This window comes from Enterobacter cloacae complex sp. 6730903 (assembly GCF_048283985.1).
Taxonomy (GTDB): Bacteria; Pseudomonadota; Gammaproteobacteria; order Enterobacterales; family Enterobacteriaceae; genus Enterobacter; species Enterobacter hormaechei_C.
Genome location: NZ_JBLVXX010000015.1, coordinates 1 through 100,489, shown reverse-complemented (window position 1 = coordinate 100,489; position 100,489 = coordinate 1). Strand labels below are relative to the sequence as shown.

General features: G+C 54.9%; 90 protein-coding genes, 3 tRNA genes and 1 pseudogene. 36 read left to right on the top strand and 58 right to left on the bottom strand.

Annotation, left to right across the window (positions count from 1 at the left end; genetic code table 11):
* Positions 1-131: 131 nt before the first annotated feature.
* The 8 genes from ACNQ0W_RS10680 to syd form a co-directional block, all read right to left on the bottom strand.
* On the bottom strand, positions 132-1,277 hold the full coding sequence (locus ACNQ0W_RS10680) for a glycerate kinase (RefSeq protein WP_062933160.1): 1,146 nt from the start codon (positions 1,275-1,277) through the stop codon (positions 132-134).
* 77 nt (positions 1,278-1,354) lie between these two features.
* On the bottom strand, positions 1,355-2,692 hold the full coding sequence (gene gudD, locus ACNQ0W_RS10675; protein WP_032619132.1) for a glucarate dehydratase: 1,338 nt from the start codon (positions 2,690-2,692) through the stop codon (positions 1,355-1,357).
* 15 nt (positions 2,693-2,707) lie between these two features.
* Positions 2,708-4,048, bottom strand: a complete 1,341-nt coding sequence (locus ACNQ0W_RS10670) for an enolase C-terminal domain-like protein (RefSeq protein ID WP_026094263.1) — start codon at positions 4,046-4,048, stop codon at positions 2,708-2,710.
* Positions 4,048-5,403, bottom strand: coding sequence for a galactarate/glucarate/glycerate transporter GudP (gene gudP, locus ACNQ0W_RS10665; RefSeq protein ID WP_003862734.1), 1,356 nt, complete (start codon positions 5,401-5,403; stop codon positions 4,048-4,050). Before gudP ends, ACNQ0W_RS10670 begins: the two co-directional genes overlap by 1 nt.
* A 308-nt stretch (positions 5,404-5,711) precedes the next feature.
* The gene (locus ACNQ0W_RS10660) at positions 5,712-6,161 is read right to left on the bottom strand and encodes a flavodoxin (protein WP_032619131.1); all 450 of its coding nucleotides are present in this window, start codon (positions 6,159-6,161) and stop codon (positions 5,712-5,714) included.
* Positions 6,162-6,176: 15 nt separating this feature from the next.
* Positions 6,177-6,962, bottom strand: a complete 786-nt coding sequence (truC, locus tag ACNQ0W_RS10655; protein WP_062933161.1) for a tRNA pseudouridine(65) synthase TruC — start codon at positions 6,960-6,962, stop codon at positions 6,177-6,179.
* On the bottom strand, positions 6,959-7,288 hold the full coding sequence (locus ACNQ0W_RS10650) for a YqcC family protein (RefSeq protein WP_017382834.1): 330 nt from the start codon (positions 7,286-7,288) through the stop codon (positions 6,959-6,961). Before ACNQ0W_RS10650 ends, truC begins: the two co-directional genes overlap by 4 nt.
* A gap of 632 nt (positions 7,289-7,920) precedes the next feature.
* Positions 7,921-8,466, bottom strand: a complete 546-nt coding sequence (gene syd / locus ACNQ0W_RS10645) for a SecY-interacting protein (RefSeq protein ID WP_062933162.1) — start codon at positions 8,464-8,466, stop codon at positions 7,921-7,923.
* A 69-nt stretch (positions 8,467-8,535) separates the two neighbouring features.
* Between syd and queF the strand changes: the two genes are divergently transcribed.
* The 5 genes from queF to xni all read left to right on the top strand — a co-directional run bounded on the left by queF (position 8,536) and on the right by xni (position 14,951).
* Positions 8,536-9,378 (top strand): NADPH-dependent 7-cyano-7-deazaguanine reductase QueF, encoded by an 843-nt coding sequence (queF, locus tag ACNQ0W_RS10640; RefSeq protein WP_045347789.1) that lies wholly within the window; start codon positions 8,536-8,538, stop codon positions 9,376-9,378.
* A gap of 116 nt (positions 9,379-9,494) precedes the next feature.
* Positions 9,495-10,859 (top strand): nucleotide 5'-monophosphate nucleosidase PpnN, encoded by a 1,365-nt coding sequence (ppnN, locus tag ACNQ0W_RS10635; RefSeq protein ID WP_003862748.1) that lies wholly within the window; start codon positions 9,495-9,497, stop codon positions 10,857-10,859.
* A gap of 504 nt (positions 10,860-11,363) precedes the next feature.
* Positions 11,364-12,653 carry an HAAAP family serine/threonine permease gene (locus ACNQ0W_RS10630; RefSeq protein ID WP_045907382.1) on the top strand — a complete coding sequence of 430 codons (1,290 nt, stop codon included), beginning with the start codon at positions 11,364-11,366 and terminating at the stop codon, positions 12,651-12,653.
* Between the two features lie 62 nt (positions 12,654-12,715).
* Positions 12,716-14,083, top strand: coding sequence for an L-serine ammonia-lyase (locus ACNQ0W_RS10625; protein ID WP_047050212.1), 1,368 nt, complete (start codon positions 12,716-12,718; stop codon positions 14,081-14,083).
* A gap of 112 nt (positions 14,084-14,195) precedes the next feature.
* A complete protein-coding gene (gene xni / locus ACNQ0W_RS10620; protein WP_047734881.1) occupies positions 14,196-14,951 on the top strand; it encodes a flap endonuclease Xni in 756 nt (251 codons plus the stop codon).
* Between the two features lie 87 nt (positions 14,952-15,038).
* Here xni and rlmM read toward each other — a convergent pair whose 3' ends face one another.
* From rlmM to ACNQ0W_RS10600, 4 genes are all read right to left on the bottom strand, one after another.
* Positions 15,039-16,139, bottom strand: a complete 1,101-nt coding sequence (rlmM, locus tag ACNQ0W_RS10615; protein WP_062933164.1) for a 23S rRNA (cytidine(2498)-2'-O)-methyltransferase RlmM — start codon at positions 16,137-16,139, stop codon at positions 15,039-15,041.
* Positions 16,132-16,527, bottom strand: coding sequence for a DUF423 domain-containing protein (locus tag ACNQ0W_RS10610; RefSeq protein ID WP_003862756.1), 396 nt, complete (start codon positions 16,525-16,527; stop codon positions 16,132-16,134). Before ACNQ0W_RS10610 ends, rlmM begins: the two co-directional genes overlap by 8 nt.
* Positions 16,528-16,566: 39 nt before the next feature.
* Positions 16,567-17,484: a glycine cleavage system transcriptional regulator GcvA gene (gcvA, locus tag ACNQ0W_RS10605; RefSeq protein WP_003862758.1), complete on the bottom strand. Its 918-nt coding sequence runs from the start codon at positions 17,482-17,484 to the stop codon at positions 16,567-16,569.
* Positions 17,485-17,834: 350 nt separating this feature from the next.
* Entirely contained in the window at positions 17,835-18,062 is a 228-nt protein-coding gene (locus ACNQ0W_RS10600; RefSeq protein WP_015571738.1) for a YgdI/YgdR family lipoprotein, read from the bottom strand.
* Between the two features lie 191 nt (positions 18,063-18,253).
* Here ACNQ0W_RS10600 and csdA point away from each other — a divergent pair, with 191 nt between their 5' ends.
* Together csdA and csdE are read left to right on the top strand one after the other, a co-directional pair.
* Positions 18,254-19,459: a cysteine desulfurase CsdA gene (csdA, locus tag ACNQ0W_RS10595; protein ID WP_062933165.1), complete on the top strand. Its 1,206-nt coding sequence runs from the start codon at positions 18,254-18,256 to the stop codon at positions 19,457-19,459.
* Positions 19,459-19,905, top strand: a complete 447-nt coding sequence (gene csdE / locus ACNQ0W_RS10590) for a cysteine desulfurase sulfur acceptor subunit CsdE (RefSeq protein WP_015571740.1) — start codon at positions 19,459-19,461, stop codon at positions 19,903-19,905. Before csdA ends, csdE begins: the two co-directional genes overlap by 1 nt.
* On the opposite strand, the gene tcdA is transcribed toward csdE, so the two are convergent.
* Positions 19,896-20,702, bottom strand: a complete 807-nt coding sequence (gene tcdA / locus ACNQ0W_RS10585) for a tRNA cyclic N6-threonylcarbamoyladenosine(37) synthase TcdA (RefSeq protein ID WP_015571741.1) — start codon at positions 20,700-20,702, stop codon at positions 19,896-19,898. The two genes, csdE and tcdA, sit on opposite strands and share 10 nt — an antisense overlap.
* 75 nt (positions 20,703-20,777) lie before the next feature.
* A complete protein-coding gene (gene mltA, locus ACNQ0W_RS10580; protein ID WP_015571742.1) occupies positions 20,778-21,875 on the bottom strand; it encodes a murein transglycosylase A in 1,098 nt (365 codons plus the stop codon).
* 208 nt (positions 21,876-22,083) lie between these two features.
* Here mltA and ACNQ0W_RS10575 point away from each other — a divergent pair.
* From ACNQ0W_RS10575 to ACNQ0W_RS10565, 3 genes are all read left to right on the top strand, one after another.
* Positions 22,084-22,160, top strand: a tRNA-Met gene (locus ACNQ0W_RS10575).
* Between the two features lie 44 nt (positions 22,161-22,204).
* A tRNA-Met gene (locus ACNQ0W_RS10570) sits at positions 22,205-22,281 on the top strand.
* Between the two features lie 44 nt (positions 22,282-22,325).
* Positions 22,326-22,402: transfer RNA gene (locus ACNQ0W_RS10565), tRNA-Met, on the top strand.
* An 89-nt stretch (positions 22,403-22,491) separates the two neighbouring features.
* On the opposite strand, the gene amiC is transcribed toward ACNQ0W_RS10565, so the two are convergent.
* Positions 22,492-23,745, bottom strand: a complete 1,254-nt coding sequence (gene amiC, locus ACNQ0W_RS10560; protein ID WP_017382840.1) for an N-acetylmuramoyl-L-alanine amidase AmiC — start codon at positions 23,743-23,745, stop codon at positions 22,492-22,494.
* A 227-nt stretch (positions 23,746-23,972) separates the two neighbouring features.
* Between amiC and argA the strand changes: the two genes are divergently transcribed.
* The gene (argA, locus tag ACNQ0W_RS10555; RefSeq protein ID WP_015571744.1) at positions 23,973-25,304 is read left to right on the top strand and encodes an amino-acid N-acetyltransferase; all 1,332 of its coding nucleotides are present in this window, start codon (positions 23,973-23,975) and stop codon (positions 25,302-25,304) included.
* A 33-nt stretch (positions 25,305-25,337) separates the two neighbouring features.
* Here the strand turns inward: argA and recD are convergent, their stop codons facing one another.
* The 12 genes from recD to rppH form a co-directional block, all read right to left on the bottom strand.
* A complete protein-coding gene (recD, locus tag ACNQ0W_RS10550; RefSeq protein ID WP_116329988.1) occupies positions 25,338-27,158 on the bottom strand; it encodes an exodeoxyribonuclease V subunit alpha in 1,821 nt (606 codons plus the stop codon).
* Positions 27,155-30,697 carry an exodeoxyribonuclease V subunit beta gene (recB, locus tag ACNQ0W_RS10545; protein WP_062933167.1) on the bottom strand — a complete coding sequence of 1,181 codons (3,543 nt, stop codon included), beginning with the start codon at positions 30,695-30,697 and terminating at the stop codon, positions 27,155-27,157. The genes recD and recB overlap by 4 nt, the downstream gene beginning before the upstream one ends.
* Positions 30,694-33,576, bottom strand: a complete 2,883-nt coding sequence (gene ptrA, locus ACNQ0W_RS10540; protein ID WP_062933168.1) for a pitrilysin — start codon at positions 33,574-33,576, stop codon at positions 30,694-30,696. The genes recB and ptrA overlap by 4 nt, the downstream gene beginning before the upstream one ends.
* Before the next feature lie 139 nt (positions 33,577-33,715).
* Complete coding sequence (gene recC / locus ACNQ0W_RS10535; protein WP_417933194.1) at positions 33,716-37,090, bottom strand: exodeoxyribonuclease V subunit gamma; 3,375 nt, start codon at positions 37,088-37,090, stop codon at positions 33,716-33,718.
* Between the two features lie 12 nt (positions 37,091-37,102).
* Positions 37,103-37,426, bottom strand: coding sequence for a prepilin-type N-terminal cleavage/methylation domain-containing protein (locus tag ACNQ0W_RS10530; RefSeq protein ID WP_003862776.1), 324 nt, complete (start codon positions 37,424-37,426; stop codon positions 37,103-37,105).
* Positions 37,411-37,809, bottom strand: coding sequence for a DUF2509 family protein (locus tag ACNQ0W_RS10525; protein WP_003862778.1), 399 nt, complete (start codon positions 37,807-37,809; stop codon positions 37,411-37,413). Before ACNQ0W_RS10525 ends, ACNQ0W_RS10530 begins: the two co-directional genes overlap by 16 nt.
* A complete protein-coding gene (locus tag ACNQ0W_RS10520; RefSeq protein WP_062933170.1) occupies positions 37,806-38,366 on the bottom strand; it encodes a prepilin peptidase-dependent protein in 561 nt (186 codons plus the stop codon). The genes ACNQ0W_RS10525 and ACNQ0W_RS10520 overlap by 4 nt, the downstream gene beginning before the upstream one ends.
* On the bottom strand, positions 38,357-38,821 hold the full coding sequence (locus ACNQ0W_RS10515) for a prepilin peptidase-dependent protein (RefSeq protein WP_062933171.1): 465 nt from the start codon (positions 38,819-38,821) through the stop codon (positions 38,357-38,359). Before ACNQ0W_RS10515 ends, ACNQ0W_RS10520 begins: the two co-directional genes overlap by 10 nt.
* A 184-nt stretch (positions 38,822-39,005) precedes the next feature.
* Positions 39,006-39,800, bottom strand: coding sequence for a thymidylate synthase (gene thyA / locus ACNQ0W_RS10510; protein ID WP_180261558.1), 795 nt, complete (start codon positions 39,798-39,800; stop codon positions 39,006-39,008).
* Between the two features lie 6 nt (positions 39,801-39,806).
* Entirely contained in the window at positions 39,807-40,682 is an 876-nt protein-coding gene (gene lgt / locus ACNQ0W_RS10505) for a prolipoprotein diacylglyceryl transferase (RefSeq protein WP_003862787.1), read from the bottom strand.
* A 229-nt stretch (positions 40,683-40,911) separates the two neighbouring features.
* Complete coding sequence (gene ptsP, locus ACNQ0W_RS10500; protein WP_015571752.1) at positions 40,912-43,158, bottom strand: phosphoenolpyruvate--protein phosphotransferase; 2,247 nt, start codon at positions 43,156-43,158, stop codon at positions 40,912-40,914.
* 12 nt (positions 43,159-43,170) lie between these two features.
* Positions 43,171-43,701, bottom strand: a complete 531-nt coding sequence (rppH, locus tag ACNQ0W_RS10495) for an RNA pyrophosphohydrolase (protein WP_003862791.1) — start codon at positions 43,699-43,701, stop codon at positions 43,171-43,173.
* 683 nt (positions 43,702-44,384) lie between these two features.
* On the opposite strand from rppH, the gene mutH reads away from it, so the two are divergent.
* The 3 genes from mutH (at position 44,385) to ACNQ0W_RS10480 (ending at position 46,597) form a co-directional block, all read left to right on the top strand.
* Positions 44,385-45,077, top strand: a complete 693-nt coding sequence (gene mutH / locus ACNQ0W_RS10490) for a DNA mismatch repair endonuclease MutH (protein WP_062933172.1) — start codon at positions 44,385-44,387, stop codon at positions 45,075-45,077.
* 128 nt (positions 45,078-45,205) lie between these two features.
* On the top strand, positions 45,206-45,424 hold the full coding sequence (locus ACNQ0W_RS10485) for a YgdI/YgdR family lipoprotein (protein ID WP_003862794.1): 219 nt from the start codon (positions 45,206-45,208) through the stop codon (positions 45,422-45,424).
* A gap of 132 nt (positions 45,425-45,556) precedes the next feature.
* The gene (locus tag ACNQ0W_RS10480) at positions 45,557-46,597 is read left to right on the top strand and encodes an NADP(H)-dependent aldo-keto reductase (protein ID WP_015571754.1); all 1,041 of its coding nucleotides are present in this window, start codon (positions 45,557-45,559) and stop codon (positions 46,595-46,597) included.
* 93 nt (positions 46,598-46,690) lie between these two features.
* On the opposite strand, the gene lplT is transcribed toward ACNQ0W_RS10480, so the two are convergent.
* Positions 46,691-47,884, bottom strand: a complete 1,194-nt coding sequence (gene lplT, locus ACNQ0W_RS10475) for a lysophospholipid transporter LplT (RefSeq protein WP_062933173.1) — start codon at positions 47,882-47,884, stop codon at positions 46,691-46,693.
* Positions 47,877-50,036 carry a bifunctional acyl-ACP--phospholipid O-acyltransferase/long-chain-fatty-acid--ACP ligase gene (aas, locus tag ACNQ0W_RS10470; protein ID WP_116329987.1) on the bottom strand — a complete coding sequence of 720 codons (2,160 nt, stop codon included), beginning with the start codon at positions 50,034-50,036 and terminating at the stop codon, positions 47,877-47,879. Before aas ends, lplT begins: the two co-directional genes overlap by 8 nt.
* 617 nt (positions 50,037-50,653) lie before the next feature.
* Between aas and galR the strand changes: the two genes are divergently transcribed.
* Complete coding sequence (gene galR / locus ACNQ0W_RS10465) at positions 50,654-51,676, top strand: HTH-type transcriptional regulator GalR (protein WP_003862806.1); 1,023 nt, start codon at positions 50,654-50,656, stop codon at positions 51,674-51,676.
* On the opposite strand, the gene ACNQ0W_RS10460 is transcribed toward galR, so the two are convergent.
* From ACNQ0W_RS10460 to ACNQ0W_RS10445, 4 genes are all read right to left on the bottom strand, one after another.
* Positions 51,631-52,107 carry a GNAT family N-acetyltransferase gene (locus tag ACNQ0W_RS10460; RefSeq protein ID WP_017382852.1) on the bottom strand — a complete coding sequence of 159 codons (477 nt, stop codon included), beginning with the start codon at positions 52,105-52,107 and terminating at the stop codon, positions 51,631-51,633. The two genes, galR and ACNQ0W_RS10460, sit on opposite strands and share 46 nt — an antisense overlap.
* Entirely contained in the window at positions 52,104-52,877 is a 774-nt protein-coding gene (locus ACNQ0W_RS10455; RefSeq protein WP_062933176.1) for a GntR family transcriptional regulator, read from the bottom strand. Before ACNQ0W_RS10455 ends, ACNQ0W_RS10460 begins: the two co-directional genes overlap by 4 nt.
* A 78-nt stretch (positions 52,878-52,955) precedes the next feature.
* A complete protein-coding gene (locus ACNQ0W_RS10450) occupies positions 52,956-54,383 on the bottom strand; it encodes a glycoside hydrolase family 1 protein (RefSeq protein WP_062933177.1) in 1,428 nt (475 codons plus the stop codon).
* Positions 54,384-54,390: 7 nt separating this feature from the next.
* On the bottom strand, positions 54,391-55,716 hold the full coding sequence (locus tag ACNQ0W_RS10445) for a PTS sugar transporter subunit IIC (RefSeq protein WP_062933178.1): 1,326 nt from the start codon (positions 55,714-55,716) through the stop codon (positions 54,391-54,393).
* Between the two features lie 299 nt (positions 55,717-56,015).
* On the opposite strand from ACNQ0W_RS10445, the gene ACNQ0W_RS10440 reads away from it, so the two are divergent.
* Positions 56,016-57,053: a LacI family DNA-binding transcriptional regulator gene (locus ACNQ0W_RS10440; protein ID WP_003862814.1), complete on the top strand. Its 1,038-nt coding sequence runs from the start codon at positions 56,016-56,018 to the stop codon at positions 57,051-57,053.
* Here the strand turns inward: ACNQ0W_RS10440 and lysA are convergent.
* Positions 57,023-58,285, bottom strand: coding sequence for a diaminopimelate decarboxylase (lysA, locus tag ACNQ0W_RS10435; RefSeq protein ID WP_023295366.1), 1,263 nt, complete (start codon positions 58,283-58,285; stop codon positions 57,023-57,025). The genes ACNQ0W_RS10440 and lysA overlap by 31 nt on opposite strands.
* Positions 58,286-58,405: 120 nt before the next feature.
* Between lysA and ACNQ0W_RS10430 the strand changes: the two genes are divergently transcribed.
* A complete protein-coding gene (locus ACNQ0W_RS10430) occupies positions 58,406-59,332 on the top strand; it encodes a LysR family transcriptional regulator (protein ID WP_017692726.1) in 927 nt (308 codons plus the stop codon).
* Here ACNQ0W_RS10430 and ACNQ0W_RS10425 read toward each other — a convergent pair.
* Positions 59,327-60,019 carry an aspartate/glutamate racemase gene (locus tag ACNQ0W_RS10425; protein WP_062933179.1) on the bottom strand — a complete coding sequence of 231 codons (693 nt, stop codon included), beginning with the start codon at positions 60,017-60,019 and terminating at the stop codon, positions 59,327-59,329. The genes ACNQ0W_RS10430 and ACNQ0W_RS10425 overlap by 6 nt on opposite strands.
* Positions 60,020-60,154: 135 nt before the next feature.
* Between ACNQ0W_RS10425 and ACNQ0W_RS10420 the strand changes: the two genes are divergently transcribed.
* Positions 60,155-60,478, top strand: a complete 324-nt coding sequence (locus tag ACNQ0W_RS10420; RefSeq protein WP_039269867.1) for a cupin domain-containing protein — start codon at positions 60,155-60,157, stop codon at positions 60,476-60,478.
* A gap of 33 nt (positions 60,479-60,511) precedes the next feature.
* On the opposite strand, the gene wzz(fepE) is transcribed toward ACNQ0W_RS10420, so the two are convergent.
* Positions 60,512-61,648 (bottom strand): LPS O-antigen length regulator Wzz(fepE), encoded by a 1,137-nt coding sequence (wzz(fepE), locus tag ACNQ0W_RS10415; protein WP_023314779.1) that lies wholly within the window; start codon positions 61,646-61,648, stop codon positions 60,512-60,514.
* Between the two features lie 544 nt (positions 61,649-62,192).
* On the opposite strand from wzz(fepE), the gene ACNQ0W_RS10410 reads away from it, so the two are divergent.
* The 4 genes from ACNQ0W_RS10410 to ACNQ0W_RS10395 are packed head-to-tail and all read left to right on the top strand — an operon-like array spanning position 62,193 to position 66,418.
* Positions 62,193-63,083 carry a carbohydrate ABC transporter permease gene (locus tag ACNQ0W_RS10410; protein ID WP_003862825.1) on the top strand — a complete coding sequence of 297 codons (891 nt, stop codon included), beginning with the start codon at positions 62,193-62,195 and terminating at the stop codon, positions 63,081-63,083.
* Positions 63,076-63,978, top strand: a complete 903-nt coding sequence (locus ACNQ0W_RS10405; RefSeq protein WP_047051821.1) for a carbohydrate ABC transporter permease — start codon at positions 63,076-63,078, stop codon at positions 63,976-63,978. The genes ACNQ0W_RS10410 and ACNQ0W_RS10405 overlap by 8 nt, the downstream gene beginning before the upstream one ends.
* Positions 63,979-63,990: 12 nt before the next feature.
* Positions 63,991-65,118 carry an ABC transporter ATP-binding protein gene (locus ACNQ0W_RS10400; RefSeq protein ID WP_017382861.1) on the top strand — a complete coding sequence of 376 codons (1,128 nt, stop codon included), beginning with the start codon at positions 63,991-63,993 and terminating at the stop codon, positions 65,116-65,118.
* 13 nt (positions 65,119-65,131) lie between these two features.
* A complete protein-coding gene (locus ACNQ0W_RS10395) occupies positions 65,132-66,418 on the top strand; it encodes an ABC transporter substrate-binding protein (RefSeq protein WP_017382862.1) in 1,287 nt (428 codons plus the stop codon).
* A gap of 84 nt (positions 66,419-66,502) precedes the next feature.
* Here ACNQ0W_RS10395 and ACNQ0W_RS10390 read toward each other — a convergent pair whose 3' ends face one another.
* From ACNQ0W_RS10390 to kduI, 3 genes are all read right to left on the bottom strand, one after another.
* Complete coding sequence (locus ACNQ0W_RS10390; RefSeq protein ID WP_062933181.1) at positions 66,503-67,918, bottom strand: sugar porter family MFS transporter; 1,416 nt, start codon at positions 67,916-67,918, stop codon at positions 66,503-66,505.
* 312 nt (positions 67,919-68,230) lie between these two features.
* The gene (gene kduD / locus ACNQ0W_RS10385; RefSeq protein WP_003862835.1) at positions 68,231-68,992 is read right to left on the bottom strand and encodes a 2-dehydro-3-deoxy-D-gluconate 5-dehydrogenase KduD; all 762 of its coding nucleotides are present in this window, start codon (positions 68,990-68,992) and stop codon (positions 68,231-68,233) included.
* 63 nt (positions 68,993-69,055) lie between these two features.
* A complete protein-coding gene (kduI, locus tag ACNQ0W_RS10380; RefSeq protein ID WP_045348046.1) occupies positions 69,056-69,892 on the bottom strand; it encodes a 5-dehydro-4-deoxy-D-glucuronate isomerase in 837 nt (278 codons plus the stop codon).
* Positions 69,893-70,192: 300 nt separating this feature from the next.
* Between kduI and ACNQ0W_RS10375 the strand changes: the two genes are divergently transcribed.
* Complete coding sequence (locus ACNQ0W_RS10375) at positions 70,193-71,368, top strand: oligogalacturonate lyase family protein (RefSeq protein ID WP_062933182.1); 1,176 nt, start codon at positions 70,193-70,195, stop codon at positions 71,366-71,368.
* A 214-nt stretch (positions 71,369-71,582) separates the two neighbouring features.
* Here ACNQ0W_RS10375 and ACNQ0W_RS10370 read toward each other — a convergent pair whose 3' ends face one another.
* The 3 genes from ACNQ0W_RS10370 to ACNQ0W_RS10360 all read right to left on the bottom strand — a co-directional run bounded on the left by ACNQ0W_RS10370 (position 71,583) and on the right by ACNQ0W_RS10360 (position 74,721).
* Positions 71,583-72,266 (bottom strand): oligogalacturonate-specific porin KdgM family protein, encoded by a 684-nt coding sequence (locus ACNQ0W_RS10370; protein WP_003862842.1) that lies wholly within the window; start codon positions 72,264-72,266, stop codon positions 71,583-71,585.
* Between the two features lie 317 nt (positions 72,267-72,583).
* Positions 72,584-73,762 (bottom strand): acetyl-CoA C-acetyltransferase, encoded by a 1,179-nt coding sequence (locus ACNQ0W_RS10365; RefSeq protein ID WP_062933183.1) that lies wholly within the window; start codon positions 73,760-73,762, stop codon positions 72,584-72,586.
* A 92-nt stretch (positions 73,763-73,854) separates the two neighbouring features.
* A complete protein-coding gene (locus ACNQ0W_RS10360) occupies positions 73,855-74,721 on the bottom strand; it encodes a LysR family transcriptional regulator (protein ID WP_062933184.1) in 867 nt (288 codons plus the stop codon).
* Positions 74,722-74,822: 101 nt separating this feature from the next.
* On the opposite strand from ACNQ0W_RS10360, the gene ACNQ0W_RS10355 reads away from it, so the two are divergent.
* Both ACNQ0W_RS10355 and ACNQ0W_RS10350 read left to right on the top strand, forming a co-directional pair.
* Positions 74,823-75,287: a multidrug/biocide efflux PACE transporter gene (locus tag ACNQ0W_RS10355; protein ID WP_022651793.1), complete on the top strand. Its 465-nt coding sequence runs from the start codon at positions 74,823-74,825 to the stop codon at positions 75,285-75,287.
* A 117-nt stretch (positions 75,288-75,404) separates the two neighbouring features.
* Positions 75,405-76,634, top strand: a complete 1,230-nt coding sequence (locus tag ACNQ0W_RS10350) for an amino acid permease (protein WP_003862847.1) — start codon at positions 75,405-75,407, stop codon at positions 76,632-76,634.
* 33 nt (positions 76,635-76,667) lie between these two features.
* Here the strand turns inward: ACNQ0W_RS10350 and ACNQ0W_RS10345 are convergent, their stop codons facing one another.
* Entirely contained in the window at positions 76,668-76,940 is a 273-nt protein-coding gene (locus ACNQ0W_RS10345; RefSeq protein ID WP_006811846.1) for a GNAT family N-acetyltransferase, read from the bottom strand.
* Between the two features lie 10 nt (positions 76,941-76,950).
* Positions 76,951-77,181 (bottom strand): 4Fe-4S mono-cluster protein YjdI, encoded by a 231-nt coding sequence (gene yjdI / locus ACNQ0W_RS10340; protein ID WP_047051828.1) that lies wholly within the window; start codon positions 77,179-77,181, stop codon positions 76,951-76,953.
* 453 nt (positions 77,182-77,634) lie between these two features.
* Here yjdI and ACNQ0W_RS10335 point away from each other — a divergent pair, with 453 nt between their 5' ends.
* From ACNQ0W_RS10335 to ACNQ0W_RS10305, 7 genes are all read left to right on the top strand, one after another.
* Positions 77,635-77,823, top strand: coding sequence for a general stress protein (locus ACNQ0W_RS10335; RefSeq protein ID WP_022651794.1), 189 nt, complete (start codon positions 77,635-77,637; stop codon positions 77,821-77,823).
* A gap of 90 nt (positions 77,824-77,913) precedes the next feature.
* Entirely contained in the window at positions 77,914-78,411 is a 498-nt protein-coding gene (locus ACNQ0W_RS10330; RefSeq protein WP_045141955.1) for a ferritin-like domain-containing protein, read from the top strand.
* A 62-nt stretch (positions 78,412-78,473) separates the two neighbouring features.
* The gene (locus tag ACNQ0W_RS10325; protein ID WP_003862853.1) at positions 78,474-78,980 is read left to right on the top strand and encodes a ferritin-like domain-containing protein; all 507 of its coding nucleotides are present in this window, start codon (positions 78,474-78,476) and stop codon (positions 78,978-78,980) included.
* A gap of 17 nt (positions 78,981-78,997) precedes the next feature.
* On the top strand, positions 78,998-79,870 hold the full coding sequence (locus ACNQ0W_RS10320) for a manganese catalase family protein (RefSeq protein ID WP_047051829.1): 873 nt from the start codon (positions 78,998-79,000) through the stop codon (positions 79,868-79,870).
* A gap of 70 nt (positions 79,871-79,940) precedes the next feature.
* Entirely contained in the window at positions 79,941-81,344 is a 1,404-nt protein-coding gene (locus ACNQ0W_RS10315) for a cytochrome ubiquinol oxidase subunit I (RefSeq protein WP_062933186.1), read from the top strand.
* Positions 81,344-82,354: a cytochrome d ubiquinol oxidase subunit II gene (gene cydB / locus ACNQ0W_RS10310; protein ID WP_015571779.1), complete on the top strand. Its 1,011-nt coding sequence runs from the start codon at positions 81,344-81,346 to the stop codon at positions 82,352-82,354. Before ACNQ0W_RS10315 ends, cydB begins: the two co-directional genes overlap by 1 nt.
* Before the next feature lie 8 nt (positions 82,355-82,362).
* Positions 82,363-83,988 (top strand): alpha-amylase family protein, encoded by a 1,626-nt coding sequence (locus tag ACNQ0W_RS10305; RefSeq protein WP_062933187.1) that lies wholly within the window; start codon positions 82,363-82,365, stop codon positions 83,986-83,988.
* On the opposite strand, the gene ACNQ0W_RS10300 is transcribed toward ACNQ0W_RS10305, so the two are convergent.
* Genes ACNQ0W_RS10300 through ACNQ0W_RS10285 form a run of 4 tightly spaced genes read right to left on the bottom strand, consistent with a single transcriptional unit; the run spans position 83,989 to position 86,481 of the window.
* The gene (locus ACNQ0W_RS10300; protein ID WP_023298529.1) at positions 83,989-84,975 is read right to left on the bottom strand and encodes an SDR family oxidoreductase; all 987 of its coding nucleotides are present in this window, start codon (positions 84,973-84,975) and stop codon (positions 83,989-83,991) included. It lies immediately after the preceding gene.
* 16 nt (positions 84,976-84,991) lie between these two features.
* Positions 84,992-85,510 (bottom strand): 2-oxo-tetronate isomerase, encoded by a 519-nt coding sequence (locus ACNQ0W_RS10295; RefSeq protein ID WP_003862863.1) that lies wholly within the window; start codon positions 85,508-85,510, stop codon positions 84,992-84,994.
* A gap of 11 nt (positions 85,511-85,521) precedes the next feature.
* A complete protein-coding gene (locus ACNQ0W_RS10290) occupies positions 85,522-85,968 on the bottom strand; it encodes a DUF421 domain-containing protein (RefSeq protein ID WP_006811854.1) in 447 nt (148 codons plus the stop codon).
* A gap of 9 nt (positions 85,969-85,977) precedes the next feature.
* A complete protein-coding gene (locus ACNQ0W_RS10285) occupies positions 85,978-86,481 on the bottom strand; it encodes a hypothetical protein (protein WP_032654881.1) in 504 nt (167 codons plus the stop codon).
* A gap of 139 nt (positions 86,482-86,620) precedes the next feature.
* On the opposite strand from ACNQ0W_RS10285, the gene ACNQ0W_RS10280 reads away from it, so the two are divergent.
* Together ACNQ0W_RS10280 and ACNQ0W_RS10275 are read left to right on the top strand one after the other, a co-directional pair.
* A complete protein-coding gene (locus ACNQ0W_RS10280) occupies positions 86,621-87,010 on the top strand; it encodes a YdeI family stress tolerance OB fold protein (protein ID WP_047051834.1) in 390 nt (129 codons plus the stop codon).
* Positions 87,011-87,071: 61 nt separating this feature from the next.
* The gene (locus tag ACNQ0W_RS10275; RefSeq protein ID WP_032649406.1) at positions 87,072-87,956 is read left to right on the top strand and encodes an SDR family oxidoreductase; all 885 of its coding nucleotides are present in this window, start codon (positions 87,072-87,074) and stop codon (positions 87,954-87,956) included.
* 102 nt (positions 87,957-88,058) lie between these two features.
* Here the strand turns inward: ACNQ0W_RS10275 and ACNQ0W_RS10270 are convergent, their stop codons facing one another.
* Positions 88,059-90,041 carry an alkyl/aryl-sulfatase gene (locus ACNQ0W_RS10270; protein ID WP_062933189.1) on the bottom strand — a complete coding sequence of 661 codons (1,983 nt, stop codon included), beginning with the start codon at positions 90,039-90,041 and terminating at the stop codon, positions 88,059-88,061.
* Positions 90,042-90,212: 171 nt separating this feature from the next.
* Here ACNQ0W_RS10270 and ACNQ0W_RS10265 point away from each other — a divergent pair, with 171 nt between their 5' ends.
* Entirely contained in the window at positions 90,213-90,611 is a 399-nt protein-coding gene (locus tag ACNQ0W_RS10265) for a hypothetical protein (protein ID WP_062933190.1), read from the top strand.
* Positions 90,612-90,671: 60 nt separating this feature from the next.
* Here the strand turns inward: ACNQ0W_RS10265 and ACNQ0W_RS10260 are convergent, their stop codons facing one another.
* The 5 genes from ACNQ0W_RS10260 to ACNQ0W_RS10240 form a co-directional block, all read right to left on the bottom strand.
* Positions 90,672-91,283 (bottom strand): outer membrane beta-barrel protein, encoded by a 612-nt coding sequence (locus tag ACNQ0W_RS10260; protein WP_062933191.1) that lies wholly within the window; start codon positions 91,281-91,283, stop codon positions 90,672-90,674.
* Positions 91,284-91,383: 100 nt separating this feature from the next.
* Entirely contained in the window at positions 91,384-92,013 is a 630-nt protein-coding gene (locus tag ACNQ0W_RS10255) for a winged helix-turn-helix transcriptional regulator (protein ID WP_062933192.1), read from the bottom strand.
* Between the two features lie 63 nt (positions 92,014-92,076).
* Entirely contained in the window at positions 92,077-93,252 is a 1,176-nt protein-coding gene (locus ACNQ0W_RS10250) for an OmpP1/FadL family transporter (protein ID WP_062933193.1), read from the bottom strand.
* Positions 93,253-93,475: 223 nt separating this feature from the next.
* Positions 93,476-94,144, bottom strand: a complete 669-nt coding sequence (locus tag ACNQ0W_RS10245; RefSeq protein ID WP_023295377.1) for an isochorismatase family protein — start codon at positions 94,142-94,144, stop codon at positions 93,476-93,478.
* Positions 94,145-94,843: 699 nt separating this feature from the next.
* Positions 94,844-95,413 (bottom strand): hypothetical protein, encoded by a 570-nt coding sequence (locus ACNQ0W_RS10240; protein WP_139157930.1) that lies wholly within the window; start codon positions 95,411-95,413, stop codon positions 94,844-94,846.
* 665 nt (positions 95,414-96,078) lie between these two features.
* On the opposite strand from ACNQ0W_RS10240, the gene ACNQ0W_RS10235 reads away from it, so the two are divergent.
* The gene (locus ACNQ0W_RS10235; protein ID WP_045350901.1) at positions 96,079-97,314 is read left to right on the top strand and encodes a tyrosine-type recombinase/integrase; all 1,236 of its coding nucleotides are present in this window, start codon (positions 96,079-96,081) and stop codon (positions 97,312-97,314) included.
* A 5-nt stretch (positions 97,315-97,319) separates the two neighbouring features.
* On the opposite strand, the gene ACNQ0W_RS10230 is transcribed toward ACNQ0W_RS10235, so the two are convergent.
* The 4 genes and pseudogenes from ACNQ0W_RS10230 to ACNQ0W_RS10215 all read right to left on the bottom strand — a co-directional run.
* Positions 97,320-97,997 carry a phage baseplate protein gene (locus ACNQ0W_RS10230; RefSeq protein ID WP_045623271.1) on the bottom strand — a complete coding sequence of 226 codons (678 nt, stop codon included), beginning with the start codon at positions 97,995-97,997 and terminating at the stop codon, positions 97,320-97,322.
* Positions 97,998-99,860, bottom strand: a complete 1,863-nt coding sequence (locus tag ACNQ0W_RS10225) for a hypothetical protein (protein WP_225561447.1) — start codon at positions 99,858-99,860, stop codon at positions 97,998-98,000. It abuts the gene before it with no gap.
* A 2-nt stretch (positions 99,861-99,862) separates the two neighbouring features.
* Positions 99,863-100,063 (bottom strand): hypothetical protein, encoded by a 201-nt coding sequence (locus tag ACNQ0W_RS10220; protein WP_225561446.1) that lies wholly within the window; start codon positions 100,061-100,063, stop codon positions 99,863-99,865.
* Between the two features lie 130 nt (positions 100,064-100,193).
* Positions 100,194-100,489, bottom strand: a pseudogene (locus ACNQ0W_RS10215) (hypothetical protein); the annotation flags it as partial.

Sequence of the window (100,489 nt, the reverse complement as noted above, 5' to 3'; positions counted from 1 at the left end):
GCGTACTACGACCGAAAAACCCAGAGTGTGCTCCGGATAGACTGAAAAGTGTTACCTATGTTCCCGGTCTGATCTGTCACCTATGTATCCGGTCATACACTTCGCTTACCGGGCCTACAAAAGCACGAACGTTAACGCGACATCCCCTGCCCCATCTTTATCACCGCCGCAATATTCCTTGCGGCCATCTGTACATTCTGTTGCGCATTTTCCAGCGCGTCCTCCAGCGAGCAGATGGTGTAAATCACGCTGAATACGGCATCCAGTCCGTGCTCATGCACCACGCCAACATCCGCCGTCAGGCTGCCGGCAATGCCGATAACCGGTTTGTTATAGCGTTTCGCGACTCTCGCCACGCCAACGGGCACTTTGCCGTGGATCGTCTGGCTGTCGATACGCCCTTCGCCCGTGATCACCAGATCGGCATCCGCGACCTGTTCATCAAGATGCAGGGCATCGGTGACAATCTCAATCCCCTGACGGAGCTGTGCGCCGCAAAATGCATACAGCGCCGCCCCCATTCCGCCAGCCGCACCGCCGCCCGCCAGGTTTAAGACGTCAATATCCAGATCCCGGGCGATAATTTTTGCGTAATGCGCCAGCGCGTTGTCCAGCGTCCTGACCATCTCCGGCGACGCCCCTTTCTGCGGACCAAATACCGCAGAAGCGCCAGTCTCGCCGATCAGGGGGTTGGTCACATCGCAGGCCACTTCAATTCGACAGTCTGCCAGCCGCTTATCCAGCCCGCTAAGATCGATATGCGCAAGGCTTGCCAGTTCGCCGCCGCCCGGCCCAACGGGCTTTGCTTTCGCATCCAGCAGTTTTACGCCCAGCGCCTGCACCATGCCTGCGCCACCGTCATTGGTCGCGCTGCCTCCAATGCCAATAATGATATGCTTAACGCCCGCATCCAGCGCATGACGGATCAGTTCCCCGGTTCCCCAGGAGGTGGTGATTAACGGGTTACGCTTTGCGGGAGCAACAAGCTCCAGACCGCTCGCTGCCGCCATCTCGATAAAGGCGCTTTTCCCGTCTCCGGATAACCCGAAAAACCCTTCCACCCGTTCACCCAAAGGTCCGGTAACGGGAACATGGACAAGACGCCCATGCGTGGCAGCCACCATCGCTTCCACCGTCCCTTCGCCACCATCGGCAACCGGTAATTTGACATAGTCCGCTGACGGGAAAATTTCGCGAAAACCGACCTCTATCGCCGTCGCCACCTCCAGCGCGCTCAAGCTTTCCTTATACGAGTCCGGAGCGATAACAATTTTCATAAGCCATCCTTACGCATGTTAGTTACGTTAAGCATACACCACGTAAGGGACCACTCATGGGAGCGGTCCCAATGCGCTTATCGTACCATGCACGGACGTTTATTGTCGAATGTCCACTCTGGGATCAGGTATTGCATCGCCAGCGCGTCATCACGCGCGCCCAGGCCGTGTTTCTGGTACAGCTCATGCGCTTTCATGACCTGATCCATATCCAGCTCAACGCCCAGCCCCGGCGTAGCAGGAACTTGCACCATGCCGCCTTTGATTTCAAACGGCTGTTTGGTCAGGCGCTGGTTGCCCTCCTGCCAGATCCAGTGGGTGTCGATGGCGGTAATGTTGCCCGGCGCAGCAGCCGCTACGTGGGTGAACATCGCCAGCGAGATGTCGAAGTGGTTGTTGGAGTGCGAGCCCCAGGTCAGGCCGAACTCATGGCACATCTGCGCCACGCGAACCGAACCCTGCATCGTCCAGAAGTGCGGGTCTGCCAGCGGAATGTCCACCGATTGCAGCGAGAGCGTGTGCCCCATCTGACGCCAGTCGGTCGCGATCATGTTGGTAGCTGTTGGCAGCCCGGTGGCGCGACGGAACTCCGCCATCACTTCACGTCCGGAGAAACCCTGCTCTGCGCCGCACGGATCTTCCGCGTAGGCCAGCACGCCTTTGAGCTGCTTACCGATTTTTATCGCCTCATCAAGCGACCAGGCACCGTTCGGATCCAGCGTGACGCGCGCCTGCGGGAAGCGCTTCGCCAGCGCGGCGATCGCCTCTGCTTCTTCTTCACCCGCCAGTACGCCGCCTTTCAGCTTGAAGTCATTAAAGCCATATTTTTCATACGCGGCTTCCGCCAGGCGCACTACCGCGTCCGGGGTCATCGCTTCATCGTGACGCACACGATACCAGTCGCATTTTTCGTCCGGCTGGCTCTGGTACGGCAGCGGGGTGAGTTTGCGGTTGCCGATAAAGAACAGGTAGCCGAGCATTTCCACTTCGCTGCGCTGTTGGCCGTCTCCCAGCAGGGAGGCGACATTGACGCCCAGATGCTGGCCCAGCAGATCCAGCATCGCGGCTTCAATGCCCGTGACCACATGGATAGTGGTGCGCAGATCAAACGTTTGCAGACCACGGCCACCCGCATCACGATCGGCAAAGGTCGTTCGCACGCGAGTCAGCACATTTTTGTACTCGCCCAGCGTTTTACCCACCACCAGCGGAATGGCGTCCTCCAGCGTTTTACGGATCTTCTCCCCGCCCGGGATTTCACCGACACCGGTATGCCCTGAGTTGTCCTTGATCACCACAATATTACGGGTGAAGAACGGCGCATGGGCGCCGCTCAGGTTCATCAGCATGCTGTCATGTCCCGCGACAGGAATGATCTGCATGGAGGTGACTACAGGGGTAGAAAATGTGCTCATCGTTCGATCCTTTTATCAGTGACGTCCAAATACAGGGCGCTTACGGTCAAATGTCCAGCCGGGGATAAGGTATTGCATCGGGCCTGCGTCGTTACGCGCGCCGCCCGGCAGTTTTTTATACGCTTCATGCGCCTTGTGGATCTGATCCCAGTCAAGCTCCACGCCCAGCCCCGGCGCATCCGGTACGGCAATGGTGCCGTTTTTGATTTCAAGTGGATTTTTGGTCAGGCGCGCTTCGCCTTCCTGCCAGATCCAGTGCGTATCGATGGCGGTCGGGTTGCCCGGCGCCGCCGCGCCAACGTGGGTAAACATCGCCAGCGAAATGTCAAAATGGTTATTGGAGTGGCAGCCCCAGGTGAGCCCCCAGTCATCGCACAGCTGTGCCACGCGCACCGCGCCGGAAAGAGTCCAGAAGTGCGGGTCCGCCAGCGGTATGTCCACCGCATTCAGCATCACCGCATGGCCCATTTCACGCCAGTTGGTGGCGATCATGTTGGTCGCAACCGGCAGCCCGGTAGCGCGGCGGAATTCGGCCATCACCTCGCGGCCAGAAAAGCCCTGCTCGGCGCCGCACGGATCTTCCGCGTAGGTCAGCACGTCGCCCAGCCCTTTGCACAGCGCGATAGCTTCATCCAGCAGCCAGGCGCCGTTCGGATCGACGGTGATGCGTGCCTCCGGGAAGCGTTTTTTCAACGCGCGCACGCTGTCAATCTCCTGCTCGCCGGGCAGAACGCCGCCTTTCAGCTTGAAGTCTTTAAAGCCGTAGCGATCCTGCGCCGCCTCTGCCAGGCGTACCACCGCTTCGCCAGAGAGCGCCTCCTGATGACGCAGGTGATACCACGCGTGGCTGCCCGGCGAGCGTTCCAGATACGGCAGATCGGTTTTCGTCCGGTCGCCAACGTAGAACAGATAGCCCAGCACCGTTACCGCATCACGCTGTTTGCCTGGCCCCAGCAGTTCGCAGACCGGCACGTTCAGCGCCTTGCCCAGTAAATCGAGGAGAGCCGCCTCCAGCGCCGCCACCGCGTTAACGCGCAGTTCAAACGTCCAGGCGCCTTTGCCGAAGGTATCAAAATCCGCCGACTGGTTGCCCTTATGCACCCGCTGAACCACCTTGTTCAGGCGGGCGACCTCCTGCCCAACCACCTGCGGGATGGCGTCGACCAGCGTCTGGTAAATCACCTCTCCGCCAGGCGCTTCCCCGACGCCGGTATTCCCTGCGCTGTCGGTCAGCACCACAATGTTGCGGGTGAACCAGGCGTTATGCGCGCCACCAATGTTGAGCAGCATGCTGTCCTGCCCCGCCACCGGAATGACCTTCATCTCCGTCACGATCGGGCTTGATTGCGTTGTCATCATCCACGCTCCCCAACAGGTTTTAGTTCGATTCGTTTGATGTCACCCACCAGCACCAGATAACTGAGTACCGCCACCAGCGCATGGACGCCTACATAAATCAGCGCGCCGTTGAAGGAGCCGGTGGTGCCGACGATGTAACCGATAGCGATTGGGGTGACAATGCCGGAAATGTTGCCAAACATGTTGAACAGACCGCCGCTCAGGCCGCTGATCTCTTTCGGCGCGGTATCTGCCATCACCGCCCAGCCCAGTGCGCCAATGCCTTTACCGAAGAAGGCCATCGCCATAAAGCCGATAATCATCCACTCCGCGCTGACGTAGTTACAGAACACCATGGTCATGGAGAGCAGCATGCCGAGCACGATTGGCGTTTTACGCGCAATATTCAGCGAACCGGTACGACGCATCAGCCAGTCGGAGATGACCCCGCCAAGCACCCCGCCCACGAAGCCGCAGATGGCCGGCACGGAGGCGACAAACCCCGCCTTCAGAATCGACATCCCACGCGCCTGCACCAGGTAAACCGGGAACCAGGTGATAAAGAAGTAGGTTAAGGCGTTAATGCAGTACTGGCCGAGATAGATACCGATCATCATTCGTGAGCCGACGAGCTGTTTGATCTGCCCCCATTTCTGGCTGAACGGAACTTTAGCTTTCTGGGTTTTCTGATCCATGTTGATCAGCGCCCCACCTTCAGCAATGTAGTCCAGCTCTTTCTTGTTCACGCCCGGATGCTGGTTTGGTTCGTGGATCACTTTCAGCCAGATGAAGCTGATGACGATCCCCAGCCCGCCCATGAAGAAGAAGACGTGCGACCAGCCCACTTCGTGCGTCAGCCAGCCCATGATTGGCGCGAAAATAACCGTCGCAAAGTATTGCGCCGAGTTAAAGATGGCTACCGCCGTTCCCCTCTCCTGCGCCGGGAACCAGGCGGCCACAATACGGCTGTTGCCAGGGAATGATGGCGCTTCCGCTAAGCCCACCAGGAAGCGGAGGGTAAAGAGCGCAATGATAATGCCGAAGCCGCTGAAGATATCCACGAAGCCCTGTAACAGGGTAAACATCGACCAGATGAAAATGGACCAGAAATAGACCCGTTTTGAGCCAAAGCGGTCCAGCAGCCAGCCGCCAGGGATTTGGCCGATTACGTAGGCCCATGAAAATGCGGAGAAAACATAACCCATACCCACCGGATCAAGTCCGATATCTTTTGCCATCTCAGAGCCGGCAATGGATAACGTGGCACGGTCGCCGTAGTTGAAAGAGGTGACGATAAACAGCATCACCACTATCCAGTAGCGGGCGTTGGTGCGCTTCTCAGCGCTGCTCGCTGCGTGGCTTAATGTACTCATTGTTGCACTCCTGAAACATAGCTTTCGCCTGGTTCATTCTGTACAGCACCTGTAGGGTAATCAGAATGAGAGATTTGTGTTTGGTTTTGGTACGGCCCGAAGCCGTTTTATAGTGACGGGAAAAGTATATGAAGGAGTGCCTCTTCACCTCACCGTGCAAAAACACAGTATTGAAGGGCGTGAGGGAGGTTGTTTAGGGCATAAGCCCAGAGGAGTGGAAGGTGGTTCACGGAAATGGCGTTTGGGGCGGGGTGTAATGCCGGGTGGCGGCGACGCCTGACCCGGCCTGGCATTGGTATAGCGCAGGGTTATTTAAGCAGCGTTGCCCAGTGCTCGACCCACGGGTTTGATTCGCTTTCTGGCTCAGGGTGTTCACCCGCATCAATCAGTAACATCTCTCCGACGCGCTGAGCGCGCTGTTCCTGCAACAGCGCGTCGAACTGCTTACCGCCGCCGCAGAAATTGGCGTAAGAGCTATCGCCGAGGGCGATGATGCCATAGTGAACATCTGGCTGATAGCCAAGCTGGTCTTTAATGCCCTGGAAAAGCGGGACGATGCTGTCCGGCAGATCGCCCTGCCCGGTGGTGGAGGTCACCACCAGAATGTATTTATCTTTATACTTTTCCCAGTCCGCCAGCTCCGGATCTTCATAGACCGTTGCTTTATGGCCCTGGTTTACGAGGATTGCTTCCGCTTCCTCCGCCACCAGCAGCGAGTTGCCGTACATCGTGCCGACAAAAATGCCTACTTCAGCCATGCTTTGCTCCCGTAATTATTGCGCTTGCTGTTCATCCTGAACGTTGCCTGCGGCAAACTCAACCCTTTCATTTTCGGGGAGTTGTCCCAGCCAGCCAAACTGTGACAGCGCCTGCATCCAGACCTCGTCCAGCCCCGCGCGAATAGTCAGCGGTTCGCCGGTAAACGGGTGCGTCAGGCGTAGCTCGCTGGCGTGCAGCATCAGCCGGTTACAGCCAAAGTGCTCTGCCGCGCTGCGGTTCTGGCGCAGATCGCCGTGCTTGCTGTCGCCGATAATCGGGTGGCGCAGATGTGCAAGGTGACGGCGAAGCTGGTGCTTGCGCCCGGTTTTGGGCAAAAGCTCAACCAGACTGTATCGCGTGGTCGGAAATTTGCTGGTCGCCACCGGCAGTTCTGTGGTCGCCATGCCGCGATAGTCGGTCACCGCAGGCTGCGGGCCTTTATCCTCGCGGGCAAATTTATCGGCGATTTTATCCAGTTCCTCCACCAGCGGATAATCAAGCGTGGCGGAGTCCGTCAGCCAGCCACGCACGATGGCGTGGTAGCGTTTCTGGATCTGGTGCTGTTCAAACTGCTGCGCCAGCAGGCGCCCGGCCTCACTGGAAAGCCCCATCAGCAGAACGCCAGAGGTTGGCCGATCCAGACGATGAGCAGTAAAGACGTGCTGACCGATCTGATCGCGCACGGTTTGCATGACCACCACTTTCTCATCGCGATCGAGCCAGCTTCGGTGCACCAGCCAGCCGGACGGTTTATTCACCGCCACTAACCACTCATCCTGATAAAGGATCTCAAGCGTCATGCATCGTCACCGGCGAAAAGCGCATCCAGCTTTTCCAGTTCCACCAGCATCATGGCACGCGCCGGGTGGGTCGCTTCCAGCGCCATTTCGTAATAGGGAGAGACGGCAAAAGACGCGGGCAACGCGTGGCCACCTTCCAGCAGCGCGTGCATACGCGGAATTAAGACCCACTGGAGCCACTCGAACGGGGCCAGCGTATCCAGACAAAACGGTTGGGTGCTGGCGAACGCGTCTGGCTGCGGCGCGTTATCCTGCCACAGCTGATGCTGGCGCATAAGGGCTTCGATGGCGTGCAACTGCGCACGAACGTTGTCGTGATGCGACATATATACCTCAACTGAAAAACGGAATGGCGCGAAGCATAGCATTGCGGAAGACAGAAATAAAAAAAGGGAGCACTGTAAAAACAGTGCTCCCGGTTCGTTTCGCAGCATTCCAGCTACAATACGTGCTCCCTGCTCATCCGTGACAACTTTTCCTGATGCCCGAAGGCCTGGTCATCCCTTTACCTTTTGCTTCCTGCTCACATCGTCCTGATGTGTAGGTTTCATCCTGAAACGTCCTGGCCATCCTGACCCACCGACCATCCTGACCGGCTCTCGTTCTCCTTCCTGGAGGTGTCCCTTACGCGTCCTGCGTGATCCACTTTGCTTCATCCTGAAGCCTTCCTGCGGCGTCATCCTGACGTGTTCCTGGTAAGAAACGCCATCATCCTGATGTTCGTTTCTCGTGTCGGCATCCTGTCGACACAGATAGAATCCGCTATTCTGCTTCGTCTTACAACCCACCTTGTGAGCAATGTAAGCCAGGCGAAACGGGGGATTTCCTTTCAGAAAACCACTAACTTGTTGAAAGAGAAGTTAATATTAATCTGAAATTCCTAAGACAATGCTAATTGTTTCGGCGATGTCTCACAGAGCGTGTAAGAGATCTCTCACACGCCCAGTAGCATCATGGATTACAGAAGCGGCTCAATTCGGGTAAGGAAATCCGCAAGTGAAGGCGCGAGAACGTCGCGGTTGCGGGTGCCGAGCGTCTCTTTAATGACCTCGCCAGACAGGTTGCAGACAGAAATGACGTCCAGTTCACTGTCGAGCGTCGCAATAAAGAGAGTCGGAGAGAGCTTAAGGCGTTTTTGCGTGACCAGGTGACCAATGAGGTTTTCCTGAACGCGTTGCAGATCGTCTTCGCTCCAGGTTTGCAGCAGCGTCAGCGGCTGTACTGCAAAACATGCAGTCATATCCCCGGCAAACTGCGTGGTATAAAATGCATGAAGCGCAGGTTGTATCACAAGGTCCATCGCGCGTTCAACCGCATTTACATTCTGCTCGCCCGTGAACGGTTTCGGTTGCCAGATAACGTAATCATCCTGCGAAGCGATAATGCACGGTGACGGCACGCCATATAAGTCAGAACTTTGCGGCCACGTCCCCCGCTTTTCATGCCAGGCATCGCAATAGCGGGTCGTGAAGGACGTCAGGGCATTTGCAGTTTCGATATCCACCGATTTCTCTCTTCTTGTAAGACAGGATAAACTCAGCCCATAAGTGTACCTGTAAAGTGGCTATGAAACATGTCTTACGAAAATCATCAGGCGTTAACGGGCTTAACGCTGGGTAAATCGACCGATTACCGCGACACCTACGATGCAAGCCTGTTGCAGGGCGTGCCGCGCAGTCTGAACCGCGATCCGCTCGGGCTGCACGCTGACGCGCTGCCGTTTGTCGGCGGCGACATCTGGACGCTGTACGAACTCTCCTGGCTGAATGCGCGCGGTCTGCCGCAGGTGGCCGTGGGCCACGTCGAGCTGGATTACGCCAGCGTAAACCTGGTCGAATCCAAGAGCTTTAAGCTCTATCTCAACAGCTTTAACCAGACCAAATTCAACAGCTGGGACGAGGTACAACAGACGCTTGAACGTGATTTAAGCGCATGCGCGCAGGGGAACGTAACCGTCTCGTTATACCGTCTGCATGAGCTGGAAGGACAGCCCATTGCCCATTTCCACGGCACCTGCATCGACGATCAGGACATTGAGGTGGAAAGCTATGAATTTAGCACCGACTACCTGGAAAACGCGGCGGGCGGAAAAGTGGTCAACGAGACGCTGGTCAGCCATCTGCTGAAATCCAACTGCCTTATCACCCATCAGCCGGACTGGGGCTCGGTACAGATCCAGTACCGCGGCCCGCAGATTGACCGTGAAAAGCTGCTGCGTTACCTGGTGTCATTCCGTCATCACAACGAATTCCACGAGCAGTGCGTGGAGCGCATCTTCAACGACATCCAGCGTTTCTGCCAGCCCGAAAAGCTGAGCGTTTACGCTCGCTACACCCGTCGCGGCGGCCTGGATATCAATCCGTGGCGCACCAATACCGATTTTGTGCCTGCCACCGGACGGCTGGTGCGCCAGTAAGATAAATATTTTCACAATATGCGGGCGGTATTCCGCCCGAAGTGTTGTGAAACGTCATAAGCCAGGGCTATTGTAATCAACAGGGAAAGACGATAATCGTCCCATAAGGAGCTCACTTGATTACACATATTAGCCCGCTTGGCTCTATGGATATGTTGTCGCAGCTGGAAGTGGACATGCTTAAACGCACCGCCAGTAGCGACCTTTATCAACTGTTTCGTAACTGTTCACTTGCCGTACTGAACTCCGGAAGCCTGACCGACAACAGTAAAGAGCTGCTGTCCCGCTTCGAAAGTTTTGATATCAACGTGCTGCGCCGCGAGCGCGGGGTGAAGCTGGAAGTGATCAACCCGCCGGAAGACGCTTTTGTCGACGGGCGTATTATTCGCTCACTTCAGGCCAACCTGTTTGCCGTGCTGCGCGACATTCTGTTTGTTAACGGACAGATCAGCAACGCCGGACGTTTCCAGCATCTTGACCTGGAAAGTTCCGTTCATATCACCAACCTGGTCTTCTCCATTCTGCGTAACGCCCGCGCCCTGCACGTGGGCGAAGCGCCGAACATGGTCGTCTGCTGGGGGGGTCACTCCATTAACGAAACCGAATACCTGTATGCCCGCCGCGTGGGGACGCAGCTCGGCCTGCGCGAACTGAATATCTGTACCGGTTGCGGTCCTGGCGCGATGGAAGCGCCAATGAAAGGCGCGGCAGTAGGTCACGCGCAGCAACGCTATAAAGAAGGCCGTTTTATCGGCATGACCGAGCCGTCGATCATCGCCGCTGAGCCGCCTAACCCGCTGGTTAACGAACTGATTATTATGCCGGATATCGAAAAACGTCTTGAGGCGTTTGTCCGTATCGCGCACGGCATCATCATCTTCCCGGGCGGCGTGGGTACGGCGGAAGAGCTGCTTTACCTGCTCGGGATCCTGATGAACCCGGCCAACAAAGATCAGGTTCTGCCGCTGATCCTGACCGGCCCGAAAGAGAGCGCCGACTACTTCCGCGTGCTGGACGAGTTTATCGTGCATACGCTGGGCGAAGACGCGCGCCGTCACTACCGCATTATTATTGACGATGCCGCAGAAGTGGCCCGTCAGATGAAAAAAGCGATGCCGCTGGTAAAAGAGAATCGTCGTGATACCGGGGATGCCTACAGCTTTAACTGGTCCATCCGTATCGCACCGGATCTTCAGATCCCCTTCGAGCCGTCGCATGAGAACATGGCGAACCTTAAACTCTATCCGGATCAGCCGGTGGAAGTACTGGCTGCCGACCTGCGTCGCGCCTTCTCTGGCATCGTGGCGGGGAACGTGAAAGAGGTGGGAATACGCGCAATTGAAGAGTTTGGCCCGTATAAGATCCACGGTGACCCGGAGATGATGCGCCGCATGGATGACATGTTGCAGGGCTTTGTCGCTCAGCACCGCATGAAGCTTCCGGGCTCTGCCTATATTCCGTGTTACGAAATCATCAAGTAAAGCGACATTTATCTCCTCTCAAGCCGGATCGTCATCCGGCTTTTTTATTCGTAATGCAATTCATAGCGATCTTCAATGTTATTAACAAATCTGACGCCTGCGCAAACGATTACCTAGTTTTTGAAACCGTAAATAATCAGCCTTAATCGAAATTACCCGCCAGAAAATCCTAAAATCCCATTTCTTTACAGCGAAAGACACCTATCTCGCGGGTCGACCTTTTCGAAAACATGTCGTTAATGGTAGCCTTCGCGCCCGTAAATTCTCTTTGATGTTTTTTTAACAGATAAATGGTCTAAAGATACCCACATCACAAGTGGATTATTGCATTTGGGATCGCGATCACTGATAGATTCATAACTAGAATGTATCTTTCCGCCCGCCAATAGTTACGGGCAAAAATTATTAAAAAACCGTCACTGAACGAATTTCATATTACCGTCAGGCACTTTTTCATCGGATTTGACTAAAAACCTGACAATTTGCTTCCTCCAGGAGATACAGATGGAAACCACTCAAACCAGCACCGTTGCTTCGATTGAATCCCGAAGCGCCTGGCGCAAAACGGATACCATGTGGATGCTTGGCCTGTACGGCACAGCAATCGGCGCTGGTGTACTGTTCCTTCCTATCAACGCAGGTGTCGGCGGTATGATCCCGCTGATCATCATGGCCCTCATCGCCTTCCCGATGACCTTCTTTGCACACCGCGGCCTGACCCGCTTCGTGCTGTCCGGTAAAAACCCGGGCGAAGACATCACTGAAGTCGTTGAAGAACACTTCGGCGTCGGCGCAGGTAAGCTGATTACCCTGCTCTACTTCTTCGCGATTTACCCGATTCTGCTGGTGTACAGCGTTGCTATCACCAACACCGTTGAAAGCTTTATGATGCACCAGCTTCAGATGACCCCGCCGCCGCGTGCGATTCTGTCCCTGATCCTGATCGTCGGTATGATGACCATCGTGCGCTTCGGCGAGCAGATGATTGTGAAAGCGATGAGCGTGCTGGTGTTCCCGTTTGTTGCGGCCCTGATGGTGCTGGCTCTGTACCTGATCCCACAGTGGAACGGCGCTGCGCTGGAAACCCTGTCTCTCAGCAGCGCATCCACGACCGGCAACGGTCTGCTGCTGACCCTGTGGCTGGCGATCCCGGTGATGGTGTTCTCCTTCAACCACTCGCCAATCATCTCTTCCTTCGCGGTAGCGAAGCGTGAAGAGTACGGCAATGGCGCAGAGAAGAAGTGCTCCAGCATCCTGGCTCGCGCGCACATCATGATGGTACTGACTGTAATGTTCTTCGTGTTCAGCTGCGTGCTGAGCCTCTCCCCGGCGGATCTGGCGGCGGCGAAAGAGCAGAACATCTCTATTCTGTCTTACCTGGCAAACCACTTTAACGCACCGCTGATTGCGTGGATGGCGCCGATCATCGCAATTATCGCCATCACCAAATCCTTCCTGGGCCACTACCTGGGCGCACGTGAAGGCTTCAACGGCATGGTGATTAAATCTCTGCGCGGTAAAGGCAAGACCATTGAAATCAACCGTCTGAACAAAATCACTGCGCTGTTCATGCTGGTGACCACCTGGGCGGTAGCCACCCTGAACCCAAGCATTCTGGGCATGATTGAAACCCTGGGCGGCCCGATTATCGCGATGATCCTGTTCCTGATGCCGATGTACGCGATTCAGAAAGTGCCTGCGATGCGTAAATACAGCGGCCATATCAGCAACGTGTTCGTTGTTGTGATGGGCCTGATTGCCATCTCCGCTATTTTCTACTCGCTGTTCAGCTAATACCTCCTGCGCCGTCTGCGGACGGCGCACTTCTCCCCTCTGACTGAAGCAATGGACGCATCATGATTAGCGTATTCGATATCTTCAAAATCGGTATTGGTCCTTCCAGCTCTCACACCGTCGGACCAATGAAAGCCGGTAAACAATTCACGGATGACTTGATTGCACGCGGCATTTTGCACGACATCACCCGCGTGGTTGTCGATGTATATGGTTCCCTTTCCCTGACCGGTAAAGGCCACCATACCGATATTGCCATTATCATGGGGCTGGCGGGTAATCTGCCGGATACCGTTGATATTGATGCAATACCTGGCTTTATCCAGGACGTGAACACCCACGGTCGTTTGCTGCTGGCGAACGGCGAGCATGAGGTTGAATTCCCGGTTGATCACTGCATGAATTTCCATGCGGATAACCTGTCGCTGCACGAAAACGGCATGCGCATTACCGCGCTGGCCGGCGACAAAGCGGTTTACAGCCAGACGTATTACTCCATCGGCGGCGGGTTTATCGTCGACGAGGACCATTTTGGTCAAAGCACTAATTCTGCCGTTGACGTGCCGTACCCGTACAAAAACGCGGCCGACTTACAGCGTCACTGCCAGGAGACAGGGCTTTCTCTCTCCGGCCTGATGATGAAAAACGAGCTGGCCCTGCACAGCAAAGAGGAGCTGGAACAGCACTTCGCTAACGTCTGGGAAGTGATGCGCAGCGGCATTGAGCGCGGGATCACCACCGAAGGCGTGCTGCCGGGTAAACTGCGTGTTCCGCGTCGTGCGGCTGCGCTGCGCCGCATGCTGGTCAGCACCGACAAAACCACCACCGACCCGATGGCCGTCGTCGACTGGATCAACATGTTCGCGCTGGCGGTAAACGAAGAGAACGCCGCGGGCGGCCGCGTCGTCACCGCGCCAACCAACGGGGCATGCGGCATTGTTCCGGCGGTCCTGGCGTATTACGACAAGTTTATCCGCGAAGTGAACGCAAACTCACTCGCGCGCTACCTGCTGGTCGCCAGTGCGATTGGCTCACTGTACAAGATGAACGCCTCAATTTCTGGCGCGGAAGTGGGCTGTCAGGGTGAAGTGGGCGTAGCCTGCTCTATGGCGGCGGCGGGTCTGGCCGAATTGCTGGGCGCAAGCCCTGCGCAGGTGTGTATTGCGGCGGAAATCGGCATGGAACATAACCTGGGGCTGACCTGCGATCCGGTCGGCGGACAGGTTCAGGTGCCATGCATCGAGCGTAACGCCATCGCCTCTGTGAAAGCGGTGAACGCGGCCCGTATGGCGCTGCGTCGTACCAGCGAACCGCGCGTCTGCCTCGACAAGGTTATCGAAACCATGTACGAAACCGGTAAAGATATGAACGCCAAATACCGCGAAACTTCCCGCGGTGGTCTGGCGATGAAGATCGTCACCTGCGATTAAGCCTCTCAGGAAGCCTCGTTTTGCGAGGCTTCTTCCTGTTTTCCCCACCATTCATAGTTTCATGCTGCGCTCAGTGTTACCCTTCACCCATTAGACAGAAGGGAGATTATCTGTGGCCGTTCATTTGCTTATCGTCGATGCACTTAACCTGATTCGCCGTATTCATGCGGTACAGGGCACACCCTGCAAGGACACCTGTTTACACGCGCTGGAGCAGCTCATTCGCCATAGCGAACCCACCCACGCTGTTGCCGTATTCGACGATGAAGCACGCAATACCGGCTGGCGGCACCAGCGCCTGCCGGACTACAAAGCCGGACGTGCGCCGATGCCGGACGATCTGCACGCAGAAATGCCCGCTATCCGCGCGGCCTTTGAGCAGCGCGGCGTTCCGTGCTGGGGCGCCCACGGTAATGAGGCTGACGATTTAGCCGCAACGCTGGCGGTTAAAGTCGCGAGCGCCGGGCATCAGGCGACTATCGTTTCAACCGACAAAGGCTACTGCCAGCTGCTCTCTCCAACGATCCGCATCCGGGACTACTTTCAAAAACGCTGGCTGGACGCGCCATTCATTGCCAGCGAGTTTGGCGTATCGCCTGCGCAACTGCCGGATTACTGGGGGCTGGCGGGGATCAGCAGCTCTAAAGTGCCGGGTGTCGCCGGTATTGGACCCAAAAGCGCCGCACAGCTGCTGACGGAGTTTCAGAGTCTGGAAGGAATTTACGCCAGGCTTGATGAAGTGCCGGAAAAATGGCGCAAGAAGCTGGAGGCGCATAAAGAGATGGCGTTTATCTGCCGGGAGGTGGCGACGCTACAGACGGATTTACAGCTGGACGGGAATTTACAGCAGTTAAGGTTAGAACGTTAAGATCCCCCTCACCCCAAAGGGGCGAGGGGGAAAAGACCGCACGGAGCAGTCCCCTCTCCCCTTTGGGAGAGGGTTAGGGTGAGGGGACTATCGCTCGTCGCGACGCCCACCCACTGCCGCCCACCAGCGACGGATATGCACCGTCACTTCTTCGCGGTCGTGATAAAGCTGACGCGCCTGGATTTCCGCGTTAATCCCGTGTTCGTCCAGCTGCTGCTGAATATAAGCCAGGTTCTGCGACACCTCTTCGTAGCGCTTTTTCATCGGCAGCTTGAGGTTGAAAATCGTCTCACGACACCAGCCGTTCACCAGCCAGGAGGCCATCAGCGCCGCGACTTTCGCCGGTTTTTCTACCATGTCGCACACCATCCAGGAGATGTTGTTGCGGTTCGGGCGATAGCGGAAGCCGTCCTCACACAGCCAGGTGACCTGCCCGGTATCCATCAGGCTTTGCGCCATCGGGCCGTTATCCACAGACGAAACCCACATGTTGCGTTTCACCAGCTGATAGGTCCAGCCGCCCGGGCACGCGCCAAGGTCTACGGCATACATGCCGTTTGCCAGCCGTTCGTCCCACTCGTCCGCCGGGATAAAGACGTGAAACGCCTCTTCCAGCTTGAGGGTTGAACGGCTCGGCGCATCTGCCGGGAAGCGCAGACGCGGGATCCCCATAAAGAACGGCGAGTTATTGGTGGTATACGAGTAGCCAGCGTAGCAACATCCTGGCGCAATAAAGAAGATATGCACGACCGGGCGCTTTGGCGTTTCGTAGTTTGTCAGCACACCCGCATCACGCAGCGCCGCGCGCAGCGGCACGGTGAACTTACGGCAGAACTTCATCAGCTCTTTGCTTTCGTTTGTGTCGGCCACTTCCACGCGCAAATCGCCGCCCTTCTCCACCACGCCCTGCAACAGGCCAACAATCGGCGTGATGCGATCTTCCGGCGGAAGATCTTTCAGCAGTTCACCCGCGACAAACATCTGACGGGCGAAAATCAATGAGCTGAACGGCAGTTCGCGCGCCAGCTTGTCGGCATCATCAGGCTGATAGCATTCAAATACCACATAGCCCGCGTTCTCTTTGACGCGAGCGAATCCGAAGACTTCACGCTTCGCCGCTTTATCGGTGATTTCCGCGGCGCACTCTTTCTCAAACCCCGGGCGACAATATAAAACAACCTTATTCATGAACAACGCCCTTGCGTTTCAGACGGATAGCTCCGATAAACATTAACACCCAACCCGCCAGGAAGCTGACGCCGCCGACAGGTGTAACAAACGCCCACAGGCGTAAATGCGACAGCGCCAGACAGTAAAGACTGCCGCTGAACAGTACGGTACCCAGCGCCAGAAAGACGCTGCTCCAGTAAAACCAGATGCTGATGCGGCGCTGCATCGCCACCGCCAGCCCAAAAATCGCCAGCGTGTGGAACGCCTGATATTCAAGGCCGGTCTGGATCCAGCCCATCTCCACAACGCCCAGAGATTTGCTTAAGACATGCGCGCCAAACGCGCCCAGAGCTACAAAAATAAAGCCACTCACCGCGGCGAAAATCAGCATGAATCGGCTGGTCATGTTTAAGTCCTGAATTGATGCGTGCCCGGCACACAAACGTTATTGTTCATACCTGAAGCGGAATTTTTCTTGCTCGCTTGCCGCTTTCGCCAGTATCCACTGCCGGAAAGCGGCTATTTTACCCAGTTCTGCCTGACTGTCATGACAAACCAGATAAAATGCATTCTTGCTGACCAGTACATCGTTAAATGGGCAAACCAGACGGCCTGCCTCAATTTCGGACTGCGCCATAACGTTGTTTGCCAACGCCACGCCCTGCCCGTGAATGGCAGCCTGTAGCACCATCGCGCTGTGGCTAAAAATGGGACCCTGCTGCACGTTTATATGATTAAGACCTAACTGGCGGGTATAAGTTTGCCAGTCGCGACGCGACGCATCGTGCAAAAGCGTATGTTGCGCCAGATCGGCTGGCGTTTTGAGCGCTTTATCCCCCGTCAGCAGCAGCGGTGAACAGACCGGCAACAGATATTCTGCGTATAATTTTTCCACACGCAAGCCCGGCCAGTTACCGCGACCGTAAAAAATCGCCACGTCCACATCATCTGCAAGCTTGTCTTCCTGACGGTCCACCGCCTGGATTCGGACATCGATTCCCGGATAAGTTGAGTTAAAGCTTGAGAGTCGCGGCACCAGCCACTGAATGGCAAAACTGGGCAATAAACTCACAGTCAGAGCGCCTTTTGCACTCCGGGCCTGAAGTTTACGAGTGGCCTCCGTCAGCTGGGAAAAAATCTCTTTAATATCCTGAAAATAGCTCTGCCCCTCTTCGGTCAACAGCAACGAACGGTTGCGTCGACGGAACAGCTTAAGCCCCAGAAAATCCTCCAGAGACTTGATTTGATGACTTACTGCGGCCTGCGTCACAAAAAGCTCATCGGCTGCGCGGGTGAAGCTGAGGTGGCGTGCTGCTGCATCAAAAACACGTAATGCATTAAGGGGTGGCAATCGCTTGGACATGGTTATCTGGCTTAGATGTTAACGAGATTTAACATATAGGAAACAACGTTTAACCTATTAGTTTTTTTTATCTGAGCCATTATAATTTGTCCGTTGAGGAACTACCAGCAAATACCTATAGTGGCGGCACTTCCTGAGCCGGAACGAAAAGCTTTTTTTGGAATGCGTGTTCTGAAGGGCTTTTGGCTTACGGTTGTGATGTTGTGTTGTTGTGTTTGCAATTGGTCTGCGATTCAGACCACGGTAGCAACGCTACCAATTTTTCACTTCCTGTACATTTACCCTGTCTGTCCATAGTGATTAATGTAGCACCGCCAACTTGCGGTGCTTTTTTTTCGCTTATCTAACTGTTAATGCTCGATTTCCTTCATCTCTTTCACGTCACTGCGGTTGATCTGCTGTTTGTTCCCGTTAGCATCTTTGTAAGAAATCATCCCGGTATCATTATCGGTTGTCGGTTTCCCTTCAGAGACGATAGATCGACCATCGTTGGTATGCATTACGTAGTTATTACCAGAACAGGCGCTCAGGGCAAAGGTCAACGCACAGGCAGAAATGATTGCAGCTGTCTTTTTCATGATTATCTCCTTTAGCAATTAATGCTATTCAAACCTCGATTTATAACAGGCTAAAACATCCGCCTAACACTATTTAGCATAACCTGCTTTTTCAGACTCGCCAGGATAAGCAGACAAATCTGATAGATATCAACTTCCTTGCCCTGCCGATGAATTTGCGCGACGATCGTAGAATCGATATGAGGAATTCCATGAACGCTTTCAGTCCTGCGCAGTTTCGCGCACAGTTTCCTGCGCTGGCCGATGCCGGCATTTATCTTGATAGCGCCGCCACGGCCCTTAAACCGCAGGCGGTGATTGAGGCAACCCGCCAGTTTTACAGCCTGAGCGCCGGGAACGTGCACCGCAGCCAGTATGCCGACGCGCAGCGCTTAACGGCGCAATACGAAGCCGCACGGGATCAGGTCGCGCGCCTGATCAATGCTGACAGCGGTAAGAACATCGTCTGGACGCGGGGCACCACAGAGGCCATTAACATGGTGGCGCAATGTTACGCGCGTCCGCTGTTGCAGCCCGGGGATGAGATCATCGTCAGCGAGGCGGAACACCACGCCAACCTGGTACCCTGGCTGATGGTGGCCGAACAAACCGGGGCACGGGTTGTAAAGCTCCCGTTGGGTGCGGACTTCCTGCCTGACATGGCGCGTCTGCCTGAGCTGATTACGCCGCGCAGCCGTATTCTGGCGCTGGGGCAGATGTCCAACGTCACCGGCGGCTGCCCGGATCTGGCGCGTGCCATTGAGATTGCCCATGCCAGCGGCGTGGTGGTGATGGTCGACGGTGCGCAGGGTGTGGTGCATTTTCCGGCTGACGTTCAGGCGCTGGATATCGACTTCTATGCCTTCTCAGGACACAAATTGTACGGGCCAACCGGTATCGGCGCGCTGTACGGCAAAGCTGAACTGCTGGCCCGGATGACGCCGTGGCTCGGCGGCGGCAAGATGATTACCGAAGTCACCTTCGACGGTTTTAAAACGCAGGATGTACCCTACCGCCTGGAAGCCGGTACCCCAAACGTGGCCGGGGTTATCGGTCTGAGCGCAGCGCTCGAATGGCTGGCAGAAACGGACGTGGTTCAGGCTGAAAGCTGGAGCCGGGGTCTGGCGACGCTGGCGGAAGAAGAACTGAAAAAACGTCCGGGTTTTCGTTCGTTCCGCGTCCAGGACTCCAGCCTGCTCGCCTTTGATTTCGCGGGCGTGCACCATAGCGACATGGTGACGTTGCTTGCCGGATACGGCATTGCCCTGCGTGCCGGACAGCACTGCGCCCAGCCGCTGCTGGCGGCCATTGGCGTGAGCGGTACCCTGCGCGCCTCGTTTGCACCGTACAATACAAAAAGCGACGTCGATGCGCTGGTTTCCGCCGTCGACCGCGCCCTGGAATTACTGGTGGATTAATGACAAGTTCAGCTTTAGCCGGGCACCCGTTCGGCACCGTTATTACTGAAGAGACGTTAAAACAGACCTTCGTCCCGCTCACGCAGTGGGAAGATAAATATCGTCAGCTGATCCTGCTGGGTAAACAGTTGCCCACGCTGTCAGACGAGCTGAAATCACAGGCGAAGGAGATCGCAGGCTGCGAGAACCGCGTCTGGCTTGGGTTTAGCGTATCCGGAGAGAAACTGCATTTCTTCGGCGACAGCGAGGGACGCATTGTTCGCGGTCTGCTGGCGGTGCTGTTGACCGCAATCGAAGGGAAAAGCGCCGCAGAGCTGCTGGCGCATTCTCCGCTGGCGCTGTTTGATGAGCTGGGACTTCGCGCGCAGCTTAGCGCCTCGCGCGGTCAGGGACTGATTGCGCTAAACGACGCGGTACTGGATGCCGCCCATCAGGCTCAGGCCTGACGTTCCGCCTTCGCCATCATCTTCTTCAGGGCGTGAGAGACCGCCACAAAGCCGAAGGAGGCGGTCACCATGGTGGCCGCTCCAAACCCTGAGGCACAATCCATCCGCTTTGGCCCTTCCGCCGTGCTTTTCATTGCACAGACCGAACCATCCGCCTGCGGATAAACCAGCGCTTCTGTCGAGAACACACAGTCCACGCCCAGCTTGCCTTTGCTATTTTTCACCACGTTGAAGTCGCTTTTTAAGCGCTCGCGTAGCTTAGCGGCCAGCGGATCCTGAATGGTCTTCGCCAGATCCGCCACCTGGATCTGCGTCGGATCAATTTGTCCACCCGCGCCGCCCGTTGTCACCAGCGGCACCTTGTAACGACGACAGTAAGCGATCAGCGCCGCTTTTGGCCGCACGCTGTCGATGGCATCAATCACATAGCTGTAGCCTTTGCTCATGTACTCCGCGACGTTATCTGCCGTCACAAAGTCGTCGATCACCGTCACACTACACTCCGGGTTGATGAGACGAATACGCTCCGCCATCACCTCGGACTTCGCCAGACCGACGTTATCACGCAGGGCGTGGATCTGACGGTTAGTGTTAGTGACGCAGACGTCATCCATATCAATCAACGTAATTGCGCCAATGCCGGTTCTCGCCAGCGCTTCTGCCGCCCACGAACCCACACCACCAATGCCCACCACGCAGACATGCGCATCCGCGAACAGTTGCAGGGCTTTTTCACCATATAACCGTGCCGTGCCGCCGAAACGCTGGCGCCAGGCATCGCTGATTACCACAGACATAAAACCTCAGATGTAAAAAGGGTGAGGTATTCCTCACCCTGAACCGTAATCCGTCTTGCCCTCAGAATACCACAATCAGCCGCTGAATACGTTTCCGGTACCCGGCGCTGCCTTCAGCACCCACACGCGTCCGTAGTGGTTATACCAGCCTGCACGATGGCCGGCATCCGGGCCGATGCCCTGATAAATGTCGAAGTGCTGGCCTTTGATCGCCCCACCCACGTCCAGCGCCACCATCAGGCGTAATTCATACTTGCCATTGAATTTGCCGTTGTTGTCGAGGAGTGGAACTTCCGCCAGCAGCGTAGTACCTGCCGGGATAATCGAACGATCCGATGCCACAGAAGCGCGGCCAATCAGCGGGACGGCGCTCGCCCCTTTCACCGGCGCAAAGTTCTGCGGTTTGAAGAAGACAAACGATGGGTTCTGCTCAAGCAGCTCACGCACTTCCGCTTCGCTGTGTTTTTCGCCCCACTCGCGGATCGCCTGCATCGACATATCTTCTCGTTTCACTTCGCCACGGTCGATGAGCACCTTACCGATGCTGCGATAGGCATGGCCATTTTTCCCGGCGTAGCTAAAGAAGTTCAGCGGCGAGCCGTCGCCAAAATCAATATAGCCGCTGCCCTGCACGTCCATAATGAAGTTGTCCATCAGGGAGTTGCTGTAGGCCAGCACGTAATTTTCGCTCAGCGCGCCAGCGTAGATCTCGGCGCGGGACGGCAGACGACCGCGTTTCGGCGGCATACGGTAAATGGGATACTGGAACTCGCCCTGGCGTGTGTGTCGCGCCTGGACAACCGGGGTGTAGTAACCGGTAAACTGGACGTTACCGTAGTTATCCGCCCCCTCCATCTGCCAGGCATCGATACCAAACTGGCGCATATTGCGGGTATCACCGCCTGCACGCAGCCAGTCCTGCACGGCGCTATAGACGTTGTTCTGCGAACCGTATAAACGCGGAGAAGCAGTGCGGATCTGGTAGACCTGCTCGGAGAAGTCTCCGGCATTGATCGGAGCGCCCACGGCGTCTGGCTGGTTAACTAAAGAGAAAGGCTGGGATAACTTCCCGTCTTTATACTGTTGACCGCGATCGGTCGGTTTGGAAGAGCAGGCCGCAAGAATCGCCACCATTGCGCCTGTCATCAGATACTTCGCCCAACGTCCTTTCATTATATCTCGTCTTTTAGTTGCCCAATTCCGCGAGATGAAGATAACAAACCCACCGTGTTAATGAAATGCAATCGCCTTCCCTTTGGCAAATTCTGCACAAAAAATAGTCCAAAGTGGCTTTTGCCGTTCATTTTGCATACAAAATAATGAATTATGTGAAAAAGGGGTTGCATCACAAACCTATCCGAGTATAGTGCGCTTCCACGGACGCGGGGTGGAGCAGCCTGGTAGCTCGTCGGGCTCATAACCCGAAGGTCGTCGGTTCAAATCCGGCCCCCGCAACCAATTAAAATTTGATGAAGTATCTTCTACGACTGTAGAAAGACGGACGCGGGGTGGAGCAGCCTGGTAGCTCGTCGGGCTCATAACCCGAAGGTCGTCGGTTCAAATCCGGCCCCCGCAACCAATCAAATTTGAAGAAGTAAGTTTCTACAAGTGTAGAAAGACGGACGCGGGGTGGAGCAGCCTGGTAGCTCGTCGGGCTCATAACCCGAAGGTCGTCGGTTCAAATCCGGCCCCCGCAACCAACACTTCTTAAAACAATAAACACCCTGAAGGGTGTTTTTTTGTATCTGGCGTTTGTGAAAATGCCGGGCATGATACCCGGCTTAATGCCCTACCCCCGCCGCGCCAGCGTTTCCCCGTCTGAGAAGTAGGCCCGGATCCCCGCCAGAATCGACTCCGCCACTTCCTGCTGGAATTTAGCCGTCTTGAGCTTACGTTCCTCTTCCACGTTACTGATAAACGCGGTTTCGACCAGAATGGATGGAATATCTGGCGCTTTCAGGACCGCAAATCCGGCCTGCTCGACGCTGTTTTTGTGCAGCTTGTTGACCCGGCCCAGCTTGCCCAGCACCGCTTTACCAAACTTCAGGCTGTCGGTAATGGTCAGCGACTGCACCATATCAAACATCGTATGGTCGACGTAACGGTCGCCACTTTTGCTCACACCACCGATTAAATCCGAGGCGTTCTGCGTGTCCGCCAGGTATCTCGCGGCGGTGCTGGTCGCCCCTTTCGTTGACAGGGCAAACACAGAGGAGCCGCTCGGCTGGCGGCTGGTGAAGGCATCCGCGTGAATAGAGACAAACAGATCCGCGCGCTGCTTTTGCGCTTTTGCCACGCGGACCTTCAGCGGGATAAAGACATCTTCGTTGCGCGTCATGTAGGCGCGCATATTGCCCTCTTTGTCGATCAACGCCTTCAGACGACGGGCAATTTGCAGCACCACATCTTTTTCGCGGGTGCGATATTTCCCGACTGCGCCGGAATCTTCTCCGCCGTGGCCAGGATCGAGCATGATCACAATCGGGCGATCGCGCCCCGCCTTGCCCGGCTGTGGGCCACTTTGCGCTGGCGGAACCTGGCTGTCGAGATCGCCTTTGTTGTAATCCTCAAGTAATGCCAGAAGCGGATCCTGAATATCCGTCGCATTCGCCGGATAGAGATCCATCACCAGACGCTCCTTAAAGGCGGCTACAGGCGCAAGGGCAAAAAGCTGAGGTTTCACGTTCTGCTTCAGCTCAAACACCATGCGCACGGTTTGCGGATCGAACTGCCCGACGCGCGCCGATTTAATAAACGGATCGTCGCCACGGATCTGAGCTGCCATGCCTTTAAGCACGGAGTTGAGGTTCACACCTTCGAGATCAACCACCACACGTTCAGGATTGCTGAGGGCAAATTGCTTGTATTTCAGCACGCGATTGGACTCGACCGTCACGCGCGTATAGGTCGACGACGGCCAGACGCGCACCGCGACTACCTGGCTTGTGGCGGCAAGACCCACCTGGCTGACGCTAAGCAACCACATCGCCCCGGCCCCTTTTAACAGGCGGCGGCGGCTTATTGCTGAATTGGATCCCGACATGCTTCTCCCGAGCAAGAAATCTGATTGATGAACAAAACGCCCAAATTGACCGAAAACTTTAACGAATGACGCATAAACTGTCATCTATAAAAGGGTAAACAATCATACGTTAACGCACGGATTACTTATTATTTTCTGTGGGTCGCAGAAAATTTAGGCTTGCACACGCGGCCACAATCGAATAAAAATACAGAAATTACGAATAAACATTCACTAAGGGTTGTGTCATGGTTAAGGAACGCAGAACCGAACTGGTCCAGGGATTCCGCCATTCTGTTCCCTATATCAACACCCATCGGGGAAAAACGTTTGTCATCATGCTTGGCGGCGAAGCCATTGAGCATGAAAACTTTTCCAGCATCGTCAATGATATCGGCCTGCTGCACAGCCTCGGCATCCGTCTGGTGGTGGTGTATGGCGCACGTCCGCAAATCGAAGCCAACCTGGCCGCTCATCACCATGAGCCGATCTACCACAAACACACGCGCGTGACGGATGCGAAAACCCTCGAGCTGGTCAAACAGGCGGCGGGTCTGTTGCAGCTCGATATCACCGCCCGCCTGTCGATGAGCCTGAATAATACGCCGTTGCAGGGCGCGCACATCAACGTGGTGAGCGGCAACTTTATCATCGCTCAGCCGCTCGGCGTGGACGATGGCGTGGATTACTGCCACAGCGGCCGCATCCGCCGTATTGATGAAGAAGCCATTCACCGCCAGTTAGACAATGGCGCGATCGTCCTGATGGGACCCGTTGCCGTCTCCGTAACGGGTGAAAGTTTTAATCTGACCTCAGAAGAGATTGCCACCCAGCTGGCCATCAAGCTGAAAGCGGAAAAAATGATCGGCTTTTGCTCCTCACAGGGTGTCGTGAACGATGAGGGCGTGATTGTGCCAGAACTTTTTCCGAATGAAGCCCAGGCGCGCGTCGAAGCGCTGGAAGCAGAAGGCGATTACTATTCCGGTACCGTGCGTTTTCTGCGCGGCGCCGTTAAAGCGTGCCGTAGCGGGGTGCGCCGCAGCCACCTGATCAGCTATCAGGAAGACGGCGCGCTGTTGCAGGAGCTGTTCTCCCGGGACGGGATCGGTACGCAGATCGTCATGGAGAGCGCCGAGCAGATCCGCCGTGCCACCATCAACGATATCGGCGGCATTCTGGAGCTGATCCGTCCGCTGGAACAACAGGGCATTCTGGTTCGCCGCTCCCGCGAACAGCTGGAGATGGAGATCGACAAGTTCACCATCATTCAGCGCGATAACCTGACCATAGCCTGTGCGGCGCTTTATCCGTTCCCGGAAGAGCAGATTGGCGAAATGGCATGCGTCGCCGTGCATCCTGATTACCGTAGCTCCTCACGGGGGGAGCTGCTGCTTGAACGCGTGGCGGCACAGGCGCGCCAGATGGGTCTGAGCAAGCTGTTCGTGCTTACCACGCGCAGCATTCACTGGTTCCAGGAGCGCGGCTTCACGCCAGTGGATATTGATTCCCTGCCGGAAAGTAAGAAAGAGATGTACAACTACCAGCGCCGCTCGAAGGTGTTAATGGCGGACCTGGGATAACAGTCACCCTCTCCTGCTGGAGAGGGCGTTCACTCAGACAGATTCAAATATCACGCTTAATCCGCTTCTGCGCTCGGTACGGGTGGCTATCGCCTGACTCAACACGCGCTCATCCGCATACAGCGACAGACGCTGGCGCGCACGGGTAATGGCGGTGTAGACCAGCTCGCGGGTCACAACCGGCGACAGCTGGGTCGGCAGGATCAGCGCCGCATGGTTGAACTCGGAGCCCTGAGATTTGTGTACCGTCATCGCCCATGCCGTTTCATGCTCTGGCAGGCGGCTGGGCTGGACGGACTTCACGCTACCGTCCGGTAGCTGGAACCAGACGCGCAGACCGTTACCGCGATCGAGCGCAATGCCGATATCCCCGTTGAACAGCCCCAGCGCACTGTCGTTACGGGAGATCATCACTGGCCGGCCTTCATACCATCGCGAATGCAGCTGACGGTTAATTTTGCGTTTCTGCACCAGCAGTTGCTCCAGCCTGTCGTTCAGGCCCGCGACGCCAAACGGCCCTTCCCGCAATGCGCACAGAAGCTGGTATTCGCCAAATGCGGCGATGACCTGCCCGGGCTGACTGCGCTGCTGCACGCAGCTCAGAAAATGCTGGTATCCCTGGAGAGCCTCCTCAAGCATAGCCTGATACTCTTCCCCGCTTTGCAGCGATTTCTTTTCAATGTCAGTGAAGGAACCGTCAAACACCGTGCGCGTGGCGTGCCTGTCGCCACGGTTGACCGCCGCAGCCAGCTGGCCGATGCCGGAGTCGCTACCGAAACGGTAGCTTTTTTGCAGCAGGCACAGGCTGTCACGCAGTGCGCCCGCGATCGGCGTGTGATCGGGTTCAAGCGAGCAACCGGTCAGACGGGCGAGCTCCTGCGCCCGCGCGGGGGTATAACCGTAACTGGCGTAGGTACAGATATCCCCCAGCACCGCCCCGGCTTCTACAGAGGCGAGCTGGTCGCGATCGCCCAGGAAAACCACGCGCGCATGGGGTGGTAGCGCATCGATCAGGCGCGACATCATGGTCAGGTCGATCATGGAGGCTTCATCCACCACCAGCACGTCCAGATGCAGCGGATTGCCCGCATGGTAGCGCAGCCGCTGGCTACCCGGCTGCGCGCCGAGCAGACGGTGCAGGGTACTTGCTTCACCCGGGAAAAGCGCAAGCTGCTCCTGAGTGAGCGGCAGCTGTTGCATCGCGCCGCCCAGTGATTCGGTCAGACGCGCCGCAGCCTTCCCGGTGGGCGCCGCCAGACGAATACGGCATCGCTGCTCGCCTGAAAGCTGTATCAGGGCTGCCAGCAGCTTTGCGACGGTCGTTGTTTTCCCCGTTCCCGGGCCGCCGGATATCACCGAGATCCGCCGCGTCAGGGCGACGGCTGCCGCCACTTTCTGCCAGTCTGTGGCCTCACCGGAGTCAAACAGCCTGTCCAGCGTCTGACGAAGCTGCGCTTCGTCACTGGGAAGCGGCGCATTGGTCTCACTAAAGAATCGCGCTACCGTCAGTTCGTTTCGCCACAGGCGGTTCAGGTATAAGCGCTCCCCCGTGAGGATCAGCGGTGCCTGGTTGTCTCCCGGCCCGACGGCTGACGATTCACGCAAGATTTTCTGCCAGTCCACCCTTTCCCCCAGCAGCGCAAAGCAGGACTGGAGGACAGGCGGCATTTTCTCGTCAACCACCAGACGCGAGAGCGGCAGACACACATGCCCCTCTCCGGCGTCTTTACTCAACAGGGCAGCGGCAAGCATCACGGCGGGCTGGTCAGCGGCAATCATCATGGCAAACTGCACGTCCAGCTGACGCAGCACGCGTTGCTCTACCGCATCAAGCAATAAGTCCTGCATCGTCATGCCATCTCCTCCGTGTTTGCTGCAAACAGGTTATCCATTTTATTAATCAATTCCGCATCCGGACGGGTGCTGAAGATCCCGGAGCGCGGATCGGCAGCATCAACCCCGCGCAGGAACAGGTAGATGACGCCGCCAAAATGATCGTCGTAGCGGTAGTCCGCAATACGGTGGCGCAAATAGCGGTGCAGCGCCAGGGTATAGAGCTGATATTGCAGATCGTAGCGATGCATTTGCATGGCGGCCGCCATCGCCTGCTGGGTATAGGCTTCGCTGTTCTCGCCCAGCCAGTTCGATTTGTAATCCAGCAGGTAGTACCGTCCTTCGTGACGGAAGACCAGGTCGATAAACCCTTTCAGCATGCCCTGCACCTGACGGAAGTTCAGCGGCGGGCAACCGGCTGACAGCGGATCGTACTGACGGATAAGCGCATCGAGCGCGTCGGCCTTAAGCGGGCCTGCGACAGGCAGATAAAACTCCATCTCAACCTGCTTATTTCTGGCCGTTAACTGGCGAAGAGAGAAGCCCTGCGTCGTCAGCGGCGCCTGCAAAATGGCGTTGATCCAGCCAGTGAGAACGGGCTGCCAGTGCGCGTCATAGCCTCCGCTCTGCAACATCTTCAGCACCCACTCCCCACTGACAGGCTGGGTGAAATCAAGCTCTTCAAAAAGGCTGTGCAAAAAGGTGCCCGGCGACGCGCCGCGTGGGAACTGATGCGGAGTTAACGTCGGTTCAACCGGAACATCGCCCACCCCTGCGGCATCCACGTCCAGCTTCGGCATGAGATCCTGCGCAATACTTTGCCCGTGCTGTTGCAGACCAGAATAGCTGGTGACGCGCCAGTCATCGGCAAGCACCCGTGTGATCTGGCGCGCGTTAAGATCGGTCGCGGGCTCTTGCGCCATTTCCCAGCGGCTGTTGTCTGGCAGAGAGGGGATATGCAGGGCGATATCGTCACCGCAAAGCGACTCAATACAGAGGCGCAACCCCGCCGCATCTTTCGGCTCACCACGCTGGATAAGCCGCCCTAGGGCGCTTAAATGGAAATCGCTCTCCCCTGTTTTCTCCCCGCGACGGCGGAAAACCGGCGCGACGCCCAGGCTGCAATGCCAGACAGAACGGGTCAGCGCCACGTAAAGCAGGCGCAAATCCTCCGCCAGACGCTCCGCTTCCGCCAGCTCAACGCTGGTTTCCGCCTTGCTGAGATCGAGCACCGCATCGAAAGTCTCGCGGTCATGATAATAGGCCTGATCCTGAACGCGGTAGTTGGCGATAAAGGGCAGCCAGACCAGCGGATACTCAAGACCTTTCGATTTGTGAATGGTGACGATTTGCACCAGATGCTTATCGCTCTCAAGACGCATCTGCTGGCTTGAGGCGTTACTGTTTGGATCTGCGATTTGCTGCGCCAGCCAGCGCACGAGGGCATGTTCACTTTCAAGCTGGGTGCCAGCTTCCTGCAACAGTTCGCTGATGTGTAAAATATCGGTAAGACGCCTTTCACCGCCGGATGACGCCAGCATATTTTCGGCAAGCTGACGCCGCGTCATCAATTCGCGCAGCATCGCCATGACGCCGCGTTTTTGCCAGCGTTCACGGTAATGGGCAAACTCTTCCACCACCGCATCCCATGCGTTTTCGTCATGGTTGAGCTCATCAATATCGCGCGCGTTCAACCCCAGCATAGAGCTGGCCAGCGCGCTTCGAAGCGTATTTTCGCGCTCCGGGGCCAGCACCGCCTGAAGCAGCCAGAGCATTTCCTGGGCTTCCAGCGTGTCGAACACGCTGTCGCGGTTAGAGAGATACACTGACGGAATATCCAGCAGCGTTAGCGCATCGCGGATTAGCGCCGCTTCCTGACGACTGCGCACCAGCACGGTAATATCAGAGGCCTTAACAGGATTTGCCTGTTCCCCCTTCCACAGCAGCGCCTCGCCGCGCGCGCCTGCGCTCAGCCAGTCACGGATTTGCGCGGCGCAGTGCTGGGCCATCGCCGCCTGATAGTCGGCAACCCCATAGCCTTCCCCTTCTAGCAGCCAGAAGGTAATGGCGGGTTGCACCGCGCCACTGACTTCGAAGCGCAGGGATGCGTTTTTTGGGGCGGATTTCACCGGCAGGAAAGGGATTTCATTGAACATGAACGCCGTCTCCATACGGCTGAACAGCGCATTGACGCTCTCAACCATCCCCGGCGCGGAACGCCAGTTAGTGTCTAACGTGTAATGCGCGACAACCTCACTACGGGCTTTCATATAAGTGAAGATATCTGCCCCACGGAAGGCGTAAATCGCCTGTTTAGGGTCGCCTATCAACAACAGGGCAGTGTCGGGCTGCTGTCGCCAGATGCGGCGAAAAATGCGGTACTGCTGAGGGTCGGTGTCCTGAAATTCGTCAATCATCGCCACCGGAAAACGGGTACGGATCGCGCTGGCGAGCGCTTCACCATTCTCGCTGGACAGCGCCTCGTCCAGGCGGCTCAGCATGTCATCAAACCCCAGCTCGCCCCGGCGACGTTTTTCGCGCGCGACGGCCTGGCGGATCTCCGTCATGGCGCGGGTGATCATCAGGTCATTGAGCGTTAATGGCTCCGCAAGCAGCGCTTCAATCGCCACAAACAGGGGATGCTCAGGCACAATGCCGTCGGCTTTGGTTCGCTCAGTCAAAAAGCGCTGCGAAAATTTTTCCAGCGCGTCCGGAAGCTGGTAGCCCCGCGTCTCCTCCTGGGCCCAGGCGCTGATCTTTTCGATCCACTTCCCCTGGTTCCCACGGTTGAACTTGCGTCTGTCGATGCCTGAGTTTTCGATGATTGCATCAATTTCACCAACCGACTCATTCCACTTCTGCTTAAGCGCCGCAATTTTGGCGACGATCTTTTCATGGCGCGAGACCAGCGTTTCATCGGCAGGCGGCGGAGATTTAATGACCGGCGCTTCGCCTTGCAGGTAACGGTCGATAGCGCGAAGAAGCTCTTCCGGACCTTTCCACAGGGCGTGAACCGCTTCGGCAATGTCGCGCTGCAACGGATAACAGTGACGACGCCAGAAATCCGCACAGGCCTGATAGCGAAGCTCGGATTCATCTTCAATAAGCTGCTGCTCAAAGAGCATGCCGGATTCAAACGCATTCAGGCTCAGCATGCGCTGACAAAAACCATGAATGGTGAAAACGGACGCTTCATCCATTTGCCGCTCGGCCAGCAGCAGCCATTGCGCAGCCTGTTGCTTATCCGCAATCTCGTCCAGCAGGCTCGCGTAGAGGGGGTTATCCGTCGTCTGACGCAGGCAGGCGATGCGCAGCTCATGAATGTTGCTGCGAATACGGCCACGCAGCTCGGCAGTGGCCGCTTCGGTGAAGGTTACCACCAGCAGCTCTTCCACGCTTAACGGGCGCGAAAAAGCGGCGTTGCCGCCGAGCCCCAACAGCAGACGCAGATAGAGCGCGGCGATGGTATAGGTTTTTCCCGTTCCCGCTGAGGCTTCAATCAGTCGCTCACCCTGTAGAGGTAAACTTAGGGGATCAAGCGGCTCAGCGGTATGGGTCATTCTTTCTTACTCCAGGGCATAGTTTGTTGCAGCGCGCTGACGCTCTTCCAGACGGTCCACTCTTTTGATTTTACGTAGTCCGTTTTCCCGTTCTGGCTGCCAGAAACCTGAGACAGGATGGCCATACCCTGCGGTTTTACTACCGCCTGATGGAAGAAATCGGCAACCTTTTGTGGAGTCAGCTGTTTTATTTCGGCCACTATTTTATCACGCGAATCAAATTTCATATTACCACGATCAAAATCTTTGCTCAGCTGCGAGGCCTCTTCACCCAGCGTCTGCGGCGGCTGCATCACCTGGGCGATAACCGCCTGCTGGATCTGGGCAAACTCTTCCGGCTTCATGGCACGCAGTTTTGCTTCCGCCTGCGGGAAGAACGCCTGATAACGTTGCCACAGGTAAGCGGGTTGCTTGTCGCTGCTTTGCAGAAGGAAGCCCAGCCCCCACTGACGGCCCACATTCATAGAGAAAGCGAATACCGCATAGCCCAGCTGCTCTTCGGTGCGCAGCTGGTTGTAAAACCACGGCTGAATAATTTGACCAAGCACCGCACTCTGGGCTGAGCTGGTAAATTCGTCATAACCGACAGGGACAAACACCGCGGCCAGCGCGGAATCCGTGCTGCTTCCCGCTTTTTCGAAGATCACGTTCTGCTTTTTCTCTACCAGCACATCCTGGTTACGGCACCACTCATCGCCTTTTGAACCCAGTTGCGCCCGGACGTTTTGCGCCAGCGTTTTAGCCTGATCTTCGCTCATATTCCCTACAATCAGGAACTCAGGACGGGTATTGGTTTTCAGCGCATCACGGTAAGCCAGCACCTCTTTTAAGGTGACTGAGGGCAATAACGCGCGGCGATCTTCGCGCTGGAAGTACGGAATTTGCGACAGCATCTGTGCTGGCATAATCGCCTGATCGTAGGCTTTACCCTTCTCGGCAGAATCCATCATCTGGGCATACCAGGACTTAGCCTGCTCGAGCTGTTCTTCCGTAGGCGTATAGCTGAAATAACCGTCCAGCAGCGCCTGGAACAGCTGCGGCAAACGCTGGGTATAGCCGTTGGCATTCACCATCAGGCCGTTATTGGCGTTAGTGGAGAAACTAATACCGCCAACGGCAGCCTGATTGCTGAGCTGATCGAGGGCAATACCGGCCAGATAATCGTTAAGCGCAAACAGTACCTGGTTTCTGGCGCTGTCCATTGCTTTAGGATTACGCAACACCACGCTGACATCCGCTTTTGGCTCGTCGGCGAAATAGCGGCTTGGGGTGTAGACCACGCGCAGCGTCGGCTCGTCAACAATAAGCTCCGGGTGCGGATACGCCTTTGCGGGTTTGATCAGCGAGAAATCGTCCGGGATGTAGGGGTTAAGCTCCGGTAACTTCAGCGCAATTTCCCCCGCCTTTTTCTGCCAGCCCGCGAAGGTCTGTTCGCTGATTTTTTCAACCTGATACGGGGCATCAACGAAGTAGGCCATTTTGTTATGCGGTTCGTTCGGGCTGATATACCAGACGCGGGCATTCTGCGGAGTCATCATCGCCAGACGCGCTTTGAGCGCTCCGGCGTCATACTGGTCGGCAATATTTACCGCATCCAGCGTATGTTCCACCGGCACGCGGATCATGGTATCTGCCAGCCACTCAACGTAGTCCATATCACGCGTGATAGAGGGATAGCGGAAATCGAGATCCAGCACGTGCGCCAGCTCGTCAAAGTAGCGTTTATCGACCCCTTTGTCGCGCAGCAGAGAGAGATAACTGAAAATGGCCGCAACGACGTCGTCCCGGTGAGCCAGCCCTTTATCGGTCAGCGTCGCGGAGATGGCCAGCACGCCGCTATTCCCGTTAACAACGGGATCGGAGTCAGCGCGAATACCTTCCACCAGCCCCTGCTTTTGCAGCCAGTCGGAGAGCGTGCCCGGGCTGCGGTTGCCGATAAGATAGGTCACCAGCTCGTCGGTTTTGCTGCGGAACTGCGCCGTGTTGTTATCAATACGGAATTCAACGCGTAACACCTTGCGCGGCAAGGCTGGCACATAGTGAATAACAATGCCTTTTTGCGCGTCCGTGACAACCGGCACGTTAATTTGCGGCAGATCGATATTTTTATTTGGCACCCTGCCGTAGGTCTGCGCGGCCATGTTTGCCAGCGTCGGCAACGGTTTATTGCTGTAGATAACCGCTTTCATCAGATTGGCGGAATAGTATTTTTCACGAAACGCATGCAGCGCATCGAGCACCGGGCTACCTGGCTTGTCGCTCAGCGTTTCAAGGTTGCCGCCTGAGAAGCGCGAACCCGGGTGCGCCGGATTGATGGTTTCAGCGCTAACCTGCGCCATGCGCATACCATCGCGCGTACGCGCCATCGTCAGTTCGGCGTTCACGGCATTGCGTTCACGGTCAGCGTATTTTTTATCCAGCAGCGGTGCGGCGATGGCATCCGCCAGACGGTCCACCGCCCCGTCAAGCGCATCATTTTCCACTTCCAGGTAAAACGCGGTGCGATACGGCGCGGTACTGGCGTTGTGGCTGCCGCCATGCATTTTCAGAAATTCGGACAGGCTGTCAGGCTGTGGGTATTTTTTAGAGCCCATCAGCGTCATGTGCTCAAGGTAGTGCGCCAGTCCCGGATGGGCGTCAGGATCTTCCAGCGAACCCACCGGCACAACCAGCGCGGAGAGCGATTTCACCGCCTGAGGATCGGAAACCAGCAGCACGGTCATCCCGTTATCAAGACGAATCGCCTGATACTGACGGGTGTCCTTATCGCTCTTACGGATTGTTTCCTGGACAGGTTGCCAACCGGAATCGGCCTGAGTGACGGGAGCCCAAAGGGCGATAAACAAAACAAATGCTTTGAACAAGGTGCTGCCTGGCATTACGACCTCTTTATCACGGCTACATCATTAACAACGTGCGTGCTGGACACGCCAGCATCTCTTTCTTTGGGTACATCAGTCCGTGATAAGAGGTGCATCATAAATGAACACCTCATACTGCGCAATTTTTATACAGCACTCAGGACTGATTAAATTTGAACAACGGTAACAGGTAGCGTTGCGCCTCCTGGGTGATAATGTCGAAATAGTCTGGCTCCAGCGTTCGCCATAAACGTTGATACCAGACATCGTCACCTTCGCCACGTACCATCATGTTCCCTTCGTAGGCCTGCAAAAACTTGCTGCGCGCTTTCTGGAGCGAAACCTCATCCGTTAACATGGCATCATTCTGCGCGTCGTAACAGGCTTTTATCCATGCCCCCCCACTTTCAGGCAGCAAAAGCAGAGGTTTGTTCATGCCCTGCCGGTAGCCTTCAATATAAAGCGACAGATACGTCAACGCCTGCTCAGGCTCCATCGGCGGGAAACGCCATTCGCCGTCCTTACGGACAAACAACCGGCTTTCACCTTCGTGGCCACTCGCACTGTAGACAAGATGTTCGAGCCAGAGTTGCAGGCCATGTGAAACGCTGAGCATGGATGGGCGCCAGCGCAGCAGCCCGTCAGACTGCACGTGCGTGAGCCAGCCGCTGAGGTGCATACCGTTACAATCGAGATCGATTTCAATGCTGCTCGCCGGCTGCCGACACGCGATAACGCGGTCAGCTAGCGCTCGCATCTCCTCGCACTGGGCATCCCAGACAATTTCGCCGAATGCACCATACGGAAGTAATCCCGACGCCCTGTAACGTCTGAACAGTTTGCTGGCATCTTCTTCGTCAACCAGCGCATTCAGAAGCTGGGAATTAAGCTTAAAACGCTCCAGCCCATCAAGAATAAACGGTTCCGCATCGGGGATTTCGCTCTCTTCAGAGCGGAAATTCACCTGCAAGCGTTGCTGGAAAAACGCCCGGACCGGGTGCGCCCAAAAGCGCTGTAGCTGCTCAAACGTGAGGGTGTCTATAGCGCGCGGTTCGAGCGTCTGAATAAAATCGGTTTGCGGCGTCCCTGCTTTCTTCGCGGCGGGAAGCCACTCGCGGGCATAGCTTTGCAGTTCATCAGGAACGTAGTTGACAGGATCAAACGGCATACGGCTATGGTGACAGGTGATATGCGCTTTCACCCGACGTTCGCTTTCGTCGCAGTTGCAGGCTTCATCGCCCGGCAGATAGTGGCTCTGTCCAATGTAGTCCACCAGCTCCTGCACCAGCACAGACGGGAAACGCTCGCTGTTATCCTGAATTGAACGTCCGATATAGCTGATATACAGCCTGCTTTGCGCAGACATCAGCGCCTCAAGAAAGAGATAACGGTCATCATCGCGGCGGCTGCGATCGCCCCGCTTCGGTTGTGCGCTCATGAGATCAAAGCCCAGGGGGGGAAGCGCACGCGGAAAAATACCGTCGTTCATGCCAAGCAGACAGACCACTTTGAACGGGATTGAACGCATTGGCATCAGGGTACAAATATTCACCGGCCCCGCAAGGAAGCGCTGGCTGATGCGCTCCTGATCGAGACGTTGCGTCAGCTCATCACGCAGAAGCGAAAGGGGAACGGCCTCGTGATAGTGCGAATTAACCCCCTCATCAACGATGGCCTGCCACTGCTTCTCGATAAGCGCCATGGCGGCTTCAGTTTCGCTGTCCGGCAGGAAGAAATCATTCAGCATTTCGCGGCAAACTGGCAGCCACTCTTCGAGCGGGCGGGGCTGCATCAATGCACGGCGCCAGCGGTTGAGCTGCATCAGCAGCGAGGCTAAGTGACCAACCAGTTCCGCGATCAACCCACTGGATTCATCGTACGGCAGCACGTCATTCCATTCGCCGTGGATGCTCTCCATCGCATACCCCAGCAGCATGCGCGTCAGGCCAAACTGCCAGGTATGCTGGCCGGTCGCAGGCAGTTCGAACTCCTGGACGTTATCATCGTCGATACCCCAGCGGACACCGGATTCGTTGACCCACTGGCGCAGATAGCGCAACCCCTCTTCGTTAATGTTGAAACGTGCGGCCAGAACTGGCACATCCAGCAGTGCCAGCACATCCTCAGAGATAAACCGGCTATCAGGCAGCGAAAGCAGGCTGATAAAGGCCTGGAGCGCCGGGTGTGACTGACGAGCGCGACGGTCAGAGATTGCGTAGGGCAGATAGCGGTCGCCCGTTGCGCTGCCAAATACCGCCTGAATAAACGGGCTGTAGCTGTCGATATCCGCCACCATCACCACGATATCGCGCGGTGTCAGGGTTGGGTCGTCCTGCAACATGGCCAGCAGGCGGTCATGAAGAATTTCAACTTCACGCTGTGGGCTGTGGCAAACGTGGATCGCGATACTGCGATCGTCAGGATCCAGTTTTCGCTTCTTATCGCTTCGCGCAAACTCTTCGGCAGTGATCCCGGCAACGGCACGGTTTTCCAAATCCAGAATATCAAGCTGAATATTGTGCAGCAGGCTGTCCGGCGTAATATCCGCAAACGCATCCACATCCCCTTCTCCCGAAGAGGTGATATCTGAAAGCAGATAAATATAGTCGCGTCCGAGCTTGCCCCACGAGGCAAGCAGCGGGTTCGGCAGGTTCTGAATCCCCTCTTCATCAAAAAGCTGCGCCGCATTTTCACTGTCTTTAAACAGCGGCACGGCGCGTTCCTCAAAGAGGCGTTTTCTCTGACGGGTGACCAGCCGTGATAGCCAGCGCGGATCCTGAATATCCCCCCAATAGTGCCGACACGGGTTGGTAAAGAGGATATGGATGTCAGTGTGCTTACCGAGCGCTTTTAGCGCGTTCAGGTAGACAGGCGGCAGCGCGGAGATACCGCAAATGAACACGCGTGACGGCAAACGGGCTGGCCGTTCTGCGCTGTTCTCGAGTATCGAGATAAAGCGATCGTACAGGTTAGCACGGTGCCACTTAGGCTGACCGAGTTTCCCGGTATGCTCGACCAGCGCTTTCCAGAGCGGCGCCTGCCAGATTTGCGCTTCCGGTAACCCATCGACTAATTCTCCTGCTTCCCAGCGAATCAGCCATTCTGCACGGTAAACCAGATACTGGTCATAGAGGTCGGCAGTGCGTGAGGCCAGCTGGAAAAGTTTACGCTTGTCGGTGTCGTCATTCAGGTAGTGCCGCAGCATGGCGAACTCATCATGCGCCAGCATGTCCGGCAGCAGCGTCATCAGTTTCCAGGCCATGCTTTGTTTGTTGAAGGCGCTCTGCTCAGGGATATCCGGCAGGACGCGAACAAACATCTCCCAGATAAAGCTCGCGGGCAGCGGAAAATCGATGTTCGCCGCAATGCCAAATTTCTGCGAAAGGGACATTTGCAGCCACTGCGCCATACCGGTGCTCTGCACCAGCACCATTTCTGGCTCAAACGGATCGTCAAGACGCTCTTGCTCAACGATATACTCCATCAGTGCTTCCAGCACATCCAGACGATTTGAGTGGTAAACCCTTAGCATAAACGCTCCCGACTAGCGGCTAACCGGGCAGTGCAGACGCGTCAACGCGCCCTGCCGCCCCATAGGAGAAATAAGTGTGACCGTGATGCTGACACATCCGGACTGTGTTGTCTGCCCCCGACTGACCTGCCAGCCCGGCGGGAGCGTTAATGTTGAGATCTGCGACTGATTCCACGCATGATGCCATAGCTGACGATACTGGCTAAGCGCCGCATACCGGGCTGCCAGCGCGCGATGATAGCCGGATAACGCCGTCACAACCACAACCAGCAACATCATTGCCAGCAAAACCTCAACCATGCTAAATCCTTTTTGTCTGCTCAGGGTAACTGACATAGCGTACTTTCCTTAAGGGGGCAGAAATCACTCCAGCCGTGGGCGGAAAAGCGTATCTGCCCTTCCGCGATGTCCCCGCCTTGCCATAGCAACAGATCGTCATTGCCGGCAATAAGCAGCACACGCTCCCCAAACAGCCTTACACAGACCCGCAAACGCTGTGTCTGTTTGCACTGAACCTCTGGCTGTAAAGCCCATTCCTGAACGCGCCCCCACTCCAGTGCAGATTGCACGGCAGCCTGCTGGCGAACAGACAAACTTTCGCCACTCACCAGCGTGCTAAAGGTTTGCAACTGCTGATTTAATCCGGTGAGGATCAGCGTGCCGAGCACCAGCAACAGCAGGACCAGCGCCAGCGATGACATGCCCCGCTGACGATTCACAGATTAAACCCCGTTACGGTATGGCGAGCCGAAAAGGGTGCGGTCAGTTCACCTTTACGGCGGGCACGCAGCTCGATACTGATGACCGGCGCAAAGCCAGGTCGATCGGTTTTAGTGACCATAAATTGCTCTATCAGGGCCCGATCCGGGTCGGTGAGCTTATCCCATCCCTTACCGTCACAGGATGTGGCGCCCCGCAGCGTTTCAAGCGATCCGGACTCAAGCCGGAATCCCGTACTGTCGTTTTCTGACGCGGTGCTATCCCACTGGCCGTTGCTGTTTGCATCCCATTGCACAATCGCACATCGTCCTTGCCTGCCGATGATCATCCCCTGCCCCTGGCAATGCCCTGCGCAGTATCCTGCTCTCTGAAACTGTTTACCGATCGCGAACAGTCGTTGCCAGACCTCATCCTCCAGTTCCTGCTGCCCGGATTGCAGTAAAACACCCCGCTGTAGCCCCGGTAAAAAACGTGACGTGCTGAGTAACAGAATGCTGCTTATCGTCATTGCAATCAGCACTTCCAGTAGGGAGAACCCTCTTCGATTTACTGGCATGCACCTTCTCCTGCGGTATTACACAGCCTGATACGTCCGCCATTTGAGACAATAACCCACCACCCACCAGCGCGGCTCTGCACGCGGATATGTCCGGCCCACGCGGTATCCCTTAAACCATAAAATCCCAGCGCAGGGGTTATGTCGCTTATCGTGACCCCGGGCCACATCGGCTTCATCACGAACGGTCCGCCGCTGTCACAACCGGTCACCGCTGAACTGGCCAGACACTCCTTTTCACCGTCGTTATACAGCGCGATCCTGTGCTCGCTGTTGTGACGGTTGGCGTCATTGCGCAAAAACACCAGGTAATCCCGCACCTGGCAGGCGGTTTGCCAAAGCCGCTGCCGCTGCTGCCAGCTGTCCCAGCCATAGAGCCCTGTGGCGCTGAGGATCACTGTCAGCGAAACGGCGATAAGGGTTTCGATAAGCGTAAAGCCTTGTTCGTTTTTCATGGCGGGAGTGTGGCGGAATAGCAGAAACGGTGCGAGCGTCAAACCAGAACTTTACGAGCCGCTTTCCGGAGATTTTCACCCGTTGCAACGTGTTGCATCGTCTCTGGAAACAGGCTCGAAAAACAAAACGGACGTGAAAAAAAACCGGCGCTAAATAGCACCGGTTGTGTCAGGATTTGCCGTATCAGATGGCGACAGGAGCTTTAATGCCGGGATGCGGGTCGTAACCCTCAATCTCGAAATCATCAAAACGGTAATCGAAGATCGATTCCGGTTTACGTTTGATCACCAGCTTAGGCAATGCACGCGGTTCGCGGGTCAGCTGGAGGTGCGTCTGTTCCATATGATTGCTGTAGAGGTGGGTATCACCGCCCGTCCAGACAAAATCGCCCACTTCAAGATCGCACTGCTGCGCCATTATGTGCACCAATAGCGCGTAGCTGGCGATGTTAAACGGCAGGCCGAGGAACACGTCGCAGGAGCGTTGATAGAGCTGGCAGGAGAGCTTGCCGTCCGCCACGTAGAACTGGAAAAACGCGTGGCAAGGCGCCAGCGCCATTTTATCCAGTTCACCCACGTTCCAGGCAGAAACAATGATACGGCGCGAGTCCGGATCATTTTTCAGCTGGTTCATGACGGTCGTGATCTGGTCAATATGGCGGCCGTCCGGGGTAGGCCACGCACGCCATTGCTTGCCGTAGACCGGCCCCAGGTCGCCGTTCTCATCTGCCCACTCGTCCCAGATGGAGACATTGTTTTCATGCAGATAAGCAACGTTGGTATCGCCTTGCAGGAACCAGAGCAGTTCATGAATGATCGAGCGCAGATGGCAGCGCTTCGTTGTCACCAGAGGAAAGCCTTCTTGCAGATTGAAGCGCATCTGGTGGCCAAAAATGGAGAGCGTACCGGTGCCGGTGCGGTCGTTTTTCGGCGTGCCCTCGTCGAGCACTTTTTTCATCAATTCAAGATACTGTTTCATGATTCCTCAGGAAAGTTGTTGCTGTGGACGACGACGATACGCCCAAATCATCATAATGGCACCCGCGACAATCATCGGGATGGAGAGGATCTGCCCCATGCTGATGTACTGTACCCATTCACCGGTAAACTGCGCATCCGGCTGGCGGAAGAACTCGACGATGATACGAAACGCGCCGTAGCCAATCAGGAACAGACCAGAGACAGCCCCCATTGGACGCGGTTTGCGGATATACAGATTCAGGATGATGAACAGCACCACGCCTTCCAGCGCCAGCTCATAGAGCTGTGACATATGGCGCGGCAGAACGCCGTAGGTATCGAAAATGGACTGCCACTCAGGATGCGAAGGCAGCAGCGCGATATCCTCCGCGCGGGAGCCCGGGAACAGCATGGTAAACGGCACGCTCGGATCGACACGCCCCCACAGTTCACCGTTGATGAAGTTGCCCAGACGCCCTGCGCCCAGCCCAAACGGGATTAACGGCGCAATAAAATCAGCCACCTGGAAGAAGTTGCGTTTGGTGCGTCTGGCGAAGATCACCATGACCAGGATCACACCAATCAGCCCGCCGTGGAAGGACATGCCGCCGTCCCAGACGCGGAACAGATAGAGCGGGTCGTTCAGGAATACCGGGAAATTATAGAACAGGACATAACCGATGCGACCACCCAAGAACACGCCGAGGAAACCGGCATAAAGCAGGTTTTCCACTTCGTTCTTCGTCCAGCCGCTGCCCGGACGACTGGCGCGACGGCCAGCAAGCCACATGGCAAAAACGAAGCCCACCAGGTACATCAGACCGTACCAGTGCAGCGCTACAGGTCCTATTGAGAAAATAACCGGATCGAATTCCGGAAAATGCAGATAACCACTGTTCATCTGTCACCACAAGATGTTGTTATTCCGCTGAAAGTGGACAGCGGGTGAATTGCATTCCCGCCGTTGGCAGGTGCTCCAAAGTTGCGAATCATAGCATAAGGCAGGCGCGGAGGATGCGCCTGAGATGTAAAAGATGTGTATAGGGTTTCATGCGCACTGTTCCCCCCTCACCCCATTCCTCTCCCTCAAGGGAGAGGGGGTCGTCCGAGCCGTCATTATTTTGTGGGGATCAGCGGCCGCCGCGGATCAAACCGCCCATGCCGCGTCGCTCCATAAACGCAGCCACCTGATGGCGCACTTCGGCTGCCAGCTGTGCTTCCAGGCTACGCGCGGCCAGTTCGCGCGCCTCATCTTGTTCGATGTGACGTAACAGGTATTTCACACGCGCAACGGAACGTCCGTTCATTGACAGGTGACGGAAACCGAGACCAATCAGGATCGCCACGCACATTGGATCGCCGGCCATTTCACCGCACAGGCGCAGGTCGATATTATGCTGCTCGGCTTCGCGGGCGATCATCGCCAGGGCACGAAGCATCGCCGGATGCAGGCTGTCGTAGATGCTGGCAACGCGCGTATTGTTGCGATCGACCGCCAGAATGTATTGCGTTAAGTCGTTGGTGCCAACGGAGATAAAATCAACGCGGGTCGCCAGCTGCGGCAACATAAAGACCATCGAAGGCACTTCAAGCATCACGCCGATACGGGGTTTAGGGATCGCATAGCCGATCATCTCTTCCACTTCGCGCCCTGCACGTTCTATCAACCGCCGCGCTTCGTCGATCTCGTCAATACTGGTGACCATCGGCAGCAAAATGCTGAGATTCCCCGTGGCCGCGTTGGCACGCAGCATCGCACGAACCTGGATAAGGAAGATTTCCGGCTGATCGAGGGTTATGCGGATCCCACGCCAGCCGAGGCAGGGATTCTCTTCACTGATGGGCATATAGGGCAGTTGCTTATCCGCGCCGACGTCCAGGGTGCGCAACGTGACGGGTTTATCGTTAAACATCTGCAACATGCCCTGATACTGCGCCACCTGCTCCTCTTCTGACGGGAAGCCGCTTTGCAGCATAAACGGTATTTCGGTGCGGTAGAGGCCGATGCCATCGATGCGGCTGCCGAGCTTCTCTTCATGCTCAGGGCTTAAGCCAGCATTGAGCATCACCTTCACCCGCTCACCGCTCTTGAGCTGCGCGGGCAGGTTGACGTCATCTTCCGCCAGCTTGCTTAATTCATTCTCTTCGCTGATAAGGCGCTGGTACTCCTGAAGGAGCACCGGCTCAGGATCCACCAGCAACTCACCGCGGTATCCGTCCACCACCAGCGTACGGCGATGCAGTACGGAGGGCTGAATATCCGCCCCCATCACGGTCGGAATACCGAGCGCGCGCACCATAATGGCGGCATGGGAGTTAGCTGCGCCATCGCGCACCACTACGCCCGCCAGCCTGTCCTGCGGTAATTCCGCCAGCGTCGTCGCCGAGAGTTCATCGGCCACCAGTACAAACCGGCTCGGCCAGGCATTCGCCCCCTGAATAGTATCATCAAGGTGGAACAGCAGACGTTGCCCAAGCGCGCGTAAATCGCCGGCGCGCTCTTTCAGATAACCGTCAGTCAGCACCGCAAACTGCTCGGCAAATTTTTCAATGACCTTTTTAACCGCCCACTCTGCCACCGAACCTTTATCGACCTCGGCAAATAACTCACGACGCAAACGCGCATCGGAAAGCAGGTGTGAGTAGAGGTCGAAAATGGCCGCCGTCTCTTTTTGCGCGCCAGCGGCAAAGCGTTTGCTGTAGCGACGAAATTCATTCGCCGCCTCTTCCAGCGCAGCGGTAAGCCGTTCGCGCTCAAGCGCTTCATCCAGCGTCGAGGCTTCATAGACCTGCTCCATCAGGGGGAGCGTGGCATCCATCCAGCCTTCGGCAATCGCGACGCCCGGCGAGGCCGGAAGCGCGCGGATGCGGGTATGACGATACTGCCCAAAAAGGGCTGCCAGCTGAGACTGGGAGAGGATCGCAGCCATCTGCGTTGCCAGCGTGACGAGGAAAGACTCCTCGCTTTCATCGTACTGCCGCAACTCTCGTTGTTGGACAACAAGCACGCCAAGCAGTTGACGGCGCTGAATAATCGGCACGCCAAGGAAAGCGCGGAACCGCTCCTCTTTGACGGAAGGGATATATTTGAAGCTGGGGTGTTTTTGCGCGTCGGCAAGGTTGATTGGCTCCGCCAGTCGCCCGACCAGGCCAACAATACCTTCATCAAACGCGAGCGTGACGGTGCGTCCCCGTGGTTTTTTTAAACCGCGGGTTGCCATCAGGTAGTAGCAACGTCGGTCATGGTCGGCCAGGTAGACCGAACAGACCTCGGTTTCCATCGCAAGACAGATGTCCGTCACCAGAATATTCAGCGCCTCGTTGAGGCGAGGCGCACTGGCAACCTTTTCAACTATTTCTCGCAAGCGGGTGAGCATGATTTGCGTAGCTTAACCTCTTTTACGTCGCCAGGCAGGTGCGCTCTGTGGCTTCGGAGGCGTCTCCTGAAGCTGCATCACGACACTTGCGAACTCTTTCATCACCCTACGATATACATCGCGCTTAAATGACACGACCTGACGAACCGGATACCAGTAGCTTACCCAGCGCCAGCCATCAAACTCTGGCGTGCTGCTGGTTTGCATATTGATATCTGAATCGTTGCCCACCAACTGCAAAAGAAACCACTTCTGTTTCTGGCCGATACAAACCGGCTTTGTGTCCCAACGCACCAAACGTTTCGGTAACTTGTAACGCAACCAGTTGCGGGTCGAAGCCAGGATGCGAACATCTTTTCGGCTTAAACCAACCTCTTCAAACAGCTCCCGGTACATCGCTTGTTCTGGGGACTCTCCGGGATTGATCCCGCCTTGCGGGAACTGCCAGGAGTGCTGACCATATCGCCGGGCCCACATCACCTGGCCCTGACGATTACAAATTACTATTCCTACGTTTGGGCGGTAGCCATCGTCATCAATCACCGGACTACCCCAAACTAAATCTGATATATGAATGATTGTTTCACACTACAGGGAGGCGGTAAACCACTCTCTTACAGGTCTGCAACCTAATAACATTTGAATAACTCACAATTTAGTGAGGAGTTATAAACAGATGCGGGCGACAGAGACCATTTTTATTCACCTTTTCTGTGGATATAGTTGTGAAGAAGTACGGAATTACCGATGAACAACCTTGCAACCCGACGAAACGCCAATTTACCCTGCTTATAATTAATCATTTAAATTCAAAACATTATATTGGAATTAAGGGTGTCAGAGGCGATTAACGTGACGATCGTCACATCAAAGATCCTCCTGCTGATGAAAGATCGAACAGCGTCGGTTTTATCCACAGATTGTGCCAATAAGTTAGGCACAATTTGTGTGAAAATTCGATTTTCATCGCACGTCAAGGCTGTAAATTGAAACAGTAGTGGCAGTTATTCCCAGTTATCCCATTTTTCTGTGGATAACATGGTGTAAGATCCTGTTTATTGTCAGTGACCAGAATTGCACAACCTGTTTTTTAGCCGCGACGCGACGGGTTGTAGTCTAAAAAAGATGAAATAAATCATATGCATGGGATATTCACTCAGAAAACGGTAAACTCTGTCCACAAGGGATAAAATATCAGCTCATTTTTTAATCAAAAGGTTGTTAGCATGCATTCTCTCGCCCCACTGCTCTCCCCTCCCGTCAGTGAAGCCCAGTTGCTCCAGCAGGCGCAACGTCTGGCAGGTTATTCACTGGGCGAGCTGGCCGTGATGGCGGGGTTGACGATACCCAACGATCTGAAGCGTGATAAAGGCTGGATCGGCGTGTTGCTGGAGCGCTGGCTGGGCGCAAGCGCGGGCAGTAAACCCGAGCAAGATTTTGCGGCGCTGGGGGTGGAACTGAAGACGATCCCCATCGATAACCAGGGGCGGCCGCTGGAAACCACCTTTGTCTGCGTTGCGCCGCTCACGGGTAACAGCGGAGTGACCTGGGAAACCAGCCACGTCAGGCATAAGCTGAAGCGGGTGTTGTGGGTACCCGTTGAGGGCGACAGGCAGATCCCGCTGGCAGAACGTCGCGTTGGCGCTCCGCTACTCTGGAGCCCGAATGAAGAAGAGGAGAGACAGCTTTCCCAGGACTGGGAAGAGCTGATGGACATGATTGTGCTGGGACAGGTTGAGCGGATCACCGCCCGGCATGGCGAAGTGCTGCAACTTCGCCCTAAAGCCGCCAACAGCAAAGCGCTCACTGAAGCGGTAGGCGCACAGGGCGAACCGATCCTGACGCTGCCGCGCGGTTTCTATCTTAAAAAGAATTTCACCGGGGCGCTGCTGGCACGCCACTTCCTGTTGAAAACATAGTTTTTTACTAATTTTGCGCTCCGGCTAACATAATCTCCTCCTTTTTAAGATTTCCCCCCTTTCACCTGTCGTAATATCAGGTTATTACTACACTATGATTTGATACGAGCCAGGTGAGGATGAGAACGATGAAAAAATGGGCAGTAATTATCTCAGCAGTCGGTTTAGCGTTTGCGGTATCGGGTTGTAGCAGCGACTATGTCATGTCAACGAAAGATGGTCGTATGATCCTGACCGATGGCAAACCCGAAGTCGACGACGATACCGGTCTGGTGAGTTACCGCGATCGCGAAGGCAATCAAATGCAGATTAATCGCGACGAAGTCTCCCAGATCATCGAGCGTTAAACAGATAAAGGTCAGTAGCTTGCTGGCCTTTTTGATTTTTTCCTTCCCCTTTTGCCTTCCCTCTGCCATGTTTATATTCCTTTGTCGGGAGGTTCCTGACGCAGTCTGTATGTCTAAAAAAGGAAACCGGCTATGCATTATCACCGTATCCCCCACAGCGCTCTGGAGATCAGCCAACTGGGGTTGGGCACCATGACATTTGGTGAACAAAACAGCGAAGCCGATGCCCATGCACAACTCGATTACGCCGTCAGCCAGGGCATTAACCTGATTGACGTTGCGGAGATGTACCCCGTTCCTCCCCGCCCGGAAACACAAGGTCTTACTGAAACGTATGTCGGCAACTGGCTGGCGAAACGCGGCAATCGCGAAAAGCTGGTCATCGCCTCCAAAGTCAGCGGCCCTTCCCGTAATAACGATGCCGGGATCCGCCCTAACCAGATCCTCGATCGCAAGAATATCCGTGCCGCGCTGGATGCCAGCCTCAAGCGCCTGCAAACCGACTATCTCGATCTTTATCAAGTGCACTGGCCGCAGCGTCCGACGAACTGCTTCGGTAAGCTTGGCTACACCTGGAACGAAAGTGCTCCGGCAGTTACCCTGCTGGAAACGCTGGAAGCGCTCACGGAGTGCCAGCGGGCGGGTAAGATCCGCTACATTGGCGTTTCCAACGAGACGGCGTTTGGCGTGATGCGCTATCTGCATCTGGCTGATAAACACGACCTGCCGCGCATCGTGACCATTCAGAACCCGTACAGCCTGCTGAACCGCAGTTATGAAGTGGGTCTGGCGGAGGTGACGCAGTACGAAGAGGTGGAACTGCTCGCCTACTCCTGTCTGGGCTTCGGTACCCTGACGGGCAAATACCTGAACGGCGCGAAACCGGCTGGTGCGCGTAACACCCTTTTCAGCCGCTTCACCCGCTATAGCGGCGAGCAGACGCAAAAAGCCGTTGCGGCCTACGTGGATATCGCGAAACGTCACGGACTCGATCCGGCGCAGATGGCGCTGGCCTTCGTGCGTCGTCAGCCGTTTGTGGCGAGTACCCTGCTCGGCGCAACGACGATGGATCAGTTGAAAACCAATATTGAGAGTTTCCATCTGAACCTGAGTGAAGAGGTATTAGCGGAGATTGAAGCGGTGCATCAGGTTTATACCTACCCGGCACCGTAATAAAAGCAAAACGGCAACGTGCGTTGCCGTTTTTAGGGTTTTCACCCTCTCCCCGTGGGAGAGGGCCGGGGTGAGGGCATCAGGCCGCACAATTCAACGACGACGCTGCCAGACCCACAGACCGCTAATCGCCAGCGCGAACAGCGCGCCGAATCCTACCCCGATTGCCTCGACCGGCGCACCTGCTTTTACCGCCAGCGAGTAAATCCCCAGCATCAGTAACATCGCCATGTTTTCACCAAGGTTTTGTACCGCAATGGCGTTGCCCGCCCCAACGGTCTGCTTGCCGCGCTCCTGCAACAGCGCGTTTAGCGGCACCACAAAGAAACCGCCTAACATGCCGATCAGCAACAGCAGGACATAGGCCGGCAATAGGGCATGTTGCAGGGAGAAGAACAGAACGCCGATGCCGATCAGGATCCCCGCAGGCATGCAGCGCGCGACGGTTTCCAGCGTCACCAGTTTTGCCGCAGCCCCGGCCCCGACAACAATCCCGACGGCGACCATGGCATTCAGGTAAGTCGGCGTGGCGTTGTCAGTAATGCCCAGCGCCACCGGCACCCACAGCACCAGCAGGAAACGCAGCGTAACGCCGGCCCCCCAGAACATGCTGGTGCCCATCAGCGAGAAGCGTGTTTCACCGTTACGCCACAGTACGCGGCAGGCGTTGAAGAAGCTGCCGGTCATGGGCCCGAAGCGCCAGGATTGCCCCGGACGCGCCACGGCCAGTTTGGGGATAAACAGGTTGGCGATCACCGCGCCACCGTACATCAGGGCGCAGATGCCAAGCGCGGCGAGCACATGCCAGTCTGCCAGTACGCCGCCCGCCACCGAACCCAGCAGAATCGCTGCAATGGTGGAGGACTCCATCAGGCCGTTGGCCTTCACCAGCTTATCACCGGTGGTGAGCTCACCCAGAATGCCGTACTTCGCCGGGGAGTAGGCTGCCGCGCCAATGCCCACCAGCGTGTAGCCGACGAACGGATTGATACCAAAGCAGATACTTGCCGCGCCCAGAAGCTTAAGGCTGTTGGCAAACATCATGACCCGACCTTTCGGGAAGCTGTCCGCCACCTGGCCGACAAACGGCGCAAATACAATGTAAGCACCCACAAACACCATCTGTAGGATCGGCTGGCTCCAGTCGGGATAAAACTCAGCTTTCAGCAACGCCAGCGTGGCAAACAGCAACGCGTTATCGCCGAACGCGGAAAGAAACTGGGCGGCGATAACTGCCATCATGCCTTTCGACCAGATTGAAGTGTTAGTGTGCACTGACTCACGCATTTTGCTGTTCCGCCTCTTCAACCATGCCCTTCAGGGTCACGAAATCGGGTTTACCGCTGCCCAGCACCGGTAACTGTTTGAGGTAACGAATATCGCGGGGGACCGCCAGCTCGGGGATACCGTGTTCGCGTGCATACCTGAGCAGCGCATCACGCTTCAGTTCACCGTCTGTCGTGAAGAGCACCAGCGCCTCGCCTTTACTGGCATCACTTTTCACCACGGTCGCATGCATTTTCTCCGCCGAGACTGCGGTCGCCAGCGTTTCGACCATTTCAAGAGAGACCATTTCCCCGGCGATTTTGGCGAAGCGTTTTGCACGTCCCTGGATCTGCACGAAGCCCTGATCGTCGAAGCGCACGATATCGCCCGTGTCGTACCAGCCCGTTTCAACCTCGCCATTGACGTTCTCGGCCGTCGGCGCCTCAAGCACGCCCGGGTTTTCCACACGCAGATAGCCGTTCATGACGTTCGGCCCTTTCAGCTGAAGACGTCCGCCGTCTTCAATACCCGGCACCGCCAGCAGACGTGCGTCCAGCCCCGGCAGAATGCGGCCAACCGTTCCCGGTTTAGCCGCCATCGGAACGTTGATGGAGACCACCGGCGCGCACTCCGTCACGCCATAGCCTTCCAGAATGCGCAGGCCAAACTTGTCCTGCCAGATCTGGCGCGTGCTGTCCTGGAGTTTTTCCGCGCCCGCCACCACGTAGCGTACGCGGAAGAAATCATACGGGTTGGCGAAGCGCGCGTAGTTACCGAGGAAGGTGGACGTCCCGAACAGCACCGTGCAGTTACGGTCATAAACCAGTTCCGGCACAATGCGGTAGTGCAGCGGGCTTGGGTAGAGGAACACCTCAGCACCGGTCAGCAGCGGCGTAAAGAGACCCACGGTCAGACCAAATGAGTGGAACAGCGGCAGCGCTGACATAAAGCGATCGTTGGCGGTAAAGTCAGCAATGGTTTTAATCTGTTCGACGTTCGCCAGAATGCTTTTGTGGCTATGAACCACACCTTTCGGGTTACCTTCAGAGCCAGAGGTAAAGAGGATAATGGCATCATCTTCCGGCTGCTGCTTAACCTGCGCCAGACGCGGCATCAGCAGGTGCGCGAAAATCCACAGCTTGTCAGCGGTCGTGACGTCTGCTTTCAGATCTTCCAGGAACACCCAGCGCACCTGCGTCAGCTGTTCCGGCAGGTGCCACAGCTTGCCTTTATCCAGGAACTGGCGGGAGGTAAAGATTGTGTTGATTTGTGCTGCGGTAATCGCGCTGGAGAGCCCTTTCACGCCCGCCGTGTAGTTCATCATCGCCGGAATGCGGCCCCGGGACACGGCACCAAAGATTACCGCCGCGCTGATACCCGCGTTTGGCAGCATCAGGCCGATCTTTTCGCCCTGTTTACTGTACTTTTCCAGGATACGCCCGACAAACAGCGTTTTGGTCAACAGCTTACGGTAGGTATCCGGCGTAAAATTGATGTCTTCGACGCAGTTTTTCTTCGCACCGTAGCGATACTGCGCCGACAGCAACGATTCATACAGCGTTTCGCGCGGGCGAACGGCCATGCGCGCTTCCATCATAATCTGGTGCAGCATTTCCCCGGCGATTTTACGGCGGTCGCGCGCGCGCGGCGCCTCGGGCATCGGCAGTGACGTCGGCGGTAATATATGCAGGGTAATTTTCGGGAACAGACGCTGCTTCACCAGCCCTTTCAGACGGCTGAAAAAGGTTAGCTCAGCCCCGTCGATGCGTAGCGGCACGACGGTGGCCTGAGACTTCGCCGCGACAAAACCGGCCCCGTCGTAAATTTTCATCAGGGAGCCCGTCACTGAAATACGCCCTTCCGGGAAGATAACCACCGGGCGCCCCTGCCCTATCAGACGCACCAGATGTTTAATCATCATCGGTTTGGTTGGGTCGAGCGGGACAAAATCAATCAGCGGTTTGAGCCAGCGCATGTACCATTTTTCACTGATGGAGCTGTAAACCGCGAAGACGGGCCGCACGGGCAAAAACAGCGCCAGCAATACGCCATCAAGAAAAGAGACGTGATTCGGTGTGATAAGCACACGCTCGCCATAGAGTGCCTGCGTATCGCCAGTCACGCGGATGCGAAACAGGACACGAAACAGTGTGCGGAAGAACCCAAAAAGCATTTCAACTCCCTTTGCCAGCCAGTGTGAAAGGTATAAATGGTGGCAGATTACACGAGAAGTAGTGAGGGAGCGATAGCAAAAACAGAGGCGAAAAAAAACCTGCGCATCCGCGCAGGTTGGTGCAAGAGAAGAGTACGAAAACGTACCAGGAATTCTCACCAATCAATACCTCTGGGATCTTGATTGTGGCCTCCGGCGACAGGCTTCGCCAGCGGGAAAACGCAAGGGAATGAGCCGAAGTGCAACCAGGTGTGAATATTCTCTTTTGCTGTTACAGGTTGAACTTACAGGCAAAAAAAAACCTGCGTAAAACGCAGGTTGGTGTAAATCGTGTTAATCAACCGAAGTTGATTCCACCTATCAATACCTCTGGGATCTCGACTCTAGCAATTCACAACGCATCGTTGCTAACGGACAATCGCAACAGCCTGAGGCAAAGTGTAACTAAAGGTTCAGATTGACATTATTCAGACATGACTGGCCGTGTAACGATTACACCGCGAGGGATGTTCTGCTTCACGTTTGCAGAGGACGCTTACCCGCTCCCCTTGAATGCGCGCCGCTTTTCCGCAACACTAGTTAGTGTGTAAACGCTTACCCCTATAAGAAGGTATTGAATGGCGACAATTAAGGATGTGGCTCGTCTGGCCGGTGTTTCCGTCGCGACCGTCTCCCGCGTGATCAACAACTCCCCTAAAGCGAGTGATGCATCGCGCCAGGCCGTGCAGGACGCCATGGAAAACCTGAATTATCACCCTAACGCCAACGCGCGCGCCCTTGCCCAGCAGTCGACAGAAACCATCGGGCTGGTGGTCGGGGATGTATCCGATCCGTTTTTCGGTGCAATGGTCAAAGCCGTAGAACAAGTCTCTTATCACACCGGAAATTTCCTGCTGATTGGTAATGGCTACCACAATGAACAGAAAGAGCGCCAGGCCATTGAGCAGCTGATCCGTCATCGCTGTGCGGCGCTGGTGGTCCATGCAAAAATGATCCCCGACGCCGAGCTGATCCATCTGATGAAACAGATGCCGGGGATGGTGATTATCAACCGTATTATTCCCGGTTTTGAAACCCGCTGCGTGGCGCTCGACGACCGTTACGGCGCATGGCTCGCAACCCGTCATCTGATCCAGCAGGGCCATACCCGAATTGGTTATCTGTGCTCCAACCACCCAATTTCCGATGCGGAAGATCGCCTTCAGGGCTATTACGACGCGCTGCGCGAAGCCGGTCTGCCGTGCAACGATCGTCTTGTGGCGTACGGAGAACCGGATGAGAGTGGCGGCGAGCAGGCGATGACAGAGCTGCTGGGCCGCGGGCGGAATTTCACCGCCGTGGCCAGCTATAACGACTCCATGGCCGCCGGCGCAATGGGCGTGCTGAATGATAACGGGATTGACGTCCCGGCAGAAATTTCGCTGATTGGCTTTGATGATGTGCTGGTGTCGCGCTACGTGCGCCCTCGCCTGACCACCGTGCGCTACCCGATTGTGACCATGGCAACGCAGGCGGCAGAACTGGCGTTAGCGCTGGCCGAGCATCGCCCGCCACCGGAAATTACCCACCTGTTCAGCCCAACCTTAGTGCGCCGTCACTCGGTGGTATCGCCCGCGGAAGCCGTGAGCGAACAGCGATAGAGATGGACGGTTTTATCCGGGTATTCCAGCGCATCGCCAATGTAGTGCCAGCCGTAACGTTCGTAGAAGTCGCGGCAGGCAGACCAGAGATGAAGCTCGTGATACCCGGCGCGTCGCGCGTAGCCGATAACATGCTGCTGAAGTTTTCCCGCCAGCCCGTTTCCCCGGGCGGCTTCATCGACATACAGCGCAGCCAGCCAGGGGTGGAGATCCTGCCGGGAAATTAAATCGCAACGCCACAACCCAACGGTGCCCAGCAGCTGGTCATCCTCAACGGCAATAAAGGTGAGCGGTAACTCGCCCGGCGTCAGGCTATGCTCAACAATGCTCTGGAAAAAGGCACGCGGCATACCTTCACCAAACGCGTTCCAGATCCAGTCGATCACCCGCTGTGTAAACTGCGGCGCAGCGTGAAGCGGCAGTATATTCACACCAGCTTCCCCTGGAAAAGGGGGAGCGATTCAAAGAGATAGCCGTCAAAATCGGGCGCGTCTTCGTCTGACAGCTCAAGCAGGCTCTTTTTGACGTTTTCAAGATGCTGGAACATCGCCTGCCACGCCCCCATCACGTCGCGGCGGCGGAGCGCAGCGAGAATGGTTTGCCTGTCGCCGAGCCATTTCAGCCGCCATGCGCGGCTGGCGATGTGGCCATTAAACTGCTGCCACAGCGGGCTGCTGTCCATGTGATGCCAGACGCTTTCAACGGTCGCCAGCAGCATCTGGTTTTGTGTGGCTCCCGCCAGCACCAGGTGGAACATTTTGTTGTTGTCCTGGCTGCGATCGTCGGCGGCAATAGCCCGTTGCTCCTGCTCGATGATGCGGCGCAGGTTGTCGATATCCGCCCGCGTCGCCATTTTTGCGGCAAAGGCGGCAATGTTGCTTTCAAGCAGCTGACGCGCCTGGAGAATTTCAAACGGACCCACGTCACTGTTCAGAAAACGCTCTTCCTCGTTTTCATGCTCCTCCGGAATGCGCATCACGTACACGCCAGACCCCTGGCGAATATCCACCGTCCCCTGTAGCTCAAGCATCAGCAGCGCCTCGCGCACGATAGTGCGGCTCACGCCATACGTCTCGGCGATGTTGCGCTCCGGCGGCAGACGCGATCCCACGGGATAATGCCCCTGGATAATCTGCGCCCGTAAATCCTCGCCAATCTCCTGGTACTGTTTTTTTTCCGGCAGGATGACAGCCTTATCCACGTTTTCACCTGTGTTTTTCAGTTAATGCGCGGGCCGGACGTCCTCCCGGCCAGTTTTTGCGCTATTTTACCAGAAGGCTTACTTCCATTCATCGTCAACCCTGAGCGTCAGCACACGCTCATCGCGCAGCTGGCGGAACCAGGACGCTGATTTCTTTGCCCGCCGTGCGCGATGGTTTTCAAGATCGATCTCAATAAGCCCGTAGCGGTTTTTAAACGCGTTCATCGGGGAGACGTTGTCGGTGAAGGCCCACAGCATATAGCCGTGGCAGTTAGCCCCCGCCTCCCGCGCCAGCAGCGTGTAATAAAGATGTTCGCTGATAAACGCGATGCGGTACGCGTCATCGATAATCCCGTCGCGATTGCGAAACTGCGCTTCGTTCTCCACGCCCATCCCGCTTTCCGCTACAAACCAGTCAATGTTGCGATAGTCGTTTTTAATCCGCATCGCCATGTCGTAAATAATGCGCGGGAAGATCTCCCAGCCGCGGGAGGTGTTCATCCTCCGCCCCGGCAGCTCGAACGGCTCGTAGTAGTACGCCGGGTGGAACGGCGTCTCCGGGTGCCAGGCGCGGGATGGCGCTTTGACGCGATGCGGGTAATAGAGGTTAATGCCCAGCTCGTCGACGGTGTTGTCGGCAATCAGCGCCAGCTCATCGGACGTGTAGTCCCACTGCACCTGATGCTGCGCCAGCAGGGTAAAAAGCGCCTGCGGATAGCGCCCGTGCACCAGCGGGTCGAGAAAGACGCGGTTATAGAACAGATCGTACATCTCTGCCGCCCGCACGTCATGCGGCGCGCGCGAGCGCGGATAGGTCACCTCCGGGTTGAGAATACAGCCCACCGTGCCGTCATAGCCTTTCTCACGAAACAGCTTTACCACTTTCGCCGTCGCCAGCACCTTATGGTGGTTCCACTGCATCCAGGTGCTGGTGTTCTGCTCATAGGGCCAGCGCAGCGCGTCGAGGTAGACGCGCGTCTGGACCACAATCGGCTCGTTGAAGGTAAACCAGCGGGTGACTTTGCCGTGAAAGCGCTCAAACACCTTTTCCGCATAGCGAACGAACAGCTCGACGACGTGCTTCGACGCCCAGCCGCCGTAGGTCTCCAGCAGCACGCCCGGCAATTCGTAGTGTTCCAGGCAGATCATCGGCTCAATGCCCTGACGGTGCATTTCATCGAACAGCGCGTCGTAACAGGCGGCGTACTCTTCATCTACGGTGGCGTTTTCATAGTCGGTCAAAAAGCGCGACCAGTTGATCGAGGTGCGATAGTGCGTCAGTCCCGCCTGCTTCATCAGCGCCACGTCCTCACGGAAGCGATTGATAAAGTCGGTTGCCACCGCCGGGCCGTAGCCGTTGTGCCAGACGTGACGATCGTTCTTATACCAGAGATCGATCCACGAATCCTGACCCGGCTTTTTGCCGCTCCAGCCCTCGGTCTGCCAGGCCGATGCCGCCGCGCCCAGCATAAAATCTGGCGGTATGGTTATCTGTTTTATGCTCATCCTGTCCTCATGCGTTATCGGTGGCTTGTTGCAGTGCGGCCTGCTCTGCGCGGCGTGAGGCAATTTTCACAAACGGCAGATAGATAATCACCGCGGTCACGATGCAGATAAACTGGGTGATCACCGCCCCCATGGAGCCCGCGGTGGACAGCCAGGCGTTGATCAGCGGCGGCGTGGTCCAGGGCACCATCACCACGGCTTTCCCGGCAAATCCGGTCACGGTGGCAAAGTAGCCAATCGAGCCCGTCACCAGCGGCGTGATGATGAACGGGATAGCCAGGATCGGATTTAGCATGACTGGCATACCGAAAATCACCGGCTCGTTGATGTTAAAAATACCCGGGCCGATGGAGAGCTTGGCGATCTCCTTCATCTCTTTACGTTTGGTGGCAATCATGACGGCTATCAGCAGGCCGATGGTCAGGCCGGAGCCGCCGATGCTCATATAGACGTCCCAGAACGGCATGGTGATGATGTTTGGCACCTCTTTGCCCTGCTCAAACGCGCTCATGTTAACGGTGATTGCCCCCAGCAGCAGCGGCTCGCGGATCGGCTTGATCATCTGGTTGCCATGAATACCAATCACCCAGAACAGCTGGGCAACAAACATCAGCAGCAGGATCCCCGGCAGGCTTTGCACCACGCGCTCCAGCGGCTGTTGCACCACCTGGTAAACCGCGTCGTAGAGATACATTCCGGTAATCTGATGAAACACGAAGCCAAAGGTGGCGATGGCGGTGGTGGTGATAATGGCCGGGATCAGCGCAGAGAACGACGCGGCGACGTTCGGCGGCACCGTGTCCGGCATCCTGATTTTCAGCCCCTTGCGGTTTTCCAGCCAGCAGTAAATCTCCACCGACAGGATGGCGATAAACATGCCGAGGAACAGGCTGCGGGTATCCGAGAACTGGCGCAGCAGCACGTCTTTCACCACGTGCATCTCGCCGTCCACCAGCATTTCCACCGTCGTCGGCGTCACGCAGATAAAGCAGATCACCGCCAGCAGGCCGGGGAACAGGGACTTAATGCCGTTAATACGCCCCAGCTCAATGCCGATTAAAAACACCGCGCCGATGTTGAGAAAGTTGAGCGTGGCATAGTTCAGCGCGCTGGTGATCGGCTTTAACGCCGCCAGAAACGACAGCGACTGAAAGCTCGCCAGGCCGTTTTTCGGATCCAGCACCATATTGGAGATCAGTACCGAGAACGCCCCCACAATGATGACCGGCATTAAGGTAATAAACGCAGACTTGATCGCCTGGATATAGCGATAGCTGTTGAAGGTGGTGGCAAAACTGCCCAGAGCGTCGATCAGTTTTTCCTGAAATGCCATAGGGTAATACCTCAGTAAAAGGGCTTTTATTGAATAAGATGGACAGCCGGATACTATTGGTATGCCAAAAATAGCGTCCACAGGCGCTTTGTTCTGTGATTAAGCTCTCAATGAGGTAAGAGGTATTCCAGATTGCGATTTATCACCATTTTGGCATGCCAATGACAGGCATTTATCCCGCGGGCGAGGATCGTTACCGAAAAGCGTGATCGTTATGGGGTTTTGCCCTTCCCACGTCGCTTATGCGCCGGATGGTCTGTGTTAAACTGCAAACCATTACGTGGAAACAGGAATTTCGAATGGCAACAATGCTGGATGTCTCACTGCGTGCGGGCGTGTCGAAGGCCACCGTTTCGCGCGTGCTGAACGGCACAGGTCAGGTTAAAGAGAGCACGCGTCAGCAGGTATTTCGCGCGATGGAGGAGCTGGGCTATCGTCCGAACTTTCTCGCGCGTTCGCTGGCTAACCAGACCAGCAACAGCATTGGTCTGGTCGTCTCGACGTTCGACGGTTTTTACTTTGGTCGTTTGCTACAGCAGGCGTCACGGCAGACCGAAAAGCACGGAAAACAGCTGATTGTTACCGACGGTCACGACGCCCCTGAACAGGAAGAACAGGCGGTGCAGATGCTCGCCGACCGCAAGTGCGACGCCATCGTGCTGTATACGCGTTACATGAGCGAAAAGACGATCCTGAAGCTGATCAACAGCGTGCAGACGCCGCTGGTGATCATTAACCGTGAAGTGAGCCAGGCGGCGGATCGCTGCGTCTTCTTTGAACAGCAGGACGCGGCCTTCAAAGCGGTGGATTACCTGATAAGCCAGGGCCACCGGGAGATCGCCTGTATCACCGTCCCGATCCACACGCCAACGGGTAAAGCGCGACTGATGGGCTACCGTAAGGCGCTGGAGAAGCACGGTATTCGTCTCGACGAGCGGCGGATTAAATACGGCGATGCAGGCATGACGCGGGGTTACGAGCTGTGCAAGGAGCTGATTGCGGAAAAGACATCGTTCAGCGCCCTGTTTGCCTGTAACGATGATATGGCCCTGGGCGCCTCCAAAGCATTACACCAGGCCGGGCTGAAGATCCCGCAGGATATTTCGCTGTTTGGTTTTGACGATGCCCCCAGCGCAAAGTGGCTGGAGCCTGCCCTGTCGTCGGTGTATCTGCCGATCGACAACATGATCGTCACGGCGATCGACCAGGCGATCCGGCTGGCAAAAAACCAGCCGGTTGAAGCGATCCCGCCGTTCACCGGCACGCTGGTGTTACGCGATTCGGTGACAACAGGGCCCTGGTTTAATCAGACCAGCTCTAACGCCAGCAGCTCCTGAATGGTCTGGCGACGGCGAATCAGCCGCGCCACGCCGTTATCAAACAGCACTTCCGGCAGCAGCGGGCGGCTATTGTAGTTGGAAGACATAGACGCCCCGTACGCACCGGTATCATGCAGCACCAGATAATCTCCCGGTTTTACCTCTGGCAGCGAACGGGTTTCGACTTTCCCGCCTTCCTGCTGAGTAAAGACGTCACCGGATTCACACAGCGGGCCAGCAACAACGGTCTCGATGCGCGGGGCGTTGACCAGATCGCGGCCATCGGCGGCAAGCGCGGTGATGTGATGATAGCTGCCGTACATGGACGGGCGCATCAGGTCGTTGAAGCCAGCATCAATCAGCACAAAGTGACGGCTTCCCATCTCCTTCACGCTCCGCACCTGCGCCACCAGCACGCCAGCTTCGGCAACCAGGAAACGACCCGGCTCAATCTCCAGCTTCACCGCATGGCCCAGATGGGCGGCGATGCTGTCACGCGCGGCGCTCCACAGGCCGTAATAGTGATCCGTGTCGATCGCCTCTTCCCCTTCGCGGTAAGGGATCGAAAGCCCTCCCCCGGCGGAGATTGCCTCCAGATCCTGACCAAAATCGATAACCTGACGCACCATGGCGCCACAGACCTGCTCAAGATGGCCGTAATCCACGCCGGACCCGATATGCATGTGAATGCCCACCAGCTTGAGGTTGTAGCGTTGTAAAACCTCCAGCGCCGCAGGCATATCGGCATACCAGATCCCGTGCTTGCTGTTTTCGCCCCCGGTATTGGTTTTCTGACTGTGACCGTGGCCAAAACCCGGGTTGATGCGCAGCCAGACGCGATGGCCAGGAGAGACCTGCCCAAGCTGTTCCAGCATATCCACCGAACCGGCATTGACCGGGATTTGCAGCTCATGCACGCGCGCCAGCGTGGCGTCGTCTATCAGGTCAGCGGTAAAGACGATCGCGTCGCTGTCGGCTTTCGGATCAAACCCGGCCGCCAGCGCACGCTCGATTTCACCCAGCGATACGGAGTCAACCTTCACGCCCCGCTCGCGCATCAGGCGCAGAATATGAATATTGGAGCAGGCCTTCTGCGCAAAACGCACCACGTCAAACTGATGCAGCGCGGCGATCTTCTCGCGGACAATCTGCGCATCGTAGACCCACACCGGGCAGCCGAATTCGGCAGGCAGGCGCAGCAGGTTATCGGCGTTTAAATCGGTCTCAGTCTGGTTGAGTGGGCGTGGCATGGTCATCTCCGGAAATCTGTTTTTTATCATTACGCCATAGCCTGAAGAGAATAAAAAATATCGTTTTATCGTGAGTCTATGCAAAAATGATATGGACCACGCTCAGCCATCAGGTGCCCTATGCCCGCCGTTAACCTACGCCATATCGAGATTTTTCATGCAGTAATGACCACCGGCAATCTCACTGAAGCCGCGCACATGCTGCACACCTCGCAGCCGACGGTCAGCCGCGAGCTGGCGCGTTTTGAGAAAGTGCTGGGGCTGAAGCTGTTTGAACGCACCCGCGGCAGGCTGCATCCAACGGTGCAGGGTTTACGTCTGTTTGAGGAGGTTCAGCGCTCCTGGTACGGGCTGGACAGGATCGTGAGCGCGGCAGAGAGCCTGAGGGAGTTCCGCCAGGGCGAGCTGTCCATCGTCTGCCTGCCGGTCTTTTCCCAGTCATTCCTGCCGGTACTGTTACAGCCGTTTCTGGCCCGCTATCCGGAGGTCAGCCTGACCATCGTGCCGCAGGAGTCGCCGCTGCTGGAGGAGTGGCTTTCGGCCCAGCGCCACGATCTGGGTCTGACCGAAACCCTCGTCACGCCAGCGGGAACGGAACGCACGGAGCTGCTGTCCCTGGATGAGGTCTGCGTGCTGCCTGCCAGCCACCCGCTTGCCCACAAAGCGGAGCTGACCCCGGCGGATTTTCACGGTGAGAACTATATCAGCCTGTCGCAGACCGACAGCTATCGGCAGCTTCTGGATGGCCTGTTTGCCGAACATCAGGTGAAGCGGCGGATGGTGATGGAAACGCACAGTGCGGCGTCTATTTGCGCGATGGTGCGCGCGGGCGTGGGTATTTCGGTGGTGAACCCGCTCACGGCCATGGACTACGCCAGCAGCGGCGTAGTTCTGCGCCGTTTTAGCGTTTCCGTTCCCTTTACCGTGAGCCTGATCCGCCCGCTGCACCGGCCCGCCTCAGCGCTGGTTGATGCCTTTAGTGAACACCTGATTGCGCACGCGCGTCAGGTAGCGCTTCGCTTACCTGACCTGCAAAAACCTTTATGACAGCATAAACTCCACCGCATCGGCGGCATGGATGGCGGCGGTATCGAAGACCGGTATCGGGCTTTGGTCTGCCGGCACCAGCAGGCCGATTTCGGTACAGCCGAAGATGACCCCTTCCGCCCCCTGCTGCGCCAGTTTCTCAATCACGCTAACGTACCAGGCGCGCGACGTTTCGCTGAAGGTGCCCAGACACAGCTCATCAAAAATAATCTGGTTAATGCGCGCCCGGTCGGCCTCTTCAGGGATCAGGCTTTCAATCCCGAACTGGCTGCTCAGCCGCCCGCGGTAAAAATCCTGCTCCATGGTGTAGCGCGTCCCCAGCAGCGCCACGCGCGTCATGCCGGCGGCACGTATGGCACGCCCGGTGGCATCCGCGATATGTAAGAACGGCAGCGAACAGCGGTCTTCAATGTGCGACGCCACCTTATGCATGGTATTGGTACACAGCAGAATACCCTGCGCGCCCGCACGCTCCAGCCCAAGCGCGGCGTCCGCCAGCATCTGCCCCGCTTTGTCCCACTCCCCGCTCGACTGGCAGGCTTCTATTTCATGGAAATCCACGCTGTGCAGCAGCAGGCTGGCCGAATGCAGACCGCCCAGACGCTGTTTGACGCCTTCATTAATCAGGCGGTAGTACGGGATCGTTGATTCCCAGCTCATGCCCCCTAACAGACCGATCGTTTTCATCTTTCCTCCTGTGCGTTTCACCCAGTGAAGCAAACTTGTGATCGCCTTTCCAGTTATTTGGCTAAACGTTTCCTTTTCTCTGCGGGTGCGATAAGTTAATTGAAACAATGTTTCATTACATAACAGGGCGAAAATATGTTTATTTTCCATAAAGAGACCACGCTTGAGGATCTGGGCAACGGCGTGACGCGTCGTATTCTGGCGCACGACGGCAGGATGATGGCGGTGGAAGTGAATTTCGAGCAAGGCGCAATTGGCCCGATGCATAACCACCCGCATGAGCAGCTCACCTACGTTCTCTCGGGGGAATTTGAGTTCACCATCGGCGAGGAGAAGCATGTGGTGACCGCGGGCGACACTCTCTATAAAGCGCCGCACGTGATGCACGGCTGCGTTTGCCTGAAACCCGGCACCCTGCTGGATACCTTTACGCCGGTTCGCGAAGATTTCCTGAAATAAAAAAAGGCGCTCAGTTGAGCGCCTTTTTTAATGTTATTCCGTAACCGGCTCAGGAAGTTGTTCCGGCAGCGGGTTGCGGGTGCTCATTGCCTCGCGCAGCAGCACGCTGCCACAGGCGAACAGTCCACCCAGAATACACGCCAGCAGCACGATCAGGGCTTTGCCCGGGCCATCTTTTTTCACCGGCATAGAAGGTGAAAGCTGGTATTTGAACGGCTCCAGGCTCACATCTTCGAAGGAAAGTTTTTGCAGCTGTGCCAGATAGTATTCGCGGTTCTGGAAATCGGCGTTCAGCTCAGAAACATCCTTCAGATTTTTTTCAATCTGCAATTTCTGCGCAATCCCGTCCGCACCGAGGGCGACGGAATAATCCGGATCGTCTTTCACCGCCTGTCCATTGCTGTAGACCGGCTTTTTGATCCCCGCCGCGTTCGCCACTTCCAGCGAGTAGTTCAGGCGTTGCAGGTTGGTATTGTGGATATTGGTCAGACGGACCCGATCCAGCTCCAGCTGCTGCTGAACCGTTTTGGTTCTCAGGATCAGCTGATCGCGAATGTTTTGCATGGTTTCCTGCTCGACGATGCGGGAGATGTACTGAATGTAACCATTCAACACTTTCTGCGCGTCCTCTGCCGTTGGGGCAGTGAAGCTTAACGTCCAGGAGAGGTACGGTGCTTTATCAGCGTTTTTTTCCTGCGTGTTATCAACAGCCTTCATCTTTTCGGCAATATTGACCACCGCGCGGTGCAGCTCCAGCGGGTCAACCTCAGCGCCATCGAGCTGAGCCATCACGTAAGGTGAGCTCTTCATGTACTCTTCAAGCAGAGACTGGGACTGAAACTTTTTGATAAACAGATTAAACACATCCGCACGGGTAATTTTCACGTCGACATCAAGCACCTGGAGCGCCACCATCATCTGGCGCAGCGAACTCCACTGCGTCTGTTCCGCGGGCGTAATGACCGCTTTACTGGTCCATTTTTGCGGTATCAGAAAGGCGATTGCCAGGCCGACCAGTGCAAATGCAAAGACAATGGTGATGATGCGTTTTTTTGCTGCCAGCAGGACGTCCAGCAGACCCAGAAGATCTATTTCTTTAGCGCTGACCGCCGGGGGAGCATAGTGAGGAAAGTTGAGATCCGTATGTTTTTTGAAATCCATCGCTGACATAACTGTTCTTCTTTTAAGGATGCAGTGAAATTCTGCCTGACTGGTTCCGGTGTAACAAATCATACAAGAATGTAAGAATTATCTGAATGACGAATTGGTACATCTGTAGACCTGCTATCAGATCTGGTAGTTAGCCACGCTGCGTGACTATTTTTATTCCCGCTCCCCTTTTGCTTCGTTATCTCTTCCTTATGGCCCGCGGCGAAAGTCCGTGAAAAGTCAAAAATGCCACCTCCCTCACTATATTGAAACAGCGTTTCGACGCCGATCACATTTCCACCATTAAGCGAATGACGCAGAAATAAATCGCAATAATATAAAATAAAACGATGTTTTAGTATCCAAGAACACCGGTTCAGCTCTTTTGAAACCAGAAGCGCTTACAGCACGAAGAAAGACAAAAAAGCGTTAAAAAACAAACGTAGATTTCGCCGTTGCCAGACGTTGCACCCTGAATTTCAGCTCTCATGCCGCGCATCGCAGGCCTGGGAAAATGTAACAAAGCAGATTTCGTATTAAACCATTGATTGCCAGGTAGGTATGTATGAATGAAAACAAGCTGCTGGGGCTCGCATGGATATCACCCTACATCATCGGGCTGATACTCTTTACGGCATTCCCCTTCGTCTCATCGTTTTTCCTCAGCTTTACGGATTACGATTTGATGAGTCCGCCGGTGTTTAACGGCATCGAAAACTATCGCTACATGTTTACCGAAGACACGCTCTTCTGGAAATCCATGGGCGTGACCTTTGCCTATGTATTTTTAACCATCCCGTTAAAGCTCGCCTTTGCATTAGGCATTGCCTTTGTCCTGAACTTTAAATTACGCGGCATCGGCTTTTTCCGCACTGCCTACTATATTCCGTCGATCCTCGGCAGCTCCGTCGCCATTGCCGTACTGTGGCGCGCCTTATTTGCCATCGATGGCCTGCTGAACAGCTTTATCGGCGTATTTGGCTTTGATCCGGTGAACTGGCTGGGCGAACCGTCGCTGGCGCTGATGTCCGTTACCCTGCTGCGCGTCTGGCAGTTCGGTTCCGCGATGGTCATCTTCCTGGCCGCGCTGCAAAACGTCCCGCAGTCCCAGTATGAAGCGGCGATGATCGATGGCGCATCGAAATGGCAGATGTTCATGAAGGTGACCGTGCCGCTGATTACGCCGGTGATCTTCTTCAACTTCATCATGCAGACCACGCAGGCGTTCCAGGAATTTACCGGGCCGTACGTGATTACCGGCGGCGGGCCAACCTATTCGACCTATCTGTTCTCGCTCTACATCTACGACACCGCGTTTAAGTATTTCGATATGGGCTATGGCGCGGCGCTGGCGTGGATCTTGTTCCTGGTGGTGGCCGTCTTCGCCGGTATCGCCTTTAAGTCGTCGAAATACTGGGTGTTCTACTCCGCCGATAAAGGAGGCAAAAATGGCTGATATTCAACAACTCTCCACGGCAAGAAGCGTCGCCGAACGCGAAGTGGCCCGCACGCTGCGCAGAGAGAAAATCAACGCCACCGTTCGCTATGTGATCCTGCTGGTTGTCGGCCTGCTGATGCTTTACCCACTGGTGTGGATGTTCTCCGCGTCGTTCAAACCGAACCACGAGATCTTCACCACCCTGAGCCTGTGGCCTGCCCACGCCACCTGGGATGGTTTCGTAAACGGCTGGAAAACCGGCACCGAGTACAACTTCGGCCATTACATGCTGAACACCTTTAAGTATGTGATCCCGAAAGTGATCCTGACCATTATCTCCTCCACCATCGTGGCGTACGGCTTTGCCCGCTTCGAGATCCCGTGGAAGAAGTTCTGGTTCGCCACGCTCATCACCACCATGCTGCTGCCCAGCACCGTGCTCCTGATCCCGCAGTACCTGATGTTCCGTGAAATGGGCATGCTCAACAGCTATATGCCGCTGTACCTGCCGCTGGCCTTCGCCACTCAGGGGTTCTTCGTCTTCATGCTGATCCAGTTCCTGCGCGGCGTCCCGCGTGACATGGAGGAGGCGGCGCAGATCGACGGCTGTAACTCCATTCAGGTGCTGTGGTACGTGGTGGTGCCGATCCTGAAACCGGCCATTATCTCCGTCGCCCTGTTCCAGTTCATGTGGTCCATGAACGACTTTATCGGGCCGCTGATTTACGTCTACAGCGTGGATAAATACCCCATCGCACTGGCGCTGAAAATGTCCATCGACGTCACCGAAGGCGCGCCGTGGAACGAAATTCTGGCAATGGCGAGCATCTCCATTCTGCCATCCATCATTGTCTTCTTCCTGGCACAGCGCTACTTCGTACAGGGCGTCACCAGCAGCGGAATTAAAGGTTAAGAGGGAAATACCATGGCTGAAGTTATTTTCAACAAGCTGGAAAAGGTCTACTCCAACGGCTTTAAAGCGGTACACGCTATCGATCTTAAAATTGCTGAAGGGGAATTCATGGTGATCGTCGGCCCATCCGGCTGCGCCAAATCCACGACCCTGCGCATGCTGGCGGGGCTGGAAACCATCAGCGGCGGTGAGGTGCGCATTGGCGACAAGATCGTGAACAACCTCGCGCCGAAAGAGCGCGGAATAGCAATGGTGTTCCAGAACTACGCCCTCTATCCGCATATGACGGTGCGCGAGAATCTGGCCTTTGGTCTCAAGCTGAGCAAGCTGCCGAAAGATCAGATTGAGTCTCAGGTGAATGAAGCCGCCAAAATTCTTGAGCTGGAAGAGCTGCTCGACCGCCTGCCGCGCCAGCTTTCCGGCGGCCAGGCGCAGCGCGTGGCGGTAGGCCGTGCGATTGTGAAAAAGCCAGATGTGTTCCTGTTCGATGAGCCGCTTTCAAACCTCGACGCCAAACTGCGCGCTTCGATGCGTATCCGTATTTCTGACCTGCACAAGCAGCTGAAGAAATCAGGGAAACCGGCGACCACCGTTTACGTGACCCACGACCAGACCGAAGCGATGACCATGGGCGACCGCATCTGCGTGATGAAGCTCGGCCATATCATGCAGGTGGACACGCCGGACAACCTCTACCACAAGCCGAAGAACATGTTCGTGGCGGGCTTTATCGGCGCGCCGGAGATGAATATACGCAAAAGCGTGCTGGTCGAAAAAGCGGGTCAGCTGCACATCGCCATTGGCGATGAAACCATGCCGCTGAACGCGGAGAAGCAGGAGAAAGTCGCGGCTTACGCGGGTCAGGAGATCTTCTACGGCGTGCGCCCGGAATTTGTATCGCTCTCTGATGAGCCCTTCCCGGACGGCGGCTGTAGCGGGGAGATGGTGCGCGTTGAGAACATGGGCCACGAATTCTTTGTGTACCTGAAGGTCGCGGACTATGAACTGACCGCCCGAATCCCGTCCGATGAAGCTAAACCAATGATTGATAAGGGCCTTCATCGTAAGGTGTATTTCACGTTTGAGATGAACAAGTGTCATATTTTTGACGCAAAAACTGAACAGAACCTCTCTCTCTGATGGAGTGATAAAAATGAAAAAAGTGCTTTTAAGCGCAGCAATCTCCGCGACCCTCGGCCTTACCGCTTTGCCATCGATGGCGCAGAATGTGGATTTACGGATGTCCTGGTGGGGCGGCAACGGCCGTCACCAGGTCACTCTGAAAGCGCTGGAAGAGTTCCATAAGCAGAACCCGGACATCAACGTGAAAGCGGAATACACCGGCTGGGACGGTCACCTTTCCCGTCTGACCACCCAGATTGCGGGCGGCACCGAGCCGGACGTAATGCAGACGAACTGGAACTGGCTGCCGATCTTCTCCAAAACTGGTGACGGCTTCTACGATCTGAACAAGATGAAGGACGTGATCGACCTGTCGCAGTTCGATCCCAAAGAGCTACAAACCACCACCGTGGACGGCAAGCTGAACGGCATTCCGATCTCGGTGACGGCGCGCGTGTTCTACTTCAATGACGAAACCTGGAAAAAAGCGGGTATTGCGTACCCGAAAACCTGGGACGAGCTGATGGCGGCCGGTAAAACCTTCGAGAGCAAGCTCGGCAAGCAATACTATCCGGTGATCCTGGAGCACCAGGATACGCTGGCGCTGCTGAATTCATACATGATCCAGAAGTACAACATTCCTGCGGTGGATGAGAAAACCAAAAAGTTCAGCTACACAAAGGAACAGTGGGTGGAGTTTTTCCAGACCTACAAAAAGCTGATCGACAGCCACGTCATGCCGGACACCAAATACTATGCCTCGTTCGGTAAGAGCAACATGTATGAGATGAAGCCGTGGATCCAGGGTGAATGGGGCGGCACCTACATGTGGAACTCCACCATCAACAAATATTCCGACAACCTGAAGCCACCGGCGAAACTGGAGCTGGGCAGCTACCCAATGCTGCCGGGCGCCACCGACGCGGGTCTGTTCTTCAAACCGGCGCAGATGCTGTCGATTGGTAAGACGACCAAAAACCCGGAAGCGGCAGCGAAGCTGATTAACTTCCTGCTCAACAGCAAAGAAGGGGTTGATACGCTGGGCCTTGAGCGCGGCGTGCCGTTGAGCAAAGTGGCGGTGCAGTATCTGACCGAAGACGGCACCATTAAAGAGGACGATCCATCCGTGGCGGGCCTGCGCCTGGCGCAGTCGCTGCCGGCGAAACTCACCGTCTCGCCATACTTTGACGACCCACAGATTGTGGCGCAGTTCGGTACTTCTTTGCAGTATATCGACTACGGGCAGAAAACCGTGGAAGAGACGGCCGCTGACTTCCAGCGTCAGGCGGAGCGTATTTTGAGACGTGCGATGCGGTAAAAACAAAGCCGGGTGGCGGCTACGCCTTACCCGGCCTACACGGTATCGTAGGCCCGGTAAGCGAAGCGCCACCGGGCAATGACATTACACGCCGATATTACGTAGTTTCTCCCCTCTCATCAGCTTGCGTTCAATATGCTCCAGGGTCACGCCTTTGGTTTCCGGGATCAGCCAGAAGGTCACGCCGATAAACGCTACATTCAGCACCGTATAGAGCCAGAAGGTGCCTGCCGCGCCAATCGCATCCAGCAGCGTCAGGAAGGTCGCGCCAATGATCATGTTCGACACCCAGTTGGTGGTGGTGGAACAGGTGATACCAAAGTCGCGGCATTTCAGCGGCTGAATTTCAGAGCACAGGATCCACACCACCGGCGCGGCGCTCATCGCGTAACCGGCGATACACATCATGGTCATGCCGACGGAGAGCCAGGAGAGGCCGCTTGACGCCGTGCCGTTATCGAACTGCATCAGGCAGTAGCCGAGTATTAAGGTGCCGAGCGCCATCACGCTAAAGCCAATTTTCAGGGCCGGTTTACGTCCGGCCTTATCAACGGTGAACACCGCGATAAAGGTGGCGAACATAAAGGTCAGCCCTACCACCAGCGTGGCGATCATCTGCTGTTCGGTGGTGGTAAATCCGGCCATTTTAAAGATGCGTGGGGCGTAATACATGATGATGTTCATCCCCGTGAACTGCTGCATTGCCTGTAACAGCATGCCGAGGAACACCGCGCGGCGCACGTTGCGGTTCGCCTTAAACAGGGACCAGCCGCCCTGCTTCAGCTTCAGGCTTTCGCGGATTTCGTTCAGCTCTTCACGCGCTTTTTCAGACGTGTCGCGCAGCATGCGCAGCACCTCTTCCGCCTCCACGTGACGCCCTTTTTGCGCCAGCCAGCGCGGGCTGTTCGGCAGGAAAATGACTAACACAATCAGCAGCACCGCAGGCAGCGCCAGCACGCCAAGCATTGCCCGCCAGTTGCCGCTGTAGCTGAAGTACGTATCCGACAGGAACGCCAGCACGATACCGAGCGTCACCATCAGCTGGTACATGCTGATCATCTTGCCGCGCACGTTTTCACTCGCCATTTCGGAGAGGTAAAGCGGCGCGGTGTAAGACGCGATACCCACCGCCACGCCCAGCAGCACGCGGGAGAGCAGCAGCACTTCAACGTTGGTGGCAAACGCCGAGCCAATGGAACCGGCAACAAACAGGATCGCCCCGACCATCAGGCTGTATTTGCGCCCGAGACGGAACGACAGCCAGCCGTTAAACAGTGCGCCGATGGCCGCACCCAGCATCATGCTGCTCACCACCCACTCTTGCAGACGGTTGCTTAACGTAAAGTGGTCGGTAATAAAGGGCAGTGCGCCCGCGATAACGCCGATATCCAGACCAAACAGTAAACCGGCTACGGCGGCCGCAACAGAAACAAACTGGTTCATGCGTCGGGTATCGCGCAGCGCAGCGGGCATAAGGGTAGAGTCATTTATAGATGTCATAGTTTCCTGCCTCAACAGCGAAATTCGTTAAGTGAAATTACGAGATACCGGAAGAAAGTGTCAGGCCGGAACTGGTGAAGATATGGATTTTTTCGCTACGACATACCGATCTGTGATGGACATTACAATTTCAAATCAGGGTGGTTTAACCTTATTTTTTATTAATTAGTTAATATTTAAGCAATAAATGTGTGATACCTGTCATTCATTCCTTTTCAGTATGGATTTTTCATCTTTAAGGATATGGATAAAGCCAATTTTGGCGCAAAAAAAACCTCTACCCAAGGGCAGAGGTTCTTTATTCGGGCTGAATTATCGTGCCAGCCAGCCGCCGTCAACGGCAACGGTGTAGCCGTTAATGTAATCCGAAGCCGGGGACGCCAGGAACACAACCGGGCCCATCAGATCGCTCGGCAGACCCCAGCGACCCGCTGGAATACGCTCCAGGATAGCTGCGCTGCGCTCTTCATCCGCACGCAGCTGCTGGGTATTGTTGGTGGCCATGTAGCCCGGCGCAATGGCGTTGACGTTGATGTTGTGCTGCGCCCACTCGTTCGCCAGCAGACGGGTTACGCCCATCACGGCACTCTTCGATGCGGTGTAAGACGGCACGCGGATGCCGCCCTGGAAAGAGAGCATGGAGGCAATATTGATGATCTTGCCACCTTTCCCCTGGGCGATGAAGTGCTTCGCAGCCGCCTGGGACATAAAGAACACGCTCTTGATGTTCAGGTTCATCACGTCGTCCCAGTCCGTTTCGCTGAAGTTAATCGCGTCTTCACGACGGATCAGGCCAGCGTTGTTGACCAGAATATCGATATGCCCAAACTCCGCCACCGCGCGATCCAGCAGCTCAGGGATCGCATCGATTTTGCGCAGGTCCGCGGTCAGGCTCAGGAAACGACGACCCAGCGCGGTGACGCGCTCGATGGTTTCCGTTGGCTCAACGATGTTAATCCCGACGATGTCGCAGCCCGCTTCCGCCAGACCTAACGCCATCCCCTGCCCCAGCCCGGTGTCACAACCGGAAACCACAGCCACTTTACCTTGCAGAGAAAATGCATCCAGAATCATGTTTGTTCCTTAATCGTTCAGCGCCTGTCACCAACAGGCAGATGTATGCTTAACTGCCTGCGACTAGCGCAGATCCTTAACAGCGACGTGGTCCATGTCATCGAAGACCTGGTTTTCACCGACCATACCCCAGATAAAGGTATAGGCTTTCGTTCCCACGCCAGAGTGGATAGACCAGCTCGGCGAAATGACCGCCTGCTCGTTGTGCATAACGATATGGCGCGTCTCCTGCGGCTGTCCCATCATGTGGAACACGCAGGCGTCTTCATCCATGTTGAAATAGAAGTAGACCTCCATGCGGCGCTCGTGGGTATGGCACGGCATGGTGTTCCACAGGTTGCCCGGCGCAAGCTCGGTCAGCCCCATGCTGAGCTGGCAGGTTTCCAGCACATCCGGAACAAAGTATTTGTTGATGGTGCGACGGTTGCTGGTGAGGTTATCGCCAAGGGTCACCGGGGCAACGTCCGCTGGCGTGACTTTTTTGGTTGGGTAAGTCGTATGAGCCGGGGCGCAGTTGTAGTAAAACTTCGCCGGTTTACTGGCATCAATGCTGGCGAACACCACCTCCTTCGCGCCTTTGCCGACGTACAGCGCGTCGCGGTGACCAATTTCGTAGCACTGGCCATCAACGGTAATGGTGCCCGGCCCGCCGATGTTAATCACGCCCAGTTCACGGCGTTCGAGGAAGTAGCTCACGCCCAGCTGTTTGCCCACTTCACCGCCCACGGAGACGGTTTTCGCCACCGGCATAATCCCGCCCACAATAATGCGGTCAATATGGCTGTAGACCATGGTGTACTTGTCGGCTTCGAACACTTGCTCAACTAAAAACTCACTGCGCAGCCCCTGAGTATCCAGCGTTTTAGCGTGCGCACTGTGGATGCTTTGTCTGACGTCCACGTAAACCTCCAGAATTGATCGTGCCCGAAGGCAAAGATAATTAACGAAACAACGTTCCGTTTTCGTGATGAACACATATTATCCCCTGACCACGGGGTTTTCAATTACATTTAAAACAACGTTTCATTTTTTCTGCGTGTTTATGCCAGAAATGGTGTTTCGATCACGATAAATCTTTAAGACTCGCAATCTGGATAATGAAACTGAGAAATTGCGCTGTCAGTCACACATAATGAAACAACGTTTTGATAATTTAACACCCGGTTTTCAACCTACATCACGCGTTCAAAGGAGTGCATTATGGCTAAAGGTATGCGGGTCAAGCTGAACTACGAGGTCAGCCGCGATCCGGATACAGGCGTGGAAGTCACCCGCCTGACCCCACCGGAAGTAACCTGTCATCGCAACTACTTTTACCAGAAGTGCTTCTTTAACGATGGCAGCCACCTGCTGTTCGCCGGGGAGTTCGACGGTCACTGGAACTATTACCTGTTGGATCTGAAAAACGCCGAAGCGGTACAGTTGACCGAAGGCGCGGGCGATAACACCTTTGGCGGTTTCCTCTCTCCGGACGATAAATCCCTCTATTATGTGAAGAACGATCGCACCCTGCTGGAGGTGGATTTACAGACGCTGGCAGAGCGCGAAGTGTACCGCGTTCCGGAAGAGTGGGTCGGCTACGGCACCTGGGTCGCGAACAGCGACTGCACCAAACTGGTGGGTATTGAGATTGCCAGACGCGACTGGACGCCACTCAACGACTGGAAAATTTTCCACGACTTCTTCCACAAAGGGCCGCACTGCCGCCTGCTGCGCGTTGATCTGAAAACGGGTGAAAGCACCACCATTCATGACGAGAAGATCTGGCTGGGACATCCGATTTATCGCCCGTTCGATGACAATACCGTGGCCTTCTGTCATGAAGGGCCGCACGACCTGGTCGACGCCCGCATGTGGCTGGTCAACGAAGATGGCAGCAACGTGCGGAAAGTGAAAACGCACTCGGAAGGTGAAAGCTGTACACATGAATTTTGGGTGCCGGACGGGTCCGCGCTGATCTACGTTTCTTACCTGAAAGGTCAGCAAGGGCGCACCATCTCCCGCTTCAACCCGGATACCGGCGTGAATGAAGCGGTAATGAACATGCCCGCCTGTTCGCATCTGATGAGCAACGTTGACGGCAGCATGCTGGTTGGCGACGGCTCCGGTACGCCTGTCGATGTGAAAGACACCGGCGGCTACACCATTGATAACGATCCTTATCTGTATGCCTTTGACGTGGCGAAGAAAGTCTATTACCGCATCGCCCGTCATGACACCTCATGGGCTACGGTGGCGAACAGCCGCCAGGTAACCCACCCGCATCCGTCCTTCACGCCGGACGAAAAAGCGGTGCTGTACAGTTCCGATAAAGACGGCAAACCGGCCCTCTATATCGCGAAACTCCCCGAGCAACCTGAAATGTTGCATGCCTGACTTGAGTTAGTGTTTCTGTAACTGGCCTTGCCCTCCGATTCGGAGGGCTTTTTTTTGGGTGATTATGCGACATACGAAACGACGAAGTGGAGGAAAGGTGTAGGCCGGGTAAGCGTCAGCGCCATCCGGCATACGAAGCGACGAAGTGGAAGGAAGGTGTAGGCCGGGTAAGCGTCAGCGCCACCCGGCGGTTTTTAGCGAAGGAACTGAATCATCAGAAGGAGTACGCCACGCCTAAACGGAAACGGGTCTGGCGTTCGTCCGTGTCTTTAACCCCCACGTTGCCCACCTCCACATACGGCGCCCAGTTTTTATCCCATTTGTAGGCCAGCTTGGCGTTATATTCGTTGGAATAATCTTTATTGTTATTTCGGGCCACGCCTTCAGAACTTTTCGCGTAAACATAGTTCAGCTCGGTACGCCAGTCACCTAATACCCAACCGACCCACGCATCGCCACGGTTAACTTTATCATCGTCCTTATTTGAACTTGACGGGTAGCGGGTATATTCGTAACGGTAACGCGCAGCCACGTAGAAGCCATTGTCGAAGCTATATTGCACATGCAGATTCGGTTTATAAATGGTGCGACTGTCTGTGCTTTCAATCGTAAACGCAGGGGTCAGGGCGATATTGTCTGTCGCTTTCCAGCGCCAGCTAATCTGATCTTCGTGACCGTTCCCCACTACATCCGCGAATGGCTGATCTGCCTTGTCCCCGCCTGATTTCCACTTCGCCTCGACTGAAAAACCAAAGCCATTATCAAAGCGGTGCGAGACGGCAACACGGTCGGCATTCGAGCCGCTGTCAATATATTCGTGACGCAGATCGACGGTAACGGCGCTAGCCGCAAAAGAGGCACTAATAAGGGAAGCAAGGAGCAGAGATTTCTTAAACATGAAAAAACCCTCAATTAAAATAACGTTTCGTTTTTATGAAACTTGAGTTTATTTTTTATGCACCGTTATTTTAGTGACAAGGATCGAAATTATTTGTTTCATTTTTTTTGGCAAAGATCGACGTGAACCCCATCAACAAAAAAAGGGTATTAACCGTAAATTTCAGGCGTGAGATCACATTAAGCACTTCACAAAGCCAATAATTAACCGCGCAATAATTATTGCGGGCTTCAGAAAGAACGCATAAGTGTTAAAAAAGGATTCTGCGGACACAAAAAAACCTCCCGCGGGAGGTTTCTGTACACAGAGAGAGGAAACTACCGTTCGATCGCCAGGGCCACCCCCTGCCCTCCGCCAATGCAGAGCGTTGCGATCCCTTTTCGGGCGTTACGCTTTTTCATTTCATGGACCAGCGACACCAGAATGCGGCAGCCGGAGGCGCCAATGGGATGGCCCAGCGCGATGGCACCGCCGTTGACGTTGACCCGCAGCGGATCCCATTCCAGCATTTTCCCGACCGAGATCGCCTGTGCAGCAAAGGCTTCGTTGACCTCAATCAGATCCACATCGTTCAGCTCCCAGCCCGCCCGCTCCAGGCAGCGGCGCGTGGCATAGACCGGGGCGATCCCCATTAACGCGGGATCAACGCCCACGCTGGCAAACGCTTTGATCCGCGCCAGCACCGGCAGCGCCAGCTCCTGGGCTTTGCTTTCACTCATCATCATCACCGCCGCCGCACCGTCGTTAATGGATGAGGCGTTGCCTGCCGTTACGGAACCGAGCGTTTCAAAGGCCGGATCGAGTTTTGCCAGCCCTTCTGCGCTGGCATCGGTGCGCGGCTGCTCGTCGGTATCGACGATGAGCGCTTCGCCGTTCTGACGCTGGGTACTGACCGGGACAATTTCATCGCGAAAACGCCCGGCGTCGATCGCTGCACGCGCTTTTTGCTGTGAGCTGAGGGCATACGCATCCTGAAGCTCGCGGCTGATACCGTATTCCCGCGCCAGGTTTTCCGCCGTTACGCCCATATGGTAGTCGTTGAAGGCGTCCCACAGCCCGTCGTGAACCAGGCTGTCAAGCAGCTGGCTGTTCCCGAGCTGCGCGCCGGTCCGGCTGTCGGTCAGGACATGCGGGGCGCGGCTCATATTCTCCTGCCCGCCGGCAATGACCACGTCCGCTTCACCGCACTGAATGGCCTGCGTCGCAAGATGGAGCGCTTTCAAACCTGAACCACAGACGTCGTTGATGGTAATTGCCGAAACGGTATTAGGCAGTCCGCCCTTCAGCGCTGCCTGGCGCGCAGGGTTTTGTCCCGCGCCAGCGGTCAGTACCTGGCCCAGGATCACCTCATCAATTTCATGTGCGGCAACACCGCTGCGTTCCACCAGCGCTCTTACCACCACGCTGCCGAGATCAACCGCAGAGTGACGCGCAAGCGCTCCCTGAAAACAGCCGATAGCCGTACGTAACGCACCCACTATAACGACATCTTTCATCACGACCTCTGTGCAAAATGACATGACGATAGTAGAGGATTGTTATCAACAATTGACGCAAATGTTTAAAATTAGTGAGTTTAGTCACAGGATTATCGTGCGTCCTGCAAGTACTGGCGCAGCCAGCTTCCGGCGACGCCGGGCGGGGTTCGTTTGTTCCATACCAGATCGATGGCAATCGACCTCGGCCAGCCCGGCACGTTCAGCTGCACCAGCGATTTCGACGCGGCAAATTCGTCGACCAGCGCGCAGGGTAACGCGCACCAGCCAAAGCCCTGTACCGCCATACTCAGCAGTAACAGGTAATTCGGCGCAGACCAGACCGGCCCGCGCGCAAGGGGCGCTTCCCGTTCAAGATAGGTACTCAGCCGCAGCTCGCGCCAGCCATGCAGCTCGTCCGCCTGCGTCTCATGTTGCCCTGCCAGTGGATGTCCGGCAGAAACGTAGATGGCCATCCGCGTCTGCATGGGCAGACGGGTCGCGCCAATATCGGTCGGGTAGTTGTCGCGCGCTTCCGTCAGGCCAATTTGCGCCCGCTCCTTTTGCAGCAGATCGATCACGTCCTCCTCTTCCCCAATCAGGCACTCAAATTCCGTGTGCGGAAAACGCTGGTCGAACTGGCTCATCATCTGTTCCAGCACGGCCGGGTTAAGCGTATCGGAGAGAACAAAGGTAAAACGCGCCTCCGTTTGCGCGGTTAACGATACGGCCAGCTCATCCAGGCGCGCGCTGGCGGCGAGTATCGACTGGACATAGCCCAGCACCTGTTCACCCTGGGCGGTTAATACCGGGTGACGCGCCGAGCGATCGAACAGCTCAAAGCCAAGGTCAGCTTCAAGGTTGGCGATGGAGGTGCTGATGGTGGACTGGCTTTTACGCAGCCGTCGTGCCGCAGCAGAAAACGAACCTGCGGCGACAGTTTCAACAAACGCGGTCAGTGCTTCGGGAGAATAACGCATGATGTATCTACTTTATCGATGGATACCATCTTTTATATATCACCTTAAGCGATAAGAATAGGCCGCATCAACGCCCATACTGGCGTCAATATGAGGTAAATATGCAACATCAGGATGCACTCCAACGTAAATTGCCGGAGCGGATCTTCCATGCCGTCTGTTTTGAAGGCATTGCTACGGCGATCCTCGCCCCGACGGCCGCGTGGCTAATGCAGCGCTCGGTGGTAGAAATGGGGGGTCTCACCATTATTCTGGCGACCACGGCAATGCTCTGGAACATAATCTATAACTTTGGCTTCGACCGTTTCTGGCCCGTCCAGCGGGTGAAGCGCACGGCAAAAGTGCGCGCCCTGCATGCGCTGGGTTTTGAATGCGGCTTTATTGTGATTGGCGTAACCATCGTTGCCGCCGTGCTGGGCGTGACGCTGCTCCAGGCTTTTACTCTGGAAATTGGTTTCTTCCTGTTCTTCCTGCCGTACACCATGCTCTACAACTGGGCGTACGACACCCTGCGGGAGAAAATCATCAAGCGCCGTCAGCAACGACGCGCCCTGGCAAGCGAATAACCTTCCGGCCGGAGACCTGCTCCGGCCCACCCCCCTGCGAAGCAACGGAGACCTCAACGCATAATTATGGTAAATTGCACTCCTTTTTGTTCGTTTTATAGTTGATACGTTGCTCTAATGTCGAAAATTTGGTCAAAAGAAGAGACTCTCTGGAGTTTCGCCCTCTACGGCACTGCCGTGGGCGCAGGAACCCTGTTCTTGCCCATTCAGCTCGGCTCTGCTGGCGCGATTGTCCTGCTGATCACCGCCCTTGTGGCGTATCCCTTAACCTACTGGCCGCATAAAGCGCTGGCGCAATTTATTCTGTCGTCTAAGACGAAAGGCAACGAAGGGATCACCGGTGCCGTTTCCCATTACTACGGCAAAAAGATCGGCAACCTGATCACCACGCTCTATTTTGTGGCCTTCTTTGTGGTGGTTCTGATTTACGCGGTGGCGATAACCAACTCACTCACTGAACAGCTGGCGAAACGGATGACGGTGGATACCGGCATGCGGATGCTGGTGAGCTTTGGCGTGGTGCTGATTTTGAATCTGATCTTCCTGATGGGGCGGCATATCACCATTAAGGTGATGGGTTTCCTTGTCTTTCCGCTGATCGCCTATTTCCTGTTTGTCTCGCTGTATCTGACGGGCAGCTGGCAGCCGTCGCTGCTGACCAGCCAGATGGCCTTCGACCAGCATACGCTGCACCAGGTGTGGATTTCGATCCCGGTGATGGTTTTCGCTTTTAGCCATACTCCGATCATCTCGACCTTCGCCGTGGACCGTCGCGAGAAATACGGTGAAGAGGCGATGGGTAAATGCAAAAAAATCATGAAAGTGGCGTACCTGATCATCTGCCTCAGCGTGCTGTTCTTTGTGTTCAGCTGCCTGCTTTCGATTCCACCGTCGTATATCGTGGCGGCAAAAGAGGAAGGGGTTACGATCCTGTCCGCGCTGTCGATGATGCCTTCGTCCCCGGCATGGCTGGGCATTTCAGGCATTATCGTGGCGATTATTGCGATGTCGAAATCTTTCCTCGGCACCTATTTTGGCGTGATTGAAGGGGCAACGGAAATTGTGAAATCGTCGCTGAATCAGGTGGGTGTGAAGAAAAGTCGCGCCTTTAACCGCGCGGTTTCGATTCTCGGCGTGTCGCTGATTACCTTTGCGGTCTGCTGCATTAACCCGAATGCCATCTCGATGATTTACGCCATCAGCGGTCCGCTTATCGCCATGATCTTGTTCATCATGCCGACGCTGTCGACGTACCTGATCCCGTCGTTAAAACCGTACCGCTCCATCGGTAACCTGCTGACGCTGATTGTGGGTGTGCTGTGTGTGTCGGTGATGTTTGTCGGTTGAGTGTGCTGCCCGGCGCAATGCCGGGCATCTGTTTTACGCCCGAATATCGTCATACTCCCGCGTATTATCAAACTCATGCTTCGCAAACGGACACAGCGGGATAATTTTACGGTTCTCACCGCGCATCTTCTCTACCACCTTTGCCACCAGCTGTTTACCCACACCCTGCCCTTTCAGGCTTGGATCCACATCGGTGTGCTCGATGATGCTCAGATGCTCGCCGGTCGGGACAAAGACGATCTCCGCTACCTGATTGCCTTCGGCGTCGTTGACGTAAAACTTGTTATGGCCTTCAAGAATATCCATGGTTCCTCGCTTATTTTTGGCGGTACTTCAGCGCACCGCTCGGGCAGGTATCAATTACGCGCACAACCGTTTCTGCATCTACTTCATCCGGCGCGATCCACGGTTTACGCTTCAGATCGAACAGCTTCGCGCTGCCGCGCACGCAGTTGCCCGAGTGTTTGCAGATCCCGGTGTTGAAGTAGACATCGATTTTCTCACCGGTATAGGCCCGGTACCCCGCATCCAGTAGCTCCTGATCCATGACATTGCCTCTGTAATTATTGTGGTGACAAAAGAAGCATACCCTCACCGGATCCGCCTGACCACGTCAAAAACGAGGTTTAGCCACACTCTTTTCAGCGCATGACTTCGTCACGTTCATAGGATTATTCCGAATACAAGAACACCCGTTGCGAAGATATATTTTTGCGCTGTGTCAATTCTTGTAATAATTCCCGCCACGTTCACATTAGGATTATTAGCTAAGCGCAATCCTAACCTCCGGTTTTATTTCCATCTAACTGATGGATTTCCCGTCCGTTTTTAAACTTCGTAACGAAGCGGTATTTCTTCACTCCCTGCAAAATTACCGCAAAACAACCCAGACAAGAAATTTGACTCTTCTCACATAACGACTAATGTTAATTCCTGAACGACAAATGATACGAATTACTTATCGTATCTCCTGACATAAACGCAACATGAGGGTTGATATATGGCAGAGCAACATCGTGGTGGTTCCGGTAATTTCGCTGAAGACCGTGAAAAAGCATCAGAAGCTGGACGTAAAGGCGGCCAGCACAGCGGCGGTAATTTCAAAAACGATCCGCAACGCGCATCTGAAGCGGGTAAGAAAGGGGGACAGAACAGTCACGGCGGAGGCCGTAAATCTGATAACTCCTGATCTTATTTAAAGCTCTTATAAATATACCGAGAGCATGCTGCGAGCCCGTCGGCTCGCAGTACCTTCCCTTTATTTCACTGGAGCGAAAATATGAATATGAAAACTGTTGAAGATGTATTTATTCACCTGTTATCCGACACCTACAGCGCTGAGAAGCAGCTGACCCGTGCGCTAGGCAAACTCGCCCGCGCCGCGTCCAGCGAGAAGCTAAGTGCCGCGTTCACGGCTCACCTCGAAGAGACGCAGGGACAGATCGAACGTATCGATCAGATTATTGAGCAGGAATCCGGCCTTAAACTGAAGCGCATGAAATGCGTTGCGATGGAAGGCTTAATTGAAGAAGCCAACGAAGTTATTGAGAGCACTGAGAAAAATGAAGTGCGTGACGCTGCATTAATTGCCGCAGCACAGAAAGTTGAACATTACGAAATTGCCAGCTACGGCACCCTGGCCACCCTGGCTGAACAATTAGGCTATAAAAAAGCCGTTAAACTTCTTGCCGAAACGCTGGAAGAAGAAAAAGAAACCGATCTCAAATTAACCGATCTGGCTGTCGGCAATATTAATCAAAAAGCCCAGAAAGGATAAATAATAATTTGATGAGCATCAGCACCAAAAATTAACCAGAAAATAAATCACAGGAGTTAATTATGAATCATGTAGAACACTACCATGATTGGCTACGCGATGCCCATGCGATGGAAAAGCAAGCCGAATCCATGCTGGAATCAATGGCCAGCCGTATTGATAATTATCCCGACTTACGTGCACGAATTGAACAACACGTTAATGAAACTAAACACCAAATTACCGTGCTGGAAGAAATTCTCGACCGCAATGATATTTCCCGTTCGGTCATAAAAGATTCCATGAGCAAAATGGCGGCGCTCGGCCAGTCCATTGGCGGCATGTTCCCTTCCGACGAAATTGTTAAAGGCTCCATCAGCGGCTACGTTTTTGAGCAGTTTGAAATTGCCTGCTACACCTCTCTGCTGGCTGCGGCCAAACAAGCGGGCGATACCGCCTCCATTCCTGCCATTGAGTCCATTCTGGAAGAAGAGCGCCAGATGGCAGACTGGCTGCTCCAGCATATTCCACAGACGACGGAACAGTTCCTGCTGCGCTCCGACGCGGACGGCGTTGAAGCTAAAAAATAACGAAAGAGGGAGAATGTATGTTTCGACACGTAAAACAGCTGCAATACACGGTACGCGTAGCCGAACCGAATCCGGGCCTGGCCAATCTTCTGCTTGAGCAGTTTGGCGGGCCACAGGGCGAACTTGCCGCGGCATGTCGTTACTTTACGCAAGGATTGAGCGACGACGATCCCGGTCGTAAAGATATGCTGATGGATATCGCGACCGAGGAGTTAAGTCACCTGGAAATTATCGGCACCCTGGTGGGTATGCTGAATAAGGGTGCGAAAGGTGAACTGGCGGAAGGCGTTGAAAATGAAGCGGAACTGTACCGCTCCATGACCGAGAACGGCAACGACAGTCATATCACCTCCCTGCTCTACGGCGGCGGTACGCCACTGACCAATTCCGGGGGCGTACCGTGGACGGCGGCATATGTGGATACCATTGGCGAACCTACCGCGGATCTGCGCTCTAACATAGCGGCCGAGGCGCGCGCCAAAATTATCTATGAACGGCTTATTAACGTAACGGACGATCCGGGTGTTAAAGATGCGCTGGCGTTTTTAATGACGCGTGAGGCAGCACACCAGCTCTCGTTTGAGAAGGCACTCCAGTCGATCCGTAACAATTTCCCACCGGGTAAATTGCCGCCAATCGAAGAGTACACCAACAAGTACTACAATATGTCTGAGGGGGGAGAAGTTCGCGGCAGCTGGAACAGCGATAAGCACTTCGACTACGTGGAATCTCCTCAGCCAGCGGTCGATGGCGGTGACGGCGGCGCAAGCGTAACGCTCACTACAGAGCAGGAAACGCTGCTCAAAGCGATGTGCGCACGCACGAAATCCGACCCCAATGCCGATCCGCTTACCGGTGCCGAGCTTGGCGCAGGTAAGAAAAAACCGTAACCGGTTTTGCCAGGCAGCCTGAGGCTGTCTGGCAATGCCTTGTGCGCTATCAGTTCCAGAGGTACGGAGCATGTTCGAGCTTGATGCGTTTCATCTGGCCAGGATACAGTTCGCCTTTACCGTCTCTTTTCATATTCTCTTCCCGGCGATCACCATTGGGCTTGCGAGCTATCTGGTGGTTCTCGAAGGCATGTGGCTTCGCACCAAAAATGATGTCTGGCGCTCGCTATACCATTTCTGGCTGAAAATTTTCGCCGTTAACTTTGGTATGGGCGTGGTTTCCGGTCTGGTGATGGCTTACCAGTTTGGGACTAACTGGAGCGGTTTTTCCCAGTTCGCAGGCAGCATAACCGGCCCTCTGCTCACCTATGAAGTGTTAACCGCCTTCTTCCTGGAAGCCGGTTTCTTAGGCGTGATGTTGTTCGGCTGGAACAAGGTCGGCCCTGGCCTGCACTTCTTTGCCACCTGCATGGTGGCGCTGGGCACGCTGATGTCCACCTTCTGGATCCTCGCCTCCAACAGCTGGATGCACACCCCGCAGGGCTTCAGTATTCAGAACGGTCAGGTCATTCCCGAAGACTGGCTGGCCATTATCTTTAACCCCTCTTTCCCTTACCGTCTGATCCATATGTCCATCGCCGCCTTCCTGTGCAGCGCCTTGTTTGTGGGCGCGTCCGGGGCATGGCATCTGCTGCGCGGTAACGATTCGCCCGCTGTTCGCACAATGTTCTCCATGGCTATGTGGATGGCGCTGCTGGTCGCGCCCATTCAGGCCGTGGTCGGGGATATGCACGGCCTGAATACGCTCGAGCACCAGCCTGCCAAAATCGCCGCGATTGAAGGCCACTGGGAAAACCCGCCCGGCGAGGCCACCCCGCTGCTGCTGTTTGGCGTACCGGATATGGACGAGGAGCGCACCAAATACGGGCTTGAAATTCCCGCACTCGGCAGCCTGATCCTGACGCACAGCCTGGATAAACAGGTCCCGGCGCTGAAGGATTTCCCGAAAGAGGACCGCCCTAACTCGCTCATCGTCTTCTGGTCCTTCCGCATTATGGTCGGCATGGGGCTGCTGATGATTACCCTTGGCGTACTGAGCGTCTGGCTGCGCTATCGCCGTCGGCTTTATCACTCGCGGCCATTCCACTGGTTTGCCCTCTGTATGGGGCCTGCCGGACTGCTCGCGCTGCTCGCCGGATGGGTCACCACCGAAGTGGGCCGCCAGCCGTGGGTCGTTTACGGCTATCTGCGCACGATAGATGCGGTGTCTCTGCACAGTACGTTGCAGATGAGCATCAGCCTGCTGGCCTTTATCGTGGTCTACTGTTCGGTATTTGGCGTGGGTTATGTGTATCTCGCCCGGTTGATTAAGAAAGGTCCGCAGCCTGTGGGCACGCTAACGTCTAATACGTCGGGCACCCCTGCCCGTCCGCTGTCCGCCGCCGAGTCTGTTCCGGAAGAGGAGAAGATCTGATGGGCGTCGATATCCCGGTCATCTGGTTTGCCATTATTGTCTTCGCCACGCTGATGTACATCATCATGGACGGTTTCGATCTCGGTATCGGCATGCTGTTCAGCTTTGTGGGCGATGCCAAAGAGCGCGACGTGATGGTGAACAGCGTCGCCCCGGTCTGGGACGGAAATGAAACCTGGCTGGTCCTCGGCGGCGCAGGGTTGTTCGGCGCGTTTCCGCTGGCCTACGCGGTAATCATCGATGCCCTGACCATCCCGCTGACGGCCATGCTGATCGGGCTTATTTTCCGCGGCGTGGCGTTTGAGTTTCGCTTCAAGGCAACTCCTTCCCACCGCAAATTCTGGGACTACTCCTTTGCCGGCGGTTCCCTGCTGGCAACCTTCAGCCAGGGGATCGTGGTTGGCGCGATGATCAACGGCTTTGACGTGGAAGGGCGTCGCTTTGTGGGCTCCTCGCTGGACTGGTTCACCCCGTTTAACCTGTTCTGCGGACTGGGCTTAATTGTCGCCTATACCCTGCTGGCTACCACGTGGCTGATCATGAAAAGCGAAGGCGCACTGCAAAACCGGATGCGCGAGCTGACCCGCCACGTTTTGCTGGCGCTGATTGCCGTTATTGCGGTGGTAAGTATCTGGACCCCGCTCGGCTGGCAGTTTGTCGCCGAGCGCTGGTTTACTCTGCCTAACTTCTTCTGGTTCCTGCCGGTTCCGGTTCTGGTGGCGGTATTCAGCCTGTGGATCTGGCGGCTGACGCGCAATCCCGACAGCCATGCCCGTCCGTTCCTGTTAACACTGGGCCTGATCTTCCTCGGCTTTAGCGGCCTGGGCATCAGCCTGTGGCCACACATTATTCCGCCGCACATCACCCTGTGGGAAGCCGCCGCGCCGCCTGCCAGCCAGCTGTTTATGCTGATTGGTACGCTGTTAATCATCCCGGTGATCCTGGTTTATACGGCCTGGAGCTACTACGTCTTCCGGGGCAAAGTGTCTGATACCGAAGGTTATCATTAAGGATTGCTATGGCAGGCTGGCATACACGCGCCATTATTTACCAGATTGATACCGCCCTGTTCTACGATCTTAACGGCGATGGCTGTGGCGACATCGCCGGAATCGCCGCGAAGCTGCGCTACATCCGCCGGATGGGCGCGACGGTTATCTGGATCACTCCGTTTTACCTCACGCCTTTTCTCGATGAAGGCTATGACGTGAGCGATCATTTGCAGGTCGATCCCCGCTTCGGCAAGCTCAACGATATCATCGCCTTTATTGAACAGGCGCGGGAGCTGGGGATGCAGGTCATTATTGAGCTGCTGATCCAGCATACCTCGGATGCGCATCCCTGGTTTCAACAGGCCCGCCGCAACCCCCAGTCACCCTACCGTGACTATTATCTGTGGTCCGACACGGACGACGACGATACGCCGCCGATGTTCCCCGGCGTGGAGAAGAGCATCTGGACATGGGACGACGAGGCGGGGCAATACTACCGGCATATGTTTTATCACCACGAGCCGGATCTCAATCTCGCCTCCCCTGCGGTGCTGAAGGAGGTTGAAAACATCATCATCTTCTGGCTAAAGCTCGGGGTGTCGGGCTTTCGCCTGGATGCGGCATCGCACCTGACAAAACAGGCCGGACGTGGGGATGAAAAACGCGGCCTGTGGATCCTGGAGCATCTGCGCCGTCTTATCGAGCAGCGTAACCCGGACGCGATCCTGCTCGGCGAAGTCGACGTGGAGGTCGAGGCCTACAAAGATTATTTTGGTCAGAACGACCGGCTCAACCTGGTGCTGAATTTCTGGCTCAATAAGTACTTTTACGTCAGCCTGGCAGAGAAGAGCGCACGACCGCTGCGCAACGCGGTGAAGAAGATGATTGTGCCGCCGGACTCCTGCTGCTTCGCCAACTGGCTGCGCAATCACGATGAGCTGGATCTGGAAGGGATAGGTAAAAAAGCGAAGCAGACCGTCATTGATGCCTTTGCCCCTGACGAAGAGATGAGTGTGTATCAGCGAGGCATCCGCCGCCGTCTGGCGCCGATGCTTAATGGCGATCGAAAGCGGCTGGCCTTTTGCCATGCGGTCTTGTTTTCGCTGCCGGGCGTACCGGTCATGCGCTACGGGGATGAGATTGGCATGGGGGATGATTTGGATCTGGAGGAGCGTTACGCCGTACGCACCCCGATGCAGTGGGCCGGATCGCAAGGCGGCGGTTTCTCAGACGCCGCCCCGGAAACCTTTATCGCCCCGATGATTGACCATGGCCCGTACCGCTATCAAAAAATCAACGTGGCGGATTCGCTGTTGCACCGCAACTCACTCCTGCACTGCATTATCGATATCGCCAATACGCGCTCGGAGTTCCCTGAGATCGGCGTCGCGCCGTTTCGTCTTATTAATATCGACAGCGATGCGGTGCTGGGGATCTATTACGAAACCGACACGCGCAGCATTCTGACCTTCGTTAACTTCAGCGATAAGCCCGTTAATTTTACCGCCAGAGGGATCCGGCATGCGACCTGGACCGCCTGCCTGGCGGACAAACGCTACAACGACGCGCTGGTGTGCGGCAAAACCGTCGCCCTTAACCTCAGCGGCTATGGCTACCGCTGGTTCTGGACCGATCGTACCGCACTGCGCTGATTATCGTCTCCGCGAGAGCAGCAGACGGGCCACGATCGCGCCCGTGACGGCAAGGGAGCCGAGCAGCACTTTCCCCGGCATGCCGGAGGTGACGCTGGTGGCGCGCTCTTTTGCTTCGTCGGTGAAGTGCCCGTGGATTTTATGCAGGTCGTTAACCGGCTGATCCAGATAGTCCTGACGGTCATCCGCATTTAACGTATCGGTCATCTGCCCTTCCCAGGCCTTTTTAACCATCAGCCGGTCCAGAAAGCCGGGGAAAAGAAATTGCCCGACAATCGACTGGACGGTGCTGCTGCCCACCCACAGTTCCCGCACCGGTTTCTGCGCCACCTTAAAAATAGCGCTGGCCGCCACTTCCGGCTGAAAAACGGGGGGAACCGGGCGCATCGCCCAGGCAAATTTATTCCTCGCCCACTCGAACTGCGGCGTATTGAGGCCCGGCATCTGTACCATTGCGATCTGCACCCGGCTGTTTTCATGCATCAGTTCGGTGCGCACGGCATCGGTAAATCCGCGGATCGCGGCTTTCGCCCCGCAGTAGGCTGACTGCAAGGGAATGGAGCGGTAGGCCAGCGCGGAGCCAACCTGAATAATCGTTCCGCGATCGCGTGGGGTCATTAACTCCAGCGCGGCGCGGGTGCCGTTAACATAGCCCAGATAGGTCACCTCGGTGACGCGGCGAAACTCCTCAGGCGACATGGTGCGAAACGGCGCCAGCATCCCGCCCATGGCGTTATTCACCCACACATCGATGGCCCCAAGCCGGTATTCAATCTCATTAGCAGCATCGGTCACCGCCTTGCTGTCCGCCACGTCGGCCTGAACGGCGCAAGCGTTGATCCCGAAACGGCGCAACTCCTCTTCTGTGGAGCGCAGGCTCTGCTCGTCGCGGGCAATGATGCCCACATCGTAGCCCGCTTTGGCAAAGTGCAGCGCCGTGGCTTTCCCCACGCCCGCCGTACCGCCGGTAATAACGATCACAGCCATAGCCTTTCCCCTTGTTTCAGACGTTATCCCAGCCGGAGAGTATTTCGATCAGTTCAGACAGGGAATAACGCACCGCTTTATCCACCACATCCTGACATTCACCGGAAAACAGCACGGTGCGGGTTTCCGTCTGCCCGCGAATATTCCAGCCGAAGCAGACCGTACCGGCTGCGGTGCCATCGTCTCCGCCTTCCGGTCCCGCATAGCCGCTGATGGCAAGGCCAATATCCGCCTCGGCAATTTCGCGAATTTTAGCGGCCATCTCGGTCACCGTTTGTTCACTGACGGCGGTGAAGCGCTCAATGGTTTCGTGCCGCACGCCGAGGATCCGCTCCTTCGCCGCATCGCTGAACACCACCATGCCAACATCATAAAATTCCGCCGTGTTCTCTTCGGCACAAAGCGCAACCGCGAGATTGCCGCCAGTACAGGACTCTGCGGTGGTTAACCGCAAACCTCTGTCCGTAAGCTGAGTGGCGAGCTTTTTCGTCAGCTCGCTAATGGTGCTGTTGCTGTCGTGAATAAGATTGCTCATCGCATTGCCCCTTAATTTTCGTCAGGAATAATAGAAATATGACCATTACGCTCAAGAATAGCGTATTTAATCTCCTTCAATTCTGTAATACCGTGATTCTGGCGGGCTGATACCAATATATCATCACAGGATACATCGACCTTTTTCAGTTTATCGGCGAGGGGAACACCGTTCTCCACCAATATCACCGGCGTGCCATCAAGAATATTCTCAACGGTAGAAAAATATTTCTTCAGCAGGCCAAAAATAATATCAACCACCACCAGCGTTGTTATTGTAATCATCGCGCCGGTGACGGAAAAATCTTCGCCAAGCAGCGCCTGTTGTGTCGCCTCACTGATAATTAAGAGCAAAATAAGGTCAAAACTGGTCATTTGTAGCAGGGCGCGTCGCCCGGCAACTTTAAACACAATGACCAGAAACAGGTAAATTGCCAGGGCACGAAAAACCATGTCCATATTCGACTCCTAGGGGTAAATAAACTGCCAGAAATGGATATCTGGCTCGTTGTTTACGCGGATGCTGTTTGTCCACTTCCCTGCTTTTGACGGCGTGATAAATAACAAAACGGTAAATTTATCGGTCTGTTGTAAACGATCGTAGACGAGAAACAGGGTATTCCCCCGGCTGTACATACTGTCCGGCTGTGGCCAGACGCTGCCTGGCTCATACGCGTCGCTGCTTTCGCTGGTCATGCTGAGGGTATATTTCCCCTCAGACGTCACCGGAAACGTCAGTGCCATCCGCGATTCGGTCTGGCGGCGACCGAAGCGCTCATAGCTCAGGGTCAGGGATTTTGCTTCGTTTGTTTTCTCCACGTCGCTGACCGCGCCGCTGGAAAACAGGCCGGCAATTGCTGCCACGATAATAGCTAACAGCACAATAAAACCCACCTGGCGAAATGCGTACTCAAACGTCAGTAAACGGTTACTCTCTTTTATCCCAGGCACTTTTTCATTTTTTGGTTCCATGGCTGTCGTCACCGTTTCGCTTAATTGCCGAAATTTTTGATTTTTCTGTGCAAATGCTTTTAAGACTTATCACATTTGCCACATAAAGGAATAGCAACAATACTTAATAAGTCAAGACATCCAAAATGAAGGATATCAGATGAAATTATCAGTGATTTCAGCCTTGTTAATATTAATTATCCCTTCTGCATGGGCAGATAATAACGGCGGGTTACAAAAGGGTGACGCGCCGCCACCGCCGCATGCGCTGGACAGCGGTTATCGTGGTACCGATGATGCGCGCATTATGACCATTACTCAGGCGAAAGAGATGCATGATGGCGCCTCTATTTCACTGCGCGGCAATCTTATTGACGGCAATGGCGATAAATACGTATTCCAGGATAAAACCGGGAAAATCGACGTTATTATCCCGAAAGCCGTATTTGACGACAGAACCGTGGAACCTGACAACATGATCAGTATTAGCGGCTCGCTCGATAAAAAATCATCCCCACCCGTAGTGCGGGTCAGCCACTTGCAAAAATAATTCAGCGAAGCGTTAACGCTGTAACTATCCATCAAATCTCACCCCTAACAAGGAGTTAGCTATGAGTGATAATGAACAACGTACGAACGCTTACCCAACGCCACCTTTCCCGGAGCAGCCTCAGACGCCACCGGGCCTGGCCTCTGAGATGGAACCCGTACCCGACCACGGCGAGAAGAGCTACAAAGGGCATGGTCGTCTTGCCGGTAAGAAGGCGCTAATTACCGGGGGCGATTCCGGCATCGGACGCGCGGTAGCCATTGCCTATGCCCGCGAAGGGGCAGACGTCGCCATTAACTATTTGCCGGAAGAGGAAGAAGACGCAGCGGAAGTCATCGCCCTGATTAAAGCGGAAGGACGGAACGCCGTCGCGCTTCCGGGCGATGTGCGGGACGAAACTTTTTGTCAGAATCTGGTGGAGCAGGCCGTCTCAAAACTGGGCGGGCTGGATATCCTGGTGAATAACGCAGGCCGCCAGCAGTATCGTGAGTCGCTGGAAGAACTGACCACGGAAGATTTTGACGCGACCTTTAAGACCAACGTCTATGCGCCTTTCTGGATCACAAAGGCAGCGTTGCGCCACATGAAAGCCCCCGCTTCCATCATTAACACCTCATCTGTACAGGCGGTGAAACCGAGCGCCGTACTGCTTGACTATGCGCAGACCAAAGCCTGTCTCGCGGTGTTTACCAAAGCGCTGGCGAAACAGCTGGGACCGAAAGGGATACGCGTGAATGCGGTAGCGCCGGGACCTTACTGGACCGTGCTTCAGCCCAGCGGTGGGCAGCCACAGGAAAAAGTGAAACACTTTGGCGAGAGTACCCCTCTGGGACGCCCGGGACAGCCCGTGGAGATCGCACCGCTGTATGTCACCTTGGCCTCGGATGAATGTTCATACACCTCCGGGCAGGTGTGGTGTTCAGACGGCGGGGATGGCGTCATCTAGCGCTCAGGGCGCGCAGAGTGTAGGCCGGGTAAGGCGAAGCCGCCACCCGGCAAATTGTTGCAGGCGAATGCTAAAGGGCTGCGAAAGCAGCCTTTTTTACGTTTAAGGGGTGACGACAGGAAACCAGAAGCTGAAGCTCTCCATGCAGCGCAGCATTTCGTTTAGCTTCGCGGCATTGCCGACGATCGTCACCTCTCCTGCCTGTTGCGCCTTTTTCAGCGTGGTCTCTTTGAGGATGATTTTATTCAGCGTTTCGCGGCTGAGCGTGATGGTTGCATCCGGATCTTCTGCCTGAGCGTTGGCGCTATGGTTCAGCACGCCATTCTCCAGCTCCAGCTTGTACCTGCCGCCCTCGCGGCCCAGATCAACGTTAAAAATCCCTCGGGCATTCGCGGCTCTGACGCCGTTAAGGTGAACGCCGAAGTAGTCAAAAATCATCTCAGTCGTCATGGCACGGACCGCATCCGGGCTGGCGGTATTGGGCGTCGGCATCCTCTTCACGCCGTTACGCAACGCCTGCGCACCGGTGAGGTAGGCGTTACGCCAGGGTCCTGACTCAGCCTGGTATCCCAGCTGTTCAAACGCGTCCGCTTCCAGTTCGCGCGCCGCCTTATTATTGGGATCGGCAAAAACGACTTTATTCATCACCTGCGCCACCCAGCGGTAATTTCCCCGGGCATAATCAACCTGGGCTTTTTCAAGGATCGCGCGGGCTCCGCCCATGTAATCGACATATTTTTTCGCTGCCTCGACCGGAGGCAGTTCATTGAGCGTCGCCGGATTGCCGTCGAACCAGCCAAGATAGTAGACATAGGTGGCTTTGACATTGTTGCTTACTGAGCCGTAATAGCCACGGCCAGCCCAGGATTTTGCCAGCCCGTAAGGCAGGGCGAAATTAGCGGCTATCTCATCCCTCGTCAGCCCTTTATTCGCCAGCCTCAGCGTCTGGTCGTTGATATAGCGGTAGATATCACGCTGGCTTTTCATCAACTTCACCACTTTCTTATTACCCCATGTGGGCCAGTGGTGCTGCGCGATAATAATTTCCGCTTTATCCCCCCAACGATCGAGGGCGTTATTGATGTATTTTGACCATGCCAGCGGATCGTGTATTTTCGCCCCGCGCAGCGAGTAAGTATTGTGCAGGGTGTGAGTGACGTTCTCTGCTGCTTCAATCAGCTTTTTCTCTTCCACATACCAGAGCATTTCAGACGGCGCTTCCGACCCCGGCGCCAGCATAAAATCATAGGTGAGACCGTCGATGATCTCTTTCTGCCCGTCTTCGATAATGGCGTGAGTGGGCGCGATAAGCGTGACCGTCCCGGCTGAGGTGGTCGTCCCCAGACCCGCCCCTACCTGACCTTTTACATTGGCCTTTAACAGGTTTCCGTAGATATAACTGGCACGGCGGCTCATGGCATTTCCGGCCATGATATTTTCCGATACCGCCTCTTCCATAAAACCTGCTGGAGCATAGACTTTCACTTTGCCGGTTATCACTCCCGCTTCATCGACTACGCCACGCACGCCGCCATAATGATCGACATGACTATGGGTATAAATAACGGCAATAACCGGGCGTTTGCCACGATGTTGAACGTAAAGATCCATGCCCGCTTTGGCCGTTTCCGCAGACACCAGCGGATCGATAACCGTGATCCCCTCTTTGCCCTCTATAATCGTCATATTCGACAGATCGAGGTTGCGGATCTGGTAGACGCCTTCCGTGACCTCAAACAGACCGCCAATATTATTCAGCTGCGCCTGACGCCACAGGCTCGGGTTGACGGTATCCGGCGCTTTTTGCCCTTCTTTGATAAAAGCGTATTTCCGGGGGTTCCAGATAACGGCGCCTTTTTCGCCTTTAATCACCGCGGGTGGCAGCGGGGCAATAAAGCCTTTGTGCGCATTTCGGAAATCGGTCTTATCAAAGAAGGGCAGTTGACCATAAAGTGCATCATTCATCTCTTTCGTATGGGCAGTGGCTCCCTTCCCTTCCTTTTGTGCCAGGACAGGCAATGAGGTCAACGAGACTAATAGCAGACCAGCAACGGCCATCGCACTAACGAGCGTTTTAAATTTCATACTTCCTCGAGGAGTTATATTCACGCTGGCGGTACATGGGGGGAAAGGAGGCTATCACCAGGCTTATCTTTAACCTATGAAAATAACGTTTATAAATAAATAAGTTTATTCTTTCGTCGCTGCGTCCTTAAGGGATAATGCTGAGTCCAGTTATTTCCCCGGAGTAATTCGATGAAGAGCCTGCCGTTCTTTTTCGCTGTATTAACCCTCAGCACATTAACAGCCTGTAGTTCTCCCCAACCAGACAATGTTGAAAAAATTAATCATCTGCAAATTCCACTGGTGTTGCCGGGGGAAAAACCGCCGCAGGTACAGATATCGCATATCGCGTCTCTTTATCAGGAAAATAAACAGCAGATCGAGACCTTAACGCGCAGCGTAAAATCACAGTATCTTCAGGACACCACCGCAAAAGAAATTTTTGTTGCGGACAGTGCCGTTCAACGCGTTTATGCCTCGCTGACCAAACTGGAACAGTTAGATATGGTTAATCAGCAATACCTGAAAGATAATAATGTCACGGGCCTGCAAAATATTCATATCATTCTTGAACCGTTATCCACCAGCTGAAAACAAAAAACCCGGCAATATAAGCAGCCGGGTTTTTTATTAATGGGCATATCACGGGCATCAGTCGTACTGACCAAAGCGATAGCTAAGCCCTGCGGTGACGGAACTCAGGTCGCTACTCACGCCGATCTGGTTAACATTGCCCACGTTGCTTATCCACTGATACTCCAGGCGGCCCGCCCAGTTTTTATTGAAAGCGTATTCAGTACCCACGGCTGCAAGCGGGCGCACACCGGTTTCAAAACGATTGTGACCACTTACATCGGATTCAGCGCGATAGCCCATTGCGCCGGCACGGCCGTAAATATCCCAGTCATTGGTCAGGGCATAACTGGCCTTCAGAGACATTTGCAGGCCCTGCGTCTTCATTTGCGCCCCGGCGCCATGCTGACCTTTAATCTGCATGTTGCCTAAATAATCATAACCGCCTTCTACCGCAAGCCATGGGGTAATCTGATAACCCGTATAAACACCCCCGCCGACATTATCATGGTCAAAATCGAAGTGGTCGGAATGCGTGTTCTCAAACGCTTTTGAACCCATATTGGTATCAAAATAGTGAGACCAGCCGAATTTCGCCCCGCTATACCAGGTGCCCGCATCCGCGGCGGCGAACGCGGAAGTGGCGGTAAATGCATTAGCCATAATCAATGCGATAACTGTCTTTTTCATAAAAATACCGTTTACTTGATAAAGTTAAATCTGAGAAAGCAAACGATATAGAAAATTAACGGCAGCGTTAATTGCATTTCTGTTTAATTTTAAACTTCCGCTAGAATGATTCGGGTAAATGTCTGACTTCAAGCAGATATCCACCGCGCTTAAAGGCGATATATTCCCCCTGCTTAAGGGCGGATAATACATTGAGTATACTGCTGCGAGAGAGCAGCGTACGATCCTGGATATATTCCAGAATCGTGGTACGCAAACGCGTCTCTTCCGGGAGCAAAATCATTTCCTGAAGGTGGTTACGAATAACGGAATAGGTACGCTGCTGGAGTACCTGGGCATCACGAAATATTAAATAGGCCGTATGGTAAGAAAGCAGCGCGGCGACATCCTCCCAGACGCCCTCGGCACGAAACAACTCAGCCGCCTTGTCCGCATCGAGACGTAAAATAGTCGACTCTCTTTCAGCACGGAGAAAATGCCCCTGCGTAGGCTGGATCATCTCTGCAATACCAAACAAATGCGGCTCGTAAACGGTCACTACCACCAGTCCATCCGAAGTCCGCAGCAGGGACAACTCCCCTTCCAGAAAGAGGTACATCTGCTGTTTCCCCTTCCGTAACCAGGTGAGTCGCTTACGCGGAACAACGTGCACTTTCTCCGCTATCGGCTCAAGGATAGCGGTCAGTCGTTCGATGGATTTTTCGGGTCGAACAGGCGGTAAAATATGCATGGTACAACCTTCTGACATTGAATATCTGCCATTATAGACCATATATTTTAAGCGGTTAGCCGATCAAAACTGATAGCTGTAGTTGACGCTGGCAAACCAAAGATAAGGATGATCGTAACTTCCGGCAAACGCCGTCGGCGATTTCACATGCGACGACTGCATATGAAGATACGACACGGCAATACCAATATTGCTGGCCGGGGTGATCTGATACTGGGCTCCCGTGCCAAATCGCCACTCATCGCCGGTGGGTAAGGTCAAGGCCACATCACTCTGACTTTCATACGGCGAGCTGTCGAACGCCACACCGGCATTCAGTCGCCACTGAGGTGCTGGACGATACTGCACGCCCACCGCACCGTGCCACGTATCCTTCAGGCGGCTGACGTTGTTCAGTTGCTTATCCCCAACGACGATTTGCGGCGCACCGAACTGGCTCCAGTCCTGCCAGCCGAGATCGCCCATAACCGACCACCGCGGGTTAATATCATGCACAAGACTGAGCATGATTTGCTGCGGCGCGCTGATTTGTGCCGACACCGGCAGGTCGTAGGCGCCATTCTGCATGCGAGCTTTGCCGTCAACAGAGTAGCGATAGTTCGTCTCGCTGTTCCATGTAATACCGGCTCGCATCTGGTCGGTCAGTTGCATGAGTAACCCAAGCCGATAGCTCATGGCCCAGTCCTCATCATGCTGCCGATAGTCATTATCATTAACGTTGCGGGTCAGCGAGAAATAACCGTAATTAACGTTGGCGGACGCCCCTATTGAGAGGCGGTCGTTGAGCTTGTATGCCAGTGACGGACTGAGCGTCATTGCGACCAGGGTACTCTTTTTAATCAGCCTGTCGCCCGCCCAGCTACCGTAATCGATCCCCAGGCCGTAATTACCGTAAAGCCCGACCCCGGCATAAAGATTATCGGTCACCTTCTGGCTATAAAAGGCGCTGGCATTCGGGATGGTTTTCATCACGTCGCCGGGGTTTTGATGGGCATCGTTATCCAGCTGGTTATCGATGGAGCCATCCATAACCTGTAACCCACCGGTGACCATATGATCCGGCAGGCGCGTCATGCCAGCAGGGTTGGTCATGATTGTCGAGGCGTCCTGCGCACGAGCCGCCTGCCCTGCTCCGGCAAGCGCGGTATCTTCGGTGCCGGCTTCATAAAAATAGAGGGCGCTGGCATGGGCACTGGAGGCGGCAAATAAGCCCGCGCACAGGAGGAGTCGTGTTTTCATCTGCTGTCCGGTAAATAAAAAATTTGCCGACAGATATAACAGGGGGAAATGCCTGGGTAAAAAGAAAGAGGGTTTAATTTTAAATTTTGCGCGGTTCAGCCTCTCTTAATATCTCTGACAATTCAGCGACGTCCGGAATAAGGCGCCGCTACGTCCTGCACCTGTAATACGCTCAGGTACAGGACGATAAAATCCAGCAACTTTTGTTCAGGTTTATCCGGCCTTACTTATAATGCTCCAGATTGGTTTCCGGGCCCGTTCTGGCAATTTCCTGAGCTTTGCCGAAACTTTCAATCAGGCACTTATATTCCGGACAGACATGCTCTGCCAGGATCTCAGCGAAGCGAGAGCCTTCCGCGCGGTTCCAGGTTCTCATTAATTCAGCGACAATGGCAAACGTATCGGTAGGGATCGCCCCCGCCTGAGCCACGCGCGCGATGGTGGTATCGGTCGCGATTTTGGACCAGTTCCCCGAGGCATCCACAACACAGTAAACCTTATACCCTTCCTGGACAGCGCTAACCGCAGGGAACGCCATGCAGACGCTGGTGAGCGTGCCGGCAATAATCAGGGTCTTTCTGCCCGTCTTTTCTACTTCCTTCACAAACGCCGGATTATCCCAGGTATTAATCTGCCCGGTGCGCGGAACATACACGGCATGGGGTGCATATTTGTGAATTTCCGGGATGAGCGGGCCATTGGGACCGTCAGGAACGGAGGCCGTGGTGATCACCGGGATATTTAAAAGCGTGGCAACCTTGGCTATCGCTGTCACATAATTACGAAGGTCGGGTACAGGCACATCACGTACCGTGTTGAATAAGCCACTCTGATGGTCGATGAGTAAAATTACAGCGTCATCAGTATCAATCATACCGTTTGTAGCAGCCATATTTCTTTCCTCATGATTTCTTTTACATTGCCGTCAACTCTCCCGGCTCCGCGATTTTACATGCACATGGTCAGGGTATAATGCATTGATAAATCATAATGAATAGTAGTCCGATCCGGTCTGAATACCGCATCATTTCAGGACAATTTCTGGCACGGTACGCTGAGCCATCGACGCAGACGGAAAGTCCTCGTGAGGAGAAGAGATCCTTACAATGCCGTTATGCGGCCATTCGTATTCGTTCGGCTGAAGGCAAGCGTTACTCCTCACAGGGATCCCCCTTATCCTCCCGCATGGATTCAATAAACTCCCGTTGCTCCTCTGTGAGTTCAAGCTCATTCAGCAAGCGATCTAACTCTTCTTCAGGTGATTCCTTTTGGTTCTTTCTCTTCCCGGTAGCCATACTCACCCTTGAGTTATTAGGATTAATCTCAGGGTATCCAGGGTACAGGAAATGTGCAACTTAGCGTGTTATACCATGGGTGATTCGTTGTTTAGCAGTGGAGGAGCGGACGCAGAACGGAAAAACACTTTGCACGTATCAACCTGTTCACCTGGGTAACCATCGTTCAGCGTTATCCCTATGCGAAAACATTCCATACAGAGGATTCATCGGAAAAAATAGTTGATTGAGGTATTCAACCGTAAAGAAGCCAAGCCCCACATTACCTGTAACCATAATTAATCAGCAGTATTGGCTTATTTATTTTGCACCAATTCACAACGATCCCATTGTTCAGTGCTTCTTGCGATGCGGTCACTAATTGCAAAGTTCTTCAGCGACGGATCATAAGCATAAACTTTGCTTTTATCATCTGCCATCATCAATATCCCCTTAGTTTTCAGCTTTGGCGTGAGCAGGTATGTACCGTCCAGACGGTTTGCTTTGAAGGTATCAACATATAACGTTACCTCAGCCTTACCCAGCACACGTAATGCGCCTATTCTCCCATTCTGTACCGCTGCAATAGCATACTGACAGAGATAAGTTTTCGCAGTTGACGCCGTGTTTTTTCCGTCACCCTTAGCTGATGGGGAATGTGAAGAAGTTTTTGGGATTGAACTATGAAAAGAAGATGACGGGTAAGAGTAGGAATAATTTTTAAACGTAGAAGAGGAACTTGATCCAATCCGGCACGTTTTTCCAACCGCAATGCATGAATTACCGCATGGAATCCCTTTCTTACAGTTCTTTGCGTATGCAGAAGACGATAATCCAGCTAACAGAAATATGCCAATGGTTATCCTAACCAACGAAGACCAGCCCATAAACCACCCTTCTTTTAAGATTTTCTTCCCATGATACCATACTTAAATCAAGGCAATAGAGGCCAATAAGCCCTTTGGTGGTAAGACAACGTGCGGAGCCGTTAGGCGACTTCATCAGGGGTTATGTCAGACAGTGAAGTTTATCAGGATGGCCATGTATCCGAAGGAGCGAGGCCGAACCGCTGGCAGAGCCTACATATCGTTTTTAGGTACGAACACCACCATAAAACCTGTTCATTCCCTACAACGTCATCTCGTCGTGTGGCATGTGGGAGCATCGGCAAAAAATGCGCCTCACTGTAAGGTTATGAGAATCGATGCTCGGATCAGGCTTTTCCGTCACGATGGATCATCGCGGTGTGAGGTTGGAGCTGCCGCCGCCGAATAGTTATACTCTCATTTCCATAGTAACTATCCGTGAAAACTAACAGTGTACCTCTTGTTGGTACTTTGTCGTTCAATGATAGAACGATCACGACAACTTATGTTATGTAACTTGTTGAAAGAAAAGCGAGATTTATCGAAGTTTTGCCACAAGGGGAGAAGTCTGGAGCGGGCGAAGGGAATCGAAACTCTGTTTCATAATTTCCGCAACGCGACGATCATCGAATCAACATAGTAACTATTATTGATACTTGATTGCGAGATTTTAGAGGATCAGTCTCATGACAATCAAGGGCCAGGAGTATCTTTATCTTTCACCGGACGGTGTATGGCAGTTTCAAATCTACATCCCGTCTTATATGCGTCACATGTTCGGCGGGAAGCGCCTGTATCGGAAAAGTACAGGGACAAGAGATATCTACAAGGCGCGTCACTTCCGTAACCACATGCTGGTAGAGTGGAACAACCTTAAAGAACAGTTCAAGCCTGATACTGAGGATAAGCGTATTCAGCTTGCGATCACTTCCCTGCACTCTCAAATCAGGAAGAACAAGAATAAACCATTGATTGAAGAGCGAGCCAGTTCGATTCCTCACCTGTGCTTCTTACGAGATGAATACGCTACTGCCTACCAGGATCGGAGATCATTCTCCACACTGAGCAAATCGGCGCGAGCCGTTGAGGTGTTTCTCCAGAGTATTGGGAAAGTTGATATCAGCCTGGATCAGATTGGACGCCGATTAGTTACAGACTTCATAGAAGAGCAGCAGAAACGCGATGTAGCGCCCCAGACCGTGCAAAACTGGCTTACATCGTTAGGTAGCCTCTACGAGTTCGCCAAACGCCGCTATGACGCTATAGCCCCCCTAAATCCGTTTCATGGTCACAACCTTGAAGCGCGGCGCACAATTGAAAGCTATCAGCCGTTTGAATGGCATCAGCTATCTACACTACTCAACGAAGCAGACGAAGAGCTACGAGCAGTTATTCTGATCGGTTTGTTCTCTGGTGCAAGGCTGGACGAAATAGCCAGCTTGAAGAAAGAAGAGATCGTTATGGTGGAAGGGATACGGACATTCTACATTAGCAAATCCAAGACGAAGGCAGGGATTAGACACATTCCTATCCATGCTTTTCTGATCGGCATGGTGGATTATTATCTGAGTTTGAACACTGGAGATTACCTGTTACCACAGGCTAACAAGATTGAACGCAAAGACGGTAAGAAAGGACCATTCTATTCCCAGGCATTCACCCGCTTACGGCGTCGCGTAGTGCCTATGGCTACAGACCGTCAGTGCTTTCACAGTTTGAGGGGGCATTTTATCACGTGTCTCGACCGTGCCGGAGTACCCGAACAACGGATCGGATATATCACGGGGCACTCTTCACAAGCCGCTTCTACAGAAGCATTCAAGACCTACAGCGCGGGGTGTTCCATGAAAGAGCTATCCGACTATGTGGAAATGGTGGATTATCCAGAAATCATCTTTCCAGAAACGAAAAAAGGGGCGTAAGCCCCTTATTTCTTAAACTCCGTAGTAACCGTATCACCCTCGGTTTTCTTAGGTGCATTGTTCACTACCTTCTGTTTCACCGTACCGCCTACAGATTTATTTCCCTGCGTTTTAGTCGCGATAACATTAACTGTAGCTTTGCTAACAAGTCTGATCTGTTCAAATTCAAGATCGAATTGCATCGCGTATTCAGATTTATAATCGTAGGAAATGCCGGAGAGAATAACATTCTCGTACACTTTGTGCTCTGTCACTAATGTGATGGGCTGGCGACTGTCAAACATCTTATCGAGGTATTCGATAGCTTGACTGATACGAGTGCCATTCACACCAGCGCTGTATAACAAATCCTTTTCCAGCCTCACCGGAGTTTCGGAAATAATCCCCGATAGCTTGAATGTATTATTCTTAATCTGAACGTGATCGCTCACCTCTGCCCCGCTCTCAACGGGATAGCTGGTAATATCAGCCTGTCTACGGACTCCCGTGTCCGTCACAGCATCAAAAACTATCGCTTGATAGTTTTGAATGTAGCTATCTGAGGACGAATTATATACAGATGCCAGGATGGTGAATCCGTTTTCACCTTTGGTGCGGGTAGCACTGCTATTATTACTATTCGAGGTTGAATTGATACGGGAGGCATCGCTGCCCCCGATAGTTAAACTTCCAGGTGTTGCCATTTAGCCCCCCGTCCCTTGTCCAGATGAAACAGCCAGCACCATACGCTGATTGTTATCACTGATACGCTGATCAACGGTAGCATTAAGCATGTTTCCAAATGTCGGATCAGGAGAAATAGTTAGATGGATAAGCCCTTCCGGTAGCTGATTCTGCAACACTACAGGCTGCATGATCGGCGCACTGGCTGGCTTAACTGGCGCTGCTGCACTCTGTTTCAACATCGAAACAGGAGAGTAATCTCCGTTGGTGCTCTGCGCGTAACTGGTAACGTCCTGCGCCCCGCTCGTACCGTTCCACCATTCGCGCACTGTGTCGAATACATTATGCTCATGTGTGCCGTCTGCTTTAGGCTGGCTGGCTCCGTAGGCGTTAGCCACTGGATTACTCCCAGGTTGTGCAGGTGCTGACGTTGTGCCGTAATGCTGGCTCACCGCCTCTTTAGTAGTGTTGTCACCGTTCAGGAGATTCAGCTTACCTGTGATCCAGTTGGTTAGCTTAATCAAGCCGGATACAAGATCACCGGCTGCTGCCCCTGCTCCCTTGAAGAAAGGTAACGCCTCCTGCATAGCTTCCTTAAACTCTCGCATGGTTTCAGGGTCAATCTCTGACATAAACCCTTCGAAGAATGCCAGCTTCTGGCTATCGGATAGAATGCTAAGTTCCTGGTTAAACTTACGGTAGGCTACAAGCTGATCCTGCTGCTCCTGGTTCAACCACTGACCATTACGCTTGAGCACGTCCACCTGATCAGTGAGTGCCTTACCACCGTTCATAAAGGCTTTGGCGTAAAGCCCGAGATCGTCCCCGAGGTCTTCGAGATTGTGCAAAATTTCCTGTTCACTCAATCCTTTAGATTGCATTGTGTTGGTGTATGAAGAGACAAAACCAAACGGATTTTTAGCCCATTCTTTAAGCTGTTCAGGCGTATACCCCATGTTCAAAGCAGTGTTAATGCCTGTTGGTGCTCCTGTCCATTCACCCTGTTTATTACGTTTCGCATTCAGCGCACCGTCTGCGAGTTTCTCGGACACATCTTTTGCAACATCCAAGTTTTTTCTGGCTCCCTGCGTACCGATACCGGAATCAATCCCGTTAGCTTGTGCAAACTGGCCTAACGATTGCAGAAAGTTGTAATCCACACCGCCCAATCTGGCACGTTGCACAATCTCGCTGCGCTCTTCCTGGGCTGTTACAGCATCTCTACCCCATGAATAAGCACCGTAAGCCGCCGCCCCGATACCAGCGCCAGCCAGCGCACCAGTGCCTAAGCCCATCAGAGAGCCAGAGATCGCCCCTGTAGCCTTACCACCGCCACCAAGAACGTTAGCCCCTCCCGCTTTTGCCGCTGCCCTACGCTCTGCGTTAATGCGTCTGTAGCTCTGCTGCAAGCGCTTAATCTCGCTGTTCTGGCGTTGTAGAGAGATAGTACCTGCTGCATAGGCTTTAGTGATCCGTGACGCTGCAAGCGCGGCCTGTGTAAGCTCAACATTGGTAAGGTGCTGCATACTTTTAAAGCTGCTGGCAGTGTCCAGTAGCTTCAATTCAGCCCGTTCACGGCGCTGTGCGTTTCTTGCGGCCTCTTTCGCTGCCTGAGCCTCTACACGGGCTTGCGCCTTAGCTGCCCTTGCCTTTTCTCGTTCATCGCTATTACGAGGCTTTGACGCTTTCTTATTCAGCTTATCGAGTTCCCTTTCAGCAGATTTTAGCCCCTGGCTGAATCTTTTCATGTTCAACGTAGGGTCTTTAATGCCTTTGGCTTTCTTCTGAATTTGATCGAAAGCGTCCATAGCTTCTTTCATTGAATTACGATCAACACTAAATTTCACCGTGTTCTTGATAGAACTTGTGTGGATTTCAAGCATGATTATTCACACCCTTTCTTTTCGTTCACAAGATAATTAAGTGCATCTGATACACTCATTCCCTTGAAAATAAGTTGTCTTAAATGTGAATAGCTCACATCAAGCGCTCTCGATACGGCTGCTAAATTCAGTAGTTGCTCGGCATTTGTATCATTTAGTTGTAAATGCAAGCCTCGACTCTTTAGGATAAGTTCCAATTTCATCTTTCCTCATTATTCTGGAAATAAAAAGGGGCAAGGGCTGGCGCATTTGCTTTGCGTGTTCCAGTTCCCTACGCCCCTGATTAAAGTTCTTCTTTATTTCCAGACGGGAAGAACTACCGTCTATCGCTCGTTATTCTGAGGCTTTAATGTGAACGGAGAAGTTCAGGCCGTGGTTAACTGGCAGTGCTGAGTTTTCCGAGATCACGTTGATCGTGTTTCCGCGCTCACTTTCGAAGCTCCAGCTATAAACTTCCGCAGGTGCAGCATTAAGGAGTTCGAACGTTGACGAAGCCGCGCCGTAGATATTGGTGTAAATACCACTTCCCTTAGGGAAGGTGCGAATAAGCAGGTCATTTCTTCCCAAGCTGACTCGCTGATTAAAATTTCGCGGATCTGGGCCGATTTTTTTCCCGCAAACACATCGAA

Coding starts and splice junctions, on each gene's coding strand:
- ACNQ0W_RS10680 (WP_062933160.1), bottom strand. CDS start 1,277: ATGAAAATTGTTATCGCTCCGGACTCGTATAAGGAAAGCTTGAGCGCG.
- gudD (WP_032619132.1), bottom strand. CDS start 2,692: ATGAGCACATTTTCTACCCCTGTAGTCACCTCCATGCAGATCATTCCT.
- ACNQ0W_RS10670 (WP_026094263.1), bottom strand. CDS start 4,048: ATGACAACGCAATCAAGCCCGATCGTGACGGAGATGAAGGTCATTCCG.
- gudP (WP_003862734.1), bottom strand. CDS start 5,403: ATGAGTACATTAAGCCACGCAGCGAGCAGCGCTGAGAAGCGCACCAAC.
- ACNQ0W_RS10660 (WP_032619131.1), bottom strand. CDS start 6,161: ATGGCTGAAGTAGGCATTTTTGTCGGCACGATGTACGGCAACTCGCTG.
- truC (WP_062933161.1), bottom strand. CDS start 6,962: ATGACGCTTGAGATCCTTTATCAGGATGAGTGGTTAGTGGCGGTGAAT.
- ACNQ0W_RS10650 (WP_017382834.1), bottom strand. CDS start 7,288: ATGTCGCATCACGACAACGTTCGTGCGCAGTTGCACGCCATCGAAGCC.
- queF (WP_045347789.1), top strand. CDS start 8,536: ATGTCTTACGAAAATCATCAGGCGTTAACGGGCTTAACGCTGGGTAAA.
- ACNQ0W_RS10630 (WP_045907382.1), top strand. CDS start 11,364: ATGGAAACCACTCAAACCAGCACCGTTGCTTCGATTGAATCCCGAAGC.
- ACNQ0W_RS10625 (WP_047050212.1), top strand. CDS start 12,716: ATGATTAGCGTATTCGATATCTTCAAAATCGGTATTGGTCCTTCCAGC.
- rlmM (WP_062933164.1), bottom strand. CDS start 16,139: ATGAATAAGGTTGTTTTATATTGTCGCCCGGGGTTTGAGAAAGAGTGC.
- ACNQ0W_RS10610 (WP_003862756.1), bottom strand. CDS start 16,527: ATGACCAGCCGATTCATGCTGATTTTCGCCGCGGTGAGTGGCTTTATT.
- gcvA (WP_003862758.1), bottom strand. CDS start 17,484: ATGTCCAAGCGATTGCCACCCCTTAATGCATTACGTGTTTTTGATGCA.
- ACNQ0W_RS10600 (WP_015571738.1), bottom strand. CDS start 18,062: ATGAAAAAGACAGCTGCAATCATTTCTGCCTGTGCGTTGACCTTTGCC.
- csdA (WP_062933165.1), top strand. CDS start 18,254: ATGAACGCTTTCAGTCCTGCGCAGTTTCGCGCACAGTTTCCTGCGCTG.
- csdE (WP_015571740.1), top strand. CDS start 19,459: ATGACAAGTTCAGCTTTAGCCGGGCACCCGTTCGGCACCGTTATTACT.
- tcdA (WP_015571741.1), bottom strand. CDS start 20,702: ATGTCTGTGGTAATCAGCGATGCCTGGCGCCAGCGTTTCGGCGGCACG.
- mltA (WP_015571742.1), bottom strand. CDS start 21,875: ATGAAAGGACGTTGGGCGAAGTATCTGATGACAGGCGCAATGGTGGCG.
- amiC (WP_017382840.1), bottom strand. CDS start 23,745: ATGTCGGGATCCAATTCAGCAATAAGCCGCCGCCGCCTGTTAAAAGGG.
- argA (WP_015571744.1), top strand. CDS start 23,973: ATGGTTAAGGAACGCAGAACCGAACTGGTCCAGGGATTCCGCCATTCT.
- recD (WP_116329988.1), bottom strand. CDS start 27,158: ATGACGATGCAGGACTTATTGCTTGATGCGGTAGAGCAACGCGTGCTG.
- recB (WP_062933167.1), bottom strand. CDS start 30,697: ATGACCCATACCGCTGAGCCGCTTGATCCCCTAAGTTTACCTCTACAG.
- ptrA (WP_062933168.1), bottom strand. CDS start 33,576: ATGCCAGGCAGCACCTTGTTCAAAGCATTTGTTTTGTTTATCGCCCTT.
- recC (WP_417933194.1), bottom strand. CDS start 37,090: ATGCTAAGGGTTTACCACTCAAATCGTCTGGATGTGCTGGAAGCACTG.
- ACNQ0W_RS10530 (WP_003862776.1), bottom strand. CDS start 37,426: ATGTCAGTTACCCTGAGCAGACAAAAAGGATTTAGCATGGTTGAGGTT.
- ACNQ0W_RS10520 (WP_062933170.1), bottom strand. CDS start 38,366: ATGCCAGTAAATCGAAGAGGGTTCTCCCTACTGGAAGTGCTGATTGCA.
- ACNQ0W_RS10515 (WP_062933171.1), bottom strand. CDS start 38,821: ATGAAAAACGAACAAGGCTTTACGCTTATCGAAACCCTTATCGCCGTT.
- thyA (WP_180261558.1), bottom strand. CDS start 39,800: ATGAAACAGTATCTTGAATTGATGAAAAAAGTGCTCGACGAGGGCACG.
- lgt (WP_003862787.1), bottom strand. CDS start 40,682: ATGAACAGTGGTTATCTGCATTTTCCGGAATTCGATCCGGTTATTTTC.
- ptsP (WP_015571752.1), bottom strand. CDS start 43,158: ATGCTCACCCGCTTGCGAGAAATAGTTGAAAAGGTTGCCAGTGCGCCT.
- mutH (WP_062933172.1), top strand. CDS start 44,385: ATGCATTCTCTCGCCCCACTGCTCTCCCCTCCCGTCAGTGAAGCCCAG.
- ACNQ0W_RS10485 (WP_003862794.1), top strand. CDS start 45,206: ATGAAAAAATGGGCAGTAATTATCTCAGCAGTCGGTTTAGCGTTTGCG.
- ACNQ0W_RS10480 (WP_015571754.1), top strand. CDS start 45,557: ATGCATTATCACCGTATCCCCCACAGCGCTCTGGAGATCAGCCAACTG.
- lplT (WP_062933173.1), bottom strand. CDS start 47,884: ATGCGTGAGTCAGTGCACACTAACACTTCAATCTGGTCGAAAGGCATG.
- aas (WP_116329987.1), bottom strand. CDS start 50,036: ATGCTTTTTGGGTTCTTCCGCACACTGTTTCGTGTCCTGTTTCGCATC.
- galR (WP_003862806.1), top strand. CDS start 50,654: ATGGCGACAATTAAGGATGTGGCTCGTCTGGCCGGTGTTTCCGTCGCG.
- ACNQ0W_RS10450 (WP_062933177.1), bottom strand. CDS start 54,383: ATGAGCATAAAACAGATAACCATACCGCCAGATTTTATGCTGGGCGCG.
- ACNQ0W_RS10445 (WP_062933178.1), bottom strand. CDS start 55,716: ATGGCATTTCAGGAAAAACTGATCGACGCTCTGGGCAGTTTTGCCACC.
- ACNQ0W_RS10440 (WP_003862814.1), top strand. CDS start 56,016: ATGGCAACAATGCTGGATGTCTCACTGCGTGCGGGCGTGTCGAAGGCC.
- lysA (WP_023295366.1), bottom strand. CDS start 58,285: ATGCCACGCCCACTCAACCAGACTGAGACCGATTTAAACGCCGATAAC.
- ACNQ0W_RS10430 (WP_017692726.1), top strand. CDS start 58,406: ATGCCCGCCGTTAACCTACGCCATATCGAGATTTTTCATGCAGTAATG.
- ACNQ0W_RS10425 (WP_062933179.1), bottom strand. CDS start 60,019: ATGAAAACGATCGGTCTGTTAGGGGGCATGAGCTGGGAATCAACGATC.
- ACNQ0W_RS10420 (WP_039269867.1), top strand. CDS start 60,155: ATGTTTATTTTCCATAAAGAGACCACGCTTGAGGATCTGGGCAACGGC.
- ACNQ0W_RS10410 (WP_003862825.1), top strand. CDS start 62,193: ATGAATGAAAACAAGCTGCTGGGGCTCGCATGGATATCACCCTACATC.
- ACNQ0W_RS10405 (WP_047051821.1), top strand. CDS start 63,076: ATGGCTGATATTCAACAACTCTCCACGGCAAGAAGCGTCGCCGAACGC.
- ACNQ0W_RS10400 (WP_017382861.1), top strand. CDS start 63,991: ATGGCTGAAGTTATTTTCAACAAGCTGGAAAAGGTCTACTCCAACGGC.
- ACNQ0W_RS10395 (WP_017382862.1), top strand. CDS start 65,132: ATGAAAAAAGTGCTTTTAAGCGCAGCAATCTCCGCGACCCTCGGCCTT.
- ACNQ0W_RS10390 (WP_062933181.1), bottom strand. CDS start 67,918: ATGACATCTATAAATGACTCTACCCTTATGCCCGCTGCGCTGCGCGAT.
- kduD (WP_003862835.1), bottom strand. CDS start 68,992: ATGATTCTGGATGCATTTTCTCTGCAAGGTAAAGTGGCTGTGGTTTCC.
- ACNQ0W_RS10375 (WP_062933182.1), top strand. CDS start 70,193: ATGGCTAAAGGTATGCGGGTCAAGCTGAACTACGAGGTCAGCCGCGAT.
- ACNQ0W_RS10370 (WP_003862842.1), bottom strand. CDS start 72,266: ATGTTTAAGAAATCTCTGCTCCTTGCTTCCCTTATTAGTGCCTCTTTT.
- ACNQ0W_RS10365 (WP_062933183.1), bottom strand. CDS start 73,762: ATGAAAGATGTCGTTATAGTGGGTGCGTTACGTACGGCTATCGGCTGT.
- ACNQ0W_RS10360 (WP_062933184.1), bottom strand. CDS start 74,721: ATGCGTTATTCTCCCGAAGCACTGACCGCGTTTGTTGAAACTGTCGCC.
- ACNQ0W_RS10355 (WP_022651793.1), top strand. CDS start 74,823: ATGCAACATCAGGATGCACTCCAACGTAAATTGCCGGAGCGGATCTTC.
- ACNQ0W_RS10350 (WP_003862847.1), top strand. CDS start 75,405: ATGTCGAAAATTTGGTCAAAAGAAGAGACTCTCTGGAGTTTCGCCCTC.
- ACNQ0W_RS10345 (WP_006811846.1), bottom strand. CDS start 76,940: ATGGATATTCTTGAAGGCCATAACAAGTTTTACGTCAACGACGCCGAA.
- yjdI (WP_047051828.1), bottom strand. CDS start 77,181: ATGGATCAGGAGCTACTGGATGCGGGGTACCGGGCCTATACCGGTGAG.
- ACNQ0W_RS10335 (WP_022651794.1), top strand. CDS start 77,635: ATGGCAGAGCAACATCGTGGTGGTTCCGGTAATTTCGCTGAAGACCGT.
- ACNQ0W_RS10330 (WP_045141955.1), top strand. CDS start 77,914: ATGAATATGAAAACTGTTGAAGATGTATTTATTCACCTGTTATCCGAC.
- ACNQ0W_RS10325 (WP_003862853.1), top strand. CDS start 78,474: ATGAATCATGTAGAACACTACCATGATTGGCTACGCGATGCCCATGCG.
- ACNQ0W_RS10320 (WP_047051829.1), top strand. CDS start 78,998: ATGTTTCGACACGTAAAACAGCTGCAATACACGGTACGCGTAGCCGAA.
- ACNQ0W_RS10315 (WP_062933186.1), top strand. CDS start 79,941: ATGTTCGAGCTTGATGCGTTTCATCTGGCCAGGATACAGTTCGCCTTT.
- cydB (WP_015571779.1), top strand. CDS start 81,344: ATGGGCGTCGATATCCCGGTCATCTGGTTTGCCATTATTGTCTTCGCC.
- ACNQ0W_RS10305 (WP_062933187.1), top strand. CDS start 82,363: ATGGCAGGCTGGCATACACGCGCCATTATTTACCAGATTGATACCGCC.
- ACNQ0W_RS10300 (WP_023298529.1), bottom strand. CDS start 84,975: ATGGCTGTGATCGTTATTACCGGCGGTACGGCGGGCGTGGGGAAAGCC.
- ACNQ0W_RS10295 (WP_003862863.1), bottom strand. CDS start 85,510: ATGAGCAATCTTATTCACGACAGCAACAGCACCATTAGCGAGCTGACG.
- ACNQ0W_RS10290 (WP_006811854.1), bottom strand. CDS start 85,968: ATGGACATGGTTTTTCGTGCCCTGGCAATTTACCTGTTTCTGGTCATT.
- ACNQ0W_RS10285 (WP_032654881.1), bottom strand. CDS start 86,481: ATGGAACCAAAAAATGAAAAAGTGCCTGGGATAAAAGAGAGTAACCGT.
- ACNQ0W_RS10280 (WP_047051834.1), top strand. CDS start 86,621: ATGAAATTATCAGTGATTTCAGCCTTGTTAATATTAATTATCCCTTCT.
- ACNQ0W_RS10275 (WP_032649406.1), top strand. CDS start 87,072: ATGAGTGATAATGAACAACGTACGAACGCTTACCCAACGCCACCTTTC.
- ACNQ0W_RS10270 (WP_062933189.1), bottom strand. CDS start 90,041: ATGAAATTTAAAACGCTCGTTAGTGCGATGGCCGTTGCTGGTCTGCTA.
- ACNQ0W_RS10265 (WP_062933190.1), top strand. CDS start 90,213: ATGAAGAGCCTGCCGTTCTTTTTCGCTGTATTAACCCTCAGCACATTA.
- ACNQ0W_RS10260 (WP_062933191.1), bottom strand. CDS start 91,283: ATGAAAAAGACAGTTATCGCATTGATTATGGCTAATGCATTTACCGCC.
- ACNQ0W_RS10255 (WP_062933192.1), bottom strand. CDS start 92,013: ATGCATATTTTACCGCCTGTTCGACCCGAAAAATCCATCGAACGACTG.
- ACNQ0W_RS10250 (WP_062933193.1), bottom strand. CDS start 93,252: ATGAAAACACGACTCCTCCTGTGCGCGGGCTTATTTGCCGCCTCCAGT.
- ACNQ0W_RS10245 (WP_023295377.1), bottom strand. CDS start 94,144: ATGGCTGCTACAAACGGTATGATTGATACTGATGACGCTGTAATTTTA.
- ACNQ0W_RS10240 (WP_139157930.1), bottom strand. CDS start 95,413: ATGGGCTGGTCTTCGTTGGTTAGGATAACCATTGGCATATTTCTGTTA.
- ACNQ0W_RS10235 (WP_045350901.1), top strand. CDS start 96,079: ATGACAATCAAGGGCCAGGAGTATCTTTATCTTTCACCGGACGGTGTA.
- ACNQ0W_RS10230 (WP_045623271.1), bottom strand. CDS start 97,997: ATGGCAACACCTGGAAGTTTAACTATCGGGGGCAGCGATGCCTCCCGT.
- ACNQ0W_RS10225 (WP_225561447.1), bottom strand. CDS start 99,860: ATGCTTGAAATCCACACAAGTTCTATCAAGAACACGGTGAAATTTAGT.
- ACNQ0W_RS10220 (WP_225561446.1), bottom strand. CDS start 100,063: ATGAAATTGGAACTTATCCTAAAGAGTCGAGGCTTGCATTTACAACTA.